Raw genomic sequence first — 101,938 nt, forward strand, 5'->3', positions numbered from 1 at the left:
TCTAACGTTTACTCTATAAACGTACACCTGCTTGCTTTTATTGTGCTATGCTATCCACACGCTTTTGCAAGTGACCCATATATGGTCTTACCAACGAGAAAAGCGGAAGAAGCATTTTTTTGTGTCTTTACTAGGGTATAAAAACAAAAAAAGGGTCACCGCTGTGACCCAATACCTTGTTAACCTTAAATCTAATACTATGAAAAACACACATGCAAATGTAGAAAGAATCTGCGAATTCCACAAGCTTTTCCTAAAAAAAATGCTTTTTCTTAAGATTCTTTAATCTTATATGTTGTGCTTTTTTATTTCTTTCAATTTCATTAAGACTTATTCTTCGTCAATTTCCAGCTCCAGACCATCGTAGGCAAAGCAAAAACCAGCAGGAAGCTGGGCATTGGCGGCATCATGCAATCCTATCTGATGAGTAACGTGAGTAAGGTAGGTCTGCTTAGCTCCTATCCTGCGTGCCACACGGATGGCATCATCCACCAATTGATGACTATGATGAGGTTTATCGAAGCGCAGCGCATTGATCACCAAGGTCTCTACGCCATCCAGGTAAGCATACTCTTCATCACTCATCGACTTCATATCCGTGATGTAGGCAAACTTTCCGAAACGATAACCCAGTATAGGCAGTTGATCGTGCATCACCCGGATAGGCATAAACCCGACATCTCCAATCTGATAGGAATGATGGGGTACGATGGTATGCAGCTTCAACTTGGGAGCACCCGGATAAAGCTTTTCCGCATCCTTAGGGAAGCAGTAAGGCATCGTATGCGGCAATGTCTCTGTGGTGATTTCATCGCCATAGATATTGATATCACCATAAACACAGAAACCACGCAGATCGTCGATACCACCCACATGGTCGTAATGGATATGCGTAATCAGCACACCATCCAGCTTGCGGAAAGGAACCCGCAGGAGCTGCTGACGGATATCCGGTCCTGCATCTATCAGAATACGGGTACGCTCAGTCTCAATCATCGCCGCACAGCGCAAACGGTTATCCCGTGGATCCTTGCTGCGGCACACCTCACAATCACAACCTAAAACAGGAACACCGCTAGATGTTCCTGTTCCCAATAATGTTATCTTCATTAATATTCAAATCTTTCTCTGAAAAACAACCGAATTCTTCACTCTTCGTTCTTCACTTGTCACTTTACATTCACTTCCGGATGGATATCAATGCCAAACTTCTGCTTCACATCTTTCCTGATGGTCTCACAGAGATTGACGATCTCCTCACCCGTAGCACCGCCACGATTCACAAGCACCAATGCCTGCTTGTCATGCACACCGGCACGGCCCAGGCTCTTGCCCTTCCATCCGCACTGATCGATCATCCATCCTGCAGGAATCTTCTCATGCTCCTCGTCGATGGTATAATGTGGCATACCCGGATACAGGGCTGCCAAAGCATCATACTTAGCCTTCTCTACGATAGGATTCATGAAGAAGCTGCCCGCATTGCCCTGCACCTTAGGATCAGGCAACTTGGCATTGCGGATTTCGATGATGACATCACGAAGCTGCCGCGCTGTAGGATGCTCGATATTCTTAGCCGCCAGAGATGCACGGATGTTACCATAGTCCAGGTCTGGGGCATAAGTCTTCTTCAGGCGATAGATGACATGGGTAACGAGATACTGATCTCTCCACTCATGCTTGAACTTACTCTGGCGATAGCTGTACTGGCAATCCTGGTTATCGAAAACTACCAACTTGCCGGTAGCAATCTCCACAGCCTCCACCTTATATATAATATCCTTTGCCTCTACTCCGTAGGCACCGATATTCTGGATAGCACTTGCTCCAACTTCGCCCGGAATAATGCTCAGATTCTCGGCACCATAGAAGTCATGCTCAACCGCATAGGCCACCACATCATCAAAAACCTCGCCGCTACCACAGTTCAGGAACACCCAATCCGGATTCAGCAGGGCATCATCATGCTCAGCAGCAGCCAAGTCGCCATTCTCAAGCACCTCAATGCCCTTGATGGCAGAATGGAGCACCGTGCCCTGATAATCACCTGTAAGCAGGAGATTACTGCCTCCGCCCAGGATGAGCAGCGGCTGATCGGCAGCCGTAAGCCCAGCCACAATCAGCTGTGCCTCTTCTACCGATGAGTATTCCAGGAATCGCTTGCACTTGGCATCAATTCCAAACGTATTGTGAGCCAACAGGCTATAGTCTCGGATATCCTTCATATCTGGTCAAATTATTAACAGTGAACTAAAAACTACATCTCCAGCTTCATCAGCTGCCATCTACCCCCGATTCTCTTGAAGGTAAGACGGGTTTCCATTCCATTGGCAATACCGCGAATCACAAAGATTTTCTGGCTGCTCTCCGTATATTTCTGTCCATAGATGATATTATATATCATGCCATGAGGCAACTGCGGAGCAAAAGCAGGCCAGGTCTCAGGCTCAATCTCGCCCGTCATCGTACTGAAATCATCATCAGGATCTGGACCCGTAAACTTCACCGGATTATGCAGATGGCGAGACTGGAAAGCCGTATCCGTGGCAAAGGATCCATAGAACTTCAGGAAGCTGGCATTCATATTCTGATACATCGGCTTGTAATTGATGCTGGTCATCATCCACTGACCGTTGATGCGGTTGAAGAGGAACTGCTGAACTACCTTTCTACTATAGAATACTTTCTCTATCACCACATGGTCGATGGTGGTATCCTTCATCAGGTTCATCTGCTTACGGTTATCGAAAATAAGCGTGTAGTAATCCTGACGCATGAAGAAATGTTCCATCTTCCAACGTCGCTTCGCGATGTGTTTCTTTAATTTATCATTACGATATACTGCCAGAGGGAAATGGATGCGTTCCATCTGAAGTTTGCGACTGGCTGCGAAATTGAACAGGAAATCATCAAACAACTCATCAGCTGCCTTCGGCATCGGAGTCTCCTCTATCAATTTTTCTGTTGAGTCCATAGCTTGTGTGTCGGCTACGGCAGTATCAGCCGCAGTCGAATCAACGGCAGGTGCCGGCTTCTTGTCTGTGCATCCTACAGATGTGAAGCAAACGATGGTAAGCACCGCCAACATAACTGTTATCAAAGAGAGTTTCTTCATAAACTTATAAAATTTCTCAAATTTTCTATGCAAAAGTACAACTTTCTTTTGAGATATTTCATATTTTAAGCAAAAAATGTTATCTTTGCACTCAAAATAGATGAAATAGTGACTTTTGCGAGCCATTTATGGCGGACAAATCGCTTAAACTTCAATTTTGTAAACAGACAAATAATAAGATATGTTATTAGAGAAAATCGAAGAACTCTTGAAAGAAGTCAACGCTCTCACTGCCCAGAACGCAGAGGAGGTAGAGCAGCTTCGCATCAAGTATCTCAGCAAGAAGGGTGAAATCAATGCCCTTATGGCCGACTTCCGCAATGTGCCAGGCGACCAGAAAAAAGAGGTTGGTATCAAGATCAACGAATTAAAGAACGCAGCCCTTGAGAAAATCAATGGTCTGAAAGAACAGATGGAGGAGGCAGAGTCTTCAAGCGATGACATCGACCTGACCCGTACAGCTTATCCTGTAGCGCTCGGAACCCGCCATCCATTGACCGTGGTGAAGAATCAGATCATCGACATCTTCGGCCGCATGGGATTCACTCTCTATCAGGGTCCAGAGGTAGATGACGACAAGCACGTATTCACCATGCTGAACTTCGCTGCCGATCATCCAGCCCGCGACATGCAGGATACATTCTTCATCGAGAAGACCGACTCCGACGATGTTACCAAGAATGTACTTCTCCGTAGCCATACCTCTAACGACGAGGCTCACTATATGGAGACCCACGAGCCACCTATCCGCGTATTGTGCCCAGGACGAGTATATCGCAACGAGGCTATCAGCGCACGTGCTCACTGCTTCTTCCACCAGGTAGAAGGTCTCTATGTAGATAAGAACGTAAGCTTCACCGACCTCAAGCAGGTGCTCCTCACCTTCGCTCGCGAGATGTTCGGTGCAGATACCAAGATCCGTCTGCGCCCTAGCTACTTCCCATTTACAGAACCTAGTGCAGAGATGGATATCTCCTGCAACATCTGCGGTGGCAAGGGATGTAACTTCTGCAAGCATACAGGATGGGTTGAAATCCTGGGTTGCGGTATGGTTGACCCTCACGACCTCGAGGCTTGTGGTATCGACAGCAACGTATATACCGGCTATGCATTCGGTATGGGTGTTGAGCGTATCACCAACCTGAAGTATCGTGTGAGCGACCTTCGTCTCTTCTCAGAGAACGACACCCGATTCCTGCGTGAATTCGAATCTGCAAAGTAATTCATTAATAAGAATCAACATGAAAAAAATTACAGTTAACACCATCATTGCGCTCGCATTGGGATCAATGTGCTTAAGTTCGTGCATCGGCTCTTTCAGCTTGACTAATAATGTGCTCAACTGGAACAAACGTGCAACTGACAACAAGTTCATCAACGAGTTGATTTTCATTGTCATCAGCCCTGCTTATGCAGTCTGCTCAGCAGCAGACTTGCTTGTACTCAACACTATCGAGTTCTGGACAGGCGACAAAGTGATTGCCAATGTTGGCAAGACTCAGAATGTTACTGGCAAGGATGGCAGATTGTATGCCATCAAGACTCTGAAGAATGGCTACGAGATTACCGACCCTGCTGGCGAAAAGTCTTACTTCGTGTTCGACAAGAAGAATAAGAGCTGGTCTTACAGCAAGGATGGAGACATTCGTGAGCTCTTCAGCTTCAACGAGGATGGCAGCATCCAGGCTTGCCTGCCTAACGGACAGAAGATGAACGTAGAGCAGAACGAGATTGGTCTTTACCAGCTCCGCATGGCTGTTAACGACGGTTTGTATTTTGCTTGCAACAAGTAAAATACTACCCTACTCTATATGAAAAAGGTGAGTCATCAAAGAAATGACTCACCTTTTTTATTTTTATCCATTCCATTATTCTACTTCATTATTATAATAAATAAGGTGTTTCTGCGTTAGATAATGTATGAAACAGAGATTATTCATACTCACGATATGCCTGATTGCCACCCTGAAGATGATGGCACAGGAATTTACACTGCACGGCAGGGTGACTGATGAAGACAGCCATCCTATAGAGCTTGCCACCGTATCCGTGGCAAGCCAGGGAAAGGTAGCCTTTACCTCACTGAAGGGAGAGTTCAGCATGCGCCTTCATTCTGCCGACAGCGTGATGGTCAAGTTCTCCATGATAGGATACAAGAGCAAGATGAGAGTGCTGAGAAAACCTCGAGGCAAGCAAAACCTGCAAGTCGTCCTCCATACCGATGCTGCCATGCTGGGAGAAGTGAATGTAACGGGAGAAAAGATCCAGACCGACCAGACGCAGGAAATCAAGCTCAAGGATGCCAGACTGGCCCCTTCTGCCAACAGCAATGCCGTAGAAGGCATCATCCAGCAGCAAGCCGGCGTAAGCACTCACAACGAACTATCATCACAATACAATGTGCGTGGCGGTGCTTTCGACGAAAACTCCGTATATATAAATAATGTGGAGGTTTATCGTCCTTATCTCGTCCGGAGCGGTCAGCAAGAAGGTCTCTCCATCATCAATCCCTATATGGTAGATAAAATCGGATTCTCTACGGGTGGATATGCAGCCAAATACGGAGACAAGATGAGTTCTGCACTCGACATCACCTACAAGACCTTAAGGTCGAAAGGAAAGAGCCCGATTGTAGAAGGAAGCATTGCTGCCAGCCTGCTCGGAGCAGATGCCTACATAGGATTGGGAACCCGGAAACTGTCCTGGCTCAACAGTGTGAGATACAAGACTACAGCCTATCTGCTCGGTTCGATGGAAACCAAGGGAGAATACAAGCCGAACTATCTCGACTACCAAACCTATCTGAGCTATCAGCCCAACAAGCGTTGGAAGATTGATTTCATCGGAAACATCTCCGACAACCATTACAATTTCGAACCATCCGACCGTGAAACCACCTTCGGAACAATGGAAAACGTCAAGAACTTTAGAGTGTATTTCGATGGTCAGGAGAAGGATCGCTTCCTCACCTGTTTCGGAACACTGGGCATCACCCGCAACATCACCTCCAACACCAGCATCTCGCTCCTGGGCAGTGCCTTCTACACCAGGGAACAGGAAAAATACGATATCCAGGGACAGTATTGGCTCGACCAGACCGAGACCTCCGAAAACCTAGGTGTAGGAACTTACTTCGAACATGCCCGCAACTATCTCACGGCTCGTGTGATGAGTGCCAAGCTGATGCTGAAACATAAGGTAAAGAAGCATGATTTGGAGACTGCAGTCACGCTGAAACGGGAGCACATCGAAGAAAATTCCGTAGAATACGAGATGAGAGATTCTGCCGGATACAGCATTCCTCACACCGGAAAAGACCTCTATATGTACTATTCTATGAAGGCTAGAAACGAGTTGAATGCCAACCGCATAGAAGCCTATCTTCAAGATACTTACCGCTTCACTAGCGGAGGAGATTCAACCCAGTCTGGCGATATCAGGCAAACACGCTATACATTGAGCTATGGTCTTCGTCTGAGCCATTGGAACTTCAACCGGGAAACCATCCTGAGCCCACGCGTCTCCCTCGCTATCATTCCGGCAAGCCATGAGAACACGACGCTCCGTTTCGCTGCAGGACTTTATTATCAGGCACCTTTCTTCAAGGAGCTGAGAGATACATCCACCATCAATGGAGTAACCATCGCCTCACTCAACCGGAAGATCAAGAGTCAGCGAAGCATCCACTTCATTGCCGGTTACGACTACCGGTTCAAGGTAAATGAACAGAGATACAAGTTCTCGGCAGAAGCCTACTATAAGGCATTGAGCAATCTGGTGCCCTACTCTGTCAGCAATGTAAAGGTAGTTTATTACGGACAGAACGAATGCAGCGGTCATGCAGCAGGTCTCGACTTCAAGCTCTATGGCGAGTTTGTGCCCGGCACGGATTCCTGGCTCAGCCTGTCGCTGATGGATACCAGGATGAAACTCAACGGCAAGAGCATCCCGCTTCCTACCGACCAGCGGTATGCAGTGAACCTCTTCTTCACCGATTACTTCCCAGGCAGCAGGAAGTGGCTCCTGTCTCTCAAGCTTGCCTTTGCCGATGGACTTCCATTCGCTGCACCTCATAGAGAATTGGAAACCAACAGTTTCCGTGCCACCGCCTATCGCCGAGCAGATATCGGAATGAGCTATCAGTTACTGGACAACCGCCATCATGAGCACAGAACATTCCTCAAGAATGTTACAGTGGGCATAGATTGCCTCAATCTCTTCGGCATAGACAATGTAAACAGCTACTATTGGGTAACAGATGTCACAAATCAGCAGTATGCCGTGCCTAATTATCTCACCGGCAGACAGCTCAATGCAAGAGTGTTGATGGAATTCTGATAAGCCAGGAGTTAAAAGCAGAGAGAAAGGAGTTAAAAGCGAGGAGTTTTAGCACTCAAAAATGGTGATTTTTCACATTATTCTAAATATTTAACCGTAGATAGTTCGCTATCTGCGGTTTTTTTCGTATCTTTGTGCCCGATTTATGCGATGATGGTTCATATCCATCATCTCAAATCACTATAAACGAAAAAAGAAATTATACATAATAATTAATTATGAGCAAACAAGTAGAAAAGATTAAGGAGCTGATCGCTAAGCGCGAACAGGCTCGTCTTGGCGGTGGTGAGAAGGCCATCGAGAAGCAGCATGCACGTGGCAAATATACAGCTCGTGAGCGTATCGAAATGTTAGTAGATGCTGGCAGTTTCGAGGAGTACGACATGTTTAAGCTGCACCGTTGCACCAACTTCGGTATGGAGAAGAAGCAGTACCTCGGTGATGGTGTGGTAGCTGGTAGCGCTACAATAGCCGGCCGCCTGGTTTACGTATATGCTCAGGACTTCACCGTAAACGGTGGTTCACTCTCTGAGACTATGGCACAGAAGATCTGCAAGGTAATGGATATGGCAATGACTATGGGTGCACCTGTTATCTGTATGAACGACTCAGGTGGTGCCCGTATCCAGGAAGGTATCTGCGCCCTCGCTGGTTATGGTGAGATTTTCGAGCGCAACATCCTCGCTTCTGGTGTCATCCCACAGATCTCTGCCATCATGGGCCCTTGCGCAGGTGGTGCCGTTTACTCTCCAGCTCTGACCGACTTCATCATCATGAAGGAGCAGACTTCTTATATGTTCCTGACCGGTCCTAAGGTTGTCAAGACCGTAACTGGTGAGGATATCGATGCAGAGCACCTCGGTGGTGCATCTGTCCACGCAACCAAGAGTGGTGTTACCCACTTCGCTGCCAAGACAGAGGAAGAGGCTATCGAGATGATCAAGAGCCTGCTCTCTTACATCCCTAGCAACAATACAGAAGAGGCTCCACGCGTAGAGTGCACAGACCCTATCGACCGTATGGACGATACTCTGAACGAGATTATCCCTGAGGATCCTAACCAGGCATACGATATGTATAAGGTGATTGGCGCTGTAACTGATAACGGAGAGTTCTTCGAGATTCAGCCTAAGTTCGCCAAGAACATCATCACTGGTTTCGCCCGCTTCAATGGTCAGAGCGTGGGTATCGTAGCCAACCAGCCTTCAGCTTACGCTGGTGTACTCGATGTTAACGCTAGCCGCAAGGCAGCCCGCTTCGTTCGTTTCTGCGATGCATTCAACATTCCTATCGTATCTCTCGTTGACGTACCAGGATTCTTGCCAGGTACAGGTCAGGAGTACAACGCTGTCATCCTCCACGGTGCACAGTTGCTCTACGCTTACGGCGAGGCTACCGTGCCAAAGATCACTATCACATTGCGTAAGAGCTATGGTGGTAGCCATATCGTGATGGGTTGCAAGCAGTTGCGTGCTGACTTGAACTTCGCTTGGCCATCTTCAGAGATTGCCGTAATGGGTGCCAGCGGTGCCGTTGCCGTTCTCTGCGGTAAGGAAGCTAAGGCTAAGAAGGAAGCTGGCGAGGATGTAAAGGCATTCCTGGCTGAGAAGGAGCAGGAATACACCGACAAGTTCGCTAATCCATATCAGGCTGCTCAGTATGGCTACATCGATGATGTCATCGAGCCACGCAATACCCGTTTCCGCATCTGCCGTGGTTTGGCTCAGCTCGCAACCAAGCGCCAGAGCTTGCCAGCTAAGAAGCATGGCTGCATGCCAATGTAATATAGAAATGTTGAATGTTGAGTGTAGAATGTTGAGTTATATACAGACTCAACATAACAGAAGGGCGCAAGCCTAATTCAACACTCAACAATCAACACTCAAAATTAAAGTAAAAACGAATGGATAAGAATATTTATGCTGCGATTGCCATGGCACTCTATGAGTACCAGGGCAATAACGTACACGACAAGGAGCCTGGCATCATTACGATCAAGCCACGTCAGACGATGTGGAACGCCAAGTTCTTGAGTTTAACAGCCAAACCATAAAGATAAAGAAATGAAAGAGTTTAAATATACAATTGACGGAAAAGAATACAAGGTTCAGATTGACGCTGTTGAGGGTAACATCGCAAGCGTGAACGTAAATGGCGAAGCTTACAAGGTTGAGATGGAACAGGAAGCTGAACCAGAGAAGAAGAAGGTAGTGCTCGGTCAGCCTGCTGCTGCATCTGATGATGCTGAGGCTACTCCAGCTGCCAACGTAAATACAGCCAACGCTGTAAAGGCTCCTCTCCCTGGTACTATCACCAGCATCGAGGTGGCTGTTGGTCAGGAAGTAAAGGCTGGCGATACTGTCGTCGTTCTCGAGGCTATGAAGATGCAGAACAACATCGAGGCTGAGAAGGATGGCAAGGTTACAGCTATCTGCGTAAAGCCTGGTCAGGCTGTACTCGAAGAGGATGCTCTCGTGGTTATCGAGTAAATCAAGAATTCGAGAATTATACTTCCTGATTCGGGAATTGATGATTCGGGAATTTATAATTCGGAAAATTATAAAGAATATCAAAGGTCGCAAGCTGTTAATTGTTTGCGACCTTTTTCTATACTGCTGTATGAGCATAAACTGCTATACAAAGTAATTTTTTACTAAAGAAAAAAGACATAAAGTACAATAAAATGATAGATTTAACAGAAGAACAGATAGAAAGATACAGCCGCCACATCCTCCTTCAGGATGTAGGCCTCGAGGGACAGGAAAAGCTCCTCAACGCCAAGGTACTCATCATTGGTGCCGGTGGCTTGGGCTCTCCGGTAGCCCTCTACCTTGCTGCGGCAGGCGTGGGACATATCGGTATCGTGGATGCCGATGTGGTTGACCTCAGCAACCTGCAACGCCAGGTAATCCACCAGACCAAGGACTTGAACACCCCTAAGGTGGAAAGCGCCAAGGAGAAGATGATTGCCATCAATCCTGATGTAGAGGTGACAACATATCATACTTTCCTCGCCTCAGACAATGCCGAGGAAATCATCAAGCCATGGGATTTCATCATCGATGCCACAGACAACTTCCCTGCGAAGTTCCTCATCAATGATGCCTGTGTGCGCTTGGGCAAGGCATTCTCGCATGGCGGCATCCTGAGATTCCAGGGTCAGACCTTTACCCACCTGCCAGGCACGGCATGTTACCGTTGCTTCTTCAAGGAACCACCTCCAGCAGGCACTGTTCCTACCTCTAGCCAGGCAGGAGTATTGGGTGCCATCGCCGGTATGCTCGGAACCATTCAGGCAGCAGAGGCTTTGAAGTACTTCCTCGGTGTGGGCGAACTGCTCACCGACCGATTGCTCACCTTCGATGCCAAGACGATGAACTTCCGCACCATCAAGGTAAAGAAGCGTGCATCCTGCGAAATCTGCGGCGACCACCCTACCATTGATCATCTCATCGACTATGAGCAGGCTGCGTGTGATTTGAAACACCACTAAGATTCACCTCAATTCCTTCAAGGTATTGAAAGTTCAAGGCGGGCGAGATTCAGGCGGGTCAGTTGAAGTCAAACTGCGTGCCTATGGGCATCTACGTAAGTCCATCGCAGTTTGAGGGCAATTTCATCTCCCTCTGCCACACCGATGAGATTCTCGACTATGTATTGAAGTCGATAGAAGAAAGCATCGAATAGAAAAGATTTGTATAACAAAAAAGTAAAGTCACAATACTCAGCACCATCTGCCGGATATTGTGACTTTTTTTTAGAAACACCCCAAGCCCAATAAAGAGCAAAAACCATGATTATAAGATACTTTAAAAACTTTTCTCCCATTTTTCTTGCATGATTCAGATAATAATCGTATTTTTGCAGCAGATAAAATACGCAAGCTTATGAAAGAGAAAAGATATACATTGCCAGAAGAACAGAAAGATGCAGCTTTCGCAGCAGAGCCAGCACCAGCCTATCACGGAAATGCCGCCATAGCACTTCCCGAGGATGAATGTGCAGAAGAAGATATTGACTGGAACAAGATTCCAGTTGGCTGGCATCCGGCTAATGAAGAAGAAGCCGTAGCTAGGATTGAAGCTATTGAGGCGGAGTATGAAAGGACAGGCAAGGCTACAGATTTTGATGATTTTATAGCAGAACTTAAATCTGAAGGATTATGGCTCATATAAAATTACTAGACCCTTTTAAGAAGGAACTTCGAGATATGGTGGTTTACACACTAGCCGAATTTGGAGCTACTTCAGTAAAACGGTTTAATAAAGAGCTTGATGACATCAAACATCGCCTGATGCTTCATCCTCTTTCTTCACCCAGAGAGCCAATGCTTAAGCGATTCCACCGTCCTTACCATAGTGCTATCATCAAGGAGAATTGGAAGATTATCTATCGTTACGACGAAGCCAACGACCTCGTCATTTTCGTAGATTTATGGGATATGAGAAGAAGCCCTAGATATCTGATTAGACAATTCAAAAGAAAACTATAAAGGAAAGAGCTTATGAAGGAGAAAAGATATACATTACAAGAAGAGCAGCCGATTCCAGTTGGCTGGCATCCGGCCAATGAAGAAGAAGCCGTGGCTAGGATTGAAGCCATTGAAGCGGAGTATGAAAGAACAGGTGTTAGCTATAATGAAGAAGAGTTTTTCAATAAACTAAATGAAGAACGAACATGGTCAAATGCAGATGACTTTGAAAAAGAACTAACGGCACAATACCCGTGGCTAGAAGATTGGAAGCGTTCTATCAGTATAGAAGATTTTAGAAAGAACTGCAAGAAGAAGCTGAAATCACTGTTCTTGACAAAGAATGGAATTTAACATATAATGCACTTCGAGGATAAAGATTCTTTCTGATTTTTTGCAGATGGTTCAAGAACGGGCTGAAAGCCCAAAAGCTCTTAGCCCAGGGCAACGCCCTGGGTATGCTAGCAATCAGCAATACGCCCTGTAAGGGCAAAAGCTTTAAAAAGAGTTCCACCTATAATATATTCCCCAGCTCTGACACTCGAAATAGGATTCTAGCGCCCCCGCATTTCATGGGGTCGCTAGAACTAAAATACTGAATATCAATAATTTCACTTACAAATTCCGTCTTTATTCCTCTTTATATGCCTCATACTCCTCACGAGAGATTGGAGTCTCTGGGTCAACAATCAACACTTCATCATAGGTCAAGCCATAGAGGTGATAGACGAGGAAATCGATTTGACCATCTAACCGATTTTCATCTATTTCAATAGAATTATCACTTCTGTTAAGTTGCTTAGAAACTAATCTCGCCAACAATGCCTCTTGTTTTAAGGAAACCTCTGGGATTGGGAATGCTGCTAACTCATTTATTTTAAATTGCGGGAACAACCCTCTCTGTAGTTTTCCAAATTTATGCTCAAACCAAAAAGAAATGGCACGCGAATTAAGAATACCCAACAAACATAAAGGATTACACTTTATATTTATTATGTTCATTGAATTTCTATCATTCAAGAATGTTTCTTCTGTATAACATGCCAAAATACAATATGGTGGTTTAGATGGAATTTGTCTAACCAAAATTCTTGGTGTCGAAAACAACTCCCATTTTCGAGGAGCAGCAAGATTACGTCCATATTTTAAAAACTCTCCAGAATTCCATGTTAAACCATATCTCTTAACATCAACACCATCAATGTATTTATAATATGTCTCATCTTTCTTTTCCAAAGAATGATAAATTCTACTCTTTTTCATTTCTTTTGTCTGAGGAGGAGTACCTTTTCCTACTTCATATGCTTGTAATCCTGCCTTAACATCTGCATATTCTTTAGAAAGCTGCTTAGTATTGCTCTCTATCTTAATCATAACATCAGCAAAAGAATCATTTTTATAACGCTCAATATTAATAACAAAATCGTTCTCTTTAAGAAGAATAGAACATGGTAGTGTCTTAATCGTTTTAAAATCTTCCTTATCAATAGATTCAGACAATGTCACATAAGGAGCATTTGTATCTTTATTATAAATCAAAATGCTACTGTCAACATCAGCAGATTCAAAAACTTTTTTATAAAAGTTTGTTATCTGAATATTTGAATTTGATAGTACATACTTTCGCAATTCAGCATTTGTATTTATCGTTAACCAATTATTTGGAATAATATAAGCAAACACACCATTACAACAAAGAATATTATTTCCTTGTTCGACAAATAAATGGTACAAATTAATTTGATATTTTGCAAGTTCAAAATGAGAATAATAATATTCCTTGAAATTATCTGTCATTCCTTTTTCTTCACTATTTCTAGCAAAAACATACGGCGGATTACCAATCACAATATCAAATCCGCCCTTTTCGAATACATCCGCAAAATATGTATGCCAAAGGAAGAACTGGTCATTTGGAATCTCCAATTCATCTACAGCATCCTGCACCTCATGATTTCCCTCGGCACAAACTTTGATGTAATCCTTCACATACTTATCTATCTGCTGGCGACGCTGAGCACGCAAGGTATGGTCGGTGATACTAAAATATGATTTTACTAAATCCTGGATGATTTTCTGTACATCTGTTTCCTCAAAACCCAACGAGAGAACACCACGAGTTTTCTTAGTATCCTTGCCGGTCTTCAACTTCTTGGAAGTAACATCCAAGTCCACCCCTTTGTAACTCTCCAGCAACGAGTTGCCCTGCATAATCTTAAAGTCGAGATTAGGCAATGGCATCGGCTCCTTTTCATCGATGATAAGAGCAAGCCAGAAACGGAGACGGGCGATATCTACGGCTCCCTTCTCTATATCAACACCATAAATATTGTTCTGAATGATGTGGCGCTTGATGTCGGCAGCATTATCCTCCTCGAAGATTTCGATAGACTTGCGGCATGCATAGAGTTCACGGAGTAAACCCATAGGGAAAGCTCCCGAACCGATGGCAGGGTCGCAAATCTTCACGTCTATCAACTTCTGGTCGATAGACATGGCAAGTTCTGAAGAAGCTCCACCCAGCTCCTCCACATCATTGGTTTTCACAAAGTTAGCAATATGTTCCTTAACCTCAGCATCATCTATGCCAGTTTGCAGATACGCCGTCAACGACTCCTGACACATGTAACGAACGATTTCCTTTGGGGTATAGAAGGCTCCCTTGTCCTTGTTATCCTCCAAAAGATTCTCGAAAATCTTGCCAAGCATCTCAGGATCAACTCCCACCTCGGCATCATTCGGATCGTTCTCATCAATCGTAAAGTTATAACTATCAAAGAAATCGAAGAGCGACTGGAACATTCCGGCAGGGAAAACTGATTCTACTTCATCTATCTTCTCCTGCTGGAAAAGTCCACCATTAAGATAAGGAATTTCATCGGCATTCGGAATATACTTCACCCCTACTCCGTTAACCAAAGGCGCACTACTCCGGTCCTCTGGCTTGGTATTGAGCAAGCCAAAGAACATCGGTTCAAGCACCTTGTCCAGAAAATCTCCCTTTACCTCATCAGAGGCATCATAGAACAAATCGTGCATATAATGTAGATTGCCAGCAAGCCATCCCTTACTCTGCAGGAAATAAAGGAACACTATGCGACCCATCATCTTCTTGATATAATCGCGCACCAGTTTATCATCCTTCTTAAAGGATGTAAAATACTGGGCATCGGGCTCTCCTGTTTCCTGCTCCACCCATTTGTTTCCCTTCTTTACGTATTCCTTACCCGTAAGGAATTTCACGAATTCAGCATACTGTTTACGGTATTCATCAAAGAAATCATCAGAAAGAGCCTCAACAGAGAAGGCTTTCTTGATTTCAAGAAACTCATTGGCTTTTGTCCGTAAGCTTTCAAAACGAAGTATAGGAGTCTTATAAAAAGCCTTCTCATCACCAAACACATAGGTGAATCGCTTGGTACTGGTAGCATCTTCCTTCAAGTCGCAAATCAAAGACAGGCGCCAGTTGTTTCCATCATTAAATACCGCCAAGGCTGCATCAAAGCCATAACCCAGATAAGGACGAATCAGGTTGCGAAGCCCCACCTTGCGGCGCAGCACCGAACCATCCTCCATTTCATAATAGAAGAATCCTAACTCATAATTATCTTGCGTTGTCATGCTGCCCAGGAAATATCCCTTGCGGTCTTCGGCATCCTCGTCCAAAACCTCAGCATTCACACGCACCTTGTCGGCATGAAAGTAATCCTGCAGCAACATCTGCCACTTTGAAAGATTGAACTTCGACTGAAAGAGTCGCTTAAATGTTTCTTTATTATATGTTGCCATAACTATCTTTGTTTTTTCTGTTCTTACACCTTATTATATAGAGAACTTATATGAATGACTCAGATACCACAATCTGCGGTTCCAAGATTTCCTCGTTTCTTTCCTCATCGGTATCCAGCGGAATGTTGTAGCGATCAAAGAGTTCATCTATCTTGTCTATGATTTGCGCTACGAGGTCTTCGCTGGATGGTTTCTGCTTCTTTACCTGGCGATTAAAACTGTTGATGCTGGAACTGAGTCCGGTGAAGACACCCAGTTCCACAATCTGCTCCAACTTCTTGATTTGCGCCACAGTCTTCTCCACATTCACAGCATTCAAGGCTCGGTTCATCGTACGGAGAATGCTCAGCACGGCATTGGTCGATTTATCTTTCTTCCTGTTCTCCATGCTTTCGGCATCCACCACTTTTCTCACCACCTTCTGGTAGGATTCCAATGCCAGTTTCACCTGGTCGTAATGGAAATCCATTACCTTCGCAAAGTCACCCGGCTTCTCCTCCATCTCAGCCTTCATGATGTCCATCGCATCCAAGAATGGGATAGACAAAGCCTTGCCGTCAGCCTTAACCCAATAATACTCCACCTTCTGAGGCGAAGAAAGATAGACGATGGTAGAATGAGGATGTTTTCCGATTTCCCTTACCGTTCGGCTCTTCATCGGCAAAGCCTTGATATGATTGTAGAGCTTGCGATGGGTGCGATAAAGCTCACGGGCTTCTTCCAGGAACTTCAGATTTCTATCCACAGCATCCTGAATATCAGGATTAAACATCTGGAACTCTTTCACGATTTCCTCTCTAGAGTAAATCTGCGCATCCTCGCCAAAGGCTGAATGGAAGCCCTGCAACTTGATGAGGGCGTTGCTATAGAGATGAATCTCCTGGTTGCCCTGCATCGACGGATAGAACATGTAGTTGTATATCTTGTCTGCCACCGAACCGATACGGTTTACACGACCGATGCGCTGCATCAATCGGGTAGCATTCCATGGCGAATCGTAGTTGATGATAACGTTGGCACGATGCAGATTGACACCTTCGGCAAGCACATCAGAAGTAATCACGATGTTGAATTCATCCGATTGCTCGGCATAGTTAGCATCAAAGCACTTGCGGAGAATATCCTGCCTGTTGGTACGATTGCTGGCACAGACTTCCAGAATGTCATGGCGATGCAGACGATTCTGCAACTGCTCAGTCAGATAATTCACGGTATCTACGCTCTCAGAGAAGATAACCAGTTTGCCTGTAGGATTTATCTCCTTATCAAAGAATTCATGTTTCAGCTTATCGATAAACAGTTCCAGCTTAGGGTCTTCGCTTACCTCATCCCATTTTTTGCAAAGCTCCTTCAAATTCTTAGCATCTTCTTTCAGCATCTCCAGGAACCGTTCGCTGAAATCCTCGTCTTTAAAGACTGTATCTTCCTCTTTCAAGCCTTTTTCTACGGCATATTCTATGATGCGGTCCAGTTCCCATCCCTTGGCTTGCTTATCCTTCACGTTGATATCGGGAGCGATAATCACCTTGTTCTGGTCAAACATCTTGATCATATCCTCGGTAATGCGGAGGAAGGTATGGAGCGAACGGCGGAAGGCGTAAAAACTGCTCTCCAATCGCTTGACCATGTGAACACGATAGATACCTGTCAGCATGGTGGAAATATGAAGGGCAGTAGGATACTTCTTGCGCGCCTCGCCCTGCAAGAACTCCACGGCACGATAGCGGGCATAGTGCAAACCTTTTCCAGTAGGATTATCTTCGGGATGAGGCGTATCGGTAAGAATCGCCATCGTACTATAGAAGAGATCGTTCAAACCGCCATTTAATTCATACATCAATTCGTTAGGAGGAAGAATATCCGGGAATACGATGTGCTGGTCATCCAAGTCTTTCTTGTAGGCAGGCACATTCTTGATATTGTTTCGGGTTCGTCTAACCGTCACCTTATCAATCACTTGCGTTCTTATCTTCTCGTAGAGGTCATCGGTACGCTTGGCAAATTCTGCATTTCTTTCGTTATGCTTGTCTAACTTACGCTCACGCATCAGCTTATCATATTCTTCTATCCATGGAGAGAAGGTTACAGGCAGATTCTGGATGCCTTCGATGGTAGAATAGCGGGCATTCTGGAAGAGAAGCAAGAGATTCAGAAGATCGGTTGGACGATTGTTGAGCGGAGTAGCCGAAAGCAGCATCACCTTCTTGTGATGGCCTTTTACCAAACCTTCGTTTATGCGAGGAGTCTTGCAGATTAACTGCAAATCATCGTATCTGCCAGCGGTGGCTCCACGGAAGTTATGCGCCTCATCAACAATCACCAAGTCATACTCTCCCTTTTCACGGAAGTTGCCTTCGCCCTCTATGATTTTATTCAGACTACCATTGCTCACAAACTGGGCGTAGCGCTTGATGCCGAAAAGCTTGAAGGTATCAGTCCAGTTCTTTTCCAAGGCTGGCGGATAAACCACCAGGATATTGGTGTATCTTCCATTCGCTTCAACAAATCGCTTGGCAATCATCGTGGCAACGATGGTTTTACCCAAACCCACCACATCGGCAAGGAAGAAGCCATTGTGCTGCATCAGCATCTGATAACCCTGAATCACGGCATCGTGCTGATAGCGGATATCCTTCACACCCTCAGGCATTTCCATCGTAAAATCATCCTCCACCTGCGAACCGAAAGTATCTATCAGCACCTTCATATAGAGTTCGTATGGTGTAGGCAACTGGGCAAGATGAGTCTTCGCCTTCATCTGCTCGATGTCTTGCAGATTCAGAGGAATGGCCTGCTCCCAAAGCTGCTCAAATTCCTGCTTGCAATATTCCACATCATCATAATCTTTCATCGCCACGTTCAACTCATACCGATTGCTGGGCACGGTTCCCATACCGGAATCGGATAGATTAGAGGACCCCATGATAACCCAGCCATCAGAGTTTGGATTATGGTTTTCCGGGAGAAGAAGATAGAATTTGGCATGGAGGTTCTTGCTGCGATGGATACGCATCTCCAGTTTTTTGTCGATGATGTCCTGGCAAAACTGGAGGATACCTCTCTCCGTCTGCTCATCATAGCCCGCATTCTTCACCTCCTCAACGAAATCTTGAGAATAGGCATCGATGACGGCTTGTTCATCAATCTGTCCGAAAAAGAGTTTGGATTGCTTACGGAATATGTTGTCGATATTGATACCTACCAATATCTGTATCTTTTTTACCTGTTCAAATTCCTCACGAAGTTTAAAATAGCCCGAACTTCGGAAATATCCTACTACTGCCTGAAAGGTATGAAAATCAAGCATGTTGTGGGCTATTCCCTTGAATTTCTCGAACAAGGAATTATCTGGAGTATTATTGAAAAACTTAGTGCTCATCTGTTGTATCTCCTAAGGGTATTAGCACTTCCGCCATTCCCCTAAGCAGAAACATTCTTGTTAGTTTGTATGGTTGCTACCAAAACAGAAATGGCGTAGGGAATCTATCACTCGCATTACCCTTGCCTATTGAGGTCCTAGGAAAACCTTTGATATTAAGGGTAAGAAGCAACAGAAACCTACGCCAAACTTGCATATATAATAGCACAGGATGTACCCTATCCAAACGAATGGAAAGGGCACACCTATGCCTGTGTACATACACACATAAAGCGAAGGCGCCTACCGCTGTCTTCATCTGAATATCAATTTGAAATTTCCTAGGTTTCAATAGACCAGAAGAAAACGTAGTACACGTCTTTCTTAATTATGATAGGCCAAGCCATGGATTTTTACCTAGCCAGCGACTCATCGCCAGCCATCCACAGCAAGACAACTGCAAAAGTACGAAAAAGAATTGGGATTTGCAAGAAAATCGGAAAGTTTCTTGCAAATCCCAAATAAAATTGGTTATAAAGCAGCATATATTCAAGGCTTTTGCCCTTACAGGGCGCAGGGGGACAACGTCTTAATACCCAGGGTGTTGCCCTGGGCTAGGAGCTTTTGGGCCTTCAGCCCGTGCTTGAACCACATGAAAAAGTTCAATGATTTTCTTCTTAACCAGGCATTTTATACTCATGTCTAAGCTTCCAGATAGTTCATCATATCCTCCAATGTATCGAAGTTCTTGACATTACCCCTCTTTACATCCATAATAGCCTCCACCAAATCGCCCTCATACACTTGTGGTCTAGTATGCTTCTTATCATCCATAAAACGAACCGCACGCACATAGCCAGAGCGACAAACCTTCGGCTTTTCCTTCTTGGAACAATCAAAAGCGTTCTTAAAATCTATAGTAATCTGCTCCATAATTATTGGACTTTAAATTAAACATCTATTTTAATACTATCGTTGCATTTTTTCTGAATAAGGCGTTCTCATATGCTCATGCTTCCATTGCTCAATAGTATTTTCATCTATCAAGCCCTTATCCCACAATTCATTTGCGGCATCTATTGCTTTTTGCGCAAAATATCGGCTATCTGTTGGCATAACATAATCCTTTTCATCTAGCATAGCATCACCCCTTCCTCTTCAACATTATTATAAAAAGGACTGCCCTTTTTGCTGTTCCAATCCTTCATCGAATACACTATCGGGTGAATCATCTGATTGATTTGCCATCCCAATTCCCAAAGAGGATAGGTGTAATTATCATGATCCTGCTCATCTATCTTATCCTTGTTCAGAAGCACAAGGATGTCCCAGTCGGAATCTGCTTTAGCATCCCTTCTAGCCCTTGACCCAAAAAGGATAACCTTGGCATCTTTCGGCATAATCGATTCCGCTTTCTTCTGAATCGACTTGAGTACCTCATCTTCAAGATGTTCCCTTGTTATTGTCGTCATAACACTATCATTTAAATTACACCGCAAAAATACGAAAAAGAATTGAAACTAACAAATATTCTGAGAGATATTTGCTTTTATTCTTTTCTCTTCACCCAAACCTTGTGACTGCCGCTACCCATCCAACCTATCGGCGAGGTACGGTCTGCGGTGATTTCCTTCAGTTCCATAGAGGCAGCAGTACGGCTCAGGTTGTTGATGGAGGCATAATCGCCTAGGGTGAGGACTCCGTTCTTCTCTATCACCTCCAGGGCACGGGCGATGCGCTCTTCCCTGGAATAGAGCTGCTTGCGAATCACCTTTACGCCACCCATATCACGCTCCAGGTCACGATCGGTTTCTCGCTTCACCTCCCTGATAAACTCAGGAGATGCCTTGAAGTTGATGTCCTTCACGCCCACCTTGCGATACGTCATCTTATCATCTGCACTCTGCATTTCCGTAGGCTTATCGTCCTCGAAACCGAGGGAGAGGGAGAAGGTGCCGATGCCTTCCAGATTCACATTGTAGCCCATGGAGAGCATTTCTACCAGCATATCAGCCACATCCAGCAAGACAGCCTCCGTGGCACTTTCCGAAATACCACGATGGTAGCCCTGCATTCTCTTGATGAACTCTTTTCTGGATAGTGTCCGATTGGTCACCATCTTGGGATAAACTCTGCGCTTGCCTGTGTTATGAACATCGGGCATCTCTTGCAACTTGTACTTTGTCATAACGATTCCTTTCTTTTAAAGATTGTTATCACTCCTTATTGCAACAGCCACTATACCTAAGTGATTTCTTATTCACCATTCATCATAATGGTTCCCGTCTCTAAGGATAATTGTTACTAACCCTAATAGAAATCTCCGTTCAATAGTATTGAACCTACATTCAAAAGTATTGAACTTACATTCAAAAGTATTGAACGCACATTCAAAAGTAATGAACGAAACTTTCTACTAGGCAAAGATACAACTTTATCCTATATTAAACAAGACTTTTCCTGAATATCTTCACTTTTCCATTCATAATTCTTTGTTTTTTGACCCTATTTCTTTGCGTATCCCAAATAATTGTGCTAACTTTGTAGTCAGATTGCAAACCAAAGGTCAAAGGATTGCAGTCCAAAGTTCAAAGGATTGCAAGCCAAAGACAAAGCAAAAGACTAAGATTAGACATTCTTATGAGTATGAAGATAATAGCAACCAGCGACTGGCACCTGGGCAACTCGTTTCACGGCAACGACCGTCTGCCTGAACACAAGCATTTTCTGAAATGGCTTCTGGAACAAATCGCTGAACAAAAACCCGATGCTCTCCTCATCGCAGGAGACATCTTCGATAACGGAAATCCATCGGCAGCGGCACAGACCGTTTATTACGAGTTTCTTGCCGATGCTACCCAACTGTGCCCTAACATGCAGGTCATCATTACCGCCGGCAACCACGATTCAGCCAGCCGACTGGAGGCTCCCCGTCCGCTGCTCACCCGATACCACGTGGAAATAAGAGGAAACGTAAGGAAAATCTGGCTGCAGGGAGAAAGCAAGGACGATGATAAAACCGGCGGGCATTGGCTCTATTCCTTCGATGACCTCATCATCCCCGTAACCAACGAGGAAGGAGAAGAAGTCATCGTCCTCGCCGTACCTTTCCTTAGGAGCGATGTGGTGCAGAACGCCAGTTACTCGCAGGGTATCAACGACTTTCTAAGAGAACTGACAGCAGAGGCTCGAAAGAAATATCCAGGCAGGAAGTGCATCATGATGGCACACATGTACGCCAAGGGTTCGGATATCGCCAAGAAGGATGCGAGCGAGAAAATCATCATCGGCGGACAGGAGGAAGTGGACCTGGAAGGATGGAACGACCATCCCGACTATATGACTTGCGGACACATCCACAAACGGCAACATATCTGGAACACCGACTGGGCAAGATATACGGGAAGTATCCTCCCGATGTCGTTTGCAGAGAAAGACTACACCCACGGCATCGACCTCATCACCATAGAACACGGAGAAGAGGAGGAAGGAAAGAAAACCGGCAAGAGTAAGGAATGGAAAGTAGATTTCCTGAAATACAAGCCGCAGCACTCCCTTCGCATTCTGCCCGAAGACGAGGAGGAACTGACCTTCAAGAAATGGCAGAAGCTCATCAACTCAGAACTCTCGGAAAGAATCGACGGCGAACTGAGCGACCACTTCGATTACGTGATGCTGAAGGTGAAACAGGAAAAGCTATCCAGCGATGACATCAAGGAACTGGAGAAACTCGTCAACGAAAAGGATGCCGTGCTCTGCAAGATCCAGCGCATCATCCCGCAACTGGACCTCTCCACCATACAGGGTTCCCAGCACATCACCAGCATCGAAGACATCATCAACCGTCCTCCGCTCGATACGCTGAAGGAAGCCTTCGCCATCAGGCACAACGCTCCGATGAACGAAAGACAGGAGAAAATGTTATCCGATTTATTAACAACATCCTCATTATGAAATTCCTACAACTCGAAATACTCAACCTCGCTTCGCTTGACAAACAGGGTGGCGAGGTCATCAACTTTGAAGAAGGTGCCTTAGGCGAGAGTACCATCTTCAGCATCGTAGGTCCGACGGGCAGTGGCAAATCTACCCTACTCGACGCCATCTGCCTTGCCCTCTACAACCGCGCCCCTCGCTACCCAAGGAAGAAAGGAGACAAGAACCAGAACATCGAGATTTTCGGGGCTACAGATGCCAGCGAAAACAACCGACTGGCTCCTACCGACAGTAGAAACATCCTGACCCGCGGCAAGAAGGAAGGCTACAGCAAACTCACCTTCCTTGCCAACAACGGCAGCATCTACCGCGCAGAATGGCACGTCAGATTCCAGAGAGTGCGCTACGAGAACGCCAAGACTGCGCTCTATAAAATCACGAGAAACGGAGAAGAGGTGACGGAGGAAACTGCCGACTGGAACGAACTGCCGAACATCATCGGACTCGACTACGACCAGTTTCTCCGTACCGTGCTCATCGCCCAAGGCTCGTTTGCCAACTTCCTGACGGCAAAGGAAAACGAGCGGTACGAACTCCTGGAAAAACTCATCGGATGCGAGGAAACCTATACGAACATCGCTACTGAAATCAAGAAGGCGAAAGACCAGGCAACGGATGCCTACAACCAGATGGTTGCATCGGTGGAAGCCGTTAAACAGAACCTGCTGAACGATGAAGAACTCATCCAGCTGCAAGAAGAAATTGCCCGTCTGGAAAAGGCAGAGAAGGAACTCGACAGCCAGTTGCAAGCCATATCAAAAGACCTGCAATGGTTTGAGGAAAACGATAAGCAAATAAATCAAATCACTATCTGCCAGACAGATATGGAGCAAGCAACAAATGCCATCAAAGAGATGCAAGCCCAGATTCTCCGTCTGCAGTTGCATGATGAAGTACAGCCTGCCGTCAACCTGCTGCAGGAAGTAGAGCGACAGACGCAAAGCATCCACGAGCAGGAAGAAAACATCCTGAAAGCGGAAGCAAACATCAAAAGCCAAGAGTCTGCCATCAGCGAAAGCGAGAAAACTCTCGCCAGTCTGAAGGAAGCAGTAAGCCAGGCACAGGAACAGCTGGAAAAGGCACTGCCGGTCATCGCTGAAGCAAGGGCGCTGAAAACAAAAATGGAAGCGGCTATGCCGAATCTGAAAGAAAAGAAAGAGGCATTGGAGTTGGCGCAGAAAGAGAATCAAACTGCCCTGAAAGACGTAGAAGAGAACGCCCAAAACATCCAAAAATGGGAAGCTGAAACGGAGAAAGCGAACCTTGCCCTCAAAACGACAAAGGAAGAGATTGCCAAGCAGAAACAGGTTCTGCACGAAGCGACACAAGCCGCAGAACAGGCTTGGGAGACGGAAAAGAACAAGACTGCCGGACAGAATATAGAGGAACTGCAGAACAGCAAGACTGTAGCCGACAGGAAACTGCAGGATGTCCAGCAAGCCATCAAGGTTGTGGCTCATCTCGATGCTGCCACAGCAGAAAAGCAGAAGAATGAGGAGCGCATCCTGGTCTTGGGCAAGAGAAATGCGGAGATAGATGAAGCCCTGGGCAAGTTGACCATCGAGGCGCTGACCCAAGAGACCCTGACGCTGCGAAAAGCCTACACCCTGATGGCAAGTGAAAAATGGGAGATTCATCGTGCCAACCTGACCGAAGGCAAGCCTTGTCCGCTCTGCGGCAGCACGACTCATCCTTATCATACCGACAACAGACAGTTTGAGGAAGCCACCACGGAACTCTCGCAACTTCTGAAAGCCAAGGAGGATATGCTGAAACAGCAGCAGATACAGGAGAAGGAACTTTCCGGCGAGAGAAAACAGAACGACGGCGAAGTACAGACGCTCCAGAAACAACAGAAAAAACTGTCGGGTGAAATCGCAACTTACGAAGAGGAATGGAAGGCGCTCATCGCCCAGTATCCAAAGATTCCAAAGGCAGAGGCAGAACTGAAATCGCTCTTGCCTATCTATGAAAACAAGGCGAAGGATGCGACCGGCAAGCTAAGCCAATTTAACAAGATTCAGAAAGAGATAGAACGGCTGACCCAACTCAAGGATAAGGCTGTAAAGGATGAAGCTGCGTATGAAAGCAAGGCTTCAACTATACAGAACAAAGCCCAAGAAAACGCTTCAACCTGCGTCACAAAACTAGCTGAGCAGAAAGCACTTACCGCCAACCTCATCTCGCAGCAGAAGAATAAGGAGGAGGCTTACGTGAAAGCCCTTCAGGCATGGAATAGCGCCAAGAAGGAAATGGAGGAATGGCAGGAGAAATACAAGCAGATTCTGAATGGCGAAGAACCGGATGCGGCTGAACAAAGACTGACAGCAGCAAAGGATGACTCAACGAAAGCAGCAGATAACCAGAACGAGAACATCAACAAGCTGAAGGCGGAACTCGCCAACAGTAAAGGTTCGCATCAAACCATGCTGTCTCAGAACAAGACGATGAAAGAGAATCAGCAAACGAAGGAAAAGGAACTCGACCTTTGGATTGAGGAATATAACAAGCAGCTTGAAGAAAAGAGCATCGAAGGAAAAGACTCCGAAGAGACTGATTCTAAAGAAAGAAGCTTCGAATCAAGATTCATCGACCGAAACATCATCGGAGAGATGCTTCACTCTGTCGAAGACTGGAACGCTATCCGACGGGAAAAGGACGAAAAGGAGAAAGCCGTGGCTTCAACTACCGCCCTTTACCAGAGTGCAGAAAAGGCGCATCAGCAGCACTTGGAACATCAGCCTGCCCAAACCCGTGATGCTCTCTTAGCCATTCAGCAGGAGTATCAGGAGAGAAGCCAGCGCAACGAACTGATTGCTGCCAACGCCAGGATGCAGAACCATCAGGAAGCCGTGAAGCTGTTGGGTGACAAGGCTGAGGCTCTGAATCTCGTAACGCAGGAAAAGGACGACTGGACAGCTATTACGGATGCCATCGGAGCTGACGGCAAGACGCTGCGCAAGATAGCCCAATGCTATACGCTCAGTTTCCTGATTGCTCACGCCAACCAGGAAATCAGAAAGTTCAACAGCCGTTACGAACTGCAGCAGGTAAAGCATTCGCTGGGCATCCGAGTCATCGACCACGACCGTGCTGACGATATCCGAGACACCACCTCCCTATCAGGTGGCGAAACCTTCATCGTGAGTCTCGGTCTCGCCTTGGGCCTGTCGGCATTATCCTCCCGCAACATCTCCTTCGAGAATCTGTTCATCGACGAAGGCTTCGGAACCCTCGACCCCGATACTCTAGCCACCGTCATCGACTCCCTCGCCATGCTGCAAAGTTCGCAAGGCAAGAAGGTGGGCGTCATCAGTCATACCGACACGATGAGCGAGCGCATCACCACCCAGATAAGGATCATCAAGAATGGCAACTCCGGCAGCAGCCATATCGAGATCTATCCTTAACCCATCGCAATTACACCTTAAATTATATAGTAATAAAACAAAAGAAAGGGTGTGCCATAAGTCCATAACACACCCTTTCTTTTGTTTCCATTGAATATTAAACCCTGTTTCCCTCTTTAGGGAAAACCACGGTAGGCTTGAAGGTCTTTGCCTCCTCAAAGTCCATCAGGGCATAGGCGATGATGATGACGGTATCACCCACCTGCACCTTGCGGGCTGCAGCACCATTCAGACAGATGCAGCCGCTGCCACGCTCACCCTTAATGATATAGGTCTCCAGGCGCTCGCCATTATTATTATCCACAATCTGCACCTTCTCTCCTGCTATCAGGTTAGCTGCGTCCATCAGATCCTCATCTATCGTGATGCTACCCATGTAATTCAGGTTAGCCTCAGTTACAGTCACACAATGGAGCTTACTCTTCAATACTTCAATCTGCATTGTTCTGTTATTACTTTTATCTATTACGGATTAAACTTAATAAAGAAATCTATAGAGGAATTATCCTTTATACTTGATATGGTCGATGAGACGGATAGGAGTCTTGCCGCAATATACGGTGATGCAACCTACCACGTAGGCGCTATCCTCCCATGATGCCACATCCTGCAGGCTGTCGCCATCCACAATCTGGAAATACTCTACCTCCAGCCCCTCTACGGCATTGATGTCGCTCACTACCTTGTCGTGAGTTTCCTGCACAGTATGATTCTTGGCAAACTCTACGCTCGCCTTCAAAGCCTTATAGATATTCGGTGCGATGGCACGCTCATCAGCGGTCAGCAATGTATTGCGGCTGCTCTTAGCCAAGCCATCCTCATCACGGATGATAGGACACTCCACAATCTGCACATCACTGTTGATGTACTTCACGAGCTGCTTGATGACAGCAATCTGCTGCCAGTCTTTCTCACCGAAATAAGCACGGTTAGGATGAACGATAAAGAACAGGCGACTAACTACCTGGCATACACCATTGAAGTGGCCCGGACGCTTGGCACCCTCCATCACGGTACTTACCGGAGGAAACTCGAAGTGGCGGGTATCCGGTGTAGGATACATCTCCTCTACAGAAGGAGCAAACACATAGTCAGCGCCACAAGCCTCAAGGAGCTTGCAGTCAGCATCAAGTGTACGTGGATAACGCTCCAGGTCACCCTTGTCATTAAACTGAGTAGGATTCAAGAAAACGGAAACTACCGTAACACCGTTTTCCTCAACACTGCGCTTTACCAGAGAAGCATGACCCTCATGAAGCGCACCCATAGTTGGCACAAGGCCGATTTCCTTTCCCTCCTTGCGACGATCGAAAAGTTCGTTCTGGAGGTCAACAATCTTATTGATTACTTTCATCTTCTTATCTGTTTTCGGGTGCAAAATAACAACTTTTTTCTCAAATAAGAAAGAAAAAACCTAAAAATATGCGAATTATTGCCGAAATTATTGAATTTCAGAAGAAAAATACGCTTTTTTGGAGTTTTTTTTGTACCTTTGCACCTAATTCGTAAGAATAATAATTAAATTTATGGCAAAGAAAGTATTATTTATCAATCAGGAGATCGACCCATACGTAGCCGAGACTCACATGTCTATCATGGGACGCGAATTACCTCAGAAAATGCAGGAAGCAGGCTTTGAGATTCGCACCTTTATGCCTAAATGGGGCACCATCAATGAGCGTCGCGGCCAGCTGCACGAGGTGATTCGCCTGTCTGGTATGAACCTTATCATCGATGATACAGACCATCCGCTGATCATCAAGGTTGCATCTATACCAACAACACGTCAACAAATCTATTTTATTGATAACGACGATTACTTCACCCGCCGCCAGATGGCAGCCGACGAGCAGGGTGTAGAATATAAAGATAATGGGGAGCGCGCCATCTTCTTCGCACGCGGCGTACTGGAAACCGTGAAGAAGCTTCGCTGGCAGCCAGACGTCATCGTATGTCAGGGCTGGGTAAGCGCTGTGGTTCCTTTCTATATCAAGACGGCATACGCTGAGGAGCCTTCTTTCGCCAACTCAAAGGTGATCATCTCACTCTATACCAACGAGCAGAAGGGCGAACTCGGCGCACACTTCAAGCGCTGCGTGGAGTTCCGTGATGCCAAGTCGGAACTGCTCTCTGACTACAAGGAGGACTTCGACTTCATCGAGCTGGGCAAGATGGCCATCGACTACAGCGACGGCGTGATTGAAGGCGAAAGCCTGTCAGACAGAACTCTCTTGGATTATGCCAATGAGAAGAGCAAGCCAACCCTCGCTTATCCTGGCGATGACTTTGCGGATGCCTACAAGACATTCATCAACGAAGTATGCCCTGACGAGGAGTAAGCTTCAGATATTAGACACATTTCAAGGATAATGAAGATTTTAAGACTATTTACAGCATTATTTATAGCAGCAATGACTATTGCTGCATGTGATGACACCACCGACAACATCGGATCGTCGATCACCAACGACGTTGATAATATCTCTATCACAGACCAGGTGTTCAACGTCACCTCACGCTCCATCGTTTCAGGCCCGGTTCTGAGCCGAAACAATACGGGTATGATCGGTAATGTGAAAGATCCTGAGACCGGTACCTACGTAGCTGGCGACTATATGACCCAGTTTGGCGTATTGTCATCATTCAGTCTGGACACTCTGGAGTACATCCGCAATGCACACGATGGCAAGATCGAGGCGGACTCATGCTATCTCCTGGTATCATACAAGACTACATACGGTGATACCCTCGCACCGATGAAGGCTACAGCCTACGAGATGAGTAAACCGATGAGCGAGAATCAGGAGTATTACTCAGACTATGATGCCTTCAAGGACAACTGGGTGAGCGAGAACAACTATCAGTCGAGCGCCACCTATAACCTGAACAGCACGACGATGGCTTTCAAGATCTATCTGAACAAGCCATATACGGCAAAGGATGGCAAGACCTACAAGAACTACGGTTCTTACGTGATGAATACCTTCGTGGATCACCCTGAGTACTTCAAGACCAACTGGGACTTCCTCAACAAGGTTTGTCCTGGTTTCTATGTTAAGCATGCCGGCGGTATCGGAAACGTAGCCAATATCTGGAATACCGAGTTGCAGTTCTACTACAAGATCCAGAAGACGGTGAAGAACTCTGCGGGCAACGACAGTATCGTAACAGGTCTCGCTTTCAACCGCTTTGACGGTACAGAAGAGGTGTTGCAGCTCAACAAGATTACCAACGACAGCAAGACGTTGGCTAATCTGGCAAAGGATGAGAGCTGCACCTACCTGAAGTCTCCAGCCGGCATCTTCACAGAAGTAACGCTGCCAGTAGAGGATATCATGAAGGGTCATGAGAAGGATACGCTGAATACAGCTACCATCTCTTTCCCTAGAATGAACAATGTAGATAACAACAACAACTATCAGTTCAGTGTTCCTTCTACTATCCTGATGGTACAGAAAGACAGTCTGGATGCCTTCTTCGAGAAGAACAAGCTGACAGACAACCGCACCTCCTATACGGCTTCTTACAACAAGAACTCTACAGGCGTGAAGAATGCCTATACCTTCTATAACATCAGTAACCTGGTTACTGCGATGTACAAGAACAAGGGCAAGAGTGAAAACTGGAACAAGGTGGTGCTGGTTCCTGTAACCTTGACCACAAGTACACAGAACAATGCTACCGTGATTACCAAGATTAATCACGACATGCAGCTCACCTCTACCCGACTGATCAAGGCAACGGATGATCCTGACAAGGATTACACCACCAAGGACGGCAAGCGGGTGGCTACAGGTCCTGTTCAGATCAAGGTGATCTACAGTAAGTTCAAGGAATAAATTCATGGCAGATAATTTCCTTGAACGCCACCGCGAAGATTACGAGCAGCGCAAGGCTGGCTGGCTGCGACGCAAGAAGCATCTTCCAAAAATCAAGAAGCCTACCATTCAGCGTCCTGATGATGAAGCTTTATAAAAAAAGATTCTATATGAGAAAATCCCAGCTGGAAGTTCTTTTCCAGCTGGGATTTTTTCATATCCTCTGTTTTATCTTCTTTCTATTTTCTATGAGAGAATGGTGAACTTGGCAAACTTCAGAAGCAACTGCTTGGTTCCTGCATTCTGGAACTCTACGGTAGCCTTCGTGTTCTCGCCGGTTCCTTCAATCTTCAATACCGTTCCTATTCCAAAACGCTGATGCTCGATTCTACAGCCCTCGCAGAGAGAACCTGCAGCTGAGGAAGCAAATGCTGGTTTAGGATCAGCCATGAACTGCGAAGCTACGGGCTTAGAGTTCTGATAATCACGTCTATAGCCTGACCTGTCTCTATCCCATGGCATTCTTCCACCATAGCCACCTTCAGAACCATAGCCACCATACGAACTTCTTCCCCCACCGAATGAAGATTCAGGAGCCTCTTCTCCTCCCTCTATCAGACTGGCATCAATCTCATCGATGAAGCGGCTCGGATTATCAAATTCCATCTTGCCATATCGGAAACGGTTCTTGGCATTGGTCAGGATGCAATGCTTCTCGGCACGGGTAATCGCGACATAGAGCAGACGGCGCTCCTCTTCCAGTTCCCTGACAGAGATTGCAGCAAGCGGACTCGGGAAGATATTCTCCTCCAAACCTACTACGAAAACAGTAGCAAACTCCAGACCCTTTGCCGCATGAATCGTCATGAGCGAAACTCTCGGTTCATCCTTCTCTCCCTCACTGTCCGCATCCGTCAGCAGCGCCACGTCCTGCAGATAATCAGTAAGATAGGCTTCATCCATTCGTCCCTCTTCCTGGCGTCCAGCCACGAAGGTCTGCATACCACTCAGAAACTCCTCCAGGTTTTCCTGGCGAGCCAGGTCGTCGGCATTCTTGCCCGACATGATATCCTCGCTGATTCTACTCTCCCTGATGATGGCATCACCCAGTTCATAGACATCCAGGGTATGCGAACGGTCGATGAACGAAGAGATGAGCAGGCGGAATTTCTCGAGCTTCGTCTGCGTACCCTTGTTGACATTCAGTCCGTAATGCTCCACATTACCTATTACCTCCCAGAAACTCACCTGGTTCTGATGGGCACAATCGGCAATTTTCATCACGGTAGTAGCACCGATGCCACGAGCCGGATAATTGATGATACGCTTGAAAGCCTCCTCATCGTCAGGGTTGGCAACGAGACGGAAATAGGCGATGATATCCTTGATTTCCTTACGCTGATAGAAACTCAAGCCACCATAAATACGATATGGAATGCCCTGCTTTCTGAATTCCTCCTCGAAGCTGCGGCTCTGGGCATTGGTGCGATAGAGAATGGCAAATTGATCGTATCCGCAATCATCCTGCCGCTTGATGCGCTGGATATTCTTCGCCACTATCAGAGCCTCCTCCTTGTCGCTGTAGGCAGGCTTATACAGAATCTTCTCTCCTTTATCATTTTTGCTGAACACCTCTTTCTGAATCTGATTGCGGTTATGATGAATCAGACTGTTGGCTGCCTCTACGATAGTTTGAGTAGAGCGGTAGTTCTGTTCCAGTTTAAAGAGTTTAGCCTCCTTACCATCTTGCGATGGAAAATCTTTGGTAAAAGACAATATATTATCAATATCAGCTCCTCTAAAACTATAAATACTTTGAGAATCATCTCCGACTGCACAAATAGCCTTTTCTTGCATAGCATTGTATAGCAAAGAAAGTATCTTTTTTTGAACATAATTTGTGTCCTGATACTCATCTACCATTATGTACTTAAAAAGATTTCCGTACTTCTCCAAAACATCTTTCCTTTCTATGAAAAGACGATAAGTATAAACTAACAGATCATCAAAATCCATCGCATTAGCTAATCTACAACGTTGTACGTATTCACGATAGATCTTTGCTATTTCTGGCATTTTTGCCCGTTTATCCTGATTTATAATATCAGAATCGCTTTCATACGAATCCACACTTATCAGATGATTCTTGGCCATAGAAATTCTTGCATGTACAGCAGCAGGCTTATATACTTTTTCATTCATATCCATCTCTTTTATAATAGACTTCAGTAAAGACCGAGAATCAGCTTCATCATAAATCGTAAAATCAGAAGGAAAACCGATTTTATCGGATTCTACATGCAAAATTCTAGCAAAGACACTATGAAAAGTACCCATATATTTCTGCCTTATATAAAATGTTTCACCAAACATTTTACGAATACGTTCAACCATTTCTTTTGCTGCTTTATTTGTAAAAGTAAGCACCAATAAGGAATATAAATCTTTGCCTTTAGCTAGGAGATAAGCAATCTTATAGGTAAGCACACGCGTTTTGCCCGAACCTGCACCGGCAATCACCAGCGAAGGTCCGTCAATATACTCTACCGCAGCACGCTGCGCATCATTCAAGTCGTTCAATAAATCCATTTATCAATATTTACCAGATTTTTCACTTTTCACTTCCCCCTATATCCACCTACGGCCGTGCTTGGGTCGTAGTCTTCACCCTCACGAGGGAACGAAGGGATGAATTTCATCTGATGTTCAATCTGTCGCTGGCGCTTCTTCATATAAGCGCTCGGATACAGGGAGCTGAACTTTCTAGGATTAGGCAGCGTAGCAGCTATCAGGGCACACTCGTCACGGAAGAGATCCTGTGCTTTCTTGTTGAAATGATACTCAGCCACGGCATCGACACCATAGATACCCGGTCCCATCTCGATACTGTTGAGATAGACCTCCATGATGCGCTGCTTGCTCCACATCATTTCGATGAGAAAGGTGAAATACACCTCAAATCCCTTGCGGGTCCAGGAACGGCCCGGCCAGAGGAAAACGTTCTTGGCGGTCTGCTGACTGATGGTACTGGCACCATGCACCTTACCGCCTCGTGCATTGTTCTTGGCAGCACTTTCGATGGCATTGAAGTCGAAGCCATGATGCTTGAGGAATCGGGCATCCTCGCTCGCCATCACCGCCACAGGCATGTGAGGGGAAATCTTATCCATCGAAACCCAATGATGATGCAAGGTAATACTTTCACCATCAGCCACTTGCTGAAAACAGCGGATTATCATTAACGGAGTAACATATACCGGAATAAAACGGTAGGCTACTACAGCAAGAATGGTGGTACTGAAAAACAGCACCACCACCCATCTTACGATATTTCTGATCTTTTTTAGAATCATCTATCTTCTTTTTCCCTTTCGGGAACCTCATTCGTTTTTACTTCAATGTACCATTGTTAGCAGCATTCACCATTGCCTGGCTAGCATACATGTAAACCTCTACACGACGGTTCTGAGCGCAGGCTGCTGTAGTATTCACCACAGGATTAGCTGAACCCAAACCCTCTACGCTCTTGATCTGGCTGCTTGTAACACCGCATGACTTCAAGTAGTTAGAAACGGCATTGGCACGGTTCTGGCTCAAAGGCAAGTTGATGCCATCATTACCAGTAGCATCGGTATAACCCTGGATAGCTACCTCGCAGTCGGCATTATTCTTCAAAACCTGGGCAAACTGAGCCAAGTCGTTCTTAGCGCTTGCATTGAGCGCATATTTGTTGGTCTGGAAGAGGATACCAGAATCGAAGGTTACCTTGACAGCTGTCAAACCATTGGCATCTGTAACGGTAGAAACCTGCGCATTCTTTACAGCCTCTGCCTCAGCCTTTACCTTATCCATGTGCTTTCCAATCAAGTTACCCGCTGTTCCACCAACAGCAGCACCGATAGCAGCACCTACCACTGCACCTGTACCACGATGGCTGTTATTGAGCAAACCACCAACCAAAGCACCAAGAGCAGCACCAGCACCTGCACCAGCAGCAGTACCAGTCTTCTGACTAGTTCCACAACTTCCCAAAACGAGCAGCATTGAGAGCGCTGCAGCAGTAAATTTCATCTTTTTCATACTATAATTCTCCTATATTTATGTTATTTAAATGCAAAGATACGTCTTTTTTCTCCAATATGGAGGGTTTTCTAATATTTTTTTGTAATTTTGCATGCAAATTTAAGGGTATTTGTCCAAATGGCGAAAGGAAATCGCCTATTTCGGGGCGGGAATTCCCTATTGGCCGTGTTTTCACGCTCAAAATACATCGTGTTTTCACAGCCAAAATATCTAGCAGAATTTAAAAACAAAATATATAATTAGTAATATGGCTAAAGAACTTAAGAATTTAACCAAGCGCGCTGACAACTACAGTCAGTGGTACAATGATTTGGTAGTAAAGGCTGACCTCGCAGAGTTGTCACCAGTTCGTGGTTGTATGATCATCAAACCATACGGCTACGCAATCTGGGAGAAGATGCAGCAGCAGCTCGACAAGATGTTTAAGCAGACAGGTGTACAGAACGCATACTTCCCTCTCCTCATCCCGAAGAGCTTCTTCTCTCGCGAGGCAGAGCACGTGGCAGGTTTCGCCAAGGAGTGTGCTGTGGTTACTCACTATCGTCTTCGTTCTACAGAAGATGGAACAGAGGTTGAGGTGGATCCTAATGCCAAGCTCGATGAGGAGCTGATCATCCGCCCTACTTCAGAGACCATCATCTGGAACACATATAAGAACTGGATTCATTCATGGCGTGACCTCCCTATCCTCTGCAACCAGTGGTGTAACGTGATGCGTTGGGAGATGCGTACCCGTCCATTCCTCCGTACTTCTGAGTTCCTCTGGCAGGAGGGTCATACTGCTCATGCTACCAAGGAAGAGGCAGAAGCAAAGGCTCAGGAGATGCTGAAAGTATATGCTGAATTTGCTGAGAAGTATATGGGTGTGCCTGTATTGCAGGGTGTGAAGAGTGAGACAGAACGCTTCGCCGGTGCTCTCAATACTTATACCATCGAGGCAATGATGCAGGATGGCAAGGCGCTGCAGAGCGGTACTTCTCACTTCCTGGGTCAGAACTTCGCCAAGAGCTTCGATGTTACCTATTTGAATAAGGAGAACAAGCCTGAGTATGTATGGGCTACTTCATGGGGTGTTTCTACCCGACTGATGGGTGCCCTCATCATGGTTCACAGCGATGACAACGGTCTAGTATTGCCTCCAAAACTGGCTCCTATCCAGGTGGTAATCATTCCTATCAACAAGGGCGACGAGCAGTTGGCTCAGATTACTGCCAAGCTGCAGCCTGTCATCGACCAGCTCCGCGAGTTGGGCATCAGCGTGAAGTATGATGACAACACAGCTAAGCGTCCTGGCTTCAAGTTTGCTGACTACGAATTAAAGGGTGTACCTGTTCGTCTCGCCATGGGTGGCCGTGACTTGGAGAACAACACCATCGAGATCATGCGTCGTGATACCTTGGAGAAGGAGAACGTAAGCTTCGACGGCATCGTAGAGCGCGTGAAGGATATGCTGGAAGATATCCAGAAGAACATCTTCGAGAAGGCTCGTGCTTACCGTGATGCTCACGTATATGAGTGCGACAACTACGAGGAGTTCAAGGAGCGTGTAAAGAATGGCGGTTTCTTCCTCTGCCACTGGGACGGTACAGCCGAGACCGAGGCAAAGATCAAGGAGGAGACTCAGGCTACCATCCGTTGCGTGCCATTCGCTTACGAGCAGACTCCAGGTGTTGATATGGTGAGCGGCAAGCCTGCCGTAGCTCGCGTTATCATCGCAAGAAGCTATTAATTATTTTAAAAAATGGTGTCGGGAGATTTCCGGCACCATCAAATATCAAATATGAAGCAGCTGATACTCTACATCATTTTTCTGATGTCCATGGTCTTCTCAGGCTATGGAGAGGTATCTGCTGCTTCTATTTCTTTATCCCATCAGGATTCTTTAGCTGTAGAAGCTGCTGATGCAACGCACAAGAAGGATGGACTTGCCAAGGTTACACCTCACCAGCAAGAGCAGGATGCCCAGCTGGAAGATGCATCCAATGCCGCCTATCGGGTATGCAGTAGTCGTCCACAGCGTTTGTTGCCAAGTGGCAACATACATGGCAACCCATCTGCAAGCAGTAGATTGCTAATCCATAGAATCCGATTTTTATCATCCCTATTATCAGTCATAGAAGGTGCGAAGGAGCCTTTCCGCCAGGAAACTGCCCCTATCCACTTTGATGTCGCCAGCAAGTATTATGTCATTTGCCTGCGGCATCTCATCTGTTAGTTCTTCTTTTTATATAACCTGCTCAAGTTTCGCATGTGGTTCAAGAACGGGCTGAAGGCCCAAAAGCTCTTAGCCCAGGGCATCGCCCTGGGTATAATGGCAGCCAACAAGGCGCCCTGTAAGGGCAAAAGCCTTATAAATTGCTTGAGACTTGAAAGCTTTTGCCCTTACAGGGCGACAGGTTTGTGTCCGTTAATACCCAGGGCGATGCCCTGGGCTAGGAGCTTCTGCCCTTTCAGGGCGTTTGGAGCCTACTAGCGAAAAGTCGGCATATAATAAAGCCGGCATATAATAAAGTGGCATATAATAAAGCCAGTATATAATAAGGTGTATGCATGGCATACGATTATTTACAAAAAACAGATTTATATATATATTTAAAGAAGAAATAAGATTATGGCTAAGATAAATCATTTAGATATGGGTGCAGAAGTATTGGCACTCGACGATGTAGAAGTAAAGAAGGGTTTCATGGGTTTGACCATCAAGTTGATCTACAGACCAACCAACAGTGCTATCAAGATTAAGGAGAAGGAATATTCTGCTGAGGATGGCAAGAAACTCATCAACATCCTGAGCTCTGCCCCTAGCGAGGTAGAATCTTCTATCCAGAAGTTTCCGGTATCAGCTATCAGCATGGGTAATATGAAGCTGCAGGCTTGTCTCTCTGACGACCATCAGTTTGTAGCCACCCAGCTCCTTGCCTTCAAGGATTTCGGCTACCAGCCAGTTACAGAAATGGTAACCTATACAGGCAAGACAGCCGAGGCATTCGCCCAGCTGTTCTAATATATTAAAATCCCTAGAGAAGCATTTCTCTAGGGATTTTTTGAAAATGATTATATATGAAAAAAGATGCACTTCACTATAAGTAGAGAAGTGCATCTATTATTTATAAATCAGTCTATTCTTCTAAATAACTATCCATTAGTTGAAGATATAACGGATAGAGAACTGGATAGAATAGGTAGAGTTGAAGCTTGTCAAGTTAGTGTATGTCTTTGACAATACATCCTTACCGTTCTTCTGGAACTGGAATGAACCAGCAGCACCATCCTTACCAGCAGTATACTTCAACAACTTGGTGTTGTTAACAGTCTTGTAGAGACCCCAGCTGTTGTTCAGCAGGTTAGCGAGGTTCTTGATGTCAACACCAAACTGGAGAGTGTTCTTCTGACCAGCTACGTTGAGGTAGAAGTTCTGGTTGAACTTGAAGTCCAACTGATGATGCCAAGGCATTACAGCACCACCACGCTCAGCATACTCACCCTTGTGATTCTTCAGATAATCATCCTGGTTGATGTAAGCCCAGAAGTCATCCTTCTGCTGCTCAGCAGTATATTTACCATTGTCCTTGAAGTTCCACTTATCCAAAGCCTCGCGAGAAGCTGGGATGTAAACCAAACCGTTAGAACCGTAGTCGTTAACTACATTGCCAGTCAACTGGTAAGTGTAACGTGTGCAGCTGTAACCATCAGCATAACCCATGTTCATACCCTCGTAAATCAAACCGACCTCAGAACCGAAGTTCTTGCCGTAGTCCTTCTTGTAAGAAGCAGAGATGAGCAAGCGGTTAGGAGCCACGTAGGTACCATAACCCAACTCCATATCGTTGTTACCGTTTACAGAGTAACGGTTGTTATAGTATGCAGAAGAAACCTGGTCGCCTACACCATCACCATAAGACTTAGCCTTAGAATAGGTGTAAGAAGCAGAGAGGTTCAAACCGAAGTCGAACTTCTTAGTCAAAGACGCTGTGATTGAGTAGTAGTATGCCTTATGACCAGCGTTTGTGATCATGTAAGGGTTGTTTTTATTACTCTGAGAGAAGTAATGACGCTCATCACCAGGAGCCAACTTCACTGTCTTTCCATCCCAGTAGCGGCTGAGATTGATGACAGTAGCAGGATTGAACTCACGGCTGTAGATACCCTCAAGAGAGAAGTCAACATCGTAAGGCAACTTGGCATCCAATGCCAGAGAAGTCTTCCATGTAGCGTTCATCTTCAAGTCCTTGTCGATGATGGTAGGAGTAGAAGGAGCTGCTGCATCCTCACGGTTAACAGCCAAGCCCTGCTGCTGCAATACCTTCACCTGCTCATCACGGCTAGCATAGAACTTATCCATCAAATAATTAGCACCCTTGTCAGATGGAGTATTATAATAATAGGTGTACTGACCGCAACCAGCGTTGCTTACAGCAGATACGAGCCAGACGAAAGGCAGACGACCTACGAAATAACCTGTACCACCACGGAGCACCAACTTGTGGTTACCGAGGATATCCCAGTTGAAACCTACACGAGGAGAAACAGTCAAAGGAGCATCAGGAAGCTGATCGGTAGAGTAGCTATGCTCATTACCAGCATTATCCTTATACTTCAAAGCAGCGAAAGCCTTGTTGTAGCAGTTCTCCAACTCTGGATAGATAGGCAACTCGAAACGCAAACCTGCGGTGAGACGGAAACGATCAGAGAAGTTAACCTGATCCTGAACATAAGCAGAGAACTGGTTATACTTCATGGTAGCCTGGAACTGGTTTGAACCATCCATAGGGAAGGTAACGCCATAACTTCTAGGAGCCTTACCGTTCATGAAGTCATCCATAGACTCGAATACATAGTAACCGGCAGAAGCAGCACCGAAGCCGTTGGTAGCCTTGTTGGTCTCGAACTGGAGACCAGCGGTGAAGTTCTGGATACCCATAGACCATGTAGCCTCATCGGTAGCAACGAATGTCTTCACCTGACGGAGGTTACCCTCAGTAAATGGATCAGGACCGAAGCCCATGTAGTAAGAACCATTCTTCAGAATATCTACAGTTGGGAACATACCACCCACATAAGTACGTGGCTCATCCTGATAAGAGTAAGTAGCACGGAGTACATTGCTTACGCCACCCCACTTAGAGTTCCACTCAGCAGCGAAAGAAGTAAAGTTCTTCTCCTGATAATAGCGTGCACTCTCGAAGTAGAGACCTGCATTAGCTGTACGACCCGACTGAGACTTACCACCTGTAGCATCCTCACCACCAGGATAGATGACAGAATCCTTGAATGGAGTGGTTGAGCTAGATGGAGCTGAAGAATCCTTATCGTGGCTCTTAGAGAAACGGAAGTTCAACTTGTTGTTCTCGTTGATGTTCCAGTCGATACGAGCCAGGAACTTGTATGATGGAGTATCAAGAGAATATCCCTGATAACGACCTGGGTTGTAACCATAGGTCTTGTTGAGGAAGCTGAGCATATTGTCCATATCGCTCTGCAATGGGCGATGAACAGTACCTGATGATGGAGACCATTCATCAGAAGCATTTACACGAGCTGTACCAGAAGGACCAGCAGAGATATTGCTCTGATATTCACCATTGGCAAAGAAGAACAACTTATCCTTGATGATAGGACCACCGAAACTTGCACCCCATGTAGTAGAATGAGACTGGAGACGGTTCAACTCATAATCACTTACCTTGTTACCACGCAAGTGAGAGTTGGTAGTGTACATATAAGCTGTACCCTTGAATTGATTGGTACCGCTCTTGGTTACGGCGCTGATAGCACCACCTGTAAATCCACTCAAACGAACATCGTATGGAGATGAAGATACAGAAATCTGATCCAAAGCATCAAGAGAGATTGGAGATCCGTTGCCAGGGAGGTTACCACCAATACCGAAGGCGTTGTTGAACGCAGCACCATCCACAGTAACGTAAGACTGACGGTAGTTACCACCACCTACAGAAAAACCGCTACCTACGTTGGCACCCTGAGGAGTCAACTTCAAGAGGTCGTTCATGCTACGTGATACGGTAGGAACAGCCTCAATCTGGTCGGCATTAATGCTTGTTGTTGCACCAGCACGGTCAGTACGCATGTTATTGTTACGATCAGCAACAATCACTACGTCTTCCAACTGGGCAGCATCCTCAGATAAAGTCTCGTTCAAAACTGTGTTCTGACCAAGAGAAAGAGAAATGCCCTTCACCTGCTTGTTCTTGTAGCCCACATAGGTTACTTCCAAGACATAAGGACCACCAGGGCGCATACCCTGAATAGAATAACGACCATCAATGTTGGTCACAGCACGATAGACTGTACCAGAAGGTTGATGAACAGCCTTAATCGTTGCGCCAATAACATCTTCGCCATTGGCTGTAATTTTACCACTAACGCTAGATGTAGTAATCTGCGCCATCGCTGTGGTTACCATAAAGGCCAGCAAAGCCACTAATAAATGCAATCTTTTCTGCATACCTTATTAAAAAATTAATTAATAATGCTGGGAAATATTCCCTTAATATTGATTTCGAGTGCAAATATAAACAAAAAAATCGATATAAATGTTACATCTGCATTAAAAATGATGTTTTATAACACAAAAAAAATCTGCGTTAAGCAAATAACGCAGATTTTCTTTAAATTGTTATTAATAAGGGGTGTTTGCTTATAGTTTTTTTGAGGGGTGGCGGCTACTCCTTTCGCTGCCAGATACTCATTACCTTGCGACGGATGGCTACTATATTCAGAACCGAAACTACCAGGAAGAGAGCAAAACCTAAGGCTATGGCTGGAAGCATCATTCCCTCTTCGATGTCTGGGAAGAGTGCCTCGATGAAATCCATGTAGTATCCTCGCAGGAAGAAGAGGATGATCCAGGCGATGACCAGAACCACGATGTTCAGAGAGATGGTGAGCACCTGGTATGGCTTCGCAACATTGCCCGGACTGTAACCTATCAAGAGCAGATTCTCCAACTTGGAAGAGTTCTTCTGCACCAGGAGATAGATGCTGAGCATCAAGATATAGAAACTCAGAACAGAAATCACAAGGCCGATAATCATCACCATCGATACCATCATACGGAGGAAATAGGTGGTCTTCTCGGCATCGAGCTTATCTGTCTCTACCTCATAACCGTTATCATCTAGATATTTGGTGATATTCTCATCGCCCGGATTGCCTACCTCTACAATCAGACGGGTAGGATCGCTCTTCTGGTTAGGCGCAAACTCCTGGTTGCTCCAATCCATAAACGCCTGTGGCACGAGAATGGTGTTGAGACGGGATGAGAATCCAATGACCTTTCCCTTGAACAGTTCTTTCTTGCCACCAGCCTGAATGCAGATATTGAAATCAATCATTCCCATCAGACCATCACTGATCTTAGGGAGCGAATGGCTCTGGGCGAATCCGAAGTTATACATATTAATATAGGTACGCGGGAGGATAATTGGAACCACCTTCTCGCCAGGTGTGTATTTCCAATCCTTGAGCGGAACATCCACGAAACCATCAGGAACACTTTCGAAGAAAAGCTCACTGTTCAATACATTCACACCATTTACGCCCATCTGCGCATCTACCTTGTACTCGGTAGAGGTAAACTTGCCTATCTTCTTCACGAACTTCTGGTCGCTGACATCATCCATCTCTGCTCCCGAAAAGGTATTGGAGCGGCCGCTGATGGTATTGCCCATACCTATTTTCTTGCTCATGATGAGATAGTCGGCTTTCATAAAACTGTCTTGCTGGGTGAAGACAGGCAGCACATCCTGATAAAACTGAAAACCGAAAAGTACGATGAGCATACCGAAGAGATTAGCAAAGGCGAAGCCTGCAAACTGAGGTATGCTGATATGCTGACGAAGTAACTTCCAAACGAGATTCATAATCTAAATATATGTTCATAGTTTAAGTCCATGTGCTTACCGATACTGGTCACGATGACGCCAGCCCCCTGCTCCTTCGCCTCCTTCATCATGATTTCGCCCATGATGCGGGAATTGTTGTCGTCGAGGTGACTGATCGGTTCATCTGCAAGAATGAAATCGAAAGGCTGGCAGAGGGCACGCATCATCGCTACACGCTGCTGCTGACCGAACGACATCTTCCCTACCTTGGCATCCACCTTATCGGCGATACCAAGCATATCAAACCACTGCAGAATCTGCTCGCGGCTCTTGAAACCGGTAATCTTGTTCTTGATCTCTACATTCTCCATCGCCGTAAGCTCTGGAAAGAGACGGAGTTCCTGAAAGAGATGACTGATATGACGCTTTCGCATCTCTACCCAATCGGAAACCTTATAATTGGCGGTAACATCATTATCAAACATCACGCTTCCGCTGTAGTCGTGACGATAGCCGAGCACGTAGCTGCAGAAAGTACTCTTTCCGCTACCACTCTCAGCCTCAACCAGATAGAGATGACCTTTCTCGAAGGTAACATCCTGCTTCCATATCTCCGAATGCAGGTCTTCACGCTGGGCGAAAACCTGAGGAAGAACGGAATGAAGCTGAATCTTTTCCACTTTATTTTATTGTTTAATGTTTTTTCTTTTTACTTTAAAGTATAAACCACAGAAGTAAGATTTCCGAAGACTGGAGCAAGCAGACCAGTAACAGTTGAGATGGCATCATCCTTGCCTGTGCCGCTGCCATCAGAACTCTTGGCGAGATTGATGACCATCGCCAGCTTCTGTCCCACGATAAGCTTCTGAATCTTGGCATCTATCGGATGATTGCTTGGCTTCACCGCATACTGAGCTGTCAGCTCATCGCTGCCGCTAAAGAACTGCTTATCATCGGTTACGCCGAAATAGAAGGAAGTTTTGCCATCGGTATAGAAATAGGAATTCTTACCCCAGTTGGCAATCTTGGCACCAGCAGGACATGAAGTCTTCCAGTAATCTACATCACCCAACCACTTACTATGCGCCAACTTAGCTGCCATCATCATCTTCAGGTCTGCATCGCCCAGTGTAGGCAAGACAATGGCCATATCGCCATCTACGCTTCGCATGATGTTATCCATATCCACCGCCTGGTTGATACCCATCAGGAGGGTCTGAAGACTGCGGTTGCTCTGCATCATCGGCAGAAACTGTTCACCATTTACATTCATGAAGATACCTGCCAGGGCATCATCCGGCATCGATTTCACATAACTGCCCTTGATAGGACGATAGTTTTGTACCGCCTTCTGCAGCGCCTTGTCGATGGTTTCATTAAAGGAGAAAGTCTCACCCTGAATCTGCAGGATGCCATCCTTTACCTCCATATCGGCAGCGATGACCACCTGCGAAGGATCGGTATCCTTAGGAGCACCCAGGGTAAATGGAGCTACGAACTTCTCAGGCAAAGCCTGTGCCTGAGCCACCATAGCCATAGGAGAAGAGAGGGTCTGCAGACGTTCGTACATAGGAGAAACGGTGATGCCATCCTCCTCTTCTGCTTTCAGATATTTTACCATCTGCTGCTGGAGCTGAGCCTGGGCATCAGCCATCACAGGACCCATCACGAGGAGCGCCTGACCGGAGAAGCCCACAAGCCACGAATCCTTCAATACTGAGAAATGAAAGCCTTTGCGCTCCTTCACTTCCGAAGCAATGCGCTTCTTGGCAAGCGAGGCAAGCCAGTCTTCCACATCCCCCTCATCACTCACCTTGGCACAGAGACCGAGGTTGCCATCAGCACTCTCAAAGAGATAAAGTTTTTCAGAGATATCGATGCCACACTTATCTACATCATCCACGTGGAGCAGAGACTTGAGCATGCCCGCCTTATCTTCCGCATTCTTATCGGAAGCCATCTGCTGCAAATCCACCGAGATAAGAGCTGTACTTTTCTTAGGAATGGCATTGAGATAATCGCTGCCAGAGCATGAGCTTAACACTACAACGAGAAGTGCTAAGCTCATCAAAAACAAATTCTTATACAATCTTTTCATCACAAAAACTAACACTTATATAATCTTCTTATATTCTTCTTGCAATATGCGCCATGTGAACAGCTACAAGTCCCGCTGTTTCCGTGCGAAGTCGGCTGGTACCCAGCGATACGCTTTCGTAACCATTCTCCACGGCAAGACGAACTTCATCAATAGAGAAATCGCCTTCTGGACCTACCAATACTGTTATATCATCAGCACCGGATTCCTGGGATGCAGATGAATCCTGAGATGCATCAGAATCCATACTGCACGAATTGATTTCCGTGAAGAAATCCTTCTTCTCTACTTCTTCGTAGCAATGACAGATAAACTTGCGACCCGGACGAGGAGTCTGGATAAACTCCTTGAAGCTCTCCAACTCCTTCACGACCGGTTTCCACGCCTTGTGACTCTGCTTCACGGCAGAGATGACAATCTTATCTATTCTAGGAGTCTTCACTACCTTTCGTTCAGAAAATTGACAATTGAGGAAAGAGAGTTCATCGAAGCCGATTTCCGTAGCTTTCTCAGCCATCCACTCTATACGCTCCATCATCTTGGTAGGTGCAATGGCAAGATGGATATGCCCCTTCCATGCACGTTTCTGAGGCATATTCTCCTTGATTTCATAAAGACAGCGCTTGCTGGAGGCTGCTGTCACCTCTGCACGGTAGAAAGATCCCTCCCCATCCATGAGGAAAATCTCATCACCACCCTTCAGTCGCAACACTCTCAGCGCATGGGTAGCCTCCTCTATGGGCAATTCTACCTGGTTTGCCGCATCCGGCACATAGAAATATCTAACCTCTTTCATTCGTTATCAATTATCTATCATCAATGATCAATCAGTCAAGTTCTTTTCATCCTTTTCTTCCTGGCGGCGCTTCATCTCATCACGGATAAAGGAAGCTCCCTCGTAGTTTTCTTCTTCTACCGCTTTCTCCAGTGCTTTCTTGAGAAGTGAATCCGGTAATCCCACGATAGGAAGTGCCACACTCATCACATCCTTGCGGAAAGGTGTAGTGAATTTCTGAAGCACCTCCATATTGGTAAAGATCTCCAGACCGGCAGTCACCGCCAGCAGGACAGCCTCATCCTGAGGAAGAGAATACGCTGATCCAGAAGTAGCATTCACCAGTTTTGCCTTAGGACCTATGTTTCCATTAGCCTCGAAAACTACGTGATAGGCTTGAGGACCCCGTTCACAAATCATTCTAGCCAACACATCTACCAGATGCGGATGCTTGACATCCTTATCAAGCTGACGAAACTTGATTTCATTAGCCATCGGCTTATCTGTTACAATGGAGAGTGCACGTTTCTCCTGGGCATCAGTAAGAGTGACAACACAAGCCTCCTCTGCATCAGGAATTGCAAAAGCTCCCTGATAAACTAATTTTATTTTTTCCATTTTCATTATCCTTTCTTTGGTCTAAACAATACGGCAAAGGCAACACCGACCACGAGTGCATAACCTGCGAAGATAAACCAGCAAGTCTGCCAATCGCCCATCAAATATCCATTCTCCCAATGACAATAATGGTTGATCACCTGTCCTGCAAGAATTGTGCCAACAGAGGCTCCCAAACCATTGGTCATCAGCATGAAAAGTCCCTGAGCAGAAGCACGCACCTTAGGCTCGCATTTCTGATCTACGAACAGTCCACCCGACACATTGAAGAAATCGAATGCCACACCATAGACGATACATGAGAGTATGAAGAGGGTTACGCCTGGGAAAGCAGGGTTACCCAATCCGAAGAATCCGAAGCGGAATACCCATGCAAACATAGCAATGAGCATCACAACCTTGATGCCATAGCGCTTGAGGAAGTATGGAATCAGGAGAATGCAGAGTGCCTCTGCCACCTGGGAGATAGAAACCAGGAGAGTGGCATTATTGGCTGCAAATGTATCCAGCATCGAAGGATCGCCCTTGAAACTGGTGATGAACGGAGTAGCATAACCATTGGTTACCTGCAGGCTCATACCCAGCAGACCCGAGAAGATGAAGAACATCGCCATCTCGCGGCTCTTGAAGAGCTTGAAGGAATCGAAGCCCCAGGTCTCCATCCAGCTGCGTGCCTCTTTCTTCACCAACGGGCACTGTGGCAGGCTGAAGCAGTAGAGGAAGAGGGCGATGCCCAATACTCCAGATACCAGGAACTGGAAGTGGGTATATTGGAACTTATGTGCATTTTCGGTAAAGAGGAACATAAACGAACCATTATCCCAGGTTGCACAGTTGACAATCCACATGGTAAGGATGAATCCTACGGTACCGAAGACGCGGATTGGAGGGAAATCCTTCACGGTATCAAGTCCATGATTCTTCAGAATGGTGAATGCCGAAGTATTTGACAACGCCAGCGTAGGCATATAGAAAGCTACGCTGAAGGTATAGATCGTCATGAAGACAGTCTCGTTAGGAGTAGCACTCGCCTCTCCCATCAGGAAAAGAGCTATCATCGACAAGCCGGCCAGGAGATGGCAATAGCCCAAGAGGCGTTGCGGCTGCACATACTTGTCAGCAACAATACCCATCAATGTAGGCATGAAGATAGAAACTATACCCTGGATGGTATAGAACCAGGAGATTTCAGCACCCATCCCAGCCTTGCCGAGATAGTTGCCCATAGATGTGAGATAGGCTCCCCAAACTGCGAACTCCAGAAAGTTCATCAGCGCCAAGCGAACTTTTAGATTCATTTTCTTATTATTATATTTCCTTATGGTTTTAATATTCTTTTTCTGTCTGCTGCGTCCTCCTTCTCAAGGGATACGCCATTGCAGATTATATCTTGCAAAGATACACAAAATCTCTTAAAGAACGCAGATTTTTTAAGATTATCCGCAAAAAAGCTAGTTTATTTAACAAATAATATGTAATTTTGCAGCCGAAATCAAAACAAAAGATAAAATGTTATTAAAGTTTTTCCTAACGTGTAATAAGATTGGCGCCTTTACGCTAGGTGGAGGCTACGCCATGATACCTATCATGGAGAGAGAATTCGTGGATAAGAACGGATGGATGGACAAACAGGAATTTATGGACATCATGGTGGTGGCTCAAACTACCCCGGGCATCTTCGCCATTGATATGGCGAGCCATATCGGCTACAAGATGAAGGGTATATGGGGTGGCATAGTGGGGGCTGTCGGCATCGCCCTGCCTTCTATCATCGCCATTCTCATCATCGCCATGTTCTTCCAGCAGTTTAAGGATAATTATTGGGTGGCGAAGTTCTTTGCGGGTGTTCGTCCGGCTGTGGTGGCGCTGATTGCGGCTCCTTGCTTCAAGATGGCAAAGACGGCGAACATCAACCGCTACAACATCTGGATTCCGTTTGTATGCTGTGCGCTGATTGCTGCATTCGGCATCTCGCCTATCTACATTATCATTGCTGCCGGCGTGCTTGGCTGGCTTTATGGCAAGTACAAGAAGCAAAGCTAATCATAAAGTTAAAAGTTCAACGCTAAAAGTTCAAAATTCAACGCTAAAAGTTCAAAGTAAGAAAAATGCTATTCCTGAAGTTATTTATCATATTTACCAAGATTGGTACATTTAATTTTGGTGGAGGATATGCGATGCTTTCGCTCATCCACAACGAAACCGTAGTAAAGAACCATTGGCTCACCAATGCCGAGTTTACGGATATCGTGGCTATCAGCCAATCTACTCCGGGCCCTATCGGCATCAACTGCGCCACATACGTGGGCTATACCGCCTGTCTTCATGCCGGTTATCCTACCTGGGCAGCCTGGGCGGGTTCCTTCCTGGCATCCCTCTCAATCATGTGGCTGCCATTCATCATCATGATTCTCATCAGCCGTTATCTGATGACTCACAAGGATTCCAAGATTGTGAAGGACATCTTCGCAGGTCTTCGCCCTGCCATCATCGGATTGATTGCTGCAGCAGCTGTGCTCTTGATGAATAAGGAGAATTTTGGATCGCCAACAGAAGATCCATTTGCTTTCGGTGCCAGCGTAGCATTGTTCCTGGGTGCATTCTATTTCACCAAAGCCAAAAAGGCAAATCCGATATTGCTGCTTTTCATCTGTGGAATCATCGGGTTGTTTATCTTCTAAACAACCCAAACACCTTCAAATAGGCACAAAAAAAAATTGATTGTCTCACGACAACCAATCTTTTATTAACCTTAATAATCTAATACCATGAAAAACATGCTGCAAAATTACAAATAATCCTGCAACTTACCATATTTTATTGTAAAAACCTACAAAGAATTAACTCTCTTTAAAGGATTTTCCATTCCATTTAAAGCTTCTTTGCAATTTTATTGCATTTACTGCCTTTTTATCATCAGCAGAAAGCAATGGCAAAGACAGGCGTACAACCAGCGAGTTTTCGTTCTGCAAAAGCAAGGCGCTCACCATTCTCGGTTCTATCATCGCCTTCAGTTCTGCAAAACGAGTTTCGCTCATCGTATCCGGTTTCTGGATAAGGCTTTCTGCCAAATCCTCCATTCGCTTGCCATCCAGGAGACGAGTGGCATCCATCTTCCTCCAATCCTGATTATAGAAATAGAGCTCACTCTCCTTCTCGGGACCAGCGAAAGTCTTGACTACGCAGAGCACGGAATCTCCGTTTTCCACAGGCAACTTTTTCATCTGCAAGGTAGAAGCCTTGGTCATACGGATCTGCACGAAGTCCTGGGTCAGCGTATCCATCACGCTCACCTCTTCCAGGAGATTCTTCACTTCAGCCTTCACTCCCATCTCCTGCAACTCAGCAAATTCGAGTCGCATATTCTTGTTGAGACAAGGCATTACTTCATCAGGCATCGAAACCAGCAGGTCCTTCATCGACTTGGCTTCCATGCCCAAGCTTGCCATCATCAGGCAAGCGCATAATATATATTTTATCTTCTTCATCACTACAATTCCTTAGACCACTTCTTTCCCCAAGGAGTAAAGAGCCAAATCAAAAATGCCGTAGCCGGAACTAAGCATATTGCGAAAGTTAAAGCCAATGTATTCATTTTTTGAAGCTTTTAAATTATTTACTAAATTTCGCAAGTAAGCCCCATACGCCCTGAAAGGGCAGAAGCTCCTAGCCCAGGGCAACACCCTGGGATAGATAATATAGAGATGGTAATTACGCCCTGTAAGGGCAAAAGCTTCCATACTGCAGCTATATTTTTAAAGCTTTTGCCCTTACAGGGCGCAGAGCTACAACAACTATTACCCAGGGCGCTGCCCTGGGCTAGGAGCTTCTGCCCTTTCAGGGCGTGCCGGGAAAATCAGGCTTCTACCCTTCCCCATCAGCTGGTAAACGTTGTTTTAAAACATAGCGATACTGCGGCATTTTTTATCCATTAGAGATTCTCCAAGAATTTCTTGCCCCATTTTGTATGAAGCCAAAGTGCTATAGCACCTGCAACGACCGTAATCGTCGCATAAATCATAACCAGTCCTTCCATATTTCTCTATTTTCCGACAAAAGTACAGAAAATAATTGTAATCTGCAAGTTTTTTCTTGTTTTTCTATCCTACAATCGCTAAAAAAACGAAAAAGAGGAAAGTGTTTCTGGCGAAACACTTCCCTCTCAAATTGTCTAATCTATTAATCGTACTTATCTTCTTCAGAAAAGATTTACTCCTCAACAGCAGCCTGCGCCGCAGCCAAACGTGCGATAGGCACGCGGAATGGAGAGCATGAAGCATAGTTCATACCAACCTTAGCGCAGAACTTAACAGATGATGGCTCACCACCATGCTCACCGCAGATACCTGTGCGGAGGTTAGGACGGGTAGCACGACCATTCTCTACAGCCATCTTGATGAGCTGACCAACACCCTCCTGGTCGAGAACCTGGAATGGGTCAACCTTCAAGATCTTCTTCTCCATGTATGCAGGGAGGAAGGAAGCGATGTCGTCACGAGAGTAACCGAAGGTCATCTGTGTCAAGTCGTTAGTACCGAATGAGAAGTACTGAGCCTCCTCTGCAATCTGACCTGCTGTAAGGGCAGCACGAGGAATCTCAATCATAGTACCAATCTCAAATTCTACCTCTACACCGTACTCAGCGAATACCTCCTTAGAAGTAGCTAGGATGATAGCCTTCTGCTGCTTGAGCTCCTGAACGGTACCGATGAGCGGAACCATGATTTCAGGACATGGGTTGTAACCTTCCTTCTTCAACTCGCAAGCTGCACCGAGGATGGCACGAGTCTGCATAGCTGTAATCTCTGGGAATGTGATACCGAGACGGCAACCACGATGACCGAGCATAGGGTTGTTCTCTGCCAGAGAGTTCACACGCTTCTTGATTTCCTCTATGCTTACGCCCATTTCCTTAGCCATGGTCTCCTGACCAGCCTTATCGTGAGGTACGAACTCGTGGAGAGGTGGGTCGAGCAAGCGGATGTTCACGTGGCAGCCATCCATAGCCTTGAGGATGCCGTAGAAGTCAGCCTTCTGATATGGGAGGAGCTTGGAAAGAGCCTTCTCACGACCCTCAACAGAGTCAGCCAGAATCATCTCACGCATCGCAACAATCTTCTGATCATCGAAGAACATGTGCTCTGTACGTGTCAGACCGATACCCTTGGCACCGAATGCACGAGCTACCTCAGCATCGTGTGGAGTATCTGCATTGGTACGGATCTCCATCTTTGTATATTTGTCGCAGAGATCCATCAGCTCCTTGAAGTCGCCTGAAAGCTCTGCAGCCTTTGTCTCAATCTGTCCTGCATAAACCTGACCAGTAGTGCCGTTCAGAGAGATGTAATCACCCTCCTTGTAAACTACGCCCTCAATCTCAACAGTCTTTGACTTGTAATCAACATTGATAGAGCCAGCACCAGATACACAGCACTTACCCATACCACGAGCTACAACGGCAGCGTGAGAAGTCATACCACCACGAGCGGTAAGGATACCCTCGGCAGCTGACATACCAGCGAGGTCTTCAGGAGAAGTCTCGATACGAACCATGATGACCTTCTTGCCGTCCTCATGCCACTCCTGAGCATCGTCTGCATGGAATACAATCTGACCGCAGGCAGCACCTGGAGATGCAGGGAGGCCCTGTGTGATGACCTTAGCCTTAGAGAGAGCCAGCTTATCGAATACCGGGTGCAAAAGCTCATCAAGCTTCTGAGGCTCACAGCGGAGGATAGCAGTCTTCTCGTCGATCATACCTTCGTGGAGGAGGTCCATAGCAATCTTCACCATAGCGGTACCTGTACGCTTACCGTTACGTGTCTGGAGGAACCAGAGCTTGCCTTCCTGTACGGTGAACTCCATGTCCTGCATATCGTGATAGTGGTGCTCCAACTTATCCTGGAGAGCGTCGAGCTCCTTGTAAAGCTCAGGCATAGCCTCTTCCATAGAAGGATACTTCGCAACGCGCTCCTCCTCAGAGATGCCAGCACGCTCAGCCCAGCGCTGAGAACCGATCTTTGTAATCTGCTGTGGTGTACGGATACCAGCTACTACGTCCTCACCCTGTGCATTGATAAGATACTCACCATTGAAGAGGTTTTCACCATTACCTGCGTCACGAGAGAAGCAAACACCAGTAGCAGAAGTTTCACCCATGTTACCGAATACCATCGCCATCACTGAAACTGCAGTACCCCACTCATCAGGAATACCTTCCATCTTACGGTAGAGGATAGCGCGCTCGTTCATCCATGAACGGAACACGGCGCAGATAGCACCCCAGAGCTGATCGATTGGGTTAGTAGGGAAATCCTGGCCCGTCTGCTCCTTGATAGCAGCCTTGAAGAGCTCAACGAGCTTCTTGAGCGACTCTACAGAGAGGTCCTTGTCGAGAGTAACTCCCTGCTCTTCCTTCACCTTTTCGATGATAGCCTCGAATGGGTCGATATCTTCCTTGTTAACTGGCTTAAGACCCATAACAACATCACCATACATCTGTACGAAACGACGATATGAATCGTAAACGAAATGAGGATTACCGGTCTTCTTGACCATACCCTCAGCCACCTCATCATTCAAACCAAGGTTGAGGATTGTATCCATCATACCTGGCATAGAAGCGCGAGCACCTGAACGTACTGAAACGAGGAGAGGATTCTCTACGGAACCGAACTTGCTGTTCATCAATGCCTCTGTATGAGCCACGGCAGCCATTACCTCGTCCTGAAGGAGCTCCTTGATTTTCTCCTCACCCACCTCATAATACTCGTTACAAGTATCAGTTGTAATGGTGAAACCTGGAGGTACAGGTACACCAATAAGGTTCATCTCGGCGAGGTTTGCACCCTTACCGCCAAGAACTTCACGCATCTTCGCATTTCCTTCGGCTTGTCCATTACCGAATGTATAAACTCTTTTTTCGTTCATTTTGTTATAGGTTCAAAAATTTTATATAATTCTAGTTATTATCAAATTGTTTTGATGATGCAAATATACTACATTATTTTGAAACCACCAAACTTTTATACTCTTTTTTGCTATCCCGAGATTACATTTTAAACTGTTGTCGCACACACGGGACTATTTTTAACAATCTACTATCAATACGCAACGATTGAGAGGAATTTATAAGTTGACAAAGAAAGAGATTCTGACAGTTTGAGAGGCTGAGTTCCCCTCAAGGCCCCCTTTTTGCTACGTCGCAATGCGGGAATTATTACGTCGGGACGCAGGAATTGCTACGTCGCGACGTAGGAAAATGGGCACTGGGAGAGGAAAGGGACAGGCGATTCCATCGCCTGGAACTGGGGCTCAGAGGGGACAGCGGGAGAAAGCATGGGTGAAGATTCAAAAAGAGCAAAAGGTCAAAAGTCACATTTGACAAAAGTGAAAAAGTGAAAGTGAAAAGGTGAATGTGGTGAATGGTGAATTGGGTGAATCTGCTGAAAGTGTAAATGTGAATGCAAAATGAATTCTTATAATAAGGATTAAAAATCCATATAATAATGTACGCGCGTAAGTACTACCTTATTATATATAGAAGAAATCTTCTACCTGAATATTCAAGAACCAGTCAGCAACAATATTCAAGAGCCAGTCAGCAACCCATCGTCTTTTTATGTAAAGTCACTTTTGACCTTTTGACCTTTTTGCCATTCGCTGCATACATCATATTCATCAAATTCACCCCGTTCACCATTCACCTCGTTCACCATTCACTTTTTCACTTTCACTTTTTCACCTTTTTCTCTCCATTTTCTCTCCTTTTCCTTTCCCTTTCCCCTTCTATCTCCCCCACCATTCATTCCTCTCTACCTCACAACATCCGGGACAAAGACTGAAAAAAAACGGGACAACTCTTTCGTTTCTCGCAAAAATGTATTAACTTTGCAGCCATAAAAAAACAAATTTGAATTATGGCAAGAAAACGTAAACCATTACCTCTCTTGGAGAACATCACCATCGAGGCCGTAGCAGCCGAGGGTAAGTGCATCACTCGCGTAGATGACCTGGTCATCTTCGTGCCTTTCTGCGTGCCTGGCGATGTTGTAGATTTGCAGGTAGTTAAGAAAAAACATAAGTATTGCGAGGCGAAGGTAGTTCGCTTCATCAAGAAGAGCTACGTAAGACAGGAGCCTATGTGCGAGCACTTCGGTATCTGTGGCGGTTGCAAATGGCAGAACCTCCCTTACGAGGAACAGATCAAGGCGAAACAGAAGCAGGTGGAAGACCAGCTCACCCGCATCGGCAAGATCGAGCTCCCTGAGTTTCGCCCGATCATGGGCAGCGTGAAGACACAGGAGTACCGTAACAAGATTGAGTTCGGATGCAGCAACAAGCGCTGGTTTACTTCAGAAGAGTTGGCTCAACTTCCTCAGAAAGAGGATGATACCGTAACTTCACTCAAGGAGCGTCACGCACAGAATGCCATCGGCTTCCATATCACCGGTGCCTTCGACAAGATTTATCCTATCAAGAAGTGCTGGCTGATGGATGACCTCTGCAACGAAATCCGCAACTTCGTCTTCGAATACGCAGACTCTCACAACTATAACTTCTACGATCTTCGCGAGCAGCATGGATTGCTCCGCGACATGATGATCCGCAATTCGAACACAGGCGAGTGGATGCTCGTATTCCAGTTCCACTATGATGAGGAGGGTGATGAGCAGAGAGCCTTGGAGCTGATGCAGCAGGTGGCTGACAAGTTTCCTCAGATTACGTCACTCATGTACGTGGACAACCAGAAGGGCAACGATACCATCAACGACCTGGAGCTCAGCCTCTTCAAGGGCAACGACCACATCTTCGAGCTGATGGAGGATTTGAAGTTCAAGGTGGGTCCAAAGAGTTTCTATCAGACCAACACCGAGCAGGCTTACCACCTCTACTGCGTGGCTCGCGAGTTTGCCAACCTCACCGGCAACGAGCTGGTTTATGACCTCTACACCGGTACCGGAACCATCGCCAACTTCGTGGCTCACAAGGCAAAGAAGGTAATCGGTATCGAGTACGTACCAGAGGCCATAGAGGATGCAAAGGTGAATTCTCAGGTAAACAACATTGAGAACACCCTCTTCTATGCAGGCGATATGAAGGATATTCTGACCAACGAATTCATCGCCCAGCACGGTCGTCCAGACGTCATCATCACCGACCCTCCACGTGCCGGTATGCACCCTGATGTAGTGAACGTGATTCTGAACGCAGCACCTAACCGCATCGTATATGTAAGCTGCAACCCAGCTACCCAGGCTCGCGACCTGCAGTTGATGGACGACCACTACAAGGTGGCTGCCGTTCAGCCGGTAGATATGTTCCCTCATACTCCTCACGTAGAGAACGTGGTTTTGCTCGAGAAGCGCAGAGATGCTGAAATCAAGCAGAAGAAGAAGGAGCGCAGAGAGCGAGAAAAGGCGATAGCTGAAGCCAAGGCTGCCAAGGAGGCTGAAAAGCTTGCATTGGAAGCTGCTAAAGCGGAAGACTTGACTGCAGAGGAGATTGCTGCTAAAGCGAAAGACCTCTCAGCAGAGGAACTTGCTGCAAAGAAATAAACCTAAAAACAAAATAGAAATAAGATGAAAAAAGGTATCATCCTGGCGCTCATGGCTTTGACGGCAGTCTCAGCCAGCGCCCAAAAGAAGCAGACCATCGAATTGCCTTCATGGTTGAGCAATGTGAAATTGTCGGGATATGGCATGACCCAGTACCAGTATAGTGGACAGAAGAACGCTGAGTCCAACTCGTTCAACATCCGAATGGGCCGTATCGCCTTGGAGGGTCGCATTGCAGACGACTTCTACTGGAAGACTCAGATTCAGTTTAACGGCAACACCTCCAACCTGGGGGCCAGCCCAAGAATGGTGGATCTGTTTGCCGAATGGCAGAAGTACGACTATTTCAAGGTGAAGATTGGTCAGTTCAAGAACCCATTTACCTTCGAGAATCCGATGCATCCTATCGACCAGGGCTTCATGGGATATTCACAGAACGTGAGCAAGTTGGCGGGTTTCAGCGACCGTGCCGGAGAGCACGCTTCCAACGGTCGTGACATCGGTTTGCAGCTCCAGGGTGACTTCCTCAAGAATGCCAACGGCCGCAACCTGCTGCATTATCAGATTGGTGTATTCAACGGACAGGGAATCAACACCAAGGACGTTGATAATCAGAAGAATGTGATTGGTGGTGTATGGGTAATGCCAGTAAGCGGCATGCGTATCGGTGCCTTCGGATGGACGGGTTCTTATGCGAGAAAGGGAAACTGGACGGAAATCGTAGCCGACCCAACCTCTAGCGTAACTCCTGGTGCTACCAAAGAGATTACTCATACCAACGAGGTTCGCAGTCTGAACCAGAACCGCTACGCCTTCTCTTTCGAATACAAAAAAGACGGATGGACTGTTCGTTCTGAGTACATCCACTCTACCGGCAAGGCATTTGCCAAGAGCATCACCAATTTCAACGATGCCAACGCCAAAGACTGCAATCTTAATGAAAAGATTGGCGATAAGGCACAGGGTGTATATGGCTTGGTTATTGCCCCATTGGCACAGCTGCCAAAGAACAGTCGAATCGATATCAAGGCGCGTTACGATATGTATCAGCCTAACGGCAAGAACAACATGCAGAAGACCCAGTATGAGGCAGGTTTGAACTTCCACATCGGCAAGCGAATCAGCATCCTCACCGAGTATGCATTGGTGAATGACAAGACCCTCGCCAAGCACAATTACTCCATGGCAGACGCAGAGTTCTGCTTCCGCTTCTAACAGATATGATAAAGGCTCGTTCCAGTGATTACAGGAACGAGCCTTTATCATATATATGCTCAATCTCTTGCTAGAAAGAGTAAGAGAATCCGATAGACATGAACTCCTTAAACTGCCAATAGCTCTGATCATCCTTACGCTGCGCTCCATCATCGAAACGAGGATAGAGGAAGATATTAGATGAAATATAACGATTGAACTGGAAGGTAATCGTATTTTCCCATTCTATCTCAGCACGCTTGTAAGTAGTATATGCCCAGAGACGGGTCTTCCACTTCAGGTTCTCCATCAGCTGCCACGACAGATCGAAGATACACTCAGAACCGTAATCGGTCATACCATGCTGTCCCTCCTTCAAACCATATCTTGTAGCAAGATCCTCACGGCCCACATACTTCCAGTTGAATGCCAGAGGAGCCAGATGGGCACTACCCTTCAGCCTGTGATTCAACCAATCTACCGTATAATCCATACCGACAGAGATATTCAGATTGAATGGTGAGAAGAAATCGGAATAAACCTTCTTGTCATTACTCTTGTAACCATGGGCAAACTGCGTCTGCGCCACCATCTGGATGGTATAATACCATTTTCTGGATGCCTGAAGACCCAACTTGCTGGTGTATCGGATCAAGTCGTCGGATGTCTTGAGCGAATGCACCGAGTCTCCCTTGGAAGTCTGGTAGCCCAATCGCATCTCCAGCTTATTCTCCCACTTCACCTTCTGCTTGTTGTTGTAGTTCGCCATCATCGTTACACGTCCCAACAGAGAGTAGTTGCTCTCACCACCTTTATACCAGTTGTCAGACACATAGTTTTGCAGGAACTGCAGATAGTAATCACCTCCGAAAGTCCAAAAGTTAGGCTTGAAGATTACAATGTCCGATGGCGCAGTTTCCGGTTCGAAGACCTTAGGCGCCACCTCTTCTATGATGTCGCGCTTCGGCTTTCTGGCTTTAGAATCCGCCACAATCGGAGCGCCCACCTCTTTCAGGTGTTGCTGCGTAGTCTTCACCAGGTCTGGTCGGCTGAGATAAACATCCATCAAGGTCTTATCGAGCATCACGCCAAGCGAATCGCCTACCCCTCCATCAGGACGGAGGCGCAGGAAATGATTGGCAGGTGAACGATAATACGTGAGTGGAGTGAAGAGCATGGCATATCGGGAATCATCCGAAGACATCTCAGTAGAGTCGATACGCTCCCTGATGTGAGCCAGCGAGTCCACATAACTCTCCACCATCGATGGAGTTTTCACCACCACATTATGCCTGCGGGAACGTTGGGCATATGCCGTCACTGCACCCGCAACCAAAGCTAAAATGAGTAATCCAAATCTTATTTTCATTCCTTCATATACTAATTTGGGCACAAAGGTAACAAAATAATTCTAAATTCAACGCCATTCTTTACAAATATTTTGGCTAATTCATAATTTTATAGTAACTTTGCACCCAAATAATTCTAATTTAAATTATAAACATCGTGGCTGATACAAAGTACATCTTCGTTACCGGTGGTGTGGTTTCTTCTTTGGGTAAAGGAATCATATCTTCATCCATCGGTAAACTTCTTCAAGCAAGAGGCTACAACATTACTATCCAAAAGTTTGACCCATACATCAACATCGACCCGGGTACACTGAACCCGTACGAGCATGGTGAGTGCTACGTAACGGTAGATGGTATGGAGACCGACCTCGACCTCGGACACTACGAGCGATTCACCGGTATTCAGACTACGAAAGCGAATTCTCTCACCACTGGTCGTATCTACAAGGCAGTCATTGACAAGGAACGTCGTGGCGATTATCTTGGCAAAACCATCCAGGTGGTGCCTCACATCACCGACGAGATCAAGCGTAACGTAAAGCTGCTCGGCAAGAAGTATCACTATGACTTCGTTATTACCGAAATTGGCGGAACCATCGGCGACATCGAGAGTGCCCCATACATGGAAGCTATCCGACAGCTGAAATGGGAGCTGGGCAAGAACGCAGTCAATGTGCACCTTACCTATGTGCCTTATCTCAAGGCAGCAGGCGAGTTGAAGACAAAGCCTACCCAGCACTCCGTGAAGGAACTGCAGAGCGTAGGTATTCAGCCAGATGTTCTGATTCTCCGCACCGAGAAGCATCTCGAAGAGGGAATCCTGAAGAAGGTGGCAAGCTTCTGTAACGTGGATATTGACTGCGTAATCCAGAGCGAAGACCTTCCTAGCATCTACGAGGTACCTGTAAACATGCAGAATCAGGGTCTCGATACCGCAATCCTCCGCAAAATGGGAGAGCCTATCGGCGAGAAGCCTGCGCTGGGTCCATGGAAAACTTTCCTCGACCGCAGAAACAAGGCCACCGAGACGGTGAACATCGGTCTCGTAGGAAAATACGACCTGCAGGATGCCTACAAGAGCATCCGCGAGAGTCTCTCGCATGCCGGCACCTACAATGACTACAAGGTGAACATTACATTCATCAACTCAGAATATCTCACAGATGAGAACGTGGCTGAACAGCTGAAGGGTCAGGACGGCATCGTCATCTGTCCAGGATTCGGCCAGCGCGGCATCGAGGGCAAGATCATCGCTGCCCACTATACCCGCACCCACGACATCCCTACCTTCGGCATCTGCCTGGGTATGCAGATGATCGTCATCGAATTCGCCCGCAACGTATTGGGCTACAAGGATGCCAACTCGCGTGAGATGAATGAGAAGACTCCACACAATGTCATCGACATTATGGAGGAGCAGAAAAACATATCAAACATGGGTGGAACCATGCGACTCGGCGCCTACGAATGCGTACTGAGACAAGGCAGTCGCGCGTTCAATATTTATAAGAAGGAGCATATCCAGGAGCGCCATCGCCATCGCTATGAGTTCAACAACGAATTCCAGAAGGAATTCGAGAAGCACGGCATGATGTGCGTAGGCCGCAATCCGGAAAGCGACCTGGTAGAGGTAGTTGAAATCCCGGGCTTGAAGTGGTACATCGGAACACAGTATCATCCAGAGTACCAGAGCACGGTATTGAAGCCGCACCCATTGTTTGTTGACTTTGTAAAGACAGCCATCGCTAACAAGAAATAGCGCAGGCTGGCTTTAGGCAGCAGAATGGCACAGCATTTGCTGTCTTCTCAGAGAAAATAAAACAATAAAAATAATAATGAATAAGAACAACATTATCGGTTTCCTCCTGATTGCCGTAGTGCTGATAGGCTTTAGCTGGTACAACCAGCCATCAGCCGAAGAGCAGAGAGCGGCATTCGTTCAGGACTCCATCGCCAAGGCGAAGCACGCCGAGATGGAAAAAGCCAGCAAGACTGCCGCTGTTAAGCGCCAGGCGGATGCTAAGGCTAAAATTGAGGCAGACTCTACAGCCCTTTTCTATTCGGCGCTGAAGGGTCAGGCTCAGAAAGTAGTTTTGAAAAACGAGAAGGTTGAGTTGACTCTCAACACCAAGGGTGGTACTGTCGAGAAGGCAGTCATCAAGGGATATGTGGGTCATAACCTCAAAGTGAAAGATGGTTCTGCCGACCAGAAGGACGTTACACTCTTCGACGGCAACGACCAGAGCCTCAAGTTCATGCTCGAGGCGAAGGAGGCCAACATCATCACCAGCGATCTCTATTTCACACCATCCAACGTGACCGACAAGTCTGTCACCATGACTGCTGTGGCTGGTCCAGGCAAGACCCTCAGCATGACCTATACCCTCGGTGACGACTATATGCTCCACATGAGCCTGCAGGCTGAGGGAATGGCTGGTCTGTTCTCACCTAGCTGCAACAAGATGAGCATCGACTGGAGCGACAAGGCGCGCCAGCAGGAGCGTGGCTTCATGTTCGAGAACCGCTACACCACCCTCACCTATCATGAGGCAGAGGGCGGCACCGACCACCTGAACGAGGGCAGCGAGAAAATCGACGAGAAAATTGAAGAGACTATCGACTGGGTATCTTTCAAGAACCAGTTCTTCTCAGCTATTATGGTAGCTAAGGACAACTTCGACAAGGATGCCTTCATGACCTCTATCCCTCAGGAAAAGGGTTCGGGCTACCTGAAGCAGTTCCAGGCTAAGATGAAGACTGCCTTCGACCCAACCGGCAAGAAGGCATCTGAGTTTGAGTTCTACTTCGGTCCTAACGACTTCCAGATTCTGAAGAATACAGAGAAGGAGAGCACCTTCGGCAAGGACCTGGAGTTCCAGAAGCTCGTTTATCTGGGATGGCCTATCATCCGCTGGATCAACCGTTTCTTCACACTCTACGTGTTCGACTGGTTGAGCAATGTATTCCCAATGGGTATCGTATTGATTCTCATCACATTGCTCCTCAAGCTCATCACCTACCCTATGGTGAAGAAGAGCTATATGAGTTCTGCCAAGATGCGTGTGCTGAAGCCAAAGCTCGAGGCAGCTACCGCTCAGTACAACAAGCCTGAGGACCAGATGCAGAAGCAGCAGGCGATGATGGCAGAATATGCCAAGTATGGTGTTAGTCCACTGTCTGGTTGCTTGCCAATGCTGATTCAGATGCCGGTTTGGGTTGCGATGTTCAACTTCGTGCCTAATGCCATCCAGCTTCGTGGTGAGAAGTTCTTGTGGATGAGCGACTTGAGCACCTTCGACCCAATCTTCGAGTGGAACACCAACATCTGGTTGATTGGCGACCACTTGAGTTTGACCTGTATTCTCTTCTGCGTAGCCAACCTGTTGTACTCATGGATGACGATGCGCCAGCAGCGTGACCAGATGGTAGGTCAGCAGGCAGAGCAGATGAAGATGATGCAGTGGATGATGTATCTCATGCCATTGATGTTCTTCTTCATGTTCAATGACTACTCAGCAGGTTTGAACTTCTACTACTTCATCTCATTGTTCTTCAGTGCCGCAATCATGTGGACCTTGCGCAAGACCACCAACGACGAGAAGCTCCTCGCCATTCTGGAGAAGCGCTATCAGGAGAACAAGAACAACCCTAAGAAGGCAAGCGGCCTCATGGCAAGAATGCAGGCCCTCCAGGAGTTGCAGCGCCAGCAGCAGGAAGAGATGATGCGTAAGCAGGCAGAACTGAACGAGAAAAAGAATAATCTCGGAAAATAATGGTTACTAGATAAATGAAAGCGTAATGATTACCGGCAAAGGTATTCGTTACGCTTTTTTATTTCCCAAAGGATATATTTCGCTTTTTTGATTATCCAAAGGATATATTTCGCTTTTTTGATTATCCAAAGGATATATTTCGCTTTTCTACCCCCGAAAAGGTATAATTTGTTAAATGATATTATAAATTATACCTTTTCGGGGGTATTTTCATTTTTTATTCGTATATTTGTCCCCGAAAGGGTATAATATAGTATTACAACCTGTATCATTTTACCCGAAAGGGTATAAAACAAATAAAATATGAGCAATACATTATCATCATACGTCAAGGAGATGCGCAAGCAATTCGGATTGACCCAGGTAGATCTGGCGGCGAAATCGGGCGTAGGCCTCAGATTCGTAAGAGAACTGGAACAGGGAAAGGAAACGCTGCGACTCGACAAAGTAAACCAAGTCCTCCTTTTGTTCGGCCAGGAAATCGGTCCCGTTCCCATCAGAAAAGAATAAAAATAGAATTTTATGAAACAAGGAAAGATTTATCTCTACGACCAATACGTAGGCCTGCTGACGGAAGACGAAACGGGCTTTACCTTTGCCTACGATGCAGATTATCTGGCATCGGATGGCGCCGAAGCCGTGAGCCTCACACTCCCGTTATCCGACGAGCCCTACCACGACACCGTTTTGTTTCCCTTCTTCGATGGATTAATCCCCGAAGGATGGCTGCTGAATATCGCAGAAAGCAGTTGGAAAATCAACCAACGGGATAGAATGTCGCTCCTCCTTGCCTGCTGCAAGGATTGCATCGGAGCCGTCAGCGTCATCCCCGCAGAAGAACCTCCTGTAGAAGAAACGAACAGTTAAATTGTAGAAGGAACGAACAGCCCAGCTGTAGAAGAAACGAACAGTTCAGATGCAGAAGGAACAAACGCTTCACCTCAAAACTAGAAAGGAAAAAGAAATATGGAGAAATGTCTATATTGCTATAAACCACTCAAGCCAGGGCAGATAGATTACCACCCCGCTTGCGCCCGAAAACTCTTCGGCACCAAGGAAGCCCCTGTCCTACCCTATATTAGAAAGGAAATAGGCGACCTGGCTAAACAGGTAGTGCGTGCACAAACCACCCTCACCGGTGTACAGGCAAAGCTCTCGCTCGATATCAACCCAGGCGGAAAGAACGAACCAGACCGATTTACGATCGTAGGACTCTGGGGAAAATACATCCTGAAGCCACAGACCGATCGCTATCGCTGTCTTCCGGAAATCGAAGATCTCACGATGCATCTCGCCGAAGCCGCAAAAATCGCCGTGGTTCCGCATGGTCTGATCCGCTTTGCCGATGGCGAACTCTGCTACATCACCCGGAGAATAGATCGACTTGACGATGGAACCAAAGTACCGATGGAAGATATGTGCCAGCTATCCGAGCGCCTTACCGAATACAAATACAAAGGTTCCTACGAACAGGTTGCCAAACTTATCAAAAAGTATTCCTCCTTCTCACAGCTCGACCTCGTGAACTATTGGGAGGTTGTCATCTTTTCGTGGATTACCGGCAACGCAGATATGCACCTCAAGAACTTCTCGCTCTACAACAACCGCCAGTTGGGCTATGGCTTAACCCCAGCCTACGACCTTCTCTGCACCAAGATTGTAATGCCGGAAGATACAGAAGAACTCGCTCTGACACTGAATGGAAGAAAGCGAAAGATTCTGAAATCAGATTTCATCAAGGTGATGACAGCATCAGGACTCAACGAGAAAGTAATCAACAACATCGCCAAGAAGTTCCGCCGCTCCATCGTGAAATGGCTCGACCTTATAGAAGCCTCCTTTCTGCCGGATAGTATGAAGAAGGAATATAAAAAACTGATACTCAGCCGAGTCATGGCATTAAGATAAATTGTTTCTGCCAAGCAGAACAAACAAGAAAAAAACAAAAAAAGCAAGAATAGTATAAACAAAACAAGATATGAAAAAAATACTCTTATCACTTTTAGCAGCTGTTGGCTTATCAACCACCGGCTGCTCAGCACAGGCTGGCCAATCATTAAAGTCAGCTCCATCTGACGGCATCGTCATATTGACTCCTCAAGCCTTTATCGACCAGGCAAAGGCAGATACCACCAGCTTCCTTCTCGATGTCCGCACTTCCAAAGAATACGCAGAAGGTCATCTGGCTGGCGCCCACCAATTGGATTACCTCAACCCCGAGGCTTTCGATGCCGGCATCAAGCAGCTGGATAAATCCCGCACCTATTATATTTATTGCAGAAGCGGAAAGCGAAGCCATGGTGCATGCCTGAAAATGAAGAAGCAAGGCTTTAAGGTCTATGATATGGAAGGGGGAATCCTCAACTGGACAAAGCTCGGAATGCCTGTGGAAAGATAAAAATTACCCCCGAAAAGGTATAATTAATCAAACCTCGCGATTAACTATACCCCTTCGGGGGTATTTTAATTTATCCGAATCTATTTCTTCAACAGAATCCAATCTGAATTTACTTCTTCAACACCGGCTCGCAGGTGATGCTGACACCAAGCTTCTTGAAAATCTTCTGATCCACATCACTCAGCATCACGGTGCAATGAGCCTGGCAGCCACGGAGCTTTGGCAACTGCTCCAAAGCTTTCTTGCAGTTATCATCATTCTCTGAGAGAACAGAGAGGGCTACAAGAACCTCATCGGTATGAAGACGAGGATTATGACCGCCGAGATAATTAATCTTGGTATGCTGGATAGGCTCAATCATCGACTGAGGAATCAACTTCAACTCGTGGTCGATACCAGCCAGATGCTTGGTTACATTCAAGATCAATGCCGCACTGCACCCCAGCAACTCACTGCTGTGACCGCAGATAATCGTTCCATCCTCCAATTCAATCGCAGCAGAAGTATGACCCGTCGCCTTCTTGTGTTCCTTAGCCGCTACAGTCACCTTGCGATAAGCCGTGGTAATATTAGCCTGCTTGAAGAGCATCTGAATCTTGCTGATCTCCGCCTCGTTGCACGCACCGGCAGCCAACTTGTTGGTAGCCGCATAATAACGGCGGATGATTTCATCCTTGGATGCCTCGCAGCAAGCCTCATCATCAGAGATGCAGAAGCCCACCATATTCACACCCATATCGGTAGGTGACTTATAAGGATTGCTTCCGTAGATACCCTCGAACAGGGCATTGAGCACAGGATAAATCTCTACGTCACGGTTGTAATTGATGGCAATCTTATTGTAAGCTTCCAGATGGAATGGGTCGATCATGTTCACATCGTTGAGATCGGCAGTAGCTGCCTCGTAAGCGATGTTCACCGGATGCTTCAATGGGAGATTCCATACAGGGAATGTCTCGAACTTAGCATAGCCTGCACGCACACCACGCTTGTTCTCGTTATAAAGCTGGCTCAGGCAGACAGCCATCTTACCGCTACCAGGACCCGGAGCAGTAACAATCACCAGCGGACGCTCAGTCTCTACATAATCATTCTTGCCAAAACCCTCATCAGAAGCAATGAGATCTACATCGTGAGGATAACCCTCGATGAGATAATGGCAGTAAGTCTTGATACCCTCACGCTCCAAGCGCTGCTTGAAGGCGATGGCTGCAGGCTGACCATTAAAATGAGTAATAACAACAGAACCCACCATAAAACCACGGTTTTGGAATTCACCACGCAGGCGAAGCACATCCTCATCGTAAGTGATACCCAGATCGGCACGCTTCTTGTTCTTCTCAATATCGGCAGCACTGATCACGATAACAATCTCGATGCTATCGCTAATCTTCTGAAACATGCGCAGCTTACTATCTGGCTGGAAACCTGGCAAAACGCGGCTGGCGTGATGGTCATCGAAAAGCTTACCTCCCAATTCGAGATAAAGCTTTCCATCAAACTGTGAGATTCTCTCCTTGATATGTTCGGACTGAATCTTCAGATACTTCTCGTTGTCAAATCCTATTTTCATTGTGTTTTATATATTTTGCGGTGCAAAATTACAAAAAAAGTATCGTACTAACAAATCTTTTATCCGAAAAAATAAAAGAGAACTGCTACATATAGGCATCCAGCAACATCTCACCCCCTACCAGGAAAGCAAAGACAAGAAAGATAAATATATACAACTGCTCCTTGAGGACAAAATCCAAGACATGAAAATGCTTGTTGTCATACTCCTCAAGATAGTTTTTATAATCCATCCACATCAGGGAAAAAGCCCCCAATGCAATGGATAATATAATACATACACCTACTATATCGGCTAGACCAGTCGATTGAAATAAAGAAAAGCCTGTCATTTTGCTGTTCATTTAAAAGTTAATAAGAATCATTATCATCTACTAGTATTTAGCGATGCAAAGATAATGAAAATCTTATAACCAGACAGTTTCATTGCTCAAGAAAATAGTTTCATTCCTATCAAATAGGTGTTTCATTGGTAGGAATGAAACTGTTTTTCGCAGTATTCTACCGATTTTTCCGTACAGAATCTCTCCATTGTCCTGGCGTAAATCCCGTTTTAGCCTTGAAGATCTTATAGAGATGGGCATGAGATGAGAAGCCGCATTCTGAAGAAATGGTATCATTGCTGTATCTGCATTCTTCCAGCAGCATACGCTGTGCCTCCTTGAAACGGATATCGCTGAGCCAGATTCTGAAACTGCTCTTCAGATAGTTCTCGAAATACAGGCTCAATTCATTGCGAGGAATGCCCAACTTAACAGAAAGCATCGGCATATTTACCGTACTGTCTCTGTAGCCACCCTTGTCACACCAGCTGGTAAGCATCGATTCTATGATAGAGATTTTCTCTGAGGACAATCCCACCTCATCACTCACTTCCAGCACTTCAAGAGGTTCATCGGCAGTTTCCTGCTCCAGTCTCACCTCCGCAGGAATCATATTATAACCATATCCCAGGAAAGTAATAGTAAAGAAAATCAAAGAAAAAAGAATCAGGGGCGCCACACAATAAAGAAACGGACGATAGCAGATAGCACCTACCAACGCCAAAATCAAAAATCCCACCATACCATAACTGGCATAGGCATATCTATCAAAAGGAAGCAAATCTTCCGTAGTGTTTTCCTCGATAATCTTTCGATGATATCGCATCTCGATAACCGTGGTATAAATGCAATATATGATGGTAACAGCAAACAATGCGAGCATCACGTACAGCCACTCGCCTATATGCATCCCCCTTGGAGTATCTTTGTATCCGAAAAAGAAACAAATCAAAATCAATGCATAACTCACACATCCCACCAAGACAAACTTCTTCCGCCCACTCCGATAGCAAATTAAATTATAGGTAGCATAGGAAATTATGAAAGAGATTGGAGTATAGAAGAGAACATTGACAACAGCTCCAATCGCATCGCCTTTAGCACGGAAACCATAAACCATTTGCAAGACAAAATGCCCTGCAAGTACAAACATAGAAAAAGCAAGGAGCCAACGAGACACCTCGTAACGATGGTTGGTCCAGCGAATCTGAAACCTAGACAAAACCAATATCAAGCCCAACATCGACACTATAATGCAGCAAGCAAACTGCACAAGAAACAATGTATTCATTTACTAAATATTTATATCTTTACTTATATTCCTGAAAATTTAGCATTGAAAGCTAAACTGTATCATTTCAGTTGCAAATATACGAAAAAAAGCGCATACTTTAGTAAAGAAAGAAGAATAATTTTGTTATCTCATTAATTTTCTGTAACTTTGCACAGAATATTTAGAAGATTGCAACAAATTATTAATAATATCTTAAAAATATGATTAAAGCGATGATTTTGGCTGCAGCAGCTCTCACCATGGGAGCAAATACAGCCGATGCACAGACTATGATTGAGAAAAACAACATCAAGGTGGAGAACCACCTGATGACCCCAGAAGCTCTCTGGGCGATGGGTAGAATCGGTGCCGCTGAAGCTTCGCCTAACGGCAAGCAGGTGGTTTACCAGGTAGGTTACTACAGTGTAAAGGAAAACAAGGGCCATCAGATGCTCTTCATCATGGATGCCAATGGCAAGAACCAGAAGGCATTGACCACTGATGCCAAGAGCGAGACTGATGCTGCCTGGATTCAGGGCGGGCAGAAGATTGCCTTCATCCGTTGCGGACAGCTCTGGAGCATGAATCCAGACGGTACTGGCAGAAAGCAGCTCACCAACGACGAATTGGGCATCCAGGGATTCCGCTTCTCTCCAGATGGCAAGAAGGTAATCCTCATCAAGGAGTTGCCTTATCACGGAACCATCAAGAAGAATCCTTCTGATCTTCCTCTGGCTACAGGTCGTCTCGTTACCGACATGAACTATCGCCACTGGGATCACTACGTAGAGAGTATCCTTCATCCTTTCGTGTCTGATGTTGCTGAGGATGGCACCATCAACGCCGGTGAGGATATCCTGAAGGATGAGCCTTTCGAGTGTCCTATGGCTCCATTCGGAGGCATCGAGCAGTTGGCTTGGAGTCCGGACTCCAAGACCATCGCCTACACCTGTCGCAAGAAGGAGGGCGTGCAATATGCCATCTCTACCGATTCAGACATCTACCTATATAATATAGGTACGCGCGAGACCAAGAACCTCTGCAAGGAGGCTGGTTATGTAGAGTCTAAGATTGATGCTACCAAGAGCATGAAGAACCAGGCTGTAAATGCACCTGAGAATCTGAAGAACAATCCTGGTTACGACATCAACCCTCAGTTCTCTGCCGACGGCAAGTACGTGGCTTGGCAGAGTATGGCTCGCGACGGATACGAGAGCGACCGCAACCGCCTCTGTGTCTATGAGCTTGCTACCGGCAAGAAGAACTATGTATCAGAGAAGTTCGACTCCAGCGTAGAGGGCTTCGTATGGAACAAGGACAACAAGAGCCTCACCTTCATCGGCGTATGGCACGGAACCCTGAACCTCTATCAGGCTAACTTCAAGGGCGAAGTAAAGCAGATTACCAACGAGTGGGCAGACTACGGAAGCATCGCTCTTGCCAACAACGGCAACAAGCTTCTCGCTACCAAGGCTAGCATGAGTCACCCTACCGATATCTACATCGTAACGCCAGGCAAGAATGCCAAGAGTACCAAGGTAGAACAGATTACCCGTGAGAACGACCACATCCTGAGCCAGTTGAACATGGGTAAGTGCGAACAGCGCTGGGTAAAGACCACCGACGGCAAGCAGATGCTGGTATGGATCATGTTGCCAGCTAACTTCGATGCCAACAAGAAGTACCCTACCCTTCTCTTCTGCGAGGGCGGTCCTCAGAGTCCGGTCAGCCAGTTCTGGAGCTATCGCTGGAACATTCAGATCATGGCAGCCAACGGTTACGTCATCGTATTGCCTAACCGCCGTGGTCTTCCAGGTTTCGGAAGTGCATGGAACGAGGAGATTTCAGGAGACTGGACTGGTCAGTGCATGAACGACTATCTTTCTGCCATCGACGATGCAGCCAACAATCTTCCATACGTAGATAAGGATCGTCTGGGCTGTGTAGGTGCCAGCTTTGGTGGTTTCTCTGTTTATTATCTTGCAGGTCATCACAACAAGCGTTTCAAGGCATTCCTTGCTCACGATGGCGCTTTCAACCTTGAGAGCATGTACACAGATACCGAGGAGGCTTGGTTCTCTAACTGGGAGTATGATGATGCTTACTGGAACAAGGATCAGAGTGCCAACGCCAAGAAGACATACGAGAACAGTCCTCACAAGTTTGTAGATAAATGGGATACTCCAATTCTCTGCATCCACGGCGAAAAGGATTACCGTATCAATGCCAACCAGGGCATGGGCGCCTTCAATGCCGCTCGTATGCGTGGCATCCCTGCCGAGCTTCTTATCTATCCTGACGAGAACCACTGGGTATTGAAGCCACAGAACGGCGTACTCTGGCAGCGCACCTTCTTCGGATGGTTAGACAAGTGGTTGAAGAAATAACATATAAAAAAGGCTTGCTTCGGAAATGAAGCAAGCCTTTTTTATATATGATATTTTTGATTTAGCTTACGCGATTCAACTTCTTGATGATAGAGAAGATGAAGAGGGCTGAAACCAGACAGATACCTGCAAGAACACCCCAGATGGCAATGAGGTTGAAGTTCTGACCCCACATGATGCCAGGAATCATAACCAACTGGTTACCGATGGCTGTTGCACCAAACCAGAGACCCATCATCAAACCAGCATACTTTGGAGGAGCTACCTTCGATACAAACGAAATACCGATTGGAGAAAGCAGAAGCTCTGCGAATGTAAGGATGAGATAGGTAGAGATGAGGAGGTTAGCACTTACACGTGTACCCTCTGTAGCAGGATCGCCCTGTGTCAAAGGAAGCTCCAGCCCCATAGAACCTACAGCCATCCATACGAAACCGAGAGCTGCAACGAGCATACCCAAACCAATCTTCTCAGGAGATGTAGGCTCCTTGCCAATCTTGTGAAGCCAAGAGAACAAAGCAACGCTCACTGGTGTCAATGCCACTACATAGCATGGGTTGAACTGCTGGAAGATAGGAGCCTCAACATCTACGGCACCTTCAAGGTTGCTGTACTTGTAGAAGAGGAAAGCGATGGCAGCAACAATGACACCGAGAGAGATGCCCTTACCCTTGCCAGTCTTGCTCTGTGCCAGACCGAAGCAACCGTAAACCACGAAGATGCAGGCTACAAGGTTGGTAACGTCGAATGCCATTGACTGCAAGCCCTCAGATGTCTTCTGAGTATAGTCGCGGGCAAAGAGTGTCAAGGTATTACCATTCTGGTGGAAAGCCATCCAGAAGAAGATAACCACAGCAAATACGAGACAGAGGCAGATGATGCGCTCCTTGGTCTCAGCCTTGGAAAGCTCATTAGTCTCCTTAACCGGAGTCTTGTCGTCCTTACCCTTGGTCTCAGAAGCAAGCACGTGCTTGTATGTAAAGCTGAAGGCATAGTAGATGGCGATACTAATGATAAGCGAAGCACATGCCACAGCGAATGCAAAATGGTATGAATCCTCTACAGATACACTCAGACTCTCCTGCGCCCACTTCATGATTTTAATGGCTGCTGTAGGAGCGAACATGGCGCCAATGTTGATAGCCATATAGAAGAGAGAGAAACCGGAATCACGGTTGCTGGCATACTGTGGCTCGTCGTAGAGACGACCTACCATCACCTGCAGGTTACCTTTGAACAAGCCGGTACCCAAAGCGATGAGGATAAGCGAAATGCCCATGGCAGCAATGGCAACGGTGTCCTTGCCAAGAGGAAGCGAAAGTACCAGGTAGCCGATGAACATAATGAAGATACCCGTGGTAACCATACGTCCAAAGCCAAACTTGTCGGCTGCGATACCGCCGATGATAGGGAGGAAATAAACCATCATCAGGAAGGTAGAGTAAATTGTACTTGCCAATCCGGTTTCAAAACCGAAGTTAGCCTGCAAATAGAGCAAGAACACTGCAAGCATGGTATAGTAACCGAAACGCTCACCCGTGTTAGCCAAAGCTAAGGCCCACAGACCTTTTGGTTGATTTTCAAACATAATTTTCTGTTATTTTATAATTTTATTATTTAGTTATTCTTTTCTCGCAAATTCTGTGCAAAGATACACAAATTATTCCATATTTCAAACTCAATGCCTAAAAATCGCTATATCAAATACCATTTTTATATTCAAAAACGTCTAAATTTCTAAAAAACAGACAAATAATGCAAAAGTTTTCCATTTCTATTACAACAAGATTGCGTTTTTTTTTGTACCTTTGCAGCCCGAAACCGTAAAGGTGGATTCCGACAGTATAAATATTGGATTAAAACAAAAAAGAAAGGTAAAAGGATATTTATGAGACAACTTAAGATTAGCAAGAGTATAACCAATCGTTCCAGTGAAGCACTCGACAAGTACTTGGTGGAGATTGGTAGAGAACCTATGGTCTCTATTGATGAGGAGATTGAGCTGGCCCAGAAGATTCGCAAAGGCGGTCGTGAGGGTGAGCGTGCCAAGGAAAAACTGGTCAAGGCAAACCTCCGATTCGTTGTATCTGTTGCTAAACAATACCAGCATCAGGGTTTGGGTCTGACAGACCTCATCGACGAGGGAAACATCGGTTTGGTAAAGGCTGCAGAGAAATTTGATGAAACTCGTGGTTTTAAGTTCATCTCATACGCAGTATGGTGGATTCGCCAGAGCATACTCCAGGCTATCGCTGAGCAGAGCCGTATCGTTCGCCTGCCTTTGAACCAGGTAGGTGCATTGAGCAAGATCAGCGCCGAAATCAGCAAGTTCGAGCAGGAAAACCAGCGCAAGCCTTCTGTTGCAGAGTTGGCACAGATTACCAAGATGGAGGAAAGCAAGATTGACCAGACCATCAAGGCAGACAACCACCACATGAGTATCGATGCTCCATTCGGTAGTGATGACGATGACAATGCGATGGTAGATGTGATGGCTTCAGGTGATGATAGCCGTACCGACAAGGGTGTTGACTTCGAGTCTATGGCGAGCGAGCTCCAGCGCGTATTGGCAACAGTATTGAAGGAACGCGAGCGCAAGATTCTCTGCTACTGCTATGGCATCGGTTGCCACGAGAAGGGATTGGAAGAAATCGGAAGCGAATTCAACCTCACCCGTGAGCGTGTACGCCAGATTCGCGAGAAGAGTATCATCAAGCTCCGTGAAAGCGGAAAGATCAAGATCTTGATGAAATACTTGGGATAATTCTGAAACAGAAACCAAGAATTAAGAAACAGACATTCTGAATTCTGAAACAGGAATTCAATCCATATCGAAGACGAGAGAAAAATAAATAAAGCTCAGTTGTGTTACCCACAACTGAAACAAAAAGGGCAATCAGCTGGTTCATCCCAATCTGATTGCCCTTTCTCTTTTTACACACACGCCCTGAACCAACGGTCACCGGCCGAAGGGAAAGGTAAAGGGCAAAAGCTCCTAGCCCAGGGCAACACCCTGGGTTGTCATAGGTGCTAACCTGTCGCCCTGAAAGGGCAAAAGCTTTATTAACAATTAATTGTTAACGAAGTTTCCGAACTTATCAATCAATCCGTTTACTCCGTCTCTCACCGCCTCGAAATATGGATACTCATCTCTCAGACAGATTTCATCATAAAGGAAATCAGCCACGATGGTATCCTTTCCGTCAGGCATCACGAGTCCCATCTTGCCATTCTTCTCTGCAATAACCGGCATGATGCTCAGGTCATCATTATAGATATAGCAAGTGCGGAGGAAATCATAGACAGGCTGAAGCATCACGTTGCCCTGATGATCTTTCATACCAAACTTGCCGTTTTCCTCGAAGACTTCATGGTAACGGATATACTTTTCCTTCAAGCGATGATAATAGAACACCATCTTACGCTTGTCGTTCACAAAGTCGAGCATATACTGGAAGGTATCACAGTAGTTAGCCACCGAACGGACGAGAATCATCTTCAGATCCAGTCCATCCAAAGCCTTGCGATTCAAATCAATATACTTGGCAATCGCCTTCTCTTTCTCTGTGACAGAGAGGCTCGCCAGCTTTTCTTCAAACTTAAGCATAGCTTGTTTGGTTCCCGACATACCCTTGATATATCGGTGAATCTGCCTGCTCATTTCAGAACAGATAAACTTGTCTATTTCCTGCTGCTCAATTGGGTCAGCATATTCCTTAATCAATGATTCAGGTGTAGCGTTCATGGTTATGTCCTTTCTTTTAGTTTATGGAGATTCCCCCCGTGAACTTGGAAGGGAAATCTCCTGTTAGTATTATTTCTTCACATTAGGCTGCTGTAATCCATAGCCCTTTCTCTTATCTTCCAACAAGAGGAGGAAGGAGATGACAATAGCAATCACACCAAAGGCTGCAAATATGGTCATTGTCTCTGTATAGTCGATGACACCATCGGCACCCGTGTTAGCCTGATTCACCTTACCGATCCATACTGGAATAAGAGCCAGTCCGATATTCTGGATATAGAAGATAAGGGCGTATGCAGTTCCTAAGAGTTTCATTGGGATAATCTTTGGTACAGAAGGCCACATAGCTGATGGTACCAAACCAAAAGCTACGCCAAGGATGAGCATCATTACGATGGCAAGCACCCATGAGTTGAGTGGAAGGGCAAATACTCCGTGTACCAGTGTCAGGAGGCAACTGCCGATAATCATCAGCGTGGCACCCTTGCCATACTTATCGTATATACTACCAAAGAACGGTGTAAGGAAGATAGTACCGAATGGCAACATCGCAGGAATCAGACCTGCCAAATTAGCATCGACACCATACTTGAAAATCATCAACTTGGTTGCAAACTTCAGGAATGGGAATACACCTGCATAGAACATCAGGCAAAGGAAAGCCACATACCAGAAACCTGTTGTCTTGAACAGACCACCCAAGTCTGAGAACTTGAAACCTTCTTCCGGCTCAGTAGCCACAGCTGCTGCAGAAGCATCCTCCTTCTTGTCCATCACACAATATACAAGATAAACAAGTACACCAGCACAAAGCAAAACTGCACCCAAAGCAATAGAAGCAGACACACCGCCCATTGCCTTTGCAAAAGGAAGAGAAAAGCCCAGGGCAGCGGCTGTTCCCAAACGGGCCGTAGCCACCTGCACTCCCATTGCCAGAGCCAACTCATGACCCGTAAACCATTTCACAATGACTTTGCTCACTGTGATACCGCATATCTCGCAGCCCACGCCATAGATGGCAAAGCCAAGTGCAGCTATCACTACCTGTGTACTGTAAGTACCGAAGAATGGTACTACTACCGAACCGCCAAACTCATGACCTACAGCATACCATTTCACCAAGGCTCCACCAAACATCAAAACAGTAGAGAGGACACCAGTGAAACGGATGCCAAACTTGTCGAGGATAAGACCACCGAAGAAGAGCAGCAGGAGGAACACATTGAAGTATCCGTAGGCTCCTGAGAAGAAGCCGTATTCATCCGAACTCCATCCGAGTCCGAGACCATTCTCAGCCCCCTTGGCTGCTGTCAAGAGAGGCTCCAGTGGAGACATTACATCTGTAAAAAAGTAACCGAACATCATCGTAACGCTCACGATGAAGAGGGCAGTCCAGCGAGCTGACTTCGAGTCGCTCAATTTCATCTGAATTTTTTCTGTTGTACTCATTTTATATTATTACTTATTTTTCCATAACCATCATCGGAAGTTACTTTCTCTTCACATTCTTCGTTCTTGAAATATCAAAGAGATAAGATACCTTGAACACGATCTGTCCGTAGTTACTTTTTCCGAAATAATCTCGTTTGGATGAACCATAGATATTACCCAGTCCATAATAGTAGCGAGCCTCTGCCTGAATGTGTCCCACTTTCGGGATGCTGTACTCTGCACCCAAACCCAGGGCGATACCATAATCCAGCTTATTCTCTACCGCCATCGTATCTTGTGCCACTACCATACTTACCCGGTCATTATCTGTCTTAGGCATATTCTTCACGTCGAAGTTGGTAGTCTGAGAATCGTTAAGGTAGAGTCCGAACTGCGGACCGGCATTCACGAAGATGTTCAAGCCTCTCTCTTCCCTACCCCAAGCCAAGTGAGCGAAAACAGGTACCTGGATATAATTGATGGTACGGCTGTAAGCCATCGGCTGCTTGGTTTCGGTGATGATGACAGGCTGGTTGTCGATGTCGAGAATATCCTCTTTCCATCCCACCTTGGCATAGTTGACCTCTGCATAGATGGAACAGATGGTCTTGAAGTACTTCTCGCAAGTATATTTCATCGAGAGTCCGGCAGTCATTCCTCCATGCTGTTTCTGCTGAACCTCCGGTTCGAATCCTACAGAGCTGAGCACATAGCCACCGTTGAATCCGATGGAAAAATCGTTGCGATGCTCACCTATCTGAGCCTGTGCCGAGAGTCCTCCCCAAAGGAGAAGTCCCATCAACAGCGCCCCTATCTTGACTTTATTCATTCTTTCTTTTCTTACTATAAACGATTAACTATAAAAAACTACCGGTCCTAGTAATTCACAGATTCAATCTGGTGATTGAAGGTATAGTGAATCAACTGGAAGTTCTTGTTCTTGTATCCACCCTTTGTCGTTTTCACGAAATGCAATGGAGTCTGCACTGGCTGATAGTTCACTTGCTGGCGTTCACCCGTAAACTCCTTGCCCTTCTTCTTGATACCCTGGATGAAGAACATACCATGATCATACCCCGTGATGGCGAAGCGAGGCTGCGCAATCATCATCGGCTGATGGAACCATCCCTCGTACGCCTTCTCCAGGTTCTGTGTTCTTTCGGCTACTGGATTGTAATAGAAGGTAGAAGGGATATAAGTATCGTACTTATAGAATCGCTCCAGATTGTACTTGGCGTACATCAACCACTCTGTATAGCCGAAGAGAGAGATAGATGCCCCCGGATACTTGCTGTCAAACTCATCCAATTTGTTGAGCACGGCTGTCAACTGTGGTGAACGGCCCGTATTCAGTATAACCACATTCTGCTTGCTTGGCTGGAATGCCTTGGCAAACTGGTCGATGCTTGAGCTCACATTGGTGATACTATAGTTGATGTTTCTCTTCTCCAACTCCTTGCGAAGTCCGAAAGTGAAAGCTCCCTTACGAGAAGTAGAATCATTGCAATCTACAAAGATTGGATGCACATTGGTAAATCTGTTCAGGAAAGCCTTGATGGTGCATTCGTTCAATGTTTCAGGACTCTGATAAACCTGGAAGATTTCCTTGTTGCGCTCCACATCGTCACCGCTGATGGAGAAAGGAATCACGAGCTTGATGCCATAGGTCTTACAGAAGCCGGCAAGCGGAGCCACCTGCTTGGTATAAAGCGGACCAAAGATGATATCACACGTATTGGCACCCTCCTGCAACAAGGTGGTACGGATATCAGCATCTATCGGCACATTCCATGCATGGACATCGGTAGAGATGCCCTTCTTCTTCAGATAATTGCAAGCCATCAGGAGTCCACGATAATACTCCACCATACGCTTGCCATCACCATCCACATCATGCAAAGGCAGCATCACGCCAATCTTCACCGCATCACTAGCCGCCACCTTCTGCTGAGCGGCAGCGGTTCCAGCTACAGCCGGTTTGCTGGAAGCAACAGCATTCTTATCCTCCTTCTGTGCCTTTTTAGGCGCATTAGGATTCTGCTGGTCACTGGCAAAAGGAATAAAGAGGGTAGTTCCCTTCTGAAGCATGTAACCTTCCTGCTTCATCTCAGGGTTTGCCTCCATCAGTTCCGGCAGACTCAATCCATACTTATTGGCAATACCAAAAATAGTATCCTTTTTCTTCACTGTGTAGATGTCACGCCATTTCGTTGTCTGAGCAAAGATACCAACACTGAGCATGAGCCCCACAATCATCAAGAAATATCTTATGTTTCTTTTCATATCTTCCTGTTTTTAATGTTTATATGATCCTAAAATCTTGCCGTAACCGACATGATTTAAAATTTTCTCCTGCAAAAATACAAAAAATCTCGCATCTAGCGCAATATCTCTCAGCTTTTTATTATCTTTGCACAAATAATTTGCAAAATGAGACAAAAAATAGGATTACTTGGTGCCTTATTGGCACTTTTTACCCCTCCAATGATGGCACAGGAAGAAATCGGAGATGAGGAAGACACAAAGACCAGTGTCCTCCTGATGCCGAACGCATTCTCGCCAAACGGAGATGGCATCAACGACATCTACAAGCCCAAGGAGGGTTACCAGAACATCAAGGAGTTTCATGCCTATATATATAATAGGTGGGGACAGAAACTCTTTGAATGGAGCGATCCTGCCACGGGATGGGATGGAACATACAAGGGAAAGCCGGTTAAGGAGGGGGTCTATTTCTGTCTGGTCAAGGCAAAAGGAGCAGATGGCAAGACCTATCAGATAAAAAGAGATGTCAACCTGCTCAGAGGCTATACAACAGAACAATACAGTAACAATTAAGTGAGCGGAAATTAGAATATGAATTCAGAAGAAAAGATAAATGTATGGGGCGCCAGAGTACACAACCTCAAGAACATTGATGTTGAGATTCCACGCGACTCCCTCACCGTGATAACGGGACTTTCGGGTTCGGGCAAGTCGTCGTTGGCTTTCGATACCATCTTTGCCGAGGGACAGCGCCGCTATATCGAGACATTCTCTGCCTATGCCCGCAACTTTCTGGGCAATATGGAGCGCCCAGATGTAGATAAGATTACCGGTCTGAGTCCGGTCATCAGCATCGAGCAGAAGACCACCAACAAGAACCCCCGTTCTACCGTTGGTACCACTACCGAGATTTACGATTATCTCCGTCTGCTCTTTGCCCGTGCCGGTACAGCCTACAGCTACCGCAGCGGTGAAGAGATGGTGAAATACACCGAAGAACAGGTCATCAATATGATTCTCGATGAATATGCCAGAAAGGCCATCTTCCTGCTGGCTCCTCTGATTCGCCAGCGCAAGGGACATTATCGCGAACTCTTCGAGAGTATGCGCCGCAAAGGTTATCTCTATGTACGTGTGGATGGAGAAATCCAGGAAGTGGTAAGCGGAATGAAGCTCGACCGCTACAAGATGCACAACATAGAAGTTGTCATCGACAAGCTCGTGGTGAAGGAAGCCGATGAGGAACGCATCCGCAAGAGTGTAGCTACCGCCATGAAGCAGGGCGATGGCATGGTGATGGTGATAGAGAAAGGGGAAAAGACGGGTAAGAACTTCTCAAAACGCCTGATGGATCCAGTTACCGGTATAGCCTACCAGGATCCGGCACCTAATATGTTCTCGTTCAATTCGCCGGAAGGTGCCTGCCCTCACTGCAAGGGTCTGGGAAAGGTAAACCAGATAGATATCAAGAAGGTGATTCCGGATGACAGCCTGAGCATCTACGAAGGTGGAATCGCCCCTCTCGGCAAATACAAGAACCAGATGATTTTCTGGCAGATTGAGTCTTTGCTCGAGAAATATGATCTGAAACTCAAGACTCCTATCGCAGAGATTCCGGGAGATGCCATGCAGGAAATCCTCTATGGAGCACTGGAAAACGTAAAGATCGGTAAAGAAAAGGTGCATACCTCTTCGGATTACTTCTGCGCATACGATGGCATCATCGACTATCTGCAGAAGGTGATAGAGAATGACGAGAGTGCTGCAGGAAAGAAATGGGCTGACCAGTTTATATCTACCATCGAATGTCCGGAGTGCCATGGACAGCGACTCAAGAAGGAATCGCTCGCCTTCCGCATCTGGGACAAGAATATATCAGAAGTTGCCAACCTCGACATCGACGAACTGCGCAACTGGCTCGAACAGGTGGAAGCTCACCTCCCTTCCATGAAGGCAAAAGTGGCTCACGAAATCATCAAGGAGTTGCGCTCACGTGTCAACTTCCTCCTCGATGTGGGACTGAACTATCTCTCACTCAATCGCCAGTCGGCGTCACTCTCTGGTGGTGAAAGCCAGCGCATCCGTCTTGCTACCCAGATTGGCAGCCAGCTCGTCAATGTGCTCTACATCCTCGATGAGCCAAGTATCGGTCTGCACCAGCGAGACAACGAGCGACTCATCAACAGCCTGAAGGAATTGCGCGACCTGGGTAATACCGTCATCGTAGTAGAACATGATGAGGATATGATGCGAGCTGCCGACTGGATTGTAGATATCGGTCCGAAGGCAGGCAGAAAGGGAGGCGAAGTGGTTTTCCAGGGTACTCCGAAAGAGATGCTGAAGACCGACACCATCACCGCCCAGTATCTGAATGGCAAGATGGCAATAGAGATTCCTGAGCATCGCCGCAAAGGAAACGGCAAGAGCATCACCATCCGTGGAGCTAGGGGCAACAACCTGAAGGGAGTAGATGTAGAGTTCCCGCTCGGCAAGCTCATCGTTGTAACGGGAGTCAGCGGATCGGGTAAATCTACCCTGATCAATGAAACCCTGCAGCCTTTCCTCTCCCAGCACTTCTACCGTTCCCTGAAGAAGCCGATGCCATACGACAGCATCGAAGGCATTGAGAATATCGACAAGGTAGTGAATGTAGATCAAAGTCCAATCGGCAGAACCCCTCGCAGTAATCCAGCTACCTACACAGGTGTATTCAGCGACATCCGCTCGCTGTTTGTGGGACTTCCAGAAGCAAAGATCCGTGGTTACAAGCCAGGTAGATTCTCCTTCAACGTGAAGGGTGGCAGATGCGAAGCGTGTGGCGGAAATGGATACAAGACCATCGAGATGAACTTCCTGCCAGATGTCTATGTACCTTGTGAGGTATGCCACGGCAAGCGCTACAACCGTGAAACGCTGGAGGTAAGATACAAGGGAAAGAGTATCGCCGATGTACTGGATATGACCATCAACCAGGCAGTAGAGTTCTTCGAGAACGTGCCTCAGATTCTCAACAAGATCAAGGCATTACAGAGTGTAGGATTGGGTTACATCAAGTTAGGACAAAGCTCAACTACCCTTTCGGGCGGAGAAAGCCAGCGAGTGAAACTTGCTACCGAACTATCCAAACGTGATACCGGCAAGACGCTTTATATCCTGGATGAGCCTACCACCGGTCTTCATTTCGAAGACATCCGCATTCTGATGGATGTGCTTCAGAAACTGGTAGATAGAGGCAATACGGTGATAATCATCGAGCACAACCTGGATGTCATCAAGCTAGCCGACTGGCTCATTGATATGGGTCCCGAAGGTGGACGAGGTGGAGGTCAGCTTCTCTTTGCCGGCACACCGGAAGAGATGGCAAAGAGCAAGAAAGGCTATACCTACAAATTCCTGGCACCCTTGCTGAAGAAGAAATAACCATTCTGTGCCAGCAGGAGATAAAAGAATCCCGATTTCCGGTACTTTGCTCATCTGATGCAAAGTTCAGGAAATCGGGATTTTATATCTTAATCTTCGTCTGCGAATTCATTCAAGGTATAAGCACTACTGCCATCGAAGCAGTGGGTACATACCTGGCACTTAGGCAAACCGATAGCTTCCACGAGCTGCTCGATGGTATTGAACTTCAGTGTAGTCAATCCAAGCTGGTTGGCAATCTCATCCACCATTCTCTGATATTCAGGAGAACCTGTGGTAGCATATTTCTCCAGATTCTTGTTGGCATCGCCCTCAAACTTCTCGATGATTCTGCGGGTAATCAACTCCATATCACTCTTGGAAGAAGTAAAGTTGATGAAAGGACAGCCATAAACCAATGGAGGACAAGCGATACGCATGTGGCATTCCTTCAGACCAGCCTGATCGAAAAGCACCTTCACATTGTCGCGAAGCTGGGTACCGCGCACGATACTGTCATCGCAGAACAACACACGCTTACCCTTCAACATAGCCTTGTTAGGAATCAGCTTCATCTTGGCTACCAGAGAGCGCATGCTCTGGTTGCTAGGTGTAAAGCTTCGAGGCCAGGTAGGAGTATATTTGGCAATACAACGCTGGTAAGGCACGCCCTTACCGGCAGCATATCCCATCGCCATACCTGTACCAGAATCAGGAATACCGCTGCAGCAATCTACCTCTACATCATCTGTCTTGGCAAGATTGAAACCATTGCTAAAGCGAGCTTCCTCTACATTCTTGCCCTCATAGGTAGAAGTTGGGAATCCATAATATACCCAGAGGAAAGAACAAACCTGCATCTTCTTGTTGGCAGGACGGATCTGCTCCATACCCTCAGCAGTAATCTTCACGATTTCGCCAGGACCTACCTCGTGTGCAGTCTCGAAGTCAAGGTTAGGGAATGAAGTAGTCTCACTGGAAGCAGCATAAGCACCCTCCTTCTTGCCTATAATAATAGGTGTACGTCCCCAACTGTCGCGAGCACAGATGATACCATCCTCTGTAAGGATCATCATAGTGCAGGAACCCTTGATATGATGGAACACGTTCTCGATTCCTTCGCGGAAATTCTTTCCATGGATGATGAGAAGAGCCACCAACTCTGTTGGGTTGGTACTTCCTGAAGACATCTCTGCAAAGTGCATGTTCTTATCCAACAGGTGCTGAGTAAGTTCATCCTTATTTAATATCTTAGCTACTGTGCAAATGGCAAAGCGACCAAGATGAGAATTCATGATCAATGGCTGCGCATCTGTATCGCTAATCACACCGATACCTGATGTCGCACCCTCGAATTTGTCGAGTGTAGGTTCAAACTTCGTTCTAAAATAAGAACTTTCTAAGTTGTGGATAGAGCGCACGAAGCCCTTCTCACTACTGTAGGTTGCCAAACCGCCTCGGCGTGTACCGAGATGTGAGTTGTAGTCGGTGCCGTAGAAAAGGTCTGCGACACAGCTTTTCTTGGAAATGGTTCCGAAAATGCCTCCCATAAGAGTATAATTCTATGTTTTATGTTTGAAATATGGGTGCAAAGGTAATATAAATCCAGAAAATATGCAAAACTTTTTGCGATTTTTCTACATTTTTATGTATATCGTTTCCCTTTGCACCCCTAATTTCTGCTAAAAATCGGCTAAATATCTACTAATAAGACGACTGCTTCCTAGAACTTGTATTGCAACCCCAGACTCATATCAAAGGTTTTAGACTTCACATCGTCATGATATGAGTAATGGGTATCACGCCAATAGTTGGACACATTGAAGTCCAGGTTCAGCCGATTGGACAGCGCCAGACCGAAGCGGGCATTCAGCACCAGCAGAGATGCATTTCCCTTGTCGCCCTGGGCATTGAGATAGAGAGGATCGGTCGTTGCCAGATCCTTTCCCTCATATCCCTTCCAGGTGAAGATGCGATAATAGTCGGCACCTATCTGGAAGGTAGCTACCTTGCCGAACTCCATGAAACTGATAGCCTTCACGCTATAACCGCTACCCATGTTGTAGTCGCGGTCTATCACATTATAATGATCGGTCAGACTTCCACCCAACAGGATACCATCCAGGAAGACACGCTGTTCAAACCTGGTGAGATTGCCCACCTGAGGGAAGCGGTAGATGATGCCAGGGCCGAAAGAGGCTGCCTCGGATATGCGGTAAGGCACCAGACTGGTACCATCCTTCACCGGCTGCGAATCGTAATAGTTGAAGTGCTGGAAGATACCGAACTCCATCTCCGTGCCCTTGCTCACCTCCACCGGTACGCTCCACAATCTTCCCAGAAGATGCAGACCGGTAATCAGAGGCTGGTTGCTGCTCAGGCCGAAAGTGGCATCCAATGTGAAGTAGTCGTATGGCTTGGTGGTTTCGCCATCAAACGGATCGCCATAAACCAGATTGAAACGGACGTATGGATTGCCCTCACCACGGAACAGCGTATTGTTGTCTGCGAGGTATCTGTAACCTGCCGATGCAAAGAAACTGACAGGACTGCGCTGGTAATCGTGATATTTATAATATTTGCCTCTCACCCGCCAGGCATCGCCACTCAAGATTCGATTCAACCCCTTGATCGGACAGATGAGGGTTCCCAGGAACTCTCGCATGAAACGAGGAAAACCAGACAGGCGGTCATCAAATACCAGATTGCTCACACGATGCGTCACCTCTCCGATGGCAATACCACCAAAAGTAGTAGCCATCAGGTCGTTGATGGCAGGCGGTTCTATCTCGCAGGTAGTCTCCCACATCAAACTTCCACAGAAAGAGTATGGCACCGATTCCCAGAAATTCATGCCATGAGTTCTTGCAGCATTGAAATAGAGTCCGCCATGGTATGGATGAGCAAATAGATTGGTAGAGAACTGGTCGTTATCCCAAACAAAACCCGTTTCTATATTGTGCTTGATGCTATGGAAGGAAATCTTGGCAAACTCCTCGTTCATCACAAACTGGTCGAAGCATTGCACACCCACATTGATGGCAAAAGCTTCCAAGGCAGCCTTCCAAGGATGCTTCTTCTGTCGCTCCGGATCATCGAAGGCAAAAATGGTTCCTTCCTTCCATGCCTCCATATCATATTCATTCTCCTTCCTGCCAGACACATTCCCAAAAGATGAAGTGCGCTGGAGGCGCACAGCCAAACCTGCTTCTACAATGGCACGACGGCGATACCTGCCACCATGATAATAATGGGTATCCCCATAGCCCACAGAGGCAAAGACGCTGGTGTATCTGCCCAACTGATAGTCGGCATTGATGCGAGCCTGCAGCGAATAGAGCCGTTCCGGCTTATCCTGCGAATGTTCCTGAAACGATTCAACGTGATAGAAACCCAGATCACCACTCAGGGAGAACTTAGGCGATAACTGGAAATACTGACCGATGCGATAGAACAAGGCACCCGAAAACTTCTCATCCAATCCGAAATAATGGGTTCCGATACCCAGGATATTATACGTACTCCGGTTGCGGAATCTTACGGCAAGATTGGCTTTGGTAGCAGAACCGCCATAAAACATATAGTCGATACGCGTCTTTGGGTTCACATTCACCAGTCCTATCTTATGGGCTACGGTATCCCGGCTATAGTTGATGACACCAATCTGCACACCACGAGGATGGTTAAGGCAAACATTAAACAAACCAATCTGAGAACCATTCAGGGTATCAGCATAATTGTAGCCGCCCAACTGCATGCCACGCATATAGGAAGAGCTGACATTGGCTGCTGCAATCTGCAAGCCTCTCTTCATACCCATGGAAATATTGGAAAGTCCACTCAGCTGCACGCCGCGGAACGGAGAACTGGATACATTATTAAATAAAGACAACTGCACGCCATTGCCACCCTTCACCACATTGGAAACACCCGAAACCTGCACACCGCGCATATCATCGCCCACCGAATTGATGATACCAGCCAGGCTCACACCACGCATCTGCTGGCGAACCACGCTGGAAAAGGCACCTATCTGGGCACCCCTGAGTGTATCGGGCGAGCAAAACAGAGACACGTTGCCACAACTATACCCTTGGGCATAGACAGACTGACCTCCTAGCGAAAGTCCCATCAAAAGGGCTATGATCTTTCTCTTTTTATCCATATACCTATCAAATTCAAAATGGCGAGAAGTCAGGATGACTTCTCGCCGAGAAATTGCATTATTTAATATTGGAGCTAAATAATGCATCAAAAAAATATCTTTCAGAGGAATGTGCAGGCGAAGACTTCTCCCCCACACATTCATATAAAGTTCAATTGCTTTTATTAATCCTGGTTCAAGCTCTTCTTGATAGCCTCGATCTTATCCATTGCAGCAGCTGTGCAGCGGTTGTAGCAGCCAGCGCACTTGAATGAAGGATCCTTTACCTCAATATAGAACTTGATCTTAGGCTCTGTACCAGAAGGGCGAACGCTTACCTTGGTATTGTCATCGCAGAACCACTGGAGTACATTGCTTGTTGTAGGCATATCGAGCTTCTCTACACTGCCGTCAGCATGCTTAGCCTCCAAGCTCTGGTAGTCCTTCCAGGTAACAATCTTGCTGCCACCCAACTCCTTTGGAGGGTTAGCACGGAAGTCTGCCATCATCTGCTTGATCTCGTCAGCACCAGTCTTACCTGGGCGAACCACGTTTACTGTAAACTCCTTACTGAAGCCATACTCTGCATAGATCTGCATCAGGAGATCGTAGAGAGTCTTGCCCTGATCCTTAGCCCAGGCAGCAATCTCACAAATCAAGCAGATAGATGCAGGAGCATCCTTATCACGTACCTTATCGTATGGCAGGAAGCCGAAGCTCTCCTCACCACCACCGATATACTGCTGCTTGCCCTCAGAGATAGCAATCTCGCGTGCAATCCACTTGAAACCAGTGTAGCAGTCGCGCAACTCTACGTTGTTCTTCTTGGCAATCTCAGCAATCACCTCTGTTGTAACGATGGTCTTTACGAGGAAGTCTGTTGGCTTCAACTTGCCCAACTTCTTCTTGTTCTCAATGATGTAGTAGCAGAACATCATGGCTGTCTGGTTACCGTTGATGATCATCCACTCGCCCTTGTCATCGCGGCAAACGATAGCCAAGCGGTCTGCATCAGGGTCAGTAGCTACTACGAGGTCAGCGTTCAACTTGGTACCGAGCTTCATACCGAGAGTCATAGCCTCAGCATTCTCTGGGTTAGGAGAAACCACTGTAGGGAAGTTGCCATCTACAACCATCTGCTCAGGAACTACATTGATGTTCTGGAAGCCCCAAGAACGCAGACAGAGAGGTACGATGACACGACCTGTACCGTGCATAGCTGAATAAACGATGTTGAGGTTCTTCTGACGGTTGATGACATCCTGGTCAATCATAGCAGTATGAACTGCAGTCATATAGTCGTAATCCATCTCACCACCGATGATCTGAATCTTATCCCAGTTAGCCTCAAACTTCACCTGGTCGATAGTAACCTTGTTCACCTCCTCGATGATACCAGTATCGTGTGGAGCCAGAACCTGAGCGCCGTCACTCCAGTAAGCCTTGTAGCCATTGTACTCCTTAGGGTTGTGAGAAGCAGTAACGTTGACACCAGCCTTGGCACCGAGCTCGCGGATAGCGAAGGAAATCTCTGGTGTTGGGCGGAGGCTCTCGAAGAGATAAGCCTTGATACCATTAGCAGAGAAGATGGCAGCAACAGTCTCTGCGAAGAGACGAGAGTTGTTACGGCAGTCATGACCTACAACAACAGAAAGGTTCTCCTCACCTGGGAAAGCCTTGAGGATGTAGTTAGCAAAGCCCTGTGTAGCCATACCAACGATATATTTGTTCATTCGGTTGGTACCTGCGCCCATAATACCGCGCAAACCACCAGTACCGAACTCCAGGTTCTGATAGAAAGCATCTACGAGTGCAGACTTATCCTCAGCCTCGAGCATTGCCTTTACTTCGTTACGAGTTTCTTCGTCAAAAGCAGGTGTGAGCCACTGCTGTGCTCTTTCTTCACACTGCTTGATCAATTCTGCGTTATTAGCCATAATTTGATTCTGTTTTGTTATTAATAATATTCAATCAGAGGGTTGTGCCCGAAAACAGCACAATATTTCTCTTTTTGCGTACAAAGATATATAAAATATTCGAGAAACCAAACAAGATTGGAGTTTTTTTTGTATTTTTGCACATTGAAACAAAAAAGTAATAAAAAAGAGGCTTATGGAATTATATTATACTGGCGTCATCATCGCCGTTTCCACCTTTTTAATAATAGGACTCTTCCACCCTATTGTCATCAAGGTAGAATATCATACGGGCACCCGCTACTGGTGGGTGTTCCTGGTTTCGGGTATCATCAGCGTGGGTGCAGCCTTTCTGGTTGCGAATGTTCTCTACTCTGCCCTTCTCGGTGTGCTGGGTGCTTCCTGTCTCTGGAGCATCGGGGAACTCTTCGAACAGAAAGAACGCTGCGAGAAGGGATGGTTCCCTAAGAACCCGAAGCTGGAAAAGAAAGGATACTATAAAAGTTAATAGTTTATAGCTTACCATTTAGAAGATGAAAACTGAACTGATATTGGTCGGCAAGACCGTAAACAAGCATTTCATTGCGGGCATCAAGGATTATGCTGAGCGCATCACCCATTACATGCCCTTCAACATAACAACGATTCCTGAACTCAAGAACACCAAGAGTCTCAGCGAACAGCAGCAGAAGGAACGGGAGGGTGAACTGATTCTGAAACTGATTCAGCCTTCTGACACCGTGGTGCTGATGGATGAGCACGGACTGGAGTTCCGAAGCATCGAGTTTGCCAAATGGATAGAGCGCAAGCAGGCTACAGTCAGGAGACTCGTATTTATCATCGGTGGTCCTTACGGATTCTCGCAGGCTGTATATGACCGCGCCAACGAGAAGATTTCCCTTTCCAAGATGACCTTCTCGCATCAGATGGTACGCCTCATCTTTACAGAAGCGCTCTATCGCGCATGTACTATTATAAAAGGCGAACCTTACCACCACGAGTAAAAGAGGATCACTAATCATAAAGTTCAAAGCTCAAAGTTCAAAGTTCAATGTCAAAAGAAAAATATATAGAGATCAAGGGGGCGAGAGCCAACAACCTGAAGAACATCGACGTGAAGATACCGCAAGGCAAATTTGTTGCCATTACGGGAGTCTCCGGGTCGGGCAAGTCTTCATTGGCTTTCGATACCTTATATGCCGAGGGACAGCGCCGGTATGTAGAGTCGCTGTCTTCGTATGCCCGCCAGTTTCTGGGCAGAATGAGCAAACCGGAATGTGATTTCATCAAGGGATTACCTCCTGCCATCGCCATCGAGCAGAAGGTGATTTCCCGAAACCCACGTTCCACCGTGGGCACCAGTACGGAAATCTACGAATACCTACGCCTGCTCTTCGCCCGTATCGGCAAAACCTATTCGCCTATCAGCGGACAGGAAGTGAAGCGCCATACTACCGAGGATGTGCTTGCCTGCACCCGACAGTTTTCCAAGGGCACCAAGTTTGTAATCCTAGCCCCTCTACATATCGTAGAAGGCAGAAGCCTGGAAAAGCAACTGGAGATGTATCTTCAGGAGGGATACGCACGCATTCTGGTGAAAGGTGAATTCATCCGCATCGACGATTTCCAGGGCGATGCCAAGCCGGAGGATATCTTCCTCGTCATCGACCGTGCTTCGGTAAGCGATGAGAAGGACGACATCAGCCGCCTCATCGATTCTGCCGAGACTGCTTTCTATGAGGGCGACGGTGCCTGCCGCCTTCTCTTCCTGCCGAGCAACATCAGCTACGATTTCTCTACCCGGTTCGAAGCCGACGGCATCACCTTCGAGGAACCAACCGACAACATGTTTGCCTTCAATTCCCCATTGGGTGCCTGCCCTACCTGCGAGGGATTCGGAAGCGTGATAGGCATCGACGAGAAGCTCGTCATCCCTAACACTTCCATGAGCCTCTACGATGGATGCGTGGTATGCTGGCGTGGAGAGAAGATGGGCATGTGGCTCAAGGAATTCATCCGACGTGCAGAGCCATACAACTTCCCGATCTTCAAGCCTTACTACGAACTCACCCAGAAGGAGAAAGACTGGCTCTGGCATGGATTGCCTTCGGACAAGAAGCGCGACCCGCACGACCGGGTGAGCATCGACGAATTTTTCAGAATGGTGAAGGAGAACCAGTACAAGATACAATACCGTGTGATGCTGAGCCGATTCCGAGGCAAGACCATCTGTCCGGATTGCCATGGCACCCGACTCAAGAAGGAAGCCAACTATGTAAAAATTGGCGGAAAGAGCATCACCGAACTGGTAGATATGTCGATTACCAATCTCAGCGCATGGTTCCAGAAGCTGGAGCTGACAGAGCATGAGCGGGAAGTGGGCAAGCGACTCTTGACCGAGGTTACCCACCGCCTGCAATTCCTTCTGGATGTAGGACTTGGCTATCTCACTCTCAACCGTCTCTCCAACTCCCTTTCCGGAGGAGAGAGCCAGCGCATCAACCTGACCACCAGCCTCGGTTCTTCGTTGGTAGGCAGCGTGTATATCCTCGACGAGCCAAGTATCGGACTCCATAGCCGAGATACCGACCGACTCATCAAGGTACTGAGAGAGTTGCAGCAGCTGGGCAACACCGTGGTTGTGGTAGAGCATGACGAAGAGATTATGCGTGCAGCCGATTATCTCATCGATATCGGTCCGGATGCAGGAAGACTGGGTGGAAGACTGGTATATGCTGGTCCGTCATCCGAATACTCATCCACCGACCCAGAGCAGCAGAAAGCCCTTCTGGAGAAATTCCCGGAGAGCCATACCATCCAGTATCTCACCCACAGGGAGGAGATTGCCGTTCCTGCCAGTCATCGTGCATGGAACAGGGCCATCGAGATCAAGGGAGCCCGAATGAACAATCTCCGCGGCATCGATGTAAGGATTCCGCTCAACATCTTCACCGTCATCACCGGCGTATCCGGTTCGGGCAAGAGTTCCCTCATCAAGGGAATCCTCTATCCTGCCCTCCGCCGCCATCTAGACCTGGTGGCAGATGCCCCTGGCGAATACAGTTCGCTGGAAGGCGATGAGGATGCCATCAAGCACGTGGAGTTTGTAGATCAGAACCCTATCGGCAAGAGTACCCGCAGCAACCCTGCCACCTATCTGAAGGCATACGATGCCATCCGCACCCTCTTTGCCAACCAACCACTCGCCAAGCAGATGGGATTCACCCCACAATTCTTCTCCTTCAATACCGATGGCGGAAGATGCGAGGAATGCAAGGGAGCTGGATACGTAACCATAGAGATGCAGTTTATGGCTGACCTCACCCTTACCTGCGAGGCATGCAAGGGCAAGCGGTTCAAGCACGACATCCTGGAGGTACACTACGGAGGAAAGAACATCAATGATGTGCTGAACATGACCGTGAACGAGGCGATAGAGTTCTTCAGCGATGAAAGACTCCAGCACCATGTGGGCGATTTCGATGCCTGCCGCATCATCGTCAGCAAACTCAAGCCTCTGCAGGAGGTTGGATTGGGCTATATCAAGCTCGGCCAGAACTCCAGCACCCTCTCCGGCGGTGAGAACCAGCGTGTGAAACTCGCCTACTTTATCGGCAAGGAAGATCAGTCGCCTACGCTCTTCATCTTCGATGAGCCAACCACCGGTCTGCACTTCCATGATATCAAGCGTCTGCTCCATGCTTTCCAGGCGCTGATAGAACGAGGTCATTCCTTGGTAGTTATCGAACATAACCTGGATGTCATCAAGTGTGCCGACCATATCATCGACCTCGGACCAGAGGGTGGCGACAAGGGCGGTAACCTCGTGATAGCCGGTACTCCAGAGGAAGTTGCCGCATGCAAAACCAGCTTAACTGGTAAATTTCTTAAGAATTATATAAAATAATGTAAAAAAGTAGCGCTATAATAAACTTTATATGTACTTTTGCATCCAATTAGCATATAATTAATATATTAAGGTACATCAATAAGTAAATTTAATAAAGAAAGGATATAAAGATGAAAAGAATCATATTGGCTTTGACGATGCTCGTAGCTATGGTAGCAACAGCCTCAGCTCAGGCAGAAATCAAGTTTGAAAAGGTAGTGCACAACTTCGGTACTTTCGAAGAGACCGCTCCTGTGCAGAAGGCAGTATTCACCTTCACCAATGTAGGTAACAAGCCTCTCGTCATCAACCAGGCTATCGCTAGCTGCGGTTGCACCGTGCCATCTTATACCAAGCAGCCAATCGCTCCAGGTCAGAAGGGACAGATCAGTGTTACCTACAATGGCAAGGGTATGTTCCCTGGTCATTTCAAGAAGAGCATCACCGTTCGTACCAATGGCAATGTAGAGATGTCGCGCATCTATATAGAGGGCGTGATGAACGAGAAGAAGTAAGCTTGATATGATATTTTATTTTTCTGGAACAGGAAATACCAAGTGGGCGGCGTCGAAACTGGCGGCGGCTACTCGTGAAGACTTGATATCCATCGCTCCTTATATGAGGGCAGATGATTCAAGCCATAACTTAGCCGAGCCGTTTATTCAGAAAGAGAATGAACGGCTCGGATTCGTTTTCCCCGTACATGGATGGCGTGTGCCGAAACTGGTAAGGGAATTTATCAGCAAGATGAAGATTCTGAGAGAACCATCTGATGCCACTGGCGGAAACAAGGCGAAAGCCGATGACTGTCTGAAGAATCGCCCCTTCGCCTATTGCGTCTGCACGGCAGGCGACAGCATCGGACTAACCATAGAGAATCTCAACGAGGTGATTTCCCTGAACCCATCGCTTCAGGCTCTGGGCATTACGGAGGTTTCATCCTCCTACTCTCTCATCATGCCGGAATCGTACATCGGTCTGCCGTTCATGGATGTGGATCCGAAGGAGCGTGAAATCCGGAAGAAGGAGAATGCTGCACAGGAACTTGCCGTTGTCTGTGAGGAAATCTTCGACCGCAAGGAAGGCATCAACCGATTGGTCAAAGGCCCTATCCCATGGTTCTTCACCAAGGTGGTGGGTGGTTTCTTCGAGAATGTACTCATCACCGACAAGCGTTTCCACGTAGAGAAAGACCGATGCGTGAAGTGCGGCATCTGTGCCAACGTATGTCCGGTAGGTGATATCAAGGGCGGACATGGCGAATATCCAGTCTGGCTGCACCATAAGGATTGCCTCACCTGCTTTACCTGCTATCACCATTGTCCGCATCACGCCATTGAGTTTGGAAACCAGACTCAGAAGAAGGGACAATACTATTTCAGATAATTGCCCCTTCTGAAGCGGGATCCAGAACCAATCCATAATAATGATTCTGTAACTAATCCATAATAATGATGAAAAAGATTATCCTATGCCTAACACTCGCTTGGATGTCTGCCACTACCATGTTTGCAGTCAAGGCGAAACCAGGTATCACCCAGTTGCAACTGGTAGATGGTACCATCGTATCAGCAACTCTCCATGGAGATGAGCATTTTTCATATTACTCGCTTCTCGACGGCACTCCACTGAAGAAGAGTGATAACGGGAAATACGAAATCATCTCTACCGAGACGCTCAATGCCCGAAAAGCTACAGTTATCAATACTCTCAAGACTAGAGCAAAAGGCATTGGATCAATAGCCCCAGCCTATTTCCCTCATTCAGGATCGCCCAAGGCGCTGGTTATCCTGGTAGATTTCCAGGACGTGAAGTTCAAGAGCAGCAATCCCGTTGCCACTTTCAACCATTACCTCAATGCCGATTTCGGCACAGCAGTACCTAGCCAGGATGCTTCGGTATTCAACGAGGAAGATGTTAACTACGGTTCGGTAAAGGAGTATTTCAAGGAATGCAGCATGGGTAAATTCACCCCAAAGTTCGACATTGTAGGTCCATATACCATCAGCAAGGAATCTGCCTATTACGGAACGGATGACTCGAAGGGTAACGACCAAAATTTCAAGCAGATGATCAGCGAGGCTTGCGCCCAGGCTGCTGCCGACAAGGTTGATTTCTCTAAATATGATAACAATGGCGACAAGTTCGTAGATCTGGTTTACATCATCTACGCCGGCTATTCGCAGAGTATCAGCGGCAATTCCGACGACTATCTCTGGCCTAAGTCGGGTACCGACAATTTCTACAAATATAATGTGGCAGGCAACAAAATCATGCCACAGGAATATCTGATTTACAATGGTTGCAGAATCTGCCGCTATGGTCTCAACAACGAGTTAAACGGTTCGCCAGATTCCCCAATCCCCTCCATCAATGGCATCGGACTCTTCTGTCACGAGTTCTCTCATACCATGGGCTTACCAGATCATTATGATACCGAGTATAAGAATGCCGACAACCAGTCACCAGAGTTCTGGGATGTGATGGATGCAGGCGAATATACAGACAACGGCTACCGCCCTACCCCTTATTCACCATGGCAGAAGATGCTGATGGGATGGGCTACCCCTACTACGCTCGATGATACACAGGCGCAGCAACTCACCCTGGAACCATACGACCAGGCATCAAAATCCTACAAGATAGAGGCTGATGTGAACGAAGATAATTTCCGCATCAACGAGAATTACTCAATAGCCGACCCAACGGTCCAGGAAAAGAAGGAATTGATGGAAAGAGCCAAGGGAGAATTTCTCCTCCTCCAGAACATCAGAAACGAAGGCTGGTACAAGGCGCTTCCTGGATACGGCTTGCTGGTATGGCGCATCGATTACAGCGATATCGATGAAGTACATCTCACGGACAGCCCTAATAACACCATCGGTATTCCTAGAGTAACGATTGTTCCTGCAGATGGTCTGGTCATCAACCAGGCAAATATCGGCAATAACAAATATACGGCAGATCAATATTGGGAGAGCTGCTGGAATGATCCGTTCCCAGCCTATAAGATAGGAAAGGATGGAAGCGACATCAACAGTCTGACAGAAGTGAAGTTCAACTGGAGCACGATGACTACCCGCCCACTCTACAACATCGCAAAGGATGAGGCTACCGGCATCGTCAGCTTTGACTACCTCAAGGATTTCAAGGCAACGGGTATTGAGCACACCCTTCTTGACAAGGATGCTTCCTCTACCCCAACCGAATACTTCGACCTGGAAGGCAGAAAGATTACCACCCCTCTCAAGGGACATCTTTACATCACCAATAAGGGAAAGAAGGTAATATACTAAGAGGAAAAGCTTACGCTATGAATAGAAAGTTATGTTCAGCGTCGTTGAATGTATGTTCAACAGTGTTGAACTTAAGTTCAGCAGTGCTGAACATAGGTTCAACAGTTATGAACATAGATTTTCATTAATGATAAGAACAAATGCTATTAATGATGAAGACAATCATCATTAACAGTGAAGACAATCATTAAAAACATCAGATACAATTCCCATTAGGAACAAAAGAAAAATCCCTAGGCGATATCAGCTATCGCCTAGGGATTTATTATTTCCTTTTATTCAATAGATTCTAGAACCTTAATAGATTCTAGGACCGAAGATGGTAGTACCCACACGCACCATCGTACTGCCGTGCTTGACAGCGATATGATAGTCGTGGCTCATACCCCAGCTGCGCTCGCAGAAGGCATCATCATCGGCGAAATACTTTGCCTTTACCTCATCGAAGAACTGGGCAGCCTCATCAAATTCAGAGGCAATCTGCTGTTCATCATCGGTATTCGATGCCATCATCATCAAGCCGCATATCTGCACATGAGGCATCTCTCTCCACTCGCCAGCCTCCAGGATTTCACGGCAGGCATCGAGCGAAAGCCCCGACTTGGTATCTTCCTCGGCAATATGCAGTTCCAGCAACACCTTCACCACGCGGTCGTGCTTGGCTGCCTGCCTGTTAATCTCCTTCAGGAGCTTCAGGCTATCCACCGACTCTATCATGGAAATATAAGGAGCAATGTACTTCACCTTATTACTTTGCAGATGACCGATGAAATGCCACTGGATATCCTTAGGCAGGGAAGCCACCTTCTTGGCGAGTTCCTGCTCATGGCTCTCGCCAAAGATGCGCTGCCCCTCGGCGTACGCCGCCTCAATAAACTCATTGGGATGAAACTTGCTGATGGCTACAAGGCTAACCCCTGCAGGCAAGCTGCCCAACACTTCATGAAGATTTCCTTTTACATCATAGTCCATATCTTGAATGTTAAATGTTGAGTGTTGAGTGTTGAATGTTGAATGTTGAATGTTGAATGTTGAGTGTTGAGTGTTGAATGTTGAGTGTTGAATTAACCGTTGTGTCCCGTTAGGCAACTCAACATTCAACATTCAACACTCAACATTAATTTATTTCTCCTCGTACTCAGGCACGTCGTTCTTCTCCTCCTTCTTGTCGCCAGGAGCGTGATGCTCGAAAACATCCATCAGCTTGGTCTCGTTCAAGCCTACTACATCATAGTCGATCATAGTCTTGCCCATCACCTCGTCGATATAGCGGAGTGCACGAGCCAAAGACTTAGCCTGTACGAGATATGTAACATTAGAGCGCTTCTCCTTTTCAGTCTTTTCATCAATGGTGATGAACTGGAGCTTAGCCTTGTACCACTTGTCATCATCATCAATATCGCTGAAGAAGATCTCTCCATAGCAAGCCTTACCGATACCGCTGACCTTCAACTCTCCGCTTACATAGACAGACATCTCGTCGATAATAGCGCTCTCTGCCTCGGTGAAACTCAGGGCATCAACCACGTATGCTTCAGAAACCACCTTTTCTGAACCATCCTCCATTGTCTTCTGATATTTAACCTTTGTCTCAAACCAAGTGCTTGTTCTACTTCTCATAATTTCTTTTCCTTTTACTAATGTTTAAAATCTTTGTTTTATTATCCTTTTCCAGCCCCCCCTCTTCCCTTTCCACCTAATTTATATGATAGGCAGGGTGAAAGCGCCGAAAGATGATGCAAAGTTATAAAAAAGAATGGAGAAGAACAACAGAATAAAGAGTTTTTTACTAAAAAATCAAATTTTAACCCAATCTATTACGTATTTTCAATGAAATTACGTATCTTTGCAGTCGATTTGCGAGATATTGTTTCATCTGATAAGGCTGGGTAAGTACCATGCCTGGAAGAGGAAACTGCTTGCTAGGGTTAATAACAGAAAGAATTATTTAGAAAAGATGCCAGAAATATCTGTACGCGGTCTTGAAATGCCAGAGTCACCTATCAGAAAGTTGGCTCCACTGGCTGCCGCAGCAAAGAAACGTGGAGTAAAGGTATATCACCTCAATATTGGTCAGCCTGACCTGCCTACTCCACAGTGTGGTCTCGATGCGCTGAAACACATCGACCGCACCATCTTGGAGTATTCTCCAAGTCAGGGCTATCTCAGTTATCGTGAGAAGCTAGTAGATTATTACAAGAAATTCAATATCAACGTAACTGCCGATGATATCATCATCACATCGGGAGGTTCTGAGGCTGTGCTCTTCTCTTTCATGAGTTGCTTGAACCCAGGAGACGAGATTATCGTGCCAGAACCTGCCTATGCCAACTATATGGCGTTCGCCATCTCGGCGGGTGCCAAGATCCGTACCATCGCCACTACCATCGAGGAAGGTTTCTCCCTGCCTAAGGTGGAGAAGTTTGAGGAACTCATCAATGAGCGCACCCGTGCCATCCTGATCTGTAACCCGAACAACCCTACCGGCTATCTCTATACCCGCAGAGAGATGAACCAGATTCGCGACCTGGTGAAGAAGTACGATCTCTACCTCTTCTCTGATGAGGTTTACCGTGAGTATATCTATACCGGCAGCCCTTACATCAGTGCGATGCACCTTGAGGGTATCGAGCAGAATACCGTGCTCATCGACTCTGTATCCAAGCGATACAGCGAGTGTGGTATCCGTGTGGGTGCCCTGATTACCAAGAATGCCGAGATCCGCAAGGCGGTGATGAAGTTCTGTCAGGCTCGCCTCTCTCCTCCATTGATTGGTCAGATTGTTGCCGAGGCTTCACTCGATGCACCAGAGGAGTACTATCGCGATGTATATGATGAGTACGTAGATCGACGCAAGTGTCTGATCGACGGCCTCAACCGTATTCCGGGCGTTTACTCTCCTATCCCAATGGGTGCCTTCTACACCGTAGCCAAGTTGCCTATCGACGACTCAGACAAGTTCTGCCGCTGGTGTCTGGAAGAGTTTGACTATGAGGGCGAGACCGTGATGATGGCTCCAGCCTCAGGTTTCTACACCACTCCTGGTGCCGGCCGCAACCAGGTGCGTATGGCGTACGTCTTGAAGAAGGAAGATCTGAACCGCGCATTGATAGTTCTTGCCAAGGCACTCGAGGCTTATCCGGGAAGAGTGGAGGATGAAGGACTATAACAATGTTGTTTGTAATGTTGAATGTTGAATGTTGAATTGCCTAACGGACACAAAGATTAATTCAACAATCAACATTCAACATTCAACATTACAAACAACATTCAACATTCAACATTACAAAAGATGAACTTTCCTCTGTTTATAGCAAAGAGATTATATCGTGATCAGGGCGACAAACATAAGGTTTCTCGCCCTGCTATTCATATTGCCACAGCCGGTGTTGCCATCGGACTCGCCATCATGATCATGTCGGTATGCGTGGTGCTGGGATTCAAGCACACCATCCGCGACAAGGTGATTGGCTTCGGAAGCCATATCCAGGTGGCCGACTTCATGACCCTGCAGCAGCAGAACCAGTATCCGGTGGTGATGAACGACTCGATGGTGAAGGTGCTCCAGAAGATTCCGGGCGTGAAACATGTGCAGCGCTTTGCCATGAAAGAAGGAATCCTCAAGACCGACAACGATTTCCTGGGCGTAGTGCTCAAGGGTGTGGGTCCGGATTTCGATTCTACCTTCATCCATCAGAACATGGTGGAAGGAAGCATACCGAAGTTTGATGACAAAGCCAGCCATAACCAGATTCTGATTTCCAAGCTGATGGCAGACAAGTTGAAACTGAAGAACGGGGAGCGCATCTTCGCCTACTTCATCGACAACCAGGGCGTGAGAATGCGCCGGTTCACCATCGCGGGCATCTACGAGACTAATCTCAAGAAGTATGATGAACTGATGGTCTATACCGACCTCTATACAGCCGTGAAGCTGAATGGATGGGAGGATGACCAGGCAAGCGGTGCCGAGCTGACCGTGAAGGACTTCGACAAGCTCAACGAGACGGAAGACTATATTATCAATAAGGTGAACCGTACCGTAGATCATTACGGAGAAACCTACAGCAGCGCCACCATCAAGGAGCTGAACCCAAACATCTTCCAATGGCTCAGCCTGATGGACCTGAATGTATGGATTATCCTGGGACTGATGCTCATCGTGGCAGGCGTAACGATGATCAGCGGATTGCTCATCATCATCCTGGAGCGCACTTCGATGATTGGAGTGATGAAAGCCCTGGGTGCCCGCAACAAGACCATCCGCCACACCTTCCTCTGGTTTGCCGTATTCATCATCGGCAAGGGAATGATGCTGGGCAATGTCATCGGACTGGGACTTCTTGCCCTGCAGCATTTCACGGGAATAGTGAAGCTCGATGCCCAGACTTACTACGTAAGTACGGTACCGGTGGAGTTCAACTGGCTCTTTATCGTGGCACTTAACGTAGCCACCCTCCTCATCAGCATCTTCATGCTGGTAGCACCAAGTTACCTCATCTCTCATATTCATCCAGCCAAATCGATGAGATACGAATAGGATTAAATTATCCCATTATTGCCACCAGTAAATGGCAATAATGGGATAAAACTATATATTTTTACCTAGTTCCTAAAATATTTTACGCTAATCAATAAAATAATGCACATTTTATTTTGCGATGTGCAGTATTTTCTGTACCTTTGCACAAAATTTTGTAAATTGTGCAATGAATTCAATACCAAGCTTTAACTCGTATATTGAGAGAAGCATCATCAAGAATTGGCACTTGGATGCGCTCACCGATTATAAGGGCGCTACACTCCAGTACCACGATGTTGCAAGAAAGATAGAGAAACTGCACATCCTGTTTGAAAACAGCGATGTGAAGAAGGGCGACAAGATTGCCGTCTGCGGTAGAAATAGTAGCCAGTGGGCAGTAGCTTTCCTGGCTATTATCACCTATGGTGCAATCGTCGTGCCTATACAGAACGAATTCAAACCAGAGCAGATCCACAACATTGTGAACCATAGCGAGAGCAAGCTCCTGTTTGTGGGTGATGTGGTGGCTACGGAGATTACCCCCGATGAAATGCCTACACTGGAAGGCATCATCTATCTGCCGGATAATTCACTCGTCATTTCCCGTTCAGAGAAACTCACTTACGCCCGCGAGCATCTCAATGCAATGTTTGGTCATAAATATCCCAAGTACTTCCGCCCTGAGCATGTGAAATATCACGTGGATGATCCGGAAGAACTGGCAATGATCAACTACACAAGCGGAACTACAGGTTTCTCCAAGGGTGTGATGTTGCCATACAGAGCCCTCTGGGGTAATCTCGATTATCTGATGGATACGGTAAGTCCCAAGATCGGCAAGAACTGCAACATCCTCTCTACCCTTCCGATGGCTCACATGTATGGACTCATGACCGAGTTCATCTACAATATGGCAATGGGTAACCACATCTTCTTCCTCACCCGCCTTCCGAGCCCAACACTCATCTCTGAGGCGCTGGCAGAAATCAAGCCAGACATCATCTTTGCCGTACCACTCGTGGTAGATAAGATTGTGAGAAAAGAAGTGTTCCCACATATCCAGACCAACCGTGCCCGACTGCTGATGAACATGCCTGTCATCAACAAGCGCATCAAGGAGAAAGTTCGCGAATTTGTATTGCGCAAGTTTGGCGATCGTCCTTACGAGGTGGTTGTGGGTGGTGCTCCACTCAACAAGGAGATAGAGAACTTCTTCATCAGCATCGGCTTCCCTATCGCCATGGGTTACGGTACTACGGAAACCGCTCCGCTCATCACCTTTGCCCATCAGGACAATTATGTGGCAGGTAGCTGCGGTGTTGCCGTGAAGCACATGGAGGTGAAGGTTCTGAGCGATGACCCTGAAAACGTGGCAGGCGAACTGGTTTGCCGTGGCATCAACGTGATGAAGGGCTACTACAAGAACCAGGAGGCTACCGATGCCGTGATTGATGAAGATGGATGGTTCCATACCGGCGACCTGGCAACGATGAGTGCCGACGGACATTTCTTCGTAAGAGGTAGAAGCAAGAACATGCTGCTCGGTCCTAACGGACAGAACATCTATCCAGAGGAGATTGAGGATAAGCTCAACTCTATGGCTATGGTCAACGAGAGCATCGTGCTGCAGAAGGACGACAAGCTCGTGGCACTCGTTCATCCGGAAATGGAAGAGAGCAAGGAACTGGGATTCTCGGACGAAGACCTCGCCAACATCATGGAGCAGAACCGAAAGGAACTGAATATGCAGATGCCTAGCTTTGCAAAGATATCACGCATCCAGCTGCACGACACCGAATTTGAAAAGACAGCCAAGAAGTCTATCAAGCGTTACCTCTACCAGGACGTGATATAATACGTGAAACAAAGCGTAATCCAGAGATAGAGACTTCAAGTACGAGAAAAAAAATAAACTTAGAAAATCGTTAAATAATAGAATATGGAAATTCCTAGCTTTAACGCACTTATCCAGCAGAGCATCATAGACCATTGGGATATGGATGCCTTGACTGACTACAAGGGAGCTACCTTGCAGTATCACGATGTAGCACGCAAGATCGAGAAGCTGCACATCATGTTTGAGAACTCCGGTGTAGTAAAGGGCGACAAGATTGCTCTTTGCGGTAGAAACAGTGCCAATTGGGCAGTGGCTTTCCTCGCTACCCTAACCTATGGTGCCATCGCCGTACCTATCCTGCATGAGTTCATGCCAGAACAGATTCACAACATCGTGAACCACAGCGATGCCAAGCTGCTCTTCGTGGGCGACGTTGTTGCTACACAGGTAGATGCAACCAAGATGCCGGGTCTGGAAGGTATCATCTACATTCCAGATTACTCGCTCGTGGTTTCACGTACCGACAAGTTGACATACGCCCGCGAGCACCTCAACGAGATGTTTGGCATCAAGTATCCTAAGTACTTCCGCAGGAACCACGTCAACTACTATATCGACCAGGATCCTAACGAGTTGGCCATGATCAACTATACCAGTGGTACTACCGGTTTCTCCAAGGGTGTGATGGTTCCATACCGTGCCCTGTGGAGCAATGCCGACTTTGCCGAGAATGTATTGGGCAAGAAGATCAAGGCAGGAGATTCTATCATCAGTATCCTGCCGATGGCACACATGTATGGCATGGCATTCGAGTTTATCTTCGAGTTCATCAAGGGTTGCCATATTTACTATCTCACCCGCATCCCTAGCCCAGCCATCATCGCCGAGGCATTCGGACGCATCAAGCCAGCAGTTATCATCGCTGTGCCTCTGGTTATCGAGAAGATTATCCGCAAGAAGGTATTCCCTAAGATCCAGAACAACCGTATGCGCATGCTCCTCCACATGCCTGTCATCAGCAAGAAGGTGAAGGAGAAGATCTGCGACCAGGTAAGCAATGCCTTCGGTGGCAACTTCTATGAGGTGATTATCGGCGGCGCTGCGTTCAACCAGGAAGTAGAAAGATTCCTCCACGGCGTGGGCTTCAGATATACAGTGGGTTATGGCGCAACAGAATGTGCGCCTATCATCTGCTACGAAGATTACAAGAACTTCGTTCCGGGATCTTGCGGTAAGGCTGCGCTCCACATGATGGTTCGCATCGACAGTCCGGATCCGGAGAACGTACCAGGCGAAATCCTTGCCAAGGGTCCTAACGTGATGCTGGGTTACTACAAGAATGAGGAGGCTACCAAGCAGACCATCGATGAGAACGGATGGTATCATTCCGGCGACCTCGGAACGATGGATGGCGACGGCAATGTATTCATCAAGGGCCGCAGCAAGAACATGCTGCTCGGCGCCAGCGGTCAGAACATCTATCCTGAGGAAATCGAGGATAAGCTCAATTCTCTCGCCCTCGTTGCAGAGAGCGTGGTAATTCAGAAGGGCGACAAGCTGGTGGCTCTGGTTTATCCAGACTTCGACGAGGCTCAGTCTCTGAACCTGGGCAGAAGCGAACTGGAAGAGATTATGGAGCAGAACCGTCAGGAGCTCAACACGATGGTTCCTGCCTACAGCAAGGTAAGCGAGATCCGCATCCACGATGAGGAATTTGAGAAGACTCCTAAAAAGAGTATCAAGCGATTCCTCTATACAGCAGAATAATTCTAAAAGATATAAGAAGTTGAAAGAGGGTGTGTCATAAGTCTAGATAATGGCAGCCGAAGACGGGCTGAAAGCCCAAAAGCTCCTAGCCCAGGGCATCGCCCTGGGTAATGTTGGCAAAAAGCAAAGTCGCCCTGAAAGGGCAAAAGCTTTGAAATTGAAAGCTTTTGCCCTTTCAGAGATCG

At 46.6% G+C, this 101,938-nt stretch carries 78 protein-coding genes and 2 pseudogenes; 43 read left to right on the top strand and 37 right to left on the bottom strand.

Annotated features, from left to right (window positions below):
* Positions 1–330 precede the first annotated feature (330 nt).
* Genes AAAT87_RS03090 through AAAT87_RS03100 form a run of 3 tightly spaced genes read right to left on the bottom strand, consistent with a single transcriptional unit; the run spans position 331 to position 3,115 of the window.
* Positions 331–1,110: an MBL fold metallo-hydrolase gene (locus tag AAAT87_RS03090; RefSeq protein ID WP_296971268.1), complete on the bottom strand. Its 780-nt coding sequence runs from the start codon at positions 1,108–1,110 to the stop codon at positions 331–333.
* A gap of 59 nt (positions 1,111–1,169) precedes the next feature.
* On the bottom strand, positions 1,170–2,225 hold the full coding sequence (murB, locus tag AAAT87_RS03095) for a UDP-N-acetylmuramate dehydrogenase (RefSeq protein ID WP_295023995.1): 1,056 nt from the start codon (positions 2,223–2,225) through the stop codon (positions 1,170–1,172).
* A 32-nt stretch (positions 2,226–2,257) separates the two neighbouring features.
* Complete coding sequence (locus tag AAAT87_RS03100; RefSeq protein WP_295023997.1) at positions 2,258–3,115, bottom strand: DUF4348 domain-containing protein; 858 nt, start codon at positions 3,113–3,115, stop codon at positions 2,258–2,260.
* 181 nt (positions 3,116–3,296) lie between these two features.
* Here AAAT87_RS03100 and pheS point away from each other — a divergent pair, with 181 nt between their 5' ends.
* From pheS to AAAT87_RS03155, 11 genes are all read left to right on the top strand, one after another.
* A complete protein-coding gene (gene pheS, locus AAAT87_RS03105; protein ID WP_089544574.1) occupies positions 3,297–4,337 on the top strand; it encodes a phenylalanine--tRNA ligase subunit alpha in 1,041 nt (346 codons plus the stop codon).
* Between the two features lie 19 nt (positions 4,338–4,356).
* A complete protein-coding gene (locus AAAT87_RS03110; RefSeq protein ID WP_153129295.1) occupies positions 4,357–4,908 on the top strand; it encodes a DUF3332 domain-containing protein in 552 nt (183 codons plus the stop codon).
* Between the two features lie 127 nt (positions 4,909–5,035).
* The gene (locus AAAT87_RS03115; RefSeq protein WP_349225587.1) at positions 5,036–7,453 is read left to right on the top strand and encodes a TonB-dependent receptor; all 2,418 of its coding nucleotides are present in this window, start codon (positions 5,036–5,038) and stop codon (positions 7,451–7,453) included.
* A gap of 218 nt (positions 7,454–7,671) precedes the next feature.
* Positions 7,672–9,237 carry an acyl-CoA carboxylase subunit beta gene (locus AAAT87_RS03120; RefSeq protein ID WP_298532519.1) on the top strand — a complete coding sequence of 522 codons (1,566 nt, stop codon included), beginning with the start codon at positions 7,672–7,674 and terminating at the stop codon, positions 9,235–9,237.
* Between the two features lie 119 nt (positions 9,238–9,356).
* Entirely contained in the window at positions 9,357–9,506 is a 150-nt protein-coding gene (locus AAAT87_RS03125; RefSeq protein WP_176425588.1) for a hypothetical protein, read from the top strand.
* A gap of 10 nt (positions 9,507–9,516) precedes the next feature.
* Positions 9,517–9,942 (top strand): biotin/lipoyl-containing protein, encoded by a 426-nt coding sequence (locus tag AAAT87_RS03130; RefSeq protein WP_022120280.1) that lies wholly within the window; start codon positions 9,517–9,519, stop codon positions 9,940–9,942.
* 194 nt (positions 9,943–10,136) lie between these two features.
* Positions 10,137–10,946 (top strand): HesA/MoeB/ThiF family protein, encoded by an 810-nt coding sequence (locus tag AAAT87_RS03135; RefSeq protein WP_428848558.1) that lies wholly within the window; start codon positions 10,137–10,139, stop codon positions 10,944–10,946.
* Positions 10,947–11,008: 62 nt separating this feature from the next.
* A complete protein-coding gene (locus AAAT87_RS03140; protein WP_349225588.1) occupies positions 11,009–11,140 on the top strand; it encodes a hypothetical protein in 132 nt (43 codons plus the stop codon).
* Positions 11,141–11,340: 200 nt separating this feature from the next.
* Positions 11,341–11,628 (top strand): hypothetical protein, encoded by a 288-nt coding sequence (locus tag AAAT87_RS03145; RefSeq protein ID WP_287609048.1) that lies wholly within the window; start codon positions 11,341–11,343, stop codon positions 11,626–11,628.
* Complete coding sequence (locus AAAT87_RS03150) at positions 11,616–11,945, top strand: type II toxin-antitoxin system RelE/ParE family toxin (RefSeq protein ID WP_217755709.1); 330 nt, start codon at positions 11,616–11,618, stop codon at positions 11,943–11,945. Before AAAT87_RS03145 ends, AAAT87_RS03150 begins: the two co-directional genes overlap by 13 nt.
* 12 nt (positions 11,946–11,957) lie before the next feature.
* Complete coding sequence (locus tag AAAT87_RS03155; protein ID WP_349225589.1) at positions 11,958–12,278, top strand: hypothetical protein; 321 nt, start codon at positions 11,958–11,960, stop codon at positions 12,276–12,278.
* Between the two features lie 276 nt (positions 12,279–12,554).
* Here AAAT87_RS03155 and AAAT87_RS03160 read toward each other — a convergent pair whose 3' ends face one another.
* The 6 genes from AAAT87_RS03160 to AAAT87_RS03185 all read right to left on the bottom strand — a co-directional run bounded on the left by AAAT87_RS03160 (position 12,555) and on the right by AAAT87_RS03185 (position 21,259).
* On the bottom strand, positions 12,555–15,713 hold the full coding sequence (locus tag AAAT87_RS03160) for an Eco57I restriction-modification methylase domain-containing protein (RefSeq protein ID WP_349225590.1): 3,159 nt from the start codon (positions 15,711–15,713) through the stop codon (positions 12,555–12,557).
* 46 nt (positions 15,714–15,759) lie between these two features.
* On the bottom strand, positions 15,760–19,092 hold the full coding sequence (locus tag AAAT87_RS03165) for a helicase-related protein (protein ID WP_349225591.1): 3,333 nt from the start codon (positions 19,090–19,092) through the stop codon (positions 15,760–15,762).
* 681 nt (positions 19,093–19,773) lie between these two features.
* Positions 19,774–20,004, bottom strand: a complete 231-nt coding sequence (locus AAAT87_RS03170) for a hypothetical protein (protein WP_349225592.1) — start codon at positions 20,002–20,004, stop codon at positions 19,774–19,776.
* Between the two features lie 36 nt (positions 20,005–20,040).
* Positions 20,041–20,211: a DUF8507 family protein gene (locus AAAT87_RS03175; protein WP_349225593.1), complete on the bottom strand. Its 171-nt coding sequence runs from the start codon at positions 20,209–20,211 to the stop codon at positions 20,041–20,043.
* The gene (locus AAAT87_RS03180) at positions 20,205–20,543 is read right to left on the bottom strand and encodes a nucleotidyltransferase domain-containing protein (RefSeq protein WP_203039423.1); all 339 of its coding nucleotides are present in this window, start codon (positions 20,541–20,543) and stop codon (positions 20,205–20,207) included. Before AAAT87_RS03180 ends, AAAT87_RS03175 begins: the two co-directional genes overlap by 7 nt.
* Before the next feature lie 77 nt (positions 20,544–20,620).
* Complete coding sequence (locus AAAT87_RS03185; RefSeq protein WP_349225594.1) at positions 20,621–21,259, bottom strand: HU family DNA-binding protein; 639 nt, start codon at positions 21,257–21,259, stop codon at positions 20,621–20,623.
* A gap of 458 nt (positions 21,260–21,717) precedes the next feature.
* Between AAAT87_RS03185 and AAAT87_RS03190 the strand changes: the two genes are divergently transcribed.
* Together AAAT87_RS03190 and AAAT87_RS03195 are read left to right on the top strand one after the other, a co-directional pair.
* On the top strand, positions 21,718–23,025 hold the full coding sequence (locus AAAT87_RS03190) for an exonuclease SbcCD subunit D (RefSeq protein WP_349225595.1): 1,308 nt from the start codon (positions 21,718–21,720) through the stop codon (positions 23,023–23,025).
* Complete coding sequence (locus AAAT87_RS03195) at positions 23,022–26,477, top strand: AAA family ATPase (protein WP_349225596.1); 3,456 nt, start codon at positions 23,022–23,024, stop codon at positions 26,475–26,477. The genes AAAT87_RS03190 and AAAT87_RS03195 overlap by 4 nt, the downstream gene beginning before the upstream one ends.
* 97 nt (positions 26,478–26,574) lie before the next feature.
* Here the strand turns inward: AAAT87_RS03195 and panD are convergent, their stop codons facing one another.
* Positions 26,575–26,919 (bottom strand): aspartate 1-decarboxylase, encoded by a 345-nt coding sequence (gene panD, locus AAAT87_RS03200; protein ID WP_089545082.1) that lies wholly within the window; start codon positions 26,917–26,919, stop codon positions 26,575–26,577.
* 60 nt (positions 26,920–26,979) lie between these two features.
* A complete protein-coding gene (panC, locus tag AAAT87_RS03205) occupies positions 26,980–27,831 on the bottom strand; it encodes a pantoate--beta-alanine ligase (RefSeq protein ID WP_293581943.1) in 852 nt (283 codons plus the stop codon).
* A gap of 172 nt (positions 27,832–28,003) precedes the next feature.
* On the opposite strand from panC, the gene AAAT87_RS03210 reads away from it, so the two are divergent.
* The 3 genes from AAAT87_RS03210 to AAAT87_RS03220 are packed head-to-tail and all read left to right on the top strand — an operon-like array spanning position 28,004 to position 30,452.
* Positions 28,004–28,816 (top strand): glycogen/starch synthase, encoded by an 813-nt coding sequence (locus AAAT87_RS03210; RefSeq protein ID WP_293581944.1) that lies wholly within the window; start codon positions 28,004–28,006, stop codon positions 28,814–28,816.
* 30 nt (positions 28,817–28,846) lie between these two features.
* On the top strand, positions 28,847–30,316 hold the full coding sequence (locus tag AAAT87_RS03215) for a DUF4270 domain-containing protein (RefSeq protein ID WP_349225597.1): 1,470 nt from the start codon (positions 28,847–28,849) through the stop codon (positions 30,314–30,316).
* Positions 30,317–30,320: 4 nt separating this feature from the next.
* Positions 30,321–30,452 (top strand): dehydrogenase, encoded by a 132-nt coding sequence (locus tag AAAT87_RS03220; protein ID WP_349225598.1) that lies wholly within the window; start codon positions 30,321–30,323, stop codon positions 30,450–30,452.
* Positions 30,453–30,541: 89 nt separating this feature from the next.
* On the opposite strand, the gene AAAT87_RS03225 is transcribed toward AAAT87_RS03220, so the two are convergent.
* Genes AAAT87_RS03225 through AAAT87_RS03235 form a run of 3 tightly spaced genes read right to left on the bottom strand, consistent with a single transcriptional unit; the run spans position 30,542 to position 34,375 of the window.
* Positions 30,542–32,884 carry an ATP-dependent helicase gene (locus AAAT87_RS03225; RefSeq protein WP_349225599.1) on the bottom strand — a complete coding sequence of 781 codons (2,343 nt, stop codon included), beginning with the start codon at positions 32,882–32,884 and terminating at the stop codon, positions 30,542–30,544.
* 29 nt (positions 32,885–32,913) lie between these two features.
* Positions 32,914–33,648, bottom strand: coding sequence for a monofunctional biosynthetic peptidoglycan transglycosylase (mtgA, locus tag AAAT87_RS03230; RefSeq protein ID WP_233905735.1), 735 nt, complete (start codon positions 33,646–33,648; stop codon positions 32,914–32,916).
* Between the two features lie 37 nt (positions 33,649–33,685).
* On the bottom strand, positions 33,686–34,375 hold the full coding sequence (locus AAAT87_RS03235) for a YiaD family glycine zipper/OmpA-like lipoprotein (protein ID WP_295024398.1): 690 nt from the start codon (positions 34,373–34,375) through the stop codon (positions 33,686–33,688).
* 250 nt (positions 34,376–34,625) lie between these two features.
* Between AAAT87_RS03235 and proS the strand changes: the two genes are divergently transcribed.
* The 3 genes from proS to AAAT87_RS03250 all read left to right on the top strand — a co-directional run bounded on the left by proS (position 34,626) and on the right by AAAT87_RS03250 (position 37,382).
* Positions 34,626–36,107 (top strand): proline--tRNA ligase, encoded by a 1,482-nt coding sequence (gene proS, locus AAAT87_RS03240; protein WP_089545090.1) that lies wholly within the window; start codon positions 34,626–34,628, stop codon positions 36,105–36,107.
* Between the two features lie 51 nt (positions 36,108–36,158).
* Complete coding sequence (locus AAAT87_RS03245; protein WP_298532485.1) at positions 36,159–36,593, top strand: hypothetical protein; 435 nt, start codon at positions 36,159–36,161, stop codon at positions 36,591–36,593.
* A gap of 396 nt (positions 36,594–36,989) precedes the next feature.
* A complete protein-coding gene (locus AAAT87_RS03250; protein ID WP_293581950.1) occupies positions 36,990–37,382 on the top strand; it encodes a hypothetical protein in 393 nt (130 codons plus the stop codon).
* Between the two features lie 138 nt (positions 37,383–37,520).
* On the opposite strand, the gene AAAT87_RS03255 is transcribed toward AAAT87_RS03250, so the two are convergent.
* The 7 genes from AAAT87_RS03255 to AAAT87_RS03285 all read right to left on the bottom strand — a co-directional run bounded on the left by AAAT87_RS03255 (position 37,521) and on the right by AAAT87_RS03285 (position 47,011).
* Entirely contained in the window at positions 37,521–40,844 is a 3,324-nt protein-coding gene (locus AAAT87_RS03255; RefSeq protein WP_349225600.1) for a TonB-dependent receptor, read from the bottom strand.
* Positions 40,845–41,061: 217 nt separating this feature from the next.
* On the bottom strand, positions 41,062–42,261 hold the full coding sequence (locus tag AAAT87_RS03260; protein WP_349225601.1) for an ABC transporter permease: 1,200 nt from the start codon (positions 42,259–42,261) through the stop codon (positions 41,062–41,064).
* Positions 42,258–42,902, bottom strand: a complete 645-nt coding sequence (locus tag AAAT87_RS03265; protein WP_089545097.1) for an ATP-binding cassette domain-containing protein — start codon at positions 42,900–42,902, stop codon at positions 42,258–42,260. The genes AAAT87_RS03260 and AAAT87_RS03265 overlap by 4 nt, the downstream gene beginning before the upstream one ends.
* 29 nt (positions 42,903–42,931) lie before the next feature.
* Complete coding sequence (locus tag AAAT87_RS03270) at positions 42,932–44,290, bottom strand: DUF4836 family protein (RefSeq protein ID WP_349225602.1); 1,359 nt, start codon at positions 44,288–44,290, stop codon at positions 42,932–42,934.
* 58 nt (positions 44,291–44,348) lie between these two features.
* Positions 44,349–45,116: a 16S rRNA (uracil(1498)-N(3))-methyltransferase gene (locus AAAT87_RS03275; protein WP_349225603.1), complete on the bottom strand. Its 768-nt coding sequence runs from the start codon at positions 45,114–45,116 to the stop codon at positions 44,349–44,351.
* Positions 45,117–45,143: 27 nt separating this feature from the next.
* Entirely contained in the window at positions 45,144–45,713 is a 570-nt protein-coding gene (locus tag AAAT87_RS03280) for a bifunctional nuclease domain-containing protein (protein WP_293581956.1), read from the bottom strand.
* 5 nt (positions 45,714–45,718) lie between these two features.
* On the bottom strand, positions 45,719–47,011 hold the full coding sequence (locus AAAT87_RS03285) for an MFS transporter (protein ID WP_089545101.1): 1,293 nt from the start codon (positions 47,009–47,011) through the stop codon (positions 45,719–45,721).
* A 211-nt stretch (positions 47,012–47,222) separates the two neighbouring features.
* Here AAAT87_RS03285 and AAAT87_RS03290 point away from each other — a divergent pair, with 211 nt between their 5' ends.
* A complete protein-coding gene (locus AAAT87_RS03290) occupies positions 47,223–47,756 on the top strand; it encodes a chromate transporter (protein ID WP_349225604.1) in 534 nt (177 codons plus the stop codon).
* A gap of 65 nt (positions 47,757–47,821) precedes the next feature.
* The gene (locus AAAT87_RS03295; protein WP_295024383.1) at positions 47,822–48,394 is read left to right on the top strand and encodes a chromate transporter; all 573 of its coding nucleotides are present in this window, start codon (positions 47,822–47,824) and stop codon (positions 48,392–48,394) included.
* 159 nt (positions 48,395–48,553) lie between these two features.
* On the opposite strand, the gene AAAT87_RS03300 is transcribed toward AAAT87_RS03295, so the two are convergent.
* Together AAAT87_RS03300 and ppdK are read right to left on the bottom strand one after the other, a co-directional pair.
* Positions 48,554–49,201 carry a DUF3256 family protein gene (locus AAAT87_RS03300; protein ID WP_349225605.1) on the bottom strand — a complete coding sequence of 216 codons (648 nt, stop codon included), beginning with the start codon at positions 49,199–49,201 and terminating at the stop codon, positions 48,554–48,556.
* A gap of 721 nt (positions 49,202–49,922) precedes the next feature.
* Positions 49,923–52,643 carry a pyruvate, phosphate dikinase gene (gene ppdK / locus AAAT87_RS03305; RefSeq protein WP_349225606.1) on the bottom strand — a complete coding sequence of 907 codons (2,721 nt, stop codon included), beginning with the start codon at positions 52,641–52,643 and terminating at the stop codon, positions 49,923–49,925.
* A 989-nt stretch (positions 52,644–53,632) separates the two neighbouring features.
* On the opposite strand from ppdK, the pseudogene rlmD reads away from it, so the two are divergent.
* Both rlmD and AAAT87_RS03315 read left to right on the top strand, forming a co-directional pair.
* A pseudogene (gene rlmD / locus AAAT87_RS03310) lies at positions 53,633–55,081 on the top strand (23S rRNA (uracil(1939)-C(5))-methyltransferase RlmD); the annotation flags it as partial.
* A 213-nt stretch (positions 55,082–55,294) separates the two neighbouring features.
* Positions 55,295–56,485, top strand: coding sequence for a porin (locus tag AAAT87_RS03315; protein WP_349225608.1), 1,191 nt, complete (start codon positions 55,295–55,297; stop codon positions 56,483–56,485).
* A gap of 70 nt (positions 56,486–56,555) precedes the next feature.
* Here the strand turns inward: AAAT87_RS03315 and AAAT87_RS03320 are convergent, their stop codons facing one another.
* Positions 56,556–57,833 (bottom strand): DUF3078 domain-containing protein, encoded by a 1,278-nt coding sequence (locus AAAT87_RS03320; RefSeq protein WP_349225609.1) that lies wholly within the window; start codon positions 57,831–57,833, stop codon positions 56,556–56,558.
* Positions 57,834–57,970: 137 nt separating this feature from the next.
* Here AAAT87_RS03320 and pyrG point away from each other — a divergent pair, with 137 nt between their 5' ends.
* The 6 genes from pyrG to AAAT87_RS03350 all read left to right on the top strand — a co-directional run bounded on the left by pyrG (position 57,971) and on the right by AAAT87_RS03350 (position 63,987).
* Complete coding sequence (pyrG, locus tag AAAT87_RS03325; RefSeq protein WP_296974150.1) at positions 57,971–59,575, top strand: CTP synthase; 1,605 nt, start codon at positions 57,971–57,973, stop codon at positions 59,573–59,575.
* Between the two features lie 76 nt (positions 59,576–59,651).
* Positions 59,652–61,589 carry a membrane protein insertase YidC gene (gene yidC / locus AAAT87_RS03330; protein WP_298532462.1) on the top strand — a complete coding sequence of 646 codons (1,938 nt, stop codon included), beginning with the start codon at positions 59,652–59,654 and terminating at the stop codon, positions 61,587–61,589.
* 303 nt (positions 61,590–61,892) lie between these two features.
* Positions 61,893–62,099: a helix-turn-helix transcriptional regulator gene (locus tag AAAT87_RS03335; RefSeq protein WP_118311311.1), complete on the top strand. Its 207-nt coding sequence runs from the start codon at positions 61,893–61,895 to the stop codon at positions 62,097–62,099.
* 12 nt (positions 62,100–62,111) lie between these two features.
* On the top strand, positions 62,112–62,456 hold the full coding sequence (locus AAAT87_RS03340) for a HipA N-terminal domain-containing protein (RefSeq protein ID WP_349225610.1): 345 nt from the start codon (positions 62,112–62,114) through the stop codon (positions 62,454–62,456).
* Positions 62,457–62,555: 99 nt separating this feature from the next.
* A complete protein-coding gene (locus AAAT87_RS03345; protein WP_153097211.1) occupies positions 62,556–63,497 on the top strand; it encodes a HipA domain-containing protein in 942 nt (313 codons plus the stop codon).
* Positions 63,498–63,567: 70 nt separating this feature from the next.
* On the top strand, positions 63,568–63,987 hold the full coding sequence (locus AAAT87_RS03350; RefSeq protein WP_349225611.1) for a rhodanese-like domain-containing protein: 420 nt from the start codon (positions 63,568–63,570) through the stop codon (positions 63,985–63,987).
* A 109-nt stretch (positions 63,988–64,096) separates the two neighbouring features.
* On the opposite strand, the gene AAAT87_RS03355 is transcribed toward AAAT87_RS03350, so the two are convergent.
* From AAAT87_RS03355 to AAAT87_RS03365, 3 genes are all read right to left on the bottom strand, one after another.
* Positions 64,097–65,560: a DUF1846 domain-containing protein gene (locus AAAT87_RS03355; protein WP_349225612.1), complete on the bottom strand. Its 1,464-nt coding sequence runs from the start codon at positions 65,558–65,560 to the stop codon at positions 64,097–64,099.
* Positions 65,561–65,645: 85 nt separating this feature from the next.
* Positions 65,646–65,903, bottom strand: a complete 258-nt coding sequence (locus tag AAAT87_RS03360; protein ID WP_349225613.1) for a hypothetical protein — start codon at positions 65,901–65,903, stop codon at positions 65,646–65,648.
* Between the two features lie 157 nt (positions 65,904–66,060).
* Complete coding sequence (locus AAAT87_RS03365) at positions 66,061–67,173, bottom strand: helix-turn-helix domain-containing protein (protein ID WP_349225614.1); 1,113 nt, start codon at positions 67,171–67,173, stop codon at positions 66,061–66,063.
* 203 nt (positions 67,174–67,376) lie between these two features.
* On the opposite strand from AAAT87_RS03365, the gene dpp5 reads away from it, so the two are divergent.
* Positions 67,377–69,542 (top strand): dipeptidyl-peptidase Dpp5, encoded by a 2,166-nt coding sequence (gene dpp5 / locus AAAT87_RS03370; RefSeq protein WP_349225615.1) that lies wholly within the window; start codon positions 67,377–67,379, stop codon positions 69,540–69,542.
* 61 nt (positions 69,543–69,603) lie between these two features.
* On the opposite strand, the gene AAAT87_RS03375 is transcribed toward dpp5, so the two are convergent.
* The gene (locus tag AAAT87_RS03375) at positions 69,604–71,130 is read right to left on the bottom strand and encodes a peptide MFS transporter (protein WP_270531833.1); all 1,527 of its coding nucleotides are present in this window, start codon (positions 71,128–71,130) and stop codon (positions 69,604–69,606) included.
* 300 nt (positions 71,131–71,430) lie between these two features.
* Between AAAT87_RS03375 and AAAT87_RS03380 the strand changes: the two genes are divergently transcribed.
* Positions 71,431–72,306: a sigma-70 family RNA polymerase sigma factor gene (locus AAAT87_RS03380; RefSeq protein WP_089542826.1), complete on the top strand. Its 876-nt coding sequence runs from the start codon at positions 71,431–71,433 to the stop codon at positions 72,304–72,306.
* A gap of 306 nt (positions 72,307–72,612) precedes the next feature.
* Here AAAT87_RS03380 and AAAT87_RS03385 read toward each other — a convergent pair whose 3' ends face one another.
* The 4 genes from AAAT87_RS03385 to AAAT87_RS03400 form a co-directional block, all read right to left on the bottom strand.
* Positions 72,613–73,287, bottom strand: coding sequence for a hypothetical protein (locus AAAT87_RS03385; RefSeq protein ID WP_089542827.1), 675 nt, complete (start codon positions 73,285–73,287; stop codon positions 72,613–72,615).
* A gap of 69 nt (positions 73,288–73,356) precedes the next feature.
* Positions 73,357–74,736: an MFS transporter gene (locus AAAT87_RS03390; RefSeq protein ID WP_296974182.1), complete on the bottom strand. Its 1,380-nt coding sequence runs from the start codon at positions 74,734–74,736 to the stop codon at positions 73,357–73,359.
* Between the two features lie 40 nt (positions 74,737–74,776).
* A complete protein-coding gene (locus tag AAAT87_RS03395; protein WP_296974185.1) occupies positions 74,777–75,547 on the bottom strand; it encodes a porin family protein in 771 nt (256 codons plus the stop codon).
* A gap of 47 nt (positions 75,548–75,594) precedes the next feature.
* A complete protein-coding gene (locus AAAT87_RS03400) occupies positions 75,595–77,001 on the bottom strand; it encodes a LysM peptidoglycan-binding domain-containing protein (RefSeq protein ID WP_296974189.1) in 1,407 nt (468 codons plus the stop codon).
* A gap of 246 nt (positions 77,002–77,247) precedes the next feature.
* Between AAAT87_RS03400 and AAAT87_RS03405 the strand changes: the two are divergent.
* Positions 77,248–77,556 (top strand): annotated as a pseudogene (locus AAAT87_RS03405) (T9SS type B sorting domain-containing protein); the annotation flags it as partial.
* A gap of 18 nt (positions 77,557–77,574) precedes the next feature.
* A complete protein-coding gene (gene uvrA, locus AAAT87_RS03410) occupies positions 77,575–80,403 on the top strand; it encodes an excinuclease ABC subunit UvrA (RefSeq protein ID WP_349225616.1) in 2,829 nt (942 codons plus the stop codon).
* Positions 80,404–80,492: 89 nt separating this feature from the next.
* Here the strand turns inward: uvrA (AAAT87_RS03410) and AAAT87_RS03415 are convergent, their stop codons facing one another.
* The 3 genes from AAAT87_RS03415 to AAAT87_RS03425 form a co-directional block, all read right to left on the bottom strand.
* Positions 80,493–81,932 (bottom strand): amidophosphoribosyltransferase, encoded by a 1,440-nt coding sequence (locus tag AAAT87_RS03415; RefSeq protein WP_296974192.1) that lies wholly within the window; start codon positions 81,930–81,932, stop codon positions 80,493–80,495.
* A gap of 173 nt (positions 81,933–82,105) precedes the next feature.
* The gene (locus AAAT87_RS03420) at positions 82,106–84,547 is read right to left on the bottom strand and encodes a DUF3943 domain-containing protein (protein ID WP_349225617.1); all 2,442 of its coding nucleotides are present in this window, start codon (positions 84,545–84,547) and stop codon (positions 82,106–82,108) included.
* 164 nt (positions 84,548–84,711) lie between these two features.
* Positions 84,712–86,463 carry a phospho-sugar mutase gene (locus AAAT87_RS03425; protein WP_295024841.1) on the bottom strand — a complete coding sequence of 584 codons (1,752 nt, stop codon included), beginning with the start codon at positions 86,461–86,463 and terminating at the stop codon, positions 84,712–84,714.
* Positions 86,464–86,638: 175 nt separating this feature from the next.
* Here AAAT87_RS03425 and AAAT87_RS03430 point away from each other — a divergent pair, with 175 nt between their 5' ends.
* The 6 genes from AAAT87_RS03430 to AAAT87_RS03455 all read left to right on the top strand — a co-directional run bounded on the left by AAAT87_RS03430 (position 86,639) and on the right by AAAT87_RS03455 (position 93,627).
* A complete protein-coding gene (locus AAAT87_RS03430; protein WP_295024839.1) occupies positions 86,639–86,950 on the top strand; it encodes a DUF4491 family protein in 312 nt (103 codons plus the stop codon).
* 25 nt (positions 86,951–86,975) lie between these two features.
* The gene (rlmH, locus tag AAAT87_RS03435; RefSeq protein ID WP_295024838.1) at positions 86,976–87,446 is read left to right on the top strand and encodes a 23S rRNA (pseudouridine(1915)-N(3))-methyltransferase RlmH; all 471 of its coding nucleotides are present in this window, start codon (positions 86,976–86,978) and stop codon (positions 87,444–87,446) included.
* A gap of 47 nt (positions 87,447–87,493) precedes the next feature.
* Positions 87,494–90,349 carry an excinuclease ABC subunit UvrA gene (uvrA, locus tag AAAT87_RS03440; protein WP_349225618.1) on the top strand — a complete coding sequence of 952 codons (2,856 nt, stop codon included), beginning with the start codon at positions 87,494–87,496 and terminating at the stop codon, positions 90,347–90,349.
* Between the two features lie 113 nt (positions 90,350–90,462).
* Positions 90,463–90,846 (top strand): DUF1573 domain-containing protein, encoded by a 384-nt coding sequence (locus tag AAAT87_RS03445; RefSeq protein WP_089542839.1) that lies wholly within the window; start codon positions 90,463–90,465, stop codon positions 90,844–90,846.
* Positions 90,847–90,853: 7 nt separating this feature from the next.
* Positions 90,854–91,717, top strand: coding sequence for an EFR1 family ferrodoxin (locus AAAT87_RS03450; protein WP_349225619.1), 864 nt, complete (start codon positions 90,854–90,856; stop codon positions 91,715–91,717).
* A 68-nt stretch (positions 91,718–91,785) separates the two neighbouring features.
* Positions 91,786–93,627, top strand: a complete 1,842-nt coding sequence (locus AAAT87_RS03455; protein WP_349225620.1) for a M6 family metalloprotease domain-containing protein — start codon at positions 91,786–91,788, stop codon at positions 93,625–93,627.
* A gap of 297 nt (positions 93,628–93,924) precedes the next feature.
* Here AAAT87_RS03455 and AAAT87_RS03460 read toward each other — a convergent pair whose 3' ends face one another.
* Positions 93,925–94,599 (bottom strand): YggS family pyridoxal phosphate-dependent enzyme, encoded by a 675-nt coding sequence (locus tag AAAT87_RS03460; RefSeq protein ID WP_349225621.1) that lies wholly within the window; start codon positions 94,597–94,599, stop codon positions 93,925–93,927.
* 150 nt (positions 94,600–94,749) lie between these two features.
* Positions 94,750–95,247: a DUF4494 family protein gene (locus AAAT87_RS03465; protein WP_295024214.1), complete on the bottom strand. Its 498-nt coding sequence runs from the start codon at positions 95,245–95,247 to the stop codon at positions 94,750–94,752.
* A 337-nt stretch (positions 95,248–95,584) separates the two neighbouring features.
* Here AAAT87_RS03465 and AAAT87_RS03470 point away from each other — a divergent pair, with 337 nt between their 5' ends.
* The 4 genes from AAAT87_RS03470 to AAAT87_RS03485 all read left to right on the top strand — a co-directional run bounded on the left by AAAT87_RS03470 (position 95,585) and on the right by AAAT87_RS03485 (position 101,753).
* Complete coding sequence (locus AAAT87_RS03470) at positions 95,585–96,796, top strand: pyridoxal phosphate-dependent aminotransferase (protein ID WP_295024216.1); 1,212 nt, start codon at positions 95,585–95,587, stop codon at positions 96,794–96,796.
* A 123-nt stretch (positions 96,797–96,919) separates the two neighbouring features.
* Entirely contained in the window at positions 96,920–98,167 is a 1,248-nt protein-coding gene (locus AAAT87_RS03475) for an ABC transporter permease (protein ID WP_298532304.1), read from the top strand.
* Between the two features lie 169 nt (positions 98,168–98,336).
* Positions 98,337–100,004, top strand: a complete 1,668-nt coding sequence (locus AAAT87_RS03480; protein WP_296974211.1) for an AMP-binding protein — start codon at positions 98,337–98,339, stop codon at positions 100,002–100,004.
* 84 nt (positions 100,005–100,088) lie between these two features.
* The gene (locus AAAT87_RS03485) at positions 100,089–101,753 is read left to right on the top strand and encodes an AMP-binding protein (protein WP_295024222.1); all 1,665 of its coding nucleotides are present in this window, start codon (positions 100,089–100,091) and stop codon (positions 101,751–101,753) included.
* Positions 101,754–101,938: the final 185 nt, after the last annotated feature.

The sequence above is a fragment of the Segatella sinensis genome, from assembly GCF_040095255.1.
Classification (GTDB): domain Bacteria; phylum Bacteroidota; class Bacteroidia; order Bacteroidales; family Bacteroidaceae; genus Prevotella; species Prevotella sinensis.

Coding starts and splice junctions, on each gene's coding strand:
- AAAT87_RS03430 (WP_295024839.1), top strand. CDS start 86,639: ATGGAATTATATTATACTGGCGTCATCATCGCCGTTTCCACCTTTTTA.
- AAAT87_RS03300 (WP_349225605.1), bottom strand. CDS start 49,201: ATGAAGAAGATAAAATATATATTATGCGCTTGCCTGATGATGGCAAGC.
- AAAT87_RS03335 (WP_118311311.1), top strand. CDS start 61,893: ATGAGCAATACATTATCATCATACGTCAAGGAGATGCGCAAGCAATTC.
- AAAT87_RS03425 (WP_295024841.1), bottom strand. CDS start 86,463: ATGGCTAATAACGCAGAATTGATCAAGCAGTGTGAAGAAAGAGCACAG.
- AAAT87_RS03455 (WP_349225620.1), top strand. CDS start 91,786: ATGAAAAAGATTATCCTATGCCTAACACTCGCTTGGATGTCTGCCACT.
- AAAT87_RS03475 (WP_298532304.1), top strand. CDS start 96,920: ATGAACTTTCCTCTGTTTATAGCAAAGAGATTATATCGTGATCAGGGC.
- AAAT87_RS03185 (WP_349225594.1), bottom strand. CDS start 21,259: ATGACAAAGTACAAGTTGCAAGAGATGCCCGATGTTCATAACACAGGC.
- AAAT87_RS03450 (WP_349225619.1), top strand. CDS start 90,854: ATGATATTTTATTTTTCTGGAACAGGAAATACCAAGTGGGCGGCGTCG.
- AAAT87_RS03245 (WP_298532485.1), top strand. CDS start 36,159: ATGAAGCAGCTGATACTCTACATCATTTTTCTGATGTCCATGGTCTTC.
- yidC (WP_298532462.1), top strand. CDS start 59,652: ATGAATAAGAACAACATTATCGGTTTCCTCCTGATTGCCGTAGTGCTG.
- AAAT87_RS03470 (WP_295024216.1), top strand. CDS start 95,585: ATGCCAGAAATATCTGTACGCGGTCTTGAAATGCCAGAGTCACCTATC.
- AAAT87_RS03360 (WP_349225613.1), bottom strand. CDS start 65,903: ATGAACAGCAAAATGACAGGCTTTTCTTTATTTCAATCGACTGGTCTA.
- AAAT87_RS03125 (WP_176425588.1), top strand. CDS start 9,357: ATGGATAAGAATATTTATGCTGCGATTGCCATGGCACTCTATGAGTAC.
- panC (WP_293581943.1), bottom strand. CDS start 27,831: ATGAAAGTAATCAATAAGATTGTTGACCTCCAGAACGAACTTTTCGAT.
- uvrA (WP_349225616.1), top strand. CDS start 77,575: ATGAATTCAGAAGAAAAGATAAATGTATGGGGCGCCAGAGTACACAAC.
- AAAT87_RS03150 (WP_217755709.1), top strand. CDS start 11,616: ATGGCTCATATAAAATTACTAGACCCTTTTAAGAAGGAACTTCGAGAT.
- AAAT87_RS03120 (WP_298532519.1), top strand. CDS start 7,672: ATGAGCAAACAAGTAGAAAAGATTAAGGAGCTGATCGCTAAGCGCGAA.
- AAAT87_RS03275 (WP_349225603.1), bottom strand. CDS start 45,116: ATGAAAGAGGTTAGATATTTCTATGTGCCGGATGCGGCAAACCAGGTA.
- AAAT87_RS03365 (WP_349225614.1), bottom strand. CDS start 67,173: ATGAATACATTGTTTCTTGTGCAGTTTGCTTGCTGCATTATAGTGTCG.
- AAAT87_RS03375 (WP_270531833.1), bottom strand. CDS start 71,130: ATGTTTGAAAATCAACCAAAAGGTCTGTGGGCCTTAGCTTTGGCTAAC.
- AAAT87_RS03295 (WP_295024383.1), top strand. CDS start 47,822: ATGCTATTCCTGAAGTTATTTATCATATTTACCAAGATTGGTACATTT.
- proS (WP_089545090.1), top strand. CDS start 34,626: ATGGCTAAAGAACTTAAGAATTTAACCAAGCGCGCTGACAACTACAGT.
- AAAT87_RS03280 (WP_293581956.1), bottom strand. CDS start 45,713: ATGGAAAAAATAAAATTAGTTTATCAGGGAGCTTTTGCAATTCCTGAT.
- AAAT87_RS03250 (WP_293581950.1), top strand. CDS start 36,990: ATGGCTAAGATAAATCATTTAGATATGGGTGCAGAAGTATTGGCACTC.
- AAAT87_RS03395 (WP_296974185.1), bottom strand. CDS start 75,547: ATGAATAAAGTCAAGATAGGGGCGCTGTTGATGGGACTTCTCCTTTGG.
- AAAT87_RS03190 (WP_349225595.1), top strand. CDS start 21,718: ATGAAGATAATAGCAACCAGCGACTGGCACCTGGGCAACTCGTTTCAC.
- AAAT87_RS03180 (WP_203039423.1), bottom strand. CDS start 20,543: ATGACGACAATAACAAGGGAACATCTTGAAGATGAGGTACTCAAGTCG.
- AAAT87_RS03400 (WP_296974189.1), bottom strand. CDS start 77,001: ATGAAAAGAAACATAAGATATTTCTTGATGATTGTGGGGCTCATGCTC.
- AAAT87_RS03135 (WP_428848558.1), top strand. CDS start 10,137: ATGATAGATTTAACAGAAGAACAGATAGAAAGATACAGCCGCCACATC.
- AAAT87_RS03110 (WP_153129295.1), top strand. CDS start 4,357: ATGAAAAAAATTACAGTTAACACCATCATTGCGCTCGCATTGGGATCA.
- AAAT87_RS03390 (WP_296974182.1), bottom strand. CDS start 74,736: ATGAGTACAACAGAAAAAATTCAGATGAAATTGAGCGACTCGAAGTCA.
- AAAT87_RS03210 (WP_293581944.1), top strand. CDS start 28,004: ATGGCAAAGAAAGTATTATTTATCAATCAGGAGATCGACCCATACGTA.
- AAAT87_RS03260 (WP_349225601.1), bottom strand. CDS start 42,261: ATGAATCTCGTTTGGAAGTTACTTCGTCAGCATATCAGCATACCTCAG.
- AAAT87_RS03480 (WP_296974211.1), top strand. CDS start 98,337: ATGAATTCAATACCAAGCTTTAACTCGTATATTGAGAGAAGCATCATC.
- AAAT87_RS03340 (WP_349225610.1), top strand. CDS start 62,112: ATGAAACAAGGAAAGATTTATCTCTACGACCAATACGTAGGCCTGCTG.
- AAAT87_RS03415 (WP_296974192.1), bottom strand. CDS start 81,932: ATGGGAGGCATTTTCGGAACCATTTCCAAGAAAAGCTGTGTCGCAGAC.
- murB (WP_295023995.1), bottom strand. CDS start 2,225: ATGAAGGATATCCGAGACTATAGCCTGTTGGCTCACAATACGTTTGGA.
- AAAT87_RS03320 (WP_349225609.1), bottom strand. CDS start 57,833: ATGAAAATAAGATTTGGATTACTCATTTTAGCTTTGGTTGCGGGTGCA.
- AAAT87_RS03090 (WP_296971268.1), bottom strand. CDS start 1,110: ATGAAGATAACATTATTGGGAACAGGAACATCTAGCGGTGTTCCTGTT.
- AAAT87_RS03130 (WP_022120280.1), top strand. CDS start 9,517: ATGAAAGAGTTTAAATATACAATTGACGGAAAAGAATACAAGGTTCAG.
- panD (WP_089545082.1), bottom strand. CDS start 26,919: ATGCAGATTGAAGTATTGAAGAGTAAGCTCCATTGTGTGACTGTAACT.
- AAAT87_RS03270 (WP_349225602.1), bottom strand. CDS start 44,290: ATGAGCTTAGCACTTCTCGTTGTAGTGTTAAGCTCATGCTCTGGCAGC.
- AAAT87_RS03155 (WP_349225589.1), top strand. CDS start 11,958: ATGAAGGAGAAAAGATATACATTACAAGAAGAGCAGCCGATTCCAGTT.
- AAAT87_RS03220 (WP_349225598.1), top strand. CDS start 30,321: ATGGCAGATAATTTCCTTGAACGCCACCGCGAAGATTACGAGCAGCGC.
- AAAT87_RS03385 (WP_089542827.1), bottom strand. CDS start 73,287: ATGAACGCTACACCTGAATCATTGATTAAGGAATATGCTGACCCAATT.
- uvrA (WP_349225618.1), top strand. CDS start 87,494: ATGTCAAAAGAAAAATATATAGAGATCAAGGGGGCGAGAGCCAACAAC.
- pheS (WP_089544574.1), top strand. CDS start 3,297: ATGTTATTAGAGAAAATCGAAGAACTCTTGAAAGAAGTCAACGCTCTC.
- AAAT87_RS03465 (WP_295024214.1), bottom strand. CDS start 95,247: ATGAGAAGTAGAACAAGCACTTGGTTTGAGACAAAGGTTAAATATCAG.
- AAAT87_RS03170 (WP_349225592.1), bottom strand. CDS start 20,004: ATGGAGCAGATTACTATAGATTTTAAGAACGCTTTTGATTGTTCCAAG.
- AAAT87_RS03215 (WP_349225597.1), top strand. CDS start 28,847: ATGAAGATTTTAAGACTATTTACAGCATTATTTATAGCAGCAATGACT.
- AAAT87_RS03355 (WP_349225612.1), bottom strand. CDS start 65,560: ATGAAAATAGGATTTGACAACGAGAAGTATCTGAAGATTCAGTCCGAA.
- AAAT87_RS03145 (WP_287609048.1), top strand. CDS start 11,341: ATGAAAGAGAAAAGATATACATTGCCAGAAGAACAGAAAGATGCAGCT.
- AAAT87_RS03460 (WP_349225621.1), bottom strand. CDS start 94,599: ATGGACTATGATGTAAAAGGAAATCTTCATGAAGTGTTGGGCAGCTTG.
- AAAT87_RS03165 (WP_349225591.1), bottom strand. CDS start 19,092: ATGAGCACTAAGTTTTTCAATAATACTCCAGATAATTCCTTGTTCGAG.
- AAAT87_RS03175 (WP_349225593.1), bottom strand. CDS start 20,211: ATGCTAGATGAAAAGGATTATGTTATGCCAACAGATAGCCGATATTTT.
- AAAT87_RS03235 (WP_295024398.1), bottom strand. CDS start 34,375: ATGAAAAAGATGAAATTTACTGCTGCAGCGCTCTCAATGCTGCTCGTT.
- AAAT87_RS03285 (WP_089545101.1), bottom strand. CDS start 47,011: ATGAATCTAAAAGTTCGCTTGGCGCTGATGAACTTTCTGGAGTTCGCA.
- AAAT87_RS03350 (WP_349225611.1), top strand. CDS start 63,568: ATGAAAAAAATACTCTTATCACTTTTAGCAGCTGTTGGCTTATCAACC.
- AAAT87_RS03315 (WP_349225608.1), top strand. CDS start 55,295: ATGAAAAAAGGTATCATCCTGGCGCTCATGGCTTTGACGGCAGTCTCA.
- AAAT87_RS03115 (WP_349225587.1), top strand. CDS start 5,036: ATGAAACAGAGATTATTCATACTCACGATATGCCTGATTGCCACCCTG.
- AAAT87_RS03485 (WP_295024222.1), top strand. CDS start 100,089: ATGGAAATTCCTAGCTTTAACGCACTTATCCAGCAGAGCATCATAGAC.
- AAAT87_RS03160 (WP_349225590.1), bottom strand. CDS start 15,713: ATGGCAACATATAATAAAGAAACATTTAAGCGACTCTTTCAGTCGAAG.
- dpp5 (WP_349225615.1), top strand. CDS start 67,377: ATGATTAAAGCGATGATTTTGGCTGCAGCAGCTCTCACCATGGGAGCA.
- AAAT87_RS03225 (WP_349225599.1), bottom strand. CDS start 32,884: ATGGATTTATTGAACGACTTGAATGATGCGCAGCGTGCTGCGGTAGAG.
- AAAT87_RS03420 (WP_349225617.1), bottom strand. CDS start 84,547: ATGGATAAAAAGAGAAAGATCATAGCCCTTTTGATGGGACTTTCGCTA.
- AAAT87_RS03100 (WP_295023997.1), bottom strand. CDS start 3,115: ATGAAGAAACTCTCTTTGATAACAGTTATGTTGGCGGTGCTTACCATC.
- ppdK (WP_349225606.1), bottom strand. CDS start 52,643: ATGAACGAAAAAAGAGTTTATACATTCGGTAATGGACAAGCCGAAGGA.
- AAAT87_RS03195 (WP_349225596.1), top strand. CDS start 23,022: ATGAAATTCCTACAACTCGAAATACTCAACCTCGCTTCGCTTGACAAA.
- mtgA (WP_233905735.1), bottom strand. CDS start 33,648: ATGATTCTAAAAAAGATCAGAAATATCGTAAGATGGGTGGTGGTGCTG.
- AAAT87_RS03445 (WP_089542839.1), top strand. CDS start 90,463: ATGAAAAGAATCATATTGGCTTTGACGATGCTCGTAGCTATGGTAGCA.
- AAAT87_RS03290 (WP_349225604.1), top strand. CDS start 47,223: ATGTTATTAAAGTTTTTCCTAACGTGTAATAAGATTGGCGCCTTTACG.
- rlmH (WP_295024838.1), top strand. CDS start 86,976: ATGAAAACTGAACTGATATTGGTCGGCAAGACCGTAAACAAGCATTTC.
- AAAT87_RS03255 (WP_349225600.1), bottom strand. CDS start 40,844: ATGCAGAAAAGATTGCATTTATTAGTGGCTTTGCTGGCCTTTATGGTA.
- AAAT87_RS03345 (WP_153097211.1), top strand. CDS start 62,556: ATGGAGAAATGTCTATATTGCTATAAACCACTCAAGCCAGGGCAGATA.
- AAAT87_RS03380 (WP_089542826.1), top strand. CDS start 71,431: ATGAGACAACTTAAGATTAGCAAGAGTATAACCAATCGTTCCAGTGAA.